Origin of the sequence: Myroides sp. C4067 (genome assembly GCF_038039665.1) — a bacterium.
GTDB lineage: Bacteria > Bacteroidota > Bacteroidia > Flavobacteriales > Flavobacteriaceae > Flavobacterium > Flavobacterium odoratimimum.
Genome location: NZ_JBBPHJ010000009.1, coordinates 1 through 115343, shown reverse-complemented (window position 1 = coordinate 115343; position 115343 = coordinate 1). Strand labels below are relative to the sequence as shown.

General features: G+C 34.1%; 114 protein-coding genes, 2 tRNA genes and 1 pseudogene (1 of these 117 running past the window's edge). 34 read left to right on the top strand and 83 right to left on the bottom strand.

The genetic code is table 11. From position 1 onward, the window contains the following. From ligA to AABL87_RS08690, 16 genes are all read right to left on the bottom strand, one after another. Positions 1 to 1264, bottom strand: partial view of an NAD-dependent DNA ligase LigA gene (gene ligA, locus AABL87_RS08765; RefSeq protein ID WP_006260229.1) — the 5' portion only. Its footprint begins 734 nt before the window's first position; 1264 of the gene's 1998 nt are visible here — the first part of the coding sequence; it begins with the start codon at positions 1262 to 1264; the stop codon falls past the left edge of the window. 12 nt (positions 1265 to 1276) lie between these two features. Further along, complete coding sequence (locus AABL87_RS08760) at positions 1277 to 1750, bottom strand: DUF6495 family protein (RefSeq protein ID WP_006260230.1); 474 nt, start codon at positions 1748 to 1750, stop codon at positions 1277 to 1279. Positions 1751 to 1811: 61 nt separating this feature from the next. Beyond that, positions 1812 to 2441 (bottom strand): hypothetical protein, encoded by a 630-nt coding sequence (locus tag AABL87_RS08755; RefSeq protein ID WP_006261969.1) that lies wholly within the window; start codon positions 2439 to 2441, stop codon positions 1812 to 1814. 212 nt (positions 2442 to 2653) lie between these two features. Beyond that, complete coding sequence (gene rplI / locus AABL87_RS08750) at positions 2654 to 3097, bottom strand: 50S ribosomal protein L9 (protein ID WP_006260232.1); 444 nt, start codon at positions 3095 to 3097, stop codon at positions 2654 to 2656. Between the two features lie 66 nt (positions 3098 to 3163). After that, entirely contained in the window at positions 3164 to 3460 is a 297-nt protein-coding gene (rpsR, locus tag AABL87_RS08745) for a 30S ribosomal protein S18 (RefSeq protein ID WP_006260233.1), read from the bottom strand. 5 nt (positions 3461 to 3465) lie between these two features. After that, a complete protein-coding gene (gene rpsF / locus AABL87_RS08740; RefSeq protein ID WP_006260234.1) occupies positions 3466 to 3807 on the bottom strand; it encodes a 30S ribosomal protein S6 in 342 nt (113 codons plus the stop codon). A gap of 74 nt (positions 3808 to 3881) precedes the next feature. Next, positions 3882 to 4430, bottom strand: coding sequence for a helix-turn-helix domain-containing protein (locus tag AABL87_RS08735; protein WP_341277197.1), 549 nt, complete (start codon positions 4428 to 4430; stop codon positions 3882 to 3884). Between the two features lie 121 nt (positions 4431 to 4551). Further along, on the bottom strand, positions 4552 to 5088 hold the full coding sequence (locus AABL87_RS08730) for a DMP19 family protein (protein WP_341277196.1): 537 nt from the start codon (positions 5086 to 5088) through the stop codon (positions 4552 to 4554). Between the two features lie 48 nt (positions 5089 to 5136). After that, positions 5137 to 7587, bottom strand: coding sequence for a replication restart helicase PriA (gene priA, locus AABL87_RS08725; RefSeq protein WP_341277195.1), 2451 nt, complete (start codon positions 7585 to 7587; stop codon positions 5137 to 5139). A 666-nt stretch (positions 7588 to 8253) separates the two neighbouring features. Continuing rightward, positions 8254 to 8682, bottom strand: a complete 429-nt coding sequence (locus AABL87_RS08720) for a DUF2147 domain-containing protein (protein ID WP_006267052.1) — start codon at positions 8680 to 8682, stop codon at positions 8254 to 8256. Positions 8683 to 8721: 39 nt separating this feature from the next. Then, positions 8722 to 9621 (bottom strand): YihY/virulence factor BrkB family protein, encoded by a 900-nt coding sequence (locus tag AABL87_RS08715; RefSeq protein WP_006260239.1) that lies wholly within the window; start codon positions 9619 to 9621, stop codon positions 8722 to 8724. Between the two features lie 24 nt (positions 9622 to 9645). After that, complete coding sequence (locus AABL87_RS08710) at positions 9646 to 9885, bottom strand: hypothetical protein (protein ID WP_341277194.1); 240 nt, start codon at positions 9883 to 9885, stop codon at positions 9646 to 9648. A gap of 3 nt (positions 9886 to 9888) precedes the next feature. Continuing rightward, positions 9889 to 10890 carry an SPFH domain-containing protein gene (locus AABL87_RS08705; protein WP_341277193.1) on the bottom strand — a complete coding sequence of 334 codons (1002 nt, stop codon included), beginning with the start codon at positions 10888 to 10890 and terminating at the stop codon, positions 9889 to 9891. A gap of 2 nt (positions 10891 to 10892) precedes the next feature. Continuing rightward, positions 10893 to 12272, bottom strand: a complete 1380-nt coding sequence (locus AABL87_RS08700) for a hypothetical protein (protein ID WP_341277192.1) — start codon at positions 12270 to 12272, stop codon at positions 10893 to 10895. A 12-nt stretch (positions 12273 to 12284) separates the two neighbouring features. Next, the gene (gene nadC / locus AABL87_RS08695) at positions 12285 to 13145 is read right to left on the bottom strand and encodes a carboxylating nicotinate-nucleotide diphosphorylase (RefSeq protein WP_341277191.1); all 861 of its coding nucleotides are present in this window, start codon (positions 13143 to 13145) and stop codon (positions 12285 to 12287) included. Positions 13146 to 13234: 89 nt separating this feature from the next. Then, entirely contained in the window at positions 13235 to 13810 is a 576-nt protein-coding gene (locus AABL87_RS08690; RefSeq protein WP_016650472.1) for a DJ-1/PfpI family protein, read from the bottom strand. A gap of 148 nt (positions 13811 to 13958) precedes the next feature. Here AABL87_RS08690 and AABL87_RS08685 point away from each other — a divergent pair, with 148 nt between their 5' ends. The 4 genes from AABL87_RS08685 to AABL87_RS08670 all read left to right on the top strand — a co-directional run bounded on the left by AABL87_RS08685 (position 13959) and on the right by AABL87_RS08670 (position 17175). Continuing rightward, positions 13959 to 14459, top strand: coding sequence for a hypothetical protein (locus AABL87_RS08685; RefSeq protein WP_341277190.1), 501 nt, complete (start codon positions 13959 to 13961; stop codon positions 14457 to 14459). 121 nt (positions 14460 to 14580) lie between these two features. Beyond that, positions 14581 to 15093: an azurin gene (gene azu, locus AABL87_RS08680; protein WP_006261976.1), complete on the top strand. Its 513-nt coding sequence runs from the start codon at positions 14581 to 14583 to the stop codon at positions 15091 to 15093. Positions 15094 to 15363: 270 nt separating this feature from the next. Further along, complete coding sequence (locus AABL87_RS08675; protein WP_006260250.1) at positions 15364 to 16065, top strand: YceI family protein; 702 nt, start codon at positions 15364 to 15366, stop codon at positions 16063 to 16065. A 126-nt stretch (positions 16066 to 16191) separates the two neighbouring features. Beyond that, positions 16192 to 17175 (top strand): YpdA family putative bacillithiol disulfide reductase, encoded by a 984-nt coding sequence (locus AABL87_RS08670; RefSeq protein ID WP_006261978.1) that lies wholly within the window; start codon positions 16192 to 16194, stop codon positions 17173 to 17175. Here the strand turns inward: AABL87_RS08670 and AABL87_RS08665 are convergent. Next, on the bottom strand, positions 17172 to 17588 hold the full coding sequence (locus AABL87_RS08665) for a Fur family transcriptional regulator (protein WP_006260252.1): 417 nt from the start codon (positions 17586 to 17588) through the stop codon (positions 17172 to 17174). The two genes, AABL87_RS08670 and AABL87_RS08665, sit on opposite strands and share 4 nt — an antisense overlap. 205 nt (positions 17589 to 17793) lie before the next feature. On the opposite strand from AABL87_RS08665, the gene AABL87_RS08660 reads away from it, so the two are divergent. The 3 genes from AABL87_RS08660 (at position 17794) to AABL87_RS08650 (ending at position 21030) form a co-directional block, all read left to right on the top strand. Continuing rightward, entirely contained in the window at positions 17794 to 18999 is a 1206-nt protein-coding gene (locus tag AABL87_RS08660) for an aromatic amino acid transport family protein (RefSeq protein ID WP_006260253.1), read from the top strand. Positions 19000 to 19048: 49 nt separating this feature from the next. Further along, complete coding sequence (locus AABL87_RS08655) at positions 19049 to 20248, top strand: aromatic amino acid transport family protein (RefSeq protein ID WP_341277189.1); 1200 nt, start codon at positions 19049 to 19051, stop codon at positions 20246 to 20248. A 125-nt stretch (positions 20249 to 20373) separates the two neighbouring features. Further along, positions 20374 to 21030 carry an NAD(P)-dependent oxidoreductase gene (locus AABL87_RS08650; RefSeq protein WP_341277188.1) on the top strand — a complete coding sequence of 219 codons (657 nt, stop codon included), beginning with the start codon at positions 20374 to 20376 and terminating at the stop codon, positions 21028 to 21030. 113 nt (positions 21031 to 21143) lie between these two features. Here AABL87_RS08650 and AABL87_RS08645 read toward each other — a convergent pair whose 3' ends face one another. The 3 genes from AABL87_RS08645 to AABL87_RS08635 form a co-directional block, all read right to left on the bottom strand. Further along, complete coding sequence (locus AABL87_RS08645) at positions 21144 to 21860, bottom strand: tRNA threonylcarbamoyladenosine dehydratase (RefSeq protein ID WP_006260257.1); 717 nt, start codon at positions 21858 to 21860, stop codon at positions 21144 to 21146. A 34-nt stretch (positions 21861 to 21894) separates the two neighbouring features. Then, a complete protein-coding gene (locus tag AABL87_RS08640; RefSeq protein ID WP_341277187.1) occupies positions 21895 to 22530 on the bottom strand; it encodes a TatD family hydrolase in 636 nt (211 codons plus the stop codon). 71 nt (positions 22531 to 22601) lie between these two features. Beyond that, the gene (locus AABL87_RS08635) at positions 22602 to 25235 is read right to left on the bottom strand and encodes a valine--tRNA ligase (RefSeq protein ID WP_341277186.1); all 2634 of its coding nucleotides are present in this window, start codon (positions 25233 to 25235) and stop codon (positions 22602 to 22604) included. A gap of 230 nt (positions 25236 to 25465) precedes the next feature. Here AABL87_RS08635 and AABL87_RS08630 point away from each other — a divergent pair, with 230 nt between their 5' ends. Next, positions 25466 to 25855 carry a DUF1573 domain-containing protein gene (locus tag AABL87_RS08630; protein ID WP_006260260.1) on the top strand — a complete coding sequence of 130 codons (390 nt, stop codon included), beginning with the start codon at positions 25466 to 25468 and terminating at the stop codon, positions 25853 to 25855. A 73-nt stretch (positions 25856 to 25928) separates the two neighbouring features. On the opposite strand, the gene AABL87_RS08625 is transcribed toward AABL87_RS08630, so the two are convergent. Beyond that, entirely contained in the window at positions 25929 to 26666 is a 738-nt protein-coding gene (locus tag AABL87_RS08625) for a tyrosine-protein phosphatase (RefSeq protein WP_006267042.1), read from the bottom strand. Between the two features lie 28 nt (positions 26667 to 26694). Further along, the gene (locus tag AABL87_RS08620; protein WP_006261986.1) at positions 26695 to 27816 is read right to left on the bottom strand and encodes an Lnb N-terminal periplasmic domain-containing protein; all 1122 of its coding nucleotides are present in this window, start codon (positions 27814 to 27816) and stop codon (positions 26695 to 26697) included. A gap of 579 nt (positions 27817 to 28395) precedes the next feature. On the opposite strand from AABL87_RS08620, the gene AABL87_RS08615 reads away from it, so the two are divergent. Further along, on the top strand, positions 28396 to 29136 hold the full coding sequence (locus AABL87_RS08615; protein ID WP_006264424.1) for a CDP-alcohol phosphatidyltransferase family protein: 741 nt from the start codon (positions 28396 to 28398) through the stop codon (positions 29134 to 29136). A 317-nt stretch (positions 29137 to 29453) separates the two neighbouring features. Here AABL87_RS08615 and AABL87_RS08610 read toward each other — a convergent pair whose 3' ends face one another. Beyond that, positions 29454 to 29843, bottom strand: coding sequence for a hypothetical protein (locus AABL87_RS08610; protein WP_006260265.1), 390 nt, complete (start codon positions 29841 to 29843; stop codon positions 29454 to 29456). Between the two features lie 460 nt (positions 29844 to 30303). Here AABL87_RS08610 and putP point away from each other — a divergent pair, with 460 nt between their 5' ends. Both putP and AABL87_RS08600 read left to right on the top strand, forming a co-directional pair. Then, positions 30304 to 31806 (top strand): sodium/proline symporter PutP, encoded by a 1503-nt coding sequence (putP, locus tag AABL87_RS08605; RefSeq protein ID WP_006260266.1) that lies wholly within the window; start codon positions 30304 to 30306, stop codon positions 31804 to 31806. 316 nt (positions 31807 to 32122) lie between these two features. Next, the gene (locus AABL87_RS08600) at positions 32123 to 33304 is read left to right on the top strand and encodes an MFS transporter (protein WP_341277185.1); all 1182 of its coding nucleotides are present in this window, start codon (positions 32123 to 32125) and stop codon (positions 33302 to 33304) included. Positions 33305 to 33311: 7 nt separating this feature from the next. Here the strand turns inward: AABL87_RS08600 and AABL87_RS08595 are convergent, their stop codons facing one another. Both AABL87_RS08595 and AABL87_RS08590 read right to left on the bottom strand, forming a co-directional pair. After that, a complete protein-coding gene (locus tag AABL87_RS08595) occupies positions 33312 to 33890 on the bottom strand; it encodes a uracil-DNA glycosylase family protein (RefSeq protein ID WP_341277184.1) in 579 nt (192 codons plus the stop codon). 12 nt (positions 33891 to 33902) lie between these two features. Beyond that, positions 33903 to 34679: an AraC family transcriptional regulator gene (locus AABL87_RS08590; RefSeq protein WP_006267036.1), complete on the bottom strand. Its 777-nt coding sequence runs from the start codon at positions 34677 to 34679 to the stop codon at positions 33903 to 33905. Between the two features lie 84 nt (positions 34680 to 34763). Here AABL87_RS08590 and AABL87_RS08585 point away from each other — a divergent pair, with 84 nt between their 5' ends. Then, a complete protein-coding gene (locus AABL87_RS08585; protein ID WP_341277183.1) occupies positions 34764 to 35909 on the top strand; it encodes a multidrug effflux MFS transporter in 1146 nt (381 codons plus the stop codon). 28 nt (positions 35910 to 35937) lie between these two features. Here the strand turns inward: AABL87_RS08585 and AABL87_RS08580 are convergent, their stop codons facing one another. From AABL87_RS08580 to porV, 4 genes are all read right to left on the bottom strand, one after another. Then, positions 35938 to 36357: a GNAT family N-acetyltransferase gene (locus AABL87_RS08580; protein WP_006260271.1), complete on the bottom strand. Its 420-nt coding sequence runs from the start codon at positions 36355 to 36357 to the stop codon at positions 35938 to 35940. A 160-nt stretch (positions 36358 to 36517) separates the two neighbouring features. Beyond that, positions 36518 to 37915 (bottom strand): hemolysin family protein, encoded by a 1398-nt coding sequence (locus AABL87_RS08575; RefSeq protein WP_006260272.1) that lies wholly within the window; start codon positions 37913 to 37915, stop codon positions 36518 to 36520. A 238-nt stretch (positions 37916 to 38153) separates the two neighbouring features. Beyond that, positions 38154 to 38636, bottom strand: a complete 483-nt coding sequence (locus AABL87_RS08570) for a cytidine deaminase (protein WP_006260273.1) — start codon at positions 38634 to 38636, stop codon at positions 38154 to 38156. Between the two features lie 81 nt (positions 38637 to 38717). Further along, on the bottom strand, positions 38718 to 39857 hold the full coding sequence (porV, locus tag AABL87_RS08565; RefSeq protein ID WP_341277182.1) for a type IX secretion system outer membrane channel protein PorV: 1140 nt from the start codon (positions 39855 to 39857) through the stop codon (positions 38718 to 38720). Between the two features lie 639 nt (positions 39858 to 40496). Here porV and gldJ point away from each other — a divergent pair. After that, complete coding sequence (gene gldJ, locus AABL87_RS08560) at positions 40497 to 42017, top strand: gliding motility lipoprotein GldJ (protein ID WP_006261994.1); 1521 nt, start codon at positions 40497 to 40499, stop codon at positions 42015 to 42017. A 68-nt stretch (positions 42018 to 42085) separates the two neighbouring features. After that, positions 42086 to 43387 carry a UDP-N-acetylmuramoyl-tripeptide--D-alanyl-D-alanine ligase gene (locus AABL87_RS08555; RefSeq protein WP_341277181.1) on the top strand — a complete coding sequence of 434 codons (1302 nt, stop codon included), beginning with the start codon at positions 42086 to 42088 and terminating at the stop codon, positions 43385 to 43387. Between the two features lie 35 nt (positions 43388 to 43422). Here AABL87_RS08555 and AABL87_RS08550 read toward each other — a convergent pair whose 3' ends face one another. The 6 genes from AABL87_RS08550 to AABL87_RS08525 form a co-directional block, all read right to left on the bottom strand. Then, on the bottom strand, positions 43423 to 44463 hold the full coding sequence (locus tag AABL87_RS08550; protein ID WP_006267029.1) for an endonuclease/exonuclease/phosphatase family protein: 1041 nt from the start codon (positions 44461 to 44463) through the stop codon (positions 43423 to 43425). A gap of 3 nt (positions 44464 to 44466) precedes the next feature. After that, a complete protein-coding gene (locus AABL87_RS08545) occupies positions 44467 to 45321 on the bottom strand; it encodes a rhomboid family intramembrane serine protease (protein WP_006267028.1) in 855 nt (284 codons plus the stop codon). Continuing rightward, on the bottom strand, positions 45321 to 46070 hold the full coding sequence (locus AABL87_RS08540; protein ID WP_006260279.1) for a rhomboid family intramembrane serine protease: 750 nt from the start codon (positions 46068 to 46070) through the stop codon (positions 45321 to 45323). Before AABL87_RS08540 ends, AABL87_RS08545 begins: the two co-directional genes overlap by 1 nt. Further along, on the bottom strand, positions 46070 to 48355 hold the full coding sequence (mutL, locus tag AABL87_RS08535) for a DNA mismatch repair endonuclease MutL (protein ID WP_006260283.1): 2286 nt from the start codon (positions 48353 to 48355) through the stop codon (positions 46070 to 46072). Before mutL ends, AABL87_RS08540 begins: the two co-directional genes overlap by 1 nt. A 928-nt stretch (positions 48356 to 49283) precedes the next feature. Further along, positions 49284 to 49775: a 6,7-dimethyl-8-ribityllumazine synthase gene (gene ribH, locus AABL87_RS08530; RefSeq protein WP_006260284.1), complete on the bottom strand. Its 492-nt coding sequence runs from the start codon at positions 49773 to 49775 to the stop codon at positions 49284 to 49286. Positions 49776 to 49777: 2 nt separating this feature from the next. Further along, entirely contained in the window at positions 49778 to 50563 is a 786-nt protein-coding gene (locus AABL87_RS08525) for a YfgM family protein (protein ID WP_006260285.1), read from the bottom strand. 134 nt (positions 50564 to 50697) lie between these two features. On the opposite strand from AABL87_RS08525, the gene recF reads away from it, so the two are divergent. From recF to AABL87_RS08490, 7 genes are all read left to right on the top strand, one after another. Next, on the top strand, positions 50698 to 51792 hold the full coding sequence (gene recF / locus AABL87_RS08520; protein WP_006260286.1) for a DNA replication/repair protein RecF: 1095 nt from the start codon (positions 50698 to 50700) through the stop codon (positions 51790 to 51792). A 21-nt stretch (positions 51793 to 51813) separates the two neighbouring features. After that, complete coding sequence (gene murB / locus AABL87_RS08515) at positions 51814 to 52827, top strand: UDP-N-acetylmuramate dehydrogenase (RefSeq protein ID WP_341277180.1); 1014 nt, start codon at positions 51814 to 51816, stop codon at positions 52825 to 52827. A gap of 230 nt (positions 52828 to 53057) precedes the next feature. Continuing rightward, on the top strand, positions 53058 to 54164 hold the full coding sequence (locus tag AABL87_RS08510; protein ID WP_006260288.1) for a glycosyltransferase family 2 protein: 1107 nt from the start codon (positions 53058 to 53060) through the stop codon (positions 54162 to 54164). Then, positions 54161 to 54736: an RNA polymerase sigma factor gene (locus AABL87_RS08505; RefSeq protein WP_006262003.1), complete on the top strand. Its 576-nt coding sequence runs from the start codon at positions 54161 to 54163 to the stop codon at positions 54734 to 54736. The genes AABL87_RS08510 and AABL87_RS08505 overlap by 4 nt, the downstream gene beginning before the upstream one ends. A gap of 267 nt (positions 54737 to 55003) precedes the next feature. Then, positions 55004 to 56503, top strand: a complete 1500-nt coding sequence (nirK, locus tag AABL87_RS08500) for a copper-containing nitrite reductase (RefSeq protein WP_341277179.1) — start codon at positions 55004 to 55006, stop codon at positions 56501 to 56503. Position 56504: 1 nt separating this feature from the next. Continuing rightward, the gene (locus AABL87_RS08495; protein ID WP_341277178.1) at positions 56505 to 57284 is read left to right on the top strand and encodes a formylglycine-generating enzyme family protein; all 780 of its coding nucleotides are present in this window, start codon (positions 56505 to 56507) and stop codon (positions 57282 to 57284) included. A 16-nt stretch (positions 57285 to 57300) separates the two neighbouring features. Next, positions 57301 to 57924, top strand: a complete 624-nt coding sequence (locus AABL87_RS08490; protein ID WP_006264433.1) for an SCO family protein — start codon at positions 57301 to 57303, stop codon at positions 57922 to 57924. Between the two features lie 258 nt (positions 57925 to 58182). Here AABL87_RS08490 and AABL87_RS08485 read toward each other — a convergent pair whose 3' ends face one another. From AABL87_RS08485 to AABL87_RS08410, 16 genes are all read right to left on the bottom strand, one after another. Then, complete coding sequence (locus AABL87_RS08485; RefSeq protein ID WP_006264434.1) at positions 58183 to 58635, bottom strand: CopD family protein; 453 nt, start codon at positions 58633 to 58635, stop codon at positions 58183 to 58185. Further along, positions 58632 to 59834: a hypothetical protein gene (locus AABL87_RS08480; protein ID WP_006264435.1), complete on the bottom strand. Its 1203-nt coding sequence runs from the start codon at positions 59832 to 59834 to the stop codon at positions 58632 to 58634. Before AABL87_RS08480 ends, AABL87_RS08485 begins: the two co-directional genes overlap by 4 nt. Before the next feature lie 64 nt (positions 59835 to 59898). Beyond that, entirely contained in the window at positions 59899 to 60612 is a 714-nt protein-coding gene (ric, locus tag AABL87_RS08475) for an iron-sulfur cluster repair di-iron protein (RefSeq protein WP_006264436.1), read from the bottom strand. Then, a complete protein-coding gene (locus tag AABL87_RS08470) occupies positions 60602 to 62848 on the bottom strand; it encodes a nitric-oxide reductase large subunit (RefSeq protein WP_006267016.1) in 2247 nt (748 codons plus the stop codon). Before AABL87_RS08470 ends, ric begins: the two co-directional genes overlap by 11 nt. Positions 62849 to 62918: 70 nt before the next feature. Further along, a complete protein-coding gene (locus tag AABL87_RS08465) occupies positions 62919 to 63353 on the bottom strand; it encodes an RrF2 family transcriptional regulator (protein ID WP_006260297.1) in 435 nt (144 codons plus the stop codon). A gap of 129 nt (positions 63354 to 63482) precedes the next feature. Then, entirely contained in the window at positions 63483 to 63794 is a 312-nt protein-coding gene (locus tag AABL87_RS08460) for a DUF721 domain-containing protein (protein WP_006260299.1), read from the bottom strand. 8 nt (positions 63795 to 63802) lie between these two features. Beyond that, positions 63803 to 64231 (bottom strand): hypothetical protein, encoded by a 429-nt coding sequence (locus AABL87_RS08455; RefSeq protein WP_006260300.1) that lies wholly within the window; start codon positions 64229 to 64231, stop codon positions 63803 to 63805. An 11-nt stretch (positions 64232 to 64242) separates the two neighbouring features. Then, entirely contained in the window at positions 64243 to 65196 is a 954-nt protein-coding gene (gene ftsY, locus AABL87_RS08450) for a signal recognition particle-docking protein FtsY (protein ID WP_025124486.1), read from the bottom strand. Positions 65197 to 65411: 215 nt separating this feature from the next. Then, complete coding sequence (locus tag AABL87_RS08445; RefSeq protein WP_006260302.1) at positions 65412 to 65564, bottom strand: DUF4295 domain-containing protein; 153 nt, start codon at positions 65562 to 65564, stop codon at positions 65412 to 65414. A 9-nt stretch (positions 65565 to 65573) separates the two neighbouring features. Continuing rightward, the gene (rpmG, locus tag AABL87_RS08440; RefSeq protein WP_006260303.1) at positions 65574 to 65756 is read right to left on the bottom strand and encodes a 50S ribosomal protein L33; all 183 of its coding nucleotides are present in this window, start codon (positions 65754 to 65756) and stop codon (positions 65574 to 65576) included. A 26-nt stretch (positions 65757 to 65782) separates the two neighbouring features. Continuing rightward, a complete protein-coding gene (gene rpmB / locus AABL87_RS08435) occupies positions 65783 to 66019 on the bottom strand; it encodes a 50S ribosomal protein L28 (RefSeq protein ID WP_006260304.1) in 237 nt (78 codons plus the stop codon). 81 nt (positions 66020 to 66100) lie between these two features. Further along, on the bottom strand, positions 66101 to 67345 hold the full coding sequence (locus AABL87_RS08430; RefSeq protein ID WP_341277177.1) for a CinA family nicotinamide mononucleotide deamidase-related protein: 1245 nt from the start codon (positions 67343 to 67345) through the stop codon (positions 66101 to 66103). Positions 67346 to 67353: 8 nt separating this feature from the next. Then, positions 67354 to 67698, bottom strand: a complete 345-nt coding sequence (locus tag AABL87_RS08425) for a hypothetical protein (RefSeq protein WP_016650452.1) — start codon at positions 67696 to 67698, stop codon at positions 67354 to 67356. Between the two features lie 4 nt (positions 67699 to 67702). Further along, positions 67703 to 68314 (bottom strand): fumarylacetoacetate hydrolase family protein, encoded by a 612-nt coding sequence (locus AABL87_RS08420; RefSeq protein ID WP_016650451.1) that lies wholly within the window; start codon positions 68312 to 68314, stop codon positions 67703 to 67705. Positions 68315 to 68324: 10 nt separating this feature from the next. Then, complete coding sequence (locus AABL87_RS08415; protein ID WP_006264439.1) at positions 68325 to 69098, bottom strand: 3'-5' exonuclease; 774 nt, start codon at positions 69096 to 69098, stop codon at positions 68325 to 68327. Between the two features lie 211 nt (positions 69099 to 69309). Continuing rightward, entirely contained in the window at positions 69310 to 70341 is a 1032-nt protein-coding gene (locus tag AABL87_RS08410; protein ID WP_341277176.1) for a cytochrome-c peroxidase, read from the bottom strand. Positions 70342 to 70572: 231 nt separating this feature from the next. On the opposite strand from AABL87_RS08410, the gene AABL87_RS08405 reads away from it, so the two are divergent. Next, positions 70573 to 71022 carry a hypothetical protein gene (locus tag AABL87_RS08405; protein WP_006262012.1) on the top strand — a complete coding sequence of 150 codons (450 nt, stop codon included), beginning with the start codon at positions 70573 to 70575 and terminating at the stop codon, positions 71020 to 71022. A 189-nt stretch (positions 71023 to 71211) separates the two neighbouring features. Here the strand turns inward: AABL87_RS08405 and AABL87_RS08400 are convergent, their stop codons facing one another. The 5 genes from AABL87_RS08400 to AABL87_RS08380 all read right to left on the bottom strand — a co-directional run bounded on the left by AABL87_RS08400 (position 71212) and on the right by AABL87_RS08380 (position 75292). After that, on the bottom strand, positions 71212 to 71649 hold the full coding sequence (locus AABL87_RS08400) for an acyl-CoA thioesterase (RefSeq protein WP_073145312.1): 438 nt from the start codon (positions 71647 to 71649) through the stop codon (positions 71212 to 71214). A 118-nt stretch (positions 71650 to 71767) separates the two neighbouring features. Further along, positions 71768 to 72787: a DUF4421 family protein gene (locus tag AABL87_RS08395; protein ID WP_286395587.1), complete on the bottom strand. Its 1020-nt coding sequence runs from the start codon at positions 72785 to 72787 to the stop codon at positions 71768 to 71770. 95 nt (positions 72788 to 72882) lie between these two features. Beyond that, a complete protein-coding gene (locus AABL87_RS08390) occupies positions 72883 to 73287 on the bottom strand; it encodes a hypothetical protein (protein WP_006264442.1) in 405 nt (134 codons plus the stop codon). Positions 73288 to 73765: 478 nt separating this feature from the next. After that, a complete protein-coding gene (locus tag AABL87_RS08385; protein ID WP_016650449.1) occupies positions 73766 to 74557 on the bottom strand; it encodes a DNA alkylation repair protein in 792 nt (263 codons plus the stop codon). A gap of 99 nt (positions 74558 to 74656) precedes the next feature. Beyond that, on the bottom strand, positions 74657 to 75292 hold the full coding sequence (locus tag AABL87_RS08380) for a peroxiredoxin-like family protein (protein ID WP_016650448.1): 636 nt from the start codon (positions 75290 to 75292) through the stop codon (positions 74657 to 74659). Between the two features lie 91 nt (positions 75293 to 75383). Here AABL87_RS08380 and AABL87_RS08375 point away from each other — a divergent pair, with 91 nt between their 5' ends. After that, positions 75384 to 75728 (top strand): winged helix-turn-helix transcriptional regulator, encoded by a 345-nt coding sequence (locus tag AABL87_RS08375; protein ID WP_016650447.1) that lies wholly within the window; start codon positions 75384 to 75386, stop codon positions 75726 to 75728. Between the two features lie 16 nt (positions 75729 to 75744). On the opposite strand, the gene AABL87_RS08370 is transcribed toward AABL87_RS08375, so the two are convergent. From AABL87_RS08370 to AABL87_RS08340, 7 genes are all read right to left on the bottom strand, one after another. Next, entirely contained in the window at positions 75745 to 76407 is a 663-nt protein-coding gene (locus tag AABL87_RS08370; RefSeq protein WP_016650446.1) for a VOC family protein, read from the bottom strand. Between the two features lie 109 nt (positions 76408 to 76516). Next, complete coding sequence (locus tag AABL87_RS08365; RefSeq protein ID WP_225581638.1) at positions 76517 to 77092, bottom strand: hypothetical protein; 576 nt, start codon at positions 77090 to 77092, stop codon at positions 76517 to 76519. Positions 77093 to 77217: 125 nt separating this feature from the next. Further along, positions 77218 to 77889, bottom strand: coding sequence for a DUF6304 family protein (locus tag AABL87_RS08360; RefSeq protein WP_016650445.1), 672 nt, complete (start codon positions 77887 to 77889; stop codon positions 77218 to 77220). Positions 77890 to 78004: 115 nt separating this feature from the next. Continuing rightward, positions 78005 to 78367 carry a VOC family protein gene (locus tag AABL87_RS08355; protein WP_341277201.1) on the bottom strand — a complete coding sequence of 121 codons (363 nt, stop codon included), beginning with the start codon at positions 78365 to 78367 and terminating at the stop codon, positions 78005 to 78007. Positions 78368 to 78397: 30 nt separating this feature from the next. After that, positions 78398 to 79030 (bottom strand): ATP-binding cassette domain-containing protein, encoded by a 633-nt coding sequence (locus AABL87_RS08350; RefSeq protein ID WP_341277175.1) that lies wholly within the window; start codon positions 79028 to 79030, stop codon positions 78398 to 78400. Next, positions 79011 to 79916 carry a hypothetical protein gene (locus AABL87_RS08345; protein WP_341277174.1) on the bottom strand — a complete coding sequence of 302 codons (906 nt, stop codon included), beginning with the start codon at positions 79914 to 79916 and terminating at the stop codon, positions 79011 to 79013. The genes AABL87_RS08350 and AABL87_RS08345 overlap by 20 nt, the downstream gene beginning before the upstream one ends. A gap of 148 nt (positions 79917 to 80064) precedes the next feature. Further along, positions 80065 to 80601 carry a hypothetical protein gene (locus tag AABL87_RS08340; RefSeq protein WP_016650443.1) on the bottom strand — a complete coding sequence of 179 codons (537 nt, stop codon included), beginning with the start codon at positions 80599 to 80601 and terminating at the stop codon, positions 80065 to 80067. Between the two features lie 102 nt (positions 80602 to 80703). On the opposite strand from AABL87_RS08340, the pseudogene AABL87_RS08335 reads away from it, so the two are divergent. The 3 genes and pseudogenes from AABL87_RS08335 to AABL87_RS08325 form a co-directional block, all read left to right on the top strand. Beyond that, positions 80704 to 80856, top strand: a pseudogene (locus tag AABL87_RS08335) (nucleoid-associated protein); the annotation flags it as partial. A gap of 463 nt (positions 80857 to 81319) precedes the next feature. Continuing rightward, positions 81320 to 82117 (top strand): hypothetical protein, encoded by a 798-nt coding sequence (locus AABL87_RS08330; RefSeq protein WP_341277173.1) that lies wholly within the window; start codon positions 81320 to 81322, stop codon positions 82115 to 82117. A 13-nt stretch (positions 82118 to 82130) separates the two neighbouring features. Then, a complete protein-coding gene (locus AABL87_RS08325) occupies positions 82131 to 82901 on the top strand; it encodes a hypothetical protein (protein ID WP_341277172.1) in 771 nt (256 codons plus the stop codon). 363 nt (positions 82902 to 83264) lie between these two features. Here AABL87_RS08325 and AABL87_RS08320 read toward each other — a convergent pair whose 3' ends face one another. Next, positions 83265 to 83504, bottom strand: a complete 240-nt coding sequence (locus AABL87_RS08320; RefSeq protein WP_006262027.1) for a hypothetical protein — start codon at positions 83502 to 83504, stop codon at positions 83265 to 83267. A 144-nt stretch (positions 83505 to 83648) separates the two neighbouring features. Then, positions 83649 to 85118 carry a Fic family protein gene (locus AABL87_RS08315; RefSeq protein ID WP_016650441.1) on the bottom strand — a complete coding sequence of 490 codons (1470 nt, stop codon included), beginning with the start codon at positions 85116 to 85118 and terminating at the stop codon, positions 83649 to 83651. A gap of 363 nt (positions 85119 to 85481) precedes the next feature. Here AABL87_RS08315 and dcm point away from each other — a divergent pair, with 363 nt between their 5' ends. Then, positions 85482 to 86723 (top strand): DNA (cytosine-5-)-methyltransferase, encoded by a 1242-nt coding sequence (gene dcm / locus AABL87_RS08310; protein WP_341277171.1) that lies wholly within the window; start codon positions 85482 to 85484, stop codon positions 86721 to 86723. Positions 86724 to 86738: 15 nt separating this feature from the next. Here dcm and AABL87_RS08305 read toward each other — a convergent pair whose 3' ends face one another. From AABL87_RS08305 to AABL87_RS08295, 3 genes are read right to left on the bottom strand one after another with little or no spacing between them, the layout of a single operon-like run. Then, the gene (locus AABL87_RS08305) at positions 86739 to 87503 is read right to left on the bottom strand and encodes an Eco47II family restriction endonuclease (RefSeq protein ID WP_341277170.1); all 765 of its coding nucleotides are present in this window, start codon (positions 87501 to 87503) and stop codon (positions 86739 to 86741) included. 29 nt (positions 87504 to 87532) lie between these two features. Next, on the bottom strand, positions 87533 to 89869 hold the full coding sequence (locus AABL87_RS08300; RefSeq protein WP_341277169.1) for a DUF2357 domain-containing protein: 2337 nt from the start codon (positions 89867 to 89869) through the stop codon (positions 87533 to 87535). Then, complete coding sequence (locus tag AABL87_RS08295) at positions 89841 to 91583, bottom strand: McrB family protein (RefSeq protein ID WP_341277168.1); 1743 nt, start codon at positions 91581 to 91583, stop codon at positions 89841 to 89843. The genes AABL87_RS08300 and AABL87_RS08295 overlap by 29 nt, the downstream gene beginning before the upstream one ends. A 534-nt stretch (positions 91584 to 92117) precedes the next feature. On the opposite strand from AABL87_RS08295, the gene AABL87_RS08290 reads away from it, so the two are divergent. Continuing rightward, positions 92118 to 92774 carry a DUF6266 family protein gene (locus AABL87_RS08290; protein WP_006264458.1) on the top strand — a complete coding sequence of 219 codons (657 nt, stop codon included), beginning with the start codon at positions 92118 to 92120 and terminating at the stop codon, positions 92772 to 92774. 637 nt (positions 92775 to 93411) lie between these two features. Here the strand turns inward: AABL87_RS08290 and AABL87_RS08285 are convergent. Together AABL87_RS08285 and AABL87_RS08280 are read right to left on the bottom strand one after the other, a co-directional pair. Beyond that, the gene (locus tag AABL87_RS08285) at positions 93412 to 94332 is read right to left on the bottom strand and encodes a hypothetical protein (protein ID WP_341277167.1); all 921 of its coding nucleotides are present in this window, start codon (positions 94330 to 94332) and stop codon (positions 93412 to 93414) included. Between the two features lie 259 nt (positions 94333 to 94591). After that, positions 94592 to 95035 carry a hypothetical protein gene (locus AABL87_RS08280; RefSeq protein ID WP_341277166.1) on the bottom strand — a complete coding sequence of 148 codons (444 nt, stop codon included), beginning with the start codon at positions 95033 to 95035 and terminating at the stop codon, positions 94592 to 94594. Between the two features lie 53 nt (positions 95036 to 95088). Here AABL87_RS08280 and AABL87_RS08275 point away from each other — a divergent pair, with 53 nt between their 5' ends. The 3 genes from AABL87_RS08275 (at position 95089) to AABL87_RS08265 (ending at position 97680) form a co-directional block, all read left to right on the top strand. After that, positions 95089 to 95805 (top strand): DUF1963 domain-containing protein, encoded by a 717-nt coding sequence (locus AABL87_RS08275; protein ID WP_341277165.1) that lies wholly within the window; start codon positions 95089 to 95091, stop codon positions 95803 to 95805. A 91-nt stretch (positions 95806 to 95896) separates the two neighbouring features. After that, on the top strand, positions 95897 to 97153 hold the full coding sequence (locus tag AABL87_RS08270; RefSeq protein ID WP_341277164.1) for an erythromycin esterase family protein: 1257 nt from the start codon (positions 95897 to 95899) through the stop codon (positions 97151 to 97153). Positions 97154 to 97170: 17 nt separating this feature from the next. Further along, a complete protein-coding gene (locus tag AABL87_RS08265) occupies positions 97171 to 97680 on the top strand; it encodes a YfbM family protein (RefSeq protein ID WP_006262033.1) in 510 nt (169 codons plus the stop codon). Between the two features lie 43 nt (positions 97681 to 97723). Here AABL87_RS08265 and AABL87_RS08260 read toward each other — a convergent pair whose 3' ends face one another. From AABL87_RS08260 to AABL87_RS08225, 8 genes are all read right to left on the bottom strand, one after another. Further along, entirely contained in the window at positions 97724 to 98137 is a 414-nt protein-coding gene (locus tag AABL87_RS08260) for a hypothetical protein (RefSeq protein ID WP_341277163.1), read from the bottom strand. Positions 98138 to 98465: 328 nt separating this feature from the next. Continuing rightward, positions 98466 to 99896: an RtcB family protein gene (locus tag AABL87_RS08255; protein WP_006266984.1), complete on the bottom strand. Its 1431-nt coding sequence runs from the start codon at positions 99894 to 99896 to the stop codon at positions 98466 to 98468. A gap of 66 nt (positions 99897 to 99962) precedes the next feature. Continuing rightward, entirely contained in the window at positions 99963 to 101222 is a 1260-nt protein-coding gene (locus AABL87_RS08250; RefSeq protein ID WP_006260338.1) for an outer membrane protein assembly factor BamB family protein, read from the bottom strand. A 467-nt stretch (positions 101223 to 101689) separates the two neighbouring features. Further along, positions 101690 to 102748 (bottom strand): DNA polymerase beta superfamily protein, encoded by a 1059-nt coding sequence (locus tag AABL87_RS08245; RefSeq protein WP_006266982.1) that lies wholly within the window; start codon positions 102746 to 102748, stop codon positions 101690 to 101692. After that, on the bottom strand, positions 102745 to 103497 hold the full coding sequence (locus tag AABL87_RS08240; RefSeq protein WP_341277162.1) for a nucleotidyltransferase domain-containing protein: 753 nt from the start codon (positions 103495 to 103497) through the stop codon (positions 102745 to 102747). The genes AABL87_RS08245 and AABL87_RS08240 overlap by 4 nt, the downstream gene beginning before the upstream one ends. A gap of 197 nt (positions 103498 to 103694) precedes the next feature. Beyond that, positions 103695 to 105923, bottom strand: a complete 2229-nt coding sequence (locus AABL87_RS08235) for a hypothetical protein (protein ID WP_341277161.1) — start codon at positions 105921 to 105923, stop codon at positions 103695 to 103697. Between the two features lie 209 nt (positions 105924 to 106132). Then, positions 106133 to 106252 (bottom strand) — tRNA-OTHER (locus tag AABL87_RS08230). Between the two features lie 32 nt (positions 106253 to 106284). Then, positions 106285 to 107379 carry a slipin family protein gene (locus tag AABL87_RS08225; protein WP_016650428.1) on the bottom strand — a complete coding sequence of 365 codons (1095 nt, stop codon included), beginning with the start codon at positions 107377 to 107379 and terminating at the stop codon, positions 106285 to 106287. A 706-nt stretch (positions 107380 to 108085) separates the two neighbouring features. On the opposite strand from AABL87_RS08225, the gene AABL87_RS08220 reads away from it, so the two are divergent. The 3 genes from AABL87_RS08220 (at position 108086) to AABL87_RS08210 (ending at position 110394) form a co-directional block, all read left to right on the top strand. Next, on the top strand, positions 108086 to 109120 hold the full coding sequence (locus AABL87_RS08220; RefSeq protein WP_341277160.1) for a helix-turn-helix transcriptional regulator: 1035 nt from the start codon (positions 108086 to 108088) through the stop codon (positions 109118 to 109120). A gap of 69 nt (positions 109121 to 109189) precedes the next feature. Beyond that, a complete protein-coding gene (locus AABL87_RS08215) occupies positions 109190 to 109711 on the top strand; it encodes a hypothetical protein (RefSeq protein ID WP_006260345.1) in 522 nt (173 codons plus the stop codon). Positions 109712 to 109872: 161 nt separating this feature from the next. Continuing rightward, positions 109873 to 110394, top strand: a complete 522-nt coding sequence (locus AABL87_RS08210; protein WP_025124967.1) for a DUF2004 domain-containing protein — start codon at positions 109873 to 109875, stop codon at positions 110392 to 110394. Between the two features lie 92 nt (positions 110395 to 110486). Here the strand turns inward: AABL87_RS08210 and AABL87_RS08205 are convergent, their stop codons facing one another. From AABL87_RS08205 to AABL87_RS08185, 5 genes are all read right to left on the bottom strand, one after another. Continuing rightward, positions 110487 to 111188: a Dph6-related ATP pyrophosphatase gene (locus AABL87_RS08205; protein WP_006260347.1), complete on the bottom strand. Its 702-nt coding sequence runs from the start codon at positions 111186 to 111188 to the stop codon at positions 110487 to 110489. Positions 111189 to 111272: 84 nt separating this feature from the next. Next, on the bottom strand, positions 111273 to 112583 hold the full coding sequence (locus AABL87_RS08200; RefSeq protein ID WP_006266974.1) for a dihydrolipoamide acetyltransferase family protein: 1311 nt from the start codon (positions 112581 to 112583) through the stop codon (positions 111273 to 111275). Positions 112584 to 112951: 368 nt separating this feature from the next. After that, positions 112952 to 114751, bottom strand: coding sequence for a translational GTPase TypA (gene typA, locus AABL87_RS08195; RefSeq protein ID WP_006260349.1), 1800 nt, complete (start codon positions 114749 to 114751; stop codon positions 112952 to 112954). Positions 114752 to 114888: 137 nt separating this feature from the next. Further along, positions 114889 to 115140 carry a 30S ribosomal protein S20 gene (gene rpsT, locus AABL87_RS08190; protein WP_006260350.1) on the bottom strand — a complete coding sequence of 84 codons (252 nt, stop codon included), beginning with the start codon at positions 115138 to 115140 and terminating at the stop codon, positions 114889 to 114891. 40 nt (positions 115141 to 115180) lie between these two features. After that, positions 115181 to 115252, bottom strand: a tRNA-Glu gene (locus tag AABL87_RS08185). Positions 115253 to 115343 lie beyond the last annotated feature (91 nt).

The following is a 115343-nucleotide window of genomic DNA, read 5'->3' as shown; positions in this document are numbered from 1 at the left end:
AACAATAGTGTTGTGCCTCCCCGACACTTCTCTTTAACTTAGTACCACATTCAGGGCATTCCTTAATGTATACTGTACGTTCAGAGTCAGCTGGTCTAGCCTCTAAATTCACACCTACTATTTTCGGGATAATCTCTCCTCCTTTTTCCACATATACAGAGTCATTTACACGAATATCTAACTTCGCTATCTGATCTGCATTGTGTAAAGAAGCACGTTTTACTATCGTTCCTGCCAACTGTACAGGTTCCAAGTTTGCTACAGGAGTTATAGCACCTGTTCTACCTACTTGATATGATATAGAGTTTAATACAGTCTCTGCTTGTTCAGCTTTAAATTTATATGCTATAGCCCATCTCGGTGCTTTAGAAGTATACCCTAATTCATCTTGATAATGCAATGAATTGACCTTAACCACCACTCCATCTGTCTCATAAGGTAGCTCATGTCTATGAATATCCCAATAATTTATAAACTCTAATACTTCATCAATATTCTTAGCTAACTTAGAGATAGTAGGAACTTTAAATCCCCATGCTCTAGCTTTGTCTAAACTTTCATATTGTGTTGTTACCCCTAGATCACTTCCTACTATATTATAAAGTAGACAATCTAAAGGACGTTTTGCAACCTCGGCACTATCTTGTAATTTCAAACTACCAGAAGCTGTATTTCTTGGATTAGAATAAGGCGTCTCTCCGATTTCTATCAAATCTTGATTCATCTTTTCAAACCCTGCCAATGGCAATACTATCTCTCCACGAATATCAAAACTCTGAGGATAATCTCCGTTTAATCGAATAGGAACTGATCTAATTGTTCTAATATTATTAGTCACATCATCCCCTTGTACTCCATCACCTCGTGTCACTGCTCTTACCAGCACTCCATCTTCATACGTAATCGTAATAGATGCACCATCATACTTTAATTCACATGTAAACTCTACTGGCACATCACCTAATACTTTCTGTACACGTTGTTCCCAGTCTAATAAATCTTCCTTAGAATAAGAGTTATCTAAAGAATACATTCTATAACGGTGTACTATAGTATCAAAGTTCTTAGTCACCGTACCTCCTACTCTTTGTGTTGGAGAATTTATATCAAAATATTCTGGGTGAGCTAATTCTAACTTCTCTAATTCTTTTAATTTCTGATCAAAATCGAAATCTGAAATCGTTGGATTATCCAACACATAATAATTATAATTATGTTCATTTAATTCTTTGCGAAGTAAATCTAATTGTGCTTTAATATCCATTTTTTAAAACGATTACAGTTTCAACATTTCTTTAAATTGACCATATAAATGACCATCACTCAGAATAGCTCCTTGTTGGATTAAACTAAAGATTTCTTCATTGCGATTCTCTCCAAAGCTTTTTCCTCCATGTCTCACTTCCACATCTTCTGTAAACACTGCATCTGATAACCATTGCAGTCCTTCTTTACTTAAAAGATCTATATCTGATTGTTTACTCTTAATTACGATAGTCTTGATTTCTTTATCGTCGAAACCAAACAAAAATATATGGCTCTTAGAATAATGTTCTAAATATTTAGCATTCGTCAGTACTCCTTCCCAAATTAAATCTGAGAAAATATCTAACTCTTGTTCTGCTACTTCTGGCTTTTCTTCTTTTATCTTATCCCATTCATTCTTATCTATCTGCTGTGCAGCTAAGAAGTTAATAAACTCTGGGTGTAATTCTTCAAACTGCTCTTTCGTAAGCCTACTGTATTTCATAATATAAATTGCATTTGAAACAAAGATAATACCTTCATTTCAATTCGTATAATGTGATAAATTAATTCTGTACTATCTCTGCTAAAGACTTCTTCATAGACACTGCATACTTTAATGGCACATAATCTGCCTCCACAATATCCATTTCATAAAATGACAACGTTCTTACATCAAAAATGAATGTACCCACCGTCACTATTCTATCTTCATAATTTTCATAAATAGTGAATTGATAGTAATTTCCTCTTTTATTAGAACCATCATTCTTTGCATTCGGAGACACATCTACTCTCACCACTACTCCCGTACCACCATTAGCTATTACAGCCTTATTGAAGTCTTCACCTAAATAGTCTTTAGCCGCAGTAGTCTTTAACGCAGCTAATACTGTCTCAAGCCCATCTTTACTCACAGATATCTTATTCGACTCATCCATTAGCGTAACAGCTTTCTTATTGTCGATCTTAAATATCTTTTCAGTACTCTTTAGAATAGCAGGTTCTTGCTCGTATAAGTTCTGCCATGGTGTAGTTGTATCTTCTTCTTCTACCTTATTTTCATTAGTACTTTCATCTGTCACCACTGTTTCTTTCACCTCTCCTTCTGCACCAGAAGTATCTTTGTCATCCTTACAAGCAAATAAAGACACCCCAATAACAACTATACCTAAAACTCTCACTAATCTATTCATAACTACTTTTTGTTTTTAAACACTACTAAATCGACTACTTACTTCCTATAAATGAAGTATTAAGCTATTTTTCACAGCTTAGTTTTATACACTTCCAAGATACAAAAAAACACTAGTAATCAACCAACCTCCCTTACATAATTTAGCTAAATTATATAGCAAAAAAAAGGCCTTCCAAATGGAAGGCCTTTTCTATATATAATCTTTTAAGACTATTCTTGCTCAGCGATTACTTCGTAATCAACTTCAACGATTACATCACGGTGTAAACGAACGTTAGCAGTATATTTACCTAAACGTTTGATAACTCCTGAAGTGATGTATTTTCTGTCAACTTCTTGACCATTTTTAGCGAAAACCTCAGCGATATCTGCATTAGTTACAGATCCGAATAATTTTTCACCACCAGCTTTAACAGCAATCTTGATTTCTAAAGCTTTTAACGCCTCAGCGATAACTTTAGCATCAGCTACTAATTTAGCTTCTTTGTGCGCTCTTTGTTTTAAGTTCTCAGCTAATACTTTTTTAGCAGATGGAGTAGCTAATACAGCCATCCCTTGAGGGATTAAATAGTTACGTCCGTATCCTGGTTTAACAGTTACTACGTCATCTTTAAATCCTAACTTTTGAACGTCTTGTTTTAAGATAATTTCCATTGTTGATGTCCTTTTTATAAGAAGTTAGGTTTCACGAATGAAAACCAACAACTTTATGATTTGTTATTATTTTAATAAATCAGCTACGTATGGCATTAAAGCTAAGTGACGTGCTCTTTTGATCGCTACAGATACTTTTCTTTGGTATTTTAAAGAAGTTCCTGTTAAACGACGTGGTAAAATTTTACCTTGCTCGTTAACGAATTTTAATAAGAAATCAGCATCTTTATAGTCGATGTATTTGATTCCTGATTTTTTGAAACGACAATACTTTTTAGTTTTGTTTGTTTCAATGTTTAAAGGCGTTAAATATCTGATATCTCCGTCTTTTTTTCCTTTTGCAGATTGCTCTATACTTGACATAACAATTAAGCTTTTTTAGATTTTAATTTCTCTCTTCTTCTCTCAGCCCAAGATACAGCGTGTTTGTCTAAAGCTACAGTTAAGAAACGCATAACTCTTTCGTCACGTCTGAATTCAGTCTCTAAGTTGATGATGATATCAGCAGGTGCTGTGAATTGGAATAAGTGATAAAAACCACTTTTCTTGTGTTGGATTTCATAAGCTAATTTTTTTAAGCCCCAGTCCTCTTTAGCTACCATCTCAGCTCCTCTAGAAGTAAGAAATTCTTCGAATTTCACTACTGTTTCCTTTATCTGAGTTTCAGATAAAACGGGATTCAAGATGAAAACAGTTTCATAATGATTCATAAATACTAAATTTTATTTGTTACAAAATTGGGTGCAAAAATACAACTTTATACATACTATCCAAAACTAATTTCTTATTTTTTAAAAAACGGATAATAAAACATTCTCTTTGTTTCTTTATTCATTTTATATAAAGCGTAAACACTAACTCCATAATTAGCGAATGACAAACAAAGAAAAAACATTAAAACATAATTGATTCCAGCTACCTGATTAATTTTTCCTATTGTCCAGATAATAATGATAAAAGCCGACAACAACGCATAAACTATTTGATTACAAATAATATGCTTCCCTTCTTTCTTAAACTCCTCTCTATTATTGCTAATACAAACTATAAAAGGGCCTAAAACATTTCCCAAAGGAATAATAAGCCCTACTAATATTGACAAATAATACTTTCTACTTACAATTGGCTCTATCTTCTCAACAGAAATAATATCTTTAATATCTTGCCCTAAAGCACCACATAACAATTGTAAAGTCGTTCCTCGTGGTTCACTATCTCCTTTCTCGATTCGTTGAATTGTCCTAATACTAATACCTGACCTTTCACTTAACTCTTCTTGAGAAAACCCCTTTATCAATCTTAGTTCTTTCAATTTTTGACTTAATACATTCATAGCTTTCTTTATTATATTTTAAACAATTCAAAACTACATCAGATGTATAATATTTCTTATGACATAACTATGACATATCTAAGACACTTCAGTAAATCTAAGCTTTTTCACTCCCTCTTATTTATCTTTCTATTTTCTTGTCTAATAATACCTCTGCTCTCTGATACATTCCTTCTATAGATAATACATCTAAATCAGGGTGATTTCTCAACCACTTCGCATTTAACTCTACGATATCCTCTTCTAGATTATAGAAGTCATCATTCTTCAACAGATCTCTTGTAGGATTCGTACCGAAGTAATCCGACTCACAGAAAGCCTCTAATACAGTTTCGTCAATATTATTTAAAACTTCTAGTTGCTTCTTTAAAAGAGCTAAGTTTTGTGTAGCTCCTATTTTCTCTAGCCCATCAGCTATAATAGCAAAAAACTCATAATCAGCCTGAGTATTCCAAACAATCTGAGAGAAGTTTCCATTCTTATATTGAGCTAAATAATAATCAAGATAATAACTTAGGATTGCATCTGGGTGAACTGTCTCTTCCATTAATCCTCCTTCTTCTCTTACCAAGTTAATAAACGTGATATTTGAATAAACGATATCATAAGCCTCTTGACTATTAAATGAATCTTGTGATACTACAATTTTTAATTCCATACTATTATTTCTTTTTTATAACACTTCTTTTACCTTCTAAAAAGACCGCTAATAGAAATCTACATTAGCGACTACTTTCACAGAGCGATACTGTCCTATCGCTTCAAAACTTTTCAATATTTTTCGAACATTCTCTTTTGTCTTTATCAGAGGTACATTCTGAGGAATTTTAATTAAAATCACTCGTATATATTGATTGCGTATCCTATTAATTGCAGGCTCTTCTGGCCCTAAAACAGGTACACCTAGTTGCTCCTTCAGGTTGTTATACAACCAAAATGAAGCCTCTTTTAACTTCTCGAACTCTTTATGCCTTAGTGTCAGCTTAACTAATCTATAAAAAGGAGGGTACTTAAAGTTATATCGCTCATACATCTGCTCTTTATACATTCCCATATAATCATAGTGAGTCACTTGCTGTATGATATTGTGATACGGATTAAATGTCTGAATGATCACTTTACCCTTTTTATCCTTTCTCCCTGCCCTACCTGCTACCTGCGTCATCATCTGATATGCCCGCTCATGCGCTCTAAAGTCAGGGTGATACAGACTGTTGTCCGCATTCATTATTCCGACCAAATTCACATTATCAAAATCAAATCCCTTCGCCAACATCTGCGTTCCTACTAAAATATCGATTTGTCTCGCTTGAAAGGACTCTACTAATTTCTCAAAGCCATACTTCCCTCTAGTTGTATCTTGATCCATACGCGCAATACGCTTATTCGGAAATAACTCTTTTAATTCTTCCTCTACTTGCTCTGTACCAAATCCTTTTGTATTCAGATCCACACTGTGGCATCTAAAACACTGTTTGGGCATCGGTAACGTAAAACCACAATAGTGACACCTCAACTCATTTTTATACTTGTGATATGTCAAACTCACATCACAATGAGGACATTCTGGTACAGCTCCACAAGTCATACACTCTACGACAGGAGAGAAACCTCTTCGGTTCTGAAACAGAATGACCTGTTCTTCTAACGACAACGCCATATTTATCTCATCGATCAACTGATCTGAGAAATGTCCTGTCATCTGTTTGCGTTTATATTTATCTTTTACATCTACCAAAACAATCTCTGGCAAGACTACATTTGTGTAACGCTTCTTTAACTCCACTAGACCATACTTGCCTTGTGTAGCGTTGTAATACGTTTCTAAGCTCGGTGTTGCAGATCCTAAGGCTACTTTAGCATTGTGCTGTTTTGCCAATACGATAGCTGCATCCCTTCCATGATATCGAGGAGCTGGATCGTGCTGTTTATAGTTTCCTTCTTGTTCTTCATCTACCACTATTAATTGTAAATCCTGAAAAGGCAAGAAGACAGATAACCTTGTACCGATAACCACTTTTGCTTTTTCAGACTTATTCAATACCTGATCCCAGACTTCTAATCGTTCATTGTGTGAATACTTTGAGTTATACACCGCTACTTCATTTCCAAAATAGCTAGTCAACCTCATCACTAATTGTGTTGTAAGCCCTATCTCCGGCAACAGAAATAATACCTGTCCTTCATTTGCCAAGTATTTCTCTATAAGTTTGATATATACTTCTGTTTTACCAGACGCAGTTACACCGTGTAGTAAGACGACATCCTTCGTTTCTAATGACTGCCCGATCTCCCAAAGAGCTTTACTCTGCTCATCACTTAACTCGATAATATCTTGTACTGCATCCCCGAAGATCACACGATCTTGGTTTAAGTAATAATCTTCAAATATGCCTTTATCAATAAGCGCTTTGACTACTCCAGATGTAGATTCTGATTCTTCTACTAACTGTTTGACTGTAATCGGCTTTTTGTGCACAGCCTGCAATTGAAAATATTTTAAGATCATCTCTCTTTGCTTTTCAGCACGAGAGACTACTTCCATCAAATCTGCCAAACCATTCTCAGCCAAGTATTGCTCCGCTAGTTTGACATATCTAATCTGTTTCGGCTTATACTTCTCCACCATCTCTTCTTGTAAGAATATCATCTTCTTTTCTAAAAGAGAGTTAATCACAGGGAAGACCTTCTTTCGGTTCAGTACTGCTATAATCTCTTCTACTTTAAGAATAGACTGTACTTGAAGTGCCTCATATATTAAATATTCTGCATCATCTAATTCTTCTGCTTTAATAGTACTATCCGGATTATACTGTATAAGTGTCTCACTTTCTAAAAGTAACTGTGATGGCATAGCACTCTTATACACATCCCCTATCGTACACATATAGTAGTCTGCTATCCACTTCCATAAGCTGATCTGTTTCTCAGTGACAACAGGAGTCAGATCTATAATCTCATTGATTTCTTTTGCCTCATAATACTGAGGTACTCTATTGTGTTTTTCGATTACCACAGCCGTATATACTTTAGAACGACCAAAAGGAACAGCTACGCGCATCCCTACTTGGATAAACTCGTATTCTGCCTCACTTACAGCATAAGTAAACGTAGGGTCTAAAGCTAATGGAACAATAACCTCAACAAAGTAATTCATACTAATAGTACTATTTTTTAGAAATCAATAATTACAAAGATAATCGCTTTATTTTTATCTCATCCCATCAGTACTATATTCGCTCTTATTTATCGCAAGGTTATATATATTCTGTAATATATAACATCTCATTACTTCTAGTAGATGCACGCGATACACCTCTACTCGCGTTGTCGAAGATTTCTAATCTGTAATGTATAACACCTAAATACCACATAAAAAAAGCATCACTTTTTTCACTCCCTAAAAACGACACAAAACACTACTAATCAATAACATAAATCAAAAACAAACATTTCTATCCTAATTGCCCAACAGCTCCTAACAGCAGTGTATATAAGCAGTTATAGCATTTCCTTCAACACTTCTTCAACAATACCCCAAGATTGCTCTACTAGAAGGCTTGTTTATTGAAGCGATGTTGAAGAAGTGTTGTAGAGGTGTTGAAGAAATAGAACCTATGAATAAGGATTTGCTTGATAACTATTAGGTAGCCATAATAACACGCTTCACGCTCTCTTCTCTCTCCGATTATATACCACACAAGACTTCTACCCAAAAGAAAAGGCCATTAGCGAGTGCTAATGACCTTGATATCTTTTAAAATTATTTTAGATAATCTGTCTCAGTATTATAAAACAACGGTTATAAATACTTCACTTATCTTTAATCTGCTTTTTTCCATGTCTGTGTTCTTCCTATCAGAGATAATCCGATATACCCTCTTACATCTAGCTTATCCTTCCCATTTAGTTTTACAGTACATTTATACTGTTTTCCACTCTCTGGGTCAGTGATTTTACCACCTGTATATTCACTTCCTTTTTTCTGTAAGTCTTTAATGATAACAAGCCCTTCAATAGGTTTTCCTTTCTCATCTCCTTCACAATTATCACATTTTGGGTTAGGTTTAGATGGGTTTAAAAGTTTCTTTACCTGTCCATAATATTTACCGTCTTTCTCGTAAATTTCAACAATAGACTTCTCTTTTCCTGTACTATCATCTATCGTTTTCCACTTACCTACTATACTCTGTGCATGTGCTGATAAAGACACAGCTAACACCAACACAATTGTCGTTAAAAAATTCCTCATAGTTCAGCGTTTAATTTTAAGGTTATAACCCAAATATAGCTATTTTTTTGACTTTAATTTATTTATAGCTAAATTTAATTCAAAACCTAACAATAGAATCATACAGTTAATCCACAAATAGAACATCACTACTAATAACGTCCCAATAGAGCCATATAACTCATTATATCGGGCAAATCTCAATACATATACCCCAAAGAGATAAGAGGTAAGTATGTAAAGAATAGTGGTAAATACAGACCCTATAGAGATGAAGGATACTTGCTTGGTCTGCTTGGCTCCGAACTTGTATAATATAGAAGTAGTCATCAGTACTACTAACAATAAGAATATGCTTCTAGACCACTGTATCAACATAGAATCTAGGTTAAACTTATACATCACAACCTCTAGTGTCACAAAGAATGCAACAGAGAAAATGACTAGTATCGCTAGACATACAGATAAGACTAATGCGACAAGATACTGTCTAATCAGATTGCGAGAAACAATAATGTGATACGAAGACTCAAACCCTCCTATGATCGCAAAGACTCCGTTAGTCATTAAGAATATAGATAGCAGGAATCCCGATGATAGTAACGAGCGATAACTGTTATTCATAATATCGCTCAGAATAGACTCTATCGCACCAAAGGTATTCGGAGGGACAGAACTCTCGATAAACTGCATAAAGTCTACCTGAAAATTATCTATCGGGATATAGGGAATCAAGTTCAGTATAAAAAGTGCAAACGGGAATAACGCCATAAAGAAACTGAAGGCGATAGACCCTGCCCTATAGGAGAATGCTCCTTTTATAATCCCTAAGACATATAATTCTATTAAATCATAAAGAGAATACCCTTCTAACACCTTAAAACGAATACATTTTAAAGTCCGGACTATCGTACGTATGACAGGTATTCTGTCTAATCTTTCTTCTATTTCCTGCGACATTTAATCTCTTTTCTTTTTATCAAGCTATTTTTTAGGATGTGCTATATTTCCCTTAGTCGTATCGTAACCTTTATGATCACGCTTAAAGAAAAAGCTCACCGCCATAATCAAAAATAAAGCTACTACTATTACTATTCCGATGGTCTTATAGGTATTGACTAAATGTTCTGAATCAAACATCTCAATTCCCCAAAAACCTAAAATAACATATAATGCTGTTGTTAATACTAAGGTACAAACTATAAAACCGATAATATACTTCATACGCTATAGTTTTGATAATATTTCTTTCTTTTTTTGATCGTAATCTTCTTGTGTGATAATCCCTTCTTGTAATAATAAATTTAATTTCTTTAAAACTTGAAGTCCATCATCTCCAGACTGCTCCAACACTTGATTAGAAGCGATACCCAGCTGTTTACCTAACTCTAGTCCTGCTCCCATCTGTACTCCTGCCCCTGCTAGTCCACCTTCATTAAGAGCAGCATCTCTCAGAGCCTTCAGCTTCTCTAACTCTGCATACGTCATTCCTGCTGCTTCTGCTGCTTTTACATCAGAAGTTATATTAGATACAGTAGCAATACGCTGTTGGGTCTTGGTATCGAATACCGTTCCTAACACCTTAAAGTCTGTCAATACAAGTCCTAAAGCAGCAAACTCTTCATTTAGTTTATTCTTGATCTCGGTAGAGATTATTTCTAGCTGTGCATCTATCTCTGTATAGCCAAATGAGGCTCCTGATAGATAAGTAGTGATAGCCTGAGGAATGCGTTGAATAAGGATATCTTTTAAGTCCATCGCTGTATATACATTCGCATTGCTAATAACTTCTCTATAAAGAAAGTTAATATCCTGTATCTTAAACGAGAATGTCCCATTCACTCCTAGTTCTATCGGAATATCATAATGCTTATCTACATACTTAATCGCACTAGGTGTACCCCAAGACTGATTAATAATCTGAGATTGTCTAAAGAAGAACACTTTTAACTTATGCTCACTTTCAAAATTCTGACGAATATTAATCAACGTCGTAATAAAAGGATGGTTAGCTGTACTCAGACTAAAGGTTCCTTCTTCTAGGAGTATGTCCTGTACTTTTCCATCGTATACTAATACGCATCCTTGACTCGGTGCTACGATTAACTTAGATGCATTCTTGATCTCATCTGTTGGCGACGGAAATTGATACCATACGACATCTTGTGGTTGATCCTTCCATTCTATAACAGAAGCTAGCTGTTTCTTAAAAATATTGAATAATCCCATAGTTATATCTCTTTTCCTACTGTCTTTAGTTCATAAAGGTCTGAAGTCATCTTGATATCTCCATCCTTATTTATTATAGCAATATTAGTACTGTCTAACCTTACTAATATATAATCTCCTTCTACATCAATACTGCGGATCTCTTTCCAGTCCGTTTTCTTAGTCCATAACACACTACCATCTATCCCACTTATCTTCTGCAGTGTTATAGTCTCGTTCTCCAATACAGACATCTTGATAGCAATGATAACAGACTCTGCGTCTCCTACTAGTACACGTGCTCCATCTACATAAGTATGATTAGGAGTAAGGTCTTTAATAGAAACTATCTTCGCTTTAGATTTAGTATACGGCATCACTAAAACTTTCTTATAAGGAGACTTCTCTGTGAATATACCTGATCTACCGTAATCTTTGCTCCAGTTAAAACTTACATTGTATTGTGGAAAACCTTTTTGAGTCCAATGTTCGTATTGTATCAACTGTATTTCTTCTTCTGGAAAATCAAAACCTATACGCGTAAATTTATAGGATGTAGTCTTAACTGGATCCGTTAATTTCTTATCGTATATATTAGAGATTTTATCTATAGGTAATACAACACCTATATCTGCAAATAAGGCATATTGTTTTCCTTTATTATTCGTAACTGTCAGACATTGATCAAAAGTTCTAGATTCTATCGCTGCTACTCCTCCTGCAAACTCAGGATACTTAACAAAGAAAGATTCTGTCACATTCTCAAAAACTTTCTGAGAAGGGTTATACAAGAATAAATAGTAACTATTCACAATAAGGAATAGCTCGTCATTAGCTCCTCTATAATAATCTAATTTACTGCTATGTGTACCTGCTCCTTTTATAGATAGGTCTACTTCTAGAAGTGTTCTACTGATTTCTTCTCCTGTAGTCGCGTCTAGTAAGATGGTGTACACCTCATTTTCCTTACCTTTCTCAGCAAAGATGTCATTAAACCATCCTGTAAAAACAATGGTGTTCTTCCCTTTTGGGTCGATCATTAAGGCTGTTTCTGAATAACTAGCATTGACATATCTCACATCTCGCTTAGGAGGTGGGGTGGTGTTATACTCTGTAGTAGTAACAGGAGGTGGTGTAGAATCTGCAAATATGAATCTACTGATCTGGTAAGCGAAATAGATAAAGATAACAGCAGAGAAGCCTATAATAGCTTTTTTAGCAATCTGCACTCCTTGTTCATTATTCAGTTTACCCGTATTATAATTATGGTTAATAGTAATATCGTCATTATCTAGAAAGAACTGTGTATTACAGCTTCTACAGATATAGTGGTCTTTCTTAGTCTCATCAACCTGATTACTCCCACACTGAGGACATACTATTTTCTTTATTGTTTTTGCCATGCTTCTCTTTTACTACAATACTGCTTTAAGGCTTAAGTCCATATTGTACACTGAGTGTGTTAATGCTCCTGAGGAAACATAGTTAACTCCACATAATGCATACTCTCTAACTGTACTTTCATCGATATTACCTGAAGACTCTGTTTGACATTGATCACCTATCAATGCAACAGCCGCACGTGTCATCGCATAGTCAAAATTGTCTAACAAGATACGGTGAACATTATCACAAGCTAAGATTTGCTTCACCTCATCGATGCTTCTAGCTTCTACGATGATCTTTAGCTCTTTATTATTGTCTTTTAAATATTGGTTTGTCTTTTCAATCGCTTCTTTGATACCTCCTGCGAAATCAATATGATTATCTTTCAACATAATCATATCATAAAGAGCAAAACGGTGGTTCTCTCCTCCGGCTATCTTTACTGCCCACTTCTCTATCGCACGTATACCTGGTGTAGTCTTACGCGTATCTAATATTTTAGTACTGGTACCTTCTAATAAGTTTACGAATACACGAGTCTTCGTAGCGATAGCACTCATGCGTTGCATGGCATTAAGCATTAGTCGCTCAGCCTTTAGAATAGACTGAGAAGACCCTGAGATATATAAGACTATATCTCCTACTTCTACTTTCGCTCCATCCTGAATACACACTTCTACTTCTAGTGTAGGGTCTACATAGTTCAATACTTGTTGGGCGAACTCTACTCCTGCTATATACCCTGCTTCCTTTACTAATAGTTTAGCCTTACCTGTAGCTGTAGAAGGAATACAAGCTAATGAGCTATGGTCTCCATCTCCTACATCTTCACGTATAGCGTTCTTAATAATTATATCTAATTCTGCTTGAAATTGTGCTTCTGAAATCATATTTAAAAAAAATTTGCGATGCTAAAATAAGAAATGTTTTAGCAAATCTTATTATAGAACATCGCAAACTATGAGTTATAATGACAAGCTTATCCTATCACTACTCCTAACATTTTATAGAATTCTCTAAGGATATCAGGGTGTCCAGGCCATGCAGGAGAAGTGACTAAATTACCGTCTACCACAGCTTTATCTACTCCTACTTCTTTATAATGACCACCCGCTAAAGTGATATCTGGTCCTACTGCTGGATAAGCAGTCAGTGTTCTTCCATTTAATACACCTGCTGGAGTTAATACCTGAATACCGTGACAGATAGCCGCTACTGGTAAATTCTTTTCAAAGAAGTACTTCACAAAGTCAATTACCTTACTATTTAGACGGATATACTCTGAAGAACGCCCTCCACAGATATACAGTCCATCATAATCTGCTACATTCACTTCATCAAATGACTTATTGATTACAAAATTATGTCCTCTTAGTTCTGCATAAGTTTGATACCCTACAAAGTCGTGTACAGCAGTTGCAATCACTTCATTCTTCTTCTTTCCAGGACATACCACATCTACTTGTACTCCAATTGATAATAGTGCTTGATAAGGAACCATTACTTCATAATCTTCTACAAAGTCACCTGCTAACATTAAAACTGATTTTGCCATATTGTTTTTATTTAAGTTAATACCCTTCTAAGGTAAGCAATTATGAGTAGTCCAAAAACTGAAACTTAAAAAATAACCATAAAATAACATCTGCTCCAAATACTTTTTAGTAACTTTAAAAATCTAATTAATCCTATTTATTTTGACTATGAAAACAAAAATCGCATTACTAGCCGCTACATTCTTTACACTAATCAGCTGTAACCAAAAAGTAGCGCCAACACAAGATGTCAAAGTCTTAGATCTATATACAATAGAAGTACCTGGTACATTTGCACCGATGCAAGAATTATATCCTGATGCTGATATTCAGTATGGGAATACGTTTAAACAGATGTATTTAGTCACTACACATCAAGACAAAAATAAGACGGCAAACTTCGAAGAATATGTTAAACAATCTCTAGCTAGCTATAACAAAAGAGAGAACTATGAGATAATAGTACAAGAGGATGTCCGAATAAATGGAATCCCAGGAAAGAAATATGAAATAATGATGTCTCAGGATAAAGATATGATGTATATGATCCAAGTAATACTAAATGGTAAAAAAGCTAATTACCAATACATTACATGGACTACAGGACAGAATAAAGAAGCACAAAAAGACAATTTCTTAAACACTTTAGCTTCTTTTAAAGAACAGTAATACTTTTAACAAAGTTTAAACATTAAAAAGTGAGCAATAATGTTATTTATCGTACCTTTATAGTACTCAAAATGAGCGCTTAAAAGCGCTTAACAAATAAATAATATTATATAAAATAATTATGAAAAAATTAAACTTAGCTCTAGCTGTTTTAGCAACAAGTACTATGTTATTCTCATGTGGTGAGAAAAAAGCAGATACAACAACTACTCCAACTGAAACGCCTGCTGAAACAACAGCAGCACCAGAAGAAGTAACAGGTGTACAAATCACGTTAAATGCAGATGATCAAATGAAATTTGACCAAACTGAAATTCGTGTTCCTGTAGGAGAGAAAGTTACATTGACTTTAAAACATACTGGTAAAATGGATAAAGCAATTATGGGGCATAACTGGGTATTATTAAAACCAGGTACAGACATGACTGCTTTTGCTACTGAAGCTGCTCAAGCAACAGAAACTGACTATATTCATCCAAGTGGTTTAGAAAATGTAGTAGCACATACTAAAACTTTAGGAGGTGGACAATCTGATACTATTGAATTCACAATTACTGAAGCAGGTACTTATGACTTCTTATGTACATTCCCTGCTCACTTCGCTTTAATGCAAGGTAAATTAATTGCTGAATAGTAATATATTTTTAATGCAAATCTTTAAATGGGGTGTTTAATTAAAACATCCCATTTTTTATTACTCTATTCTAAAGTAGTTTGTACTCTACTCTTGTAAAAGAAAACATTGTCATTTAATTTCATCAATAAACCCAAATAAAAAGCACAAAAAATGTTAAATATGACACTTTTAAAGCTTTTTAGCTCAAAATTAGTAGTCATTTTTTTCTGACTGATTGTTTATTCTTATTTAAGCATGTATATTTGTATCAACAAATTAGCATATAAAATGAAAAAAATTGTATTATCGTTAGCTGTAATCGCTACGTTAACTCTTGCATCTTGTGGAAACAAAAATGCAGATAAAGCAACAACTACAACAGAACAAGAAGTAGCTGTAGAACAAGGAGACAAATATTCAGTAAACTTGACTGAGAGTAATGTAACTTGGAAAGTAGGTCACAAAGGAGGAGTTAACCCTCGTTATGGTACTTTAACTTTAAAAGCTGGTGATATCGCTATCGATGCAAATGGGTTAAACGCAGGTTCTTATACTATCGATATGAACTCTATCAAAGTTGATCGTGCTTCTGTAAGTGCTGATGAAGATATCGCTAAATTAGAAGGTCACTTAAAAAGTGCTGACTTCTTTAACGTAGAAGCTAATTCGACTGTTGATTTCAAAATCACTAATGTAGAAGATTTCGACGCTGCTAAACACACTAGTAAAATAGAAGGAGCTAATAAAGTAGTAAGTGGAAACTTAACTATCTTAGGAAAAACTGTAAACATCACTTTCCCTGCTAAAGTAACTGTAGAGAATGGTAAAGCTGTTATGGATGCTGCATTCGTAGCTGACCGTACAGAATGGGGATTAGTATTCGGTACTACTGATAAAGATTCAGGTGCTGCTCTTAACCCTGCTGACTGGGCTATTAGTCAAGATATGGAAATAGGAATTCATTTAGTAGCTGATAAAGTAACTGAATAATTTCATTCACAATATATCCTGTAAGGGCTACTCTAACGAGTAGCTCTTATTTTTTTTACCCACTTTCTAAAAGAGGAACAAGAATAAAGCCGTAACTTTGAGTTTTGCGAATAGAAAATAGATACAATGAAGCATTTTGACATTATAATTATAGGAGGTGGCCCTATAGGTATAGCCTGTGGACTAGAAGCTAAGAAGAACGGACTTTCTTATCTAATCATAGAGAAAGGATGTCTAGTTAATTCTTTATATCACTATCCTGTCAATATGCAGTTCTTCTCCTCTTCAGAACTATTAGAGCTAGACAAGATTCCCTTTATTAGTAAAGAGAACAAGCCTCGTAGAAGTGAGGCGTTAGAATACTACCGTAGAGTAGTAACAACAAATGAGCTAACAATAAACTTATTCGAAACTGTCTTAGAAGCGACTAAAAACTCAGAAGGTTTATTCGACGTTAAAACTTCTAAAGATAACTATACAGCTAAGGACATTATCGTAGCGACTGGTTTTTATGATATTCCTAATCCATTAAACATTCCAGGAGAGCAATTGCCTAAAGTTTCTCATTACTACACAGATCCTCATTATTATGCAGGTATGGATGTAGTGGTAGTTGGAGCTAGTAATTCTTCTGTAGATGCAGCCTTAGAATGCTATCGCAAAGGAGCAAAGGTCACTATGGTTGTAAGAGATAAAGAAATTAGTTCTCATGTAAAATATTGGGTAAAACCGGATATTGAAAATAGAATTAAAGAAGGAAGTATCACTGCCCTATTTAACAGTAACATCAAAGAAATAACTGATAATACAGTTATAATCAACACAAATAACGAAGAACTAGCAATAAAAAACGACTTTGTCCTTGCACTTACAGGATATCGTCCTAACTTTGCCTTTTTAAAACAATTAGGAGTTACAATATCTAATGATGCTAATCAGACTCCTACTTACAATACAGAAACTATGGAAACAAATGTGACGAACTTATATTTAGCAGGTGTAGTATGCGGTGGTTTAAACACGCACACTTGGTTTATTGAGAACTCTAGAATTCACGCTGTTACCATTCTTACCCACATCATCTCTAAGTATCGATATCGTCGATTTTAGGGCTTGCACTCCTTACACACCCCTTTAGCTACTACGTCTATATCATCTAGCTGAAAACCAGCTGGTACTTCTATTTTAGGGATAGACACTTGTGTTAAACAGATTGTCTTTTTACAATTATTACACACGAAATGTAGATGAGTATCGTGATGATTCTTTTCGTCACACCCCTGAGCACATAGCGCATAATGAGTAATATTATTAGTCGTAATACTATGAAGCAATCCTTTGCTCTCAAAAGTCTTTACGGTTCTATACAATGTCACTCGATCAGATTGTTCAAAGCTTGCCTCTATATCAGCAAGTGATACTGCACCTTTTTGTTGCTTCAAGAATTTTAGAACCAATAAACGCATTGCAGTAGGATTAATCTTTTTAGCTTTTAATTCTTGCTCTAAATTTAGGGTACTCATAATCTCTCATTTTGTGTATAAACAAAGATAAACAATGTTTGTTTATCAACTCGTTTTTACGTAATCAGATTCTATTTAACAACTCTTTAGCTTAAAAACAATCAAAACATTTTAATATAAATAAACATATATGAGTGTTGTAGTAAATAATAAAAACATATATTTATTTTTTTTACAACAATCAAACTAAAAACATAAACTCAAAGTGAATAGTAAACTTATAGGTAGTTCCCTTATTATAGCGGGTACAGCAATCGGAGGTGGAATGTTAGCCATGCCGATTATTTCGTCTGGAGTAGGATTTACAGGCATTACGATAGTAATGATCTTAATATGGTTAACGATGTGTTATACCGCTATTCTATTAGTAGAGACATATAAAGATAATAATCCTGAAGATGGGTTGAGCACGATGACTTATAAATACTTAGGTAAGGCAGGCTCTATCGTCACTGGAATAAGTATGCTAACCCTGATGTACGCTCTAGTAAGTGCTTATATCGCAGGAGGAAGTGATATCCTAAGACTGAACTTAAGTAATTGGTTAGAGACTGATATCAGTCCACAAGTGACTGCTTTTATCTTTACAATTTTATTTGGAGGTATAGTTGGTTTAGGTGCTCGAGTGGTAGATATCGCTACGAGATGGATATTTATTATCAAACTAATCTTTCTATTGATTGTTATCATTGTGATGTTTGGCTATGTCAGAATAGACAATCTCTTACAGATGCCTATAGAGAGTAAACTATTCTTCTCCTCTATTCCTGTTATTTTTACTTCATTTGGTTTTCATATTGTGGTACCAAGTATGGTAAAGTACTTAGATGGAGATATTAAGCTACTTAAAAAAGCGTTTATCTACGGTAGTCTATTACCTCTAATTGTGTATATCATCTGGCAACTATCTATCTTAGGAAGTATAGACTCTAATACTTTCTTTACAATCATAAAAGAAACACAAGGTCTAGAAGCTGTTATCATAGCTGTAAATGGTGTATCTGAGTCTAAGTGGATGAATATTCCTTTAAACATTTTCTTTGCTGCAGCTATCCTTACTTCTTTCTTAGGAGTGGCATTAGCCCTATTTGATTATGTAAAGGATTTAAGTAAAAAGAAAGCTTTTGGAAAAAACAGTGTAATTATTTACCTAATTACTTTTATACCTCCATTATTATTCGCACTTTACTATCCTAAAGGTTTTGTGATAGCACTAAGCTATGCAGCTATCTCTGTAGTGATAACCTCTTTGTTTATTCCTGTACTGATGTACATCAAAGTCAAAAAAGAAAGACAAGAGACCATATCTTTTTTACAAAAGATAGCTTTTAGCTTGATTTTTGCTTTTGGAACAAGCATCTTAGTAATACAAGTTTTAATGACAGCGGGAGTACTCCCTATTTTAGACTAATGAAACAAAAAAGAAACTCGACGAATTAAATAAATTTAAACAAAAAGAAATGCAAAAAATTATCGGAAGTATCCTTATTGTCGCAGGAACGACAATCGGAGCAGGAATGTTAGCAATGCCCATTATATCAGCAAGTGTAGGCTTTACCTTTATGGCCTTTATCTTGTTCTGTATCTGGTTTGCTATGTATTATACTGCTATACTTCTGGTGGATGTATATAAATACAACCCTCCTACAGATGGATTAAATACTTTAACAGTAAAATATCTAGGTAACTCTGGGGCTGTTGCTACAGCGCTAAGTATGCTGATACTAATGTATGCCTTAGTAAGTGCTTATATCACAGGAGGAGGTGAAATATTCAGAACTAACTTAGAGAAGTGGCTACAAGTAGAAATATCATCTCATACTTCTGCTTTTCTATTTACAGCAGTATTTGGAAGTATCATCGCATTCGGCACACGTGTTGTTGACTTTAGTAATAAAATTGTATTTACAACGAAGCTAATCTTCTTGTGTATTGTAATGGCATTATTATTACCTAAAGTAGAAATGATCCACTTACAACATTTACCTACTTCTAGTATTCCTGTATTAGCCACTATTCCTGTAATCTTTACTAGCTTTGGGTTCTATGTAGTTATTCCAACATTGGTAAAATACTTAGACGGAAATATCAAACAACTAAAGCTCGTATTTTTAATCGGAAGTATCACTCCTCTTCTATTATACTTGGTATGGGAACTTACATTCTTAGGAAACTTAGATAGCAATACCTTTACTGCTATACTACAAGAGAACTCTAAAATGGAAGGCTTATTAAAAGCAGTAAAACAAGTACACAACTCAAAAATGATTGGTATTTCTTTTACACTATTTGCTTCTGCAGCATTACTTACTTCTTTCTGGGGAGTAGCCATGGCTTTAAAGGATTATATCCAAGACTTAGGGAAAAACAAACCGCTAATCAAGAATAATATGTCGGCAATGCTATTGACCTTTATTCCTCCATTAGTATTTGCTATCTTTTATCCTGATGGATTCGTAATAGCACTAGGATACGCTTCTATTCCATTAGTAGTTCTTGCTTTAATCATGCCGATGTTAATGTTACAAAAAGCACAAAAGCAAGCAGGAGTTAAACAACCCTTTTTACAGAAACTCGCTTTCGTATTTTTATGGGGGCTTTCTCTTTTAATATTTATACTACAAGGCCTTATGGTTGCTGAAGTTATACCAGCTTACTAAACAAGAAACAGCCTTTATACAATATTAGCCGACTTAACCTAGATTAAGAAATTTCTAGATTAAGTCGGCTTTCTATTTTTAAACCACTACTCCTCAGTACCTTTGTCCTAATAAAATAACACCGTATGAAAAATATAGTTTTGATAGGAGCGTCTGGATATGTAGGTAGTGCTATATTAAACGAATTGATACATCGTCAATACAACGTTACAGCAATCGCTAGAAATACCTCAGCAATATCTAATAGCGCTTTAGTAAAAAAAGTAGCGCTAGATATAACAGATCAAAAAGAACTCGTAATGATGATAACAGGCGCAGATGTAATCATCAGTGCATTCAATGCAGGATGGTCAAATCCTAATCTTTACGAAGACTTTACAACAGGAATACAGACTATACACAATGCTGTAAAAGAAGCTAAAGTAGAGCGCTTAATTGTAATCGGTGGAGCAGGTACACTGTATATTAAACCAGGGCTACAGTTAGTAGACACAGTAGATTTTCCTGACTTTATTAAACCAGGTGCTACAGCAGTAAGAGACTATTTTGAGCAGGTATTAAGTAAAGAAAACGGTTTTATCTGGACATACTTTAGCCCTGCGATAGAAATGAACCCACAAAACCCTGGAAAGCGCACAGGACACTTTAGACTAAGTAATAATACTCCTGTCTATGATAGCGAATGTAGAAGTAGGATATCTGTAGAGGATGTAGCTGTCGCTATAGTAGATGAAGTAGAGAATGAACAGTTTAAAAACACACAATTTACAATAGGTTACTAAAATTCATAATAAGTCCCCATAAGGGAAACAACAGTTCAACAACAAAATAATAGCAATTCTTCCCTTACTAAAAAAGGCTGTAAATCTAATTGATTTACAGCCTTTTTACTTTATTATTTCGATAAGATATATCTTACTACATGTTCTGCTGAGTTCAAACCAAACAAGGCTGGCATCCAGCTATTCGTCCCAAAAAATGACTTTTTAAAGTTACTACCATCTGTCATCTTTAAGCTACTCTCATCAGGTTTTTCTGTAGAGAAGATCGCTTTTACCCCAGAAGATATTCCTTCTTTCTTTAGGCGCTTTCTGATCTGCTTCGCTAGTGGACATACATCTGTCTTACTGATATCTTTAATCACAATCTTATTCGCCATCATCTTTCCTCCTGCTCCCATCGCACTGATTACTTTTACCTTCTTGCGTTTAGCTGCCAAAATAAGGTTAATCTTAGGTGTAATACTATCAATACAATCTAATACATAATCGAAGTCCTCCGTCACAATCTCATGAGCACGTTCAGGAGAAATAAACTCTTCTATACGAATCAAGTTAAGCTCTGGGTTAATATCCATCAATCTATCTCCTACAACTTTCACTTTTGGCATACCAATCGTAGAGTGTAAAGCGGGTAACTGTCTATTGATATTCGTAATATCTACAGTATCTCCATCTACGATAGTCATATTTCCTACTCCTGCTCTAGCTAAAAACTCAGCTGCAAATGACCCAACTCCTCCTAATCCTACTACTAATACTTTCGCATCTTTTAGTTTTTGCAATCCTTCTTCCTTAAAAAGTAATTCTGCTCTTTCTTGCCAAATCGCCATTTATTCTACTTATTATATCAATCTAAGACTGATGTTATCTATTAAAAACTGTTTTATAATTCTGTTCTATGATCGCTTCTATATTCATATCTAATGCGCTTGCCACAGTATATACGTCCTCTATGGTTATCTCCTTAGCATCATCTGTTTCTAAAAACAACTGCTCTCTTGGTACTTTCAAGAAGGTACTTCTCAATGCCTCGTTATAAATAAGGTGTTTGCCAAAAGACAAATAAAAACCATTCTTCCACAGACTCTCTGCTACTTGTTCTTTTTTATTAAAACCGTGTATAATCAGAGGAACCGTAATCTGTAACTCTTTCTTTATCTGTATAACTTCTTGATAAGCCGAAACGACGTGCAAAATTACTGCTTTTTTATACTTTTCTGCAAGTAGTAATTGCCTCTTAAATACTTCTATCTGTAGATTTAACGAAATATTGATCTTCTTATCTAATCCACACTCTCCTATCGCTAAACAATTTGGCTGTTGCAGCTGCTCTTCTAACAAGGCTAACTCTTCCTCTAAACGCTCTTCCTGAATATACCATGGATGTATCCCAACAGTATAGGTAGGAAGGGTATTATCCACTGTCAGAGGATACTGATTGATGATTTCTATTATCCCCTGCTGTGCTGTAATATGATGAGTGTGTACATTTATTTTCATACATACGAAGATAAAAAAAAGCCTCTAATTAGTAAACTAACTAGAGGCTTCTATATCTAAGAGATACTAGACTATTTTAATCCAGCTAAGCTGTGTTCAATAGTTGCTATTTTAGCTAAAGCATCTGCTTCTTTCTTTCTTTCATTCTCGATAACCTGAGCAGGTGCACCACCAACGAACTTCTCGTTTGATAGTTTTCCTTGTACAGATTTCAAGAATCCTTTTAAGTATTTCAACTCTTCTTCTAACTTAGCGATTTCTTCTTCTAAGTTCACACTTCCTGTTACAGGAATGAAGTACTCATTAGATTTCACGCGGTAAGATAGTGCACCACTTACTTGCTCTGTTACATACTCTATAGCAACTACGTTACCTAATTTAGAGATGATACTGTCGAAGTATGTAGATGTTTTCTCGTTGTTGATTACTTTTAAATCTATCGTTTCTTTAAACGAAATATTCTTGTCTTTTCTGATTGTACGGATACCAGCGATAACCTCAGTAGCGAATTCAAACTCTTTAATCAAGTTCTCGTCGAATGACTTCATCTCTGGCCATGCAGATACTACTAATGCATCAGCAGCTGTACGCTCATTAATATGTTGCCAAATCTCTTCTGATAAGAATGGCATAAATGGATGTAACAACTTCAAGTTCGCTTCTAATAACTCGATAGTCTTGTCAAAAGTAGCTTTGTCTATTGGCTGTTGGTATCCTGGTTTAATCATTTCTAAGAACCAAGAACAGAAGTCATCCCATACTAATTTATAGATCGTCATTAACGCATCCGAAATTCTGTATTTAGAGAAGTGATCTTCTATCTCTACTAATGCACTCTGTAACTTCGCTTCGTACCAAGCTAATGATACTTTAGCAGATTCTGGTTGTGCTAATGTCTCAGACACTTCCCATCCTTTGATTAGACGGAATGCATTCCACACCTTATTTGTGAAGGCTTTACCTTGAGCACATAACTCCTCGTCAAACATAATATCATTACCTGCAGCAGCAGATAATAATAATCCTACACGTACACCATCAGCACCGAACTTATCGATTAACCCTAGTGCATCAGGAGAGTTTCCTAATGACTTAGACATCTTACGGCGTTGTTTATCTCTTACGATACCTGTGAAGTACACATTCGTAAATGGTTTCTTACCAGTGTACTCATATCCAGACATAATCATACGTGCTACCCAGAAGAAAATAATATCTGGACCAGTCACTAAGTCATTCGTTGGATAGTAGTAGTTATACTCTTCATTCTCTGGCTGTGTGATTCCGTTAAATACAGACATTGGCCAAATCCAAGAAGAGAACCATGTATCAAGTGCATCCTCATCTTGTTTTAAATCAGCAGCAGTCAAAGCAGCATTACCTGATTTTACTTTAGCTAATTCTACAGCAGTTTCGATATTCTCAGCTACTACAAAGTCTTCTTTACCAGCTCCATAGTAGAATGCAGGTATCTGGTGTCCCCACCATAACTGACGAGAGATATTCCAATCGCGGATATTCTCTAACCAGCTTCTATAAGTATTGTTATATCTACTTGGGTATAACTTTACATCTTCTGTTTCTAATACCGCATCTAAAGCAGGCTTAGCTAACTCTTCCATCTTAAGGAACCACTGATCAGAAAGTCTTGGTTCTATAACAGCTTTTGTACGCTCAGAAGTACCTACATTGTTAATATAGTTTTCTACTTTGTCTAAAGCTCCGATAGATTCTAACTCTGCTTCTATCTCTTTACGAACTACAAAACGGTCTTTACCAGCGTAGTGTAATCCTAATTCATTCAGTGTAGCATCAGCATTAAAGATATCTATAATCTCTAAGTTATGTCTCTCCCCTAGATCCTTATCATTCACATCGTGAGCAGGAGTCACCTTAAGACATCCAGTTCCGAACTCCATATCTACATATTCGTCGAAGATGATAGGCACCACTCTATTACAGATTGGTACGATAGCCTTTTTACCTTTTAGGTGTGTATAGCGTTCATCATTAGGGTTAATACAGATAGCAGAATCTCCTAAGATAGTCTCTGGACGTGTAGTCGCAATTACTAGATAGTCATTAGATCCTTCTATTTGATATTTTAGATGGTATAACTTCCCTTGGCGCTCTTCATAGATTACTTCCTCATCAGATAAAGTAGTCTTCGCTTCAGGATCCCAGTTTACCATGCGGTACCCTCTATAGATTAATCCTTTGTTATATAGGTCAACAAATACTTTTATCACTTGCTCAGACATCTCTGGGTCCATGGTAAACTTCGTACGATCCCAATCACAAGAACAACCTAATTTCTTAAGCTGATCTAAGATTACTCCTCCGTACTCTTCTTTCCACTCCCAAGCATGTGCTAAGAACTCTTCGCGTGTTAAATCGTTTTTATTGATACCCTGCTCTCTCAATTTTGCGACGACTTTAGCTTCAGTAGCGATAGAGGCGTGATCCGTTCCAGGTACCCAACAAGCGTTAAGCCCTTTTAAACGAGCACGACGTATTAATACATCTTGAATCGTATTGTTCAACATATGTCCCATGTGTAATACACCCGTCACGTTCGGTGGTGGTATTACAATCGTGTAAGGCTCTCTGTGGTCAGGAGTTGAGTGGAAGAAATTATTCTCCATCCAGTACTCATACCATTTTTGCTCTACTTGCTTCGCGTCAAATTGTGCAGGAATTGTCATTTACTTATTAATTTTACTTGTTTTTAACATTTTTTAAAGACACATCCAAAGATAACAATACTTTAATCAAATTTTAATCTAAGCACTCTTTCTTTTTACGTACCTTTGTATTATGCAAAAATATGGATTACTATGTAATTACAAAAGATAACACATTACTTTAAATGTTTATTTTTATTTGCGAGTATTCCTAAAGTTTTTAATTTTACAAAACAACAAATAGAAAAATAATGAAAAACATTTTAGCATTATTAGTTTTGGTTTTGACAAGTGCAGTAACATTCGCACAAAAAGGACCAAAAATCGAGTTTAAAGCAGAGAACAATACTATCGATTACGGTACTGTTGTAAGAGGGAAAGATAATGGAGTTAGAACTTTTGAGTTTACTAACGTTGGTGATGAGCCATTAATCATTACAGCTGTAAGATCTACATGTGGATGTACAGTACCTTCTAAACCTGAAGAACCTATTTTACCAGGTCAAAAAAGTAAAATAGACGTACAGTATAATATGGCTCCTGGTAAAATCAGTAGAACTATCACTGTAGAATCTAATGCTGTGAACTATACTAACGGTGTAGTAGCACTACGCATCAAAGGTGAAGTTGTAAACAACTAATCAGAAAATAGACAGAAAAACAAAAGGGATTGCTCACGCGATCCCTTTTTTATTTTATACGATAAGCAATTCTTTATTTCTTAAAGAAGATATTATTAGCAATTGCTTTCTCGAAGTTCTTCACTTCTTTAATCTGTATTTTAGCATCAAAGCCCTTGATATGTTTTGTATGGTGGATATCAGATCCTACGAAGTCTATCATATCATTGTTCAACAGATAGTTTGCTGCCTCTAATACATGACTTCCATAGTATCCTGTAGTAGACAATAAGTTCATCTGAAACTTACACCCTGATTTTTTAAGCTTCTTATACATTTCTGTATTCTTGTGATAGAAGTTATAACGCTCTGGATGCGCTAAGATAATCTCATACCCATTCGATTTTAAATGGAATAGAATATCCATTAATTGTATAGGTGGATTGATATAAGACATCTCTACTAATACATAGTTATCTTTTAATGTCAATAGCTTCTCTGAATGAATGCGCTGTAAGAAGCTCTCATCCATCATATACTCAGAAGCCACTCTCAACTGAAGAGACTCTGCCTCTGTAGGTAGTACCTCTAATACCTCATCATATTTAGATAATATTCCTTCTTTAGTATTATCCCATACTAGCGGTGTAGTATGTGGAGTGGTAATCGCTTGGTCAAAGCCCATCGCTTTCATAGACTCTATAATAGTCTTTGTATCCTCTTTAGTCTGCGCCCCATCATCAATACCAAACATTAAATGAGAGTGAATATCTACATAATTATTTGGAATTAATGTTTTAAGCTCTGGTTTAGATTTAAATAATCCGAACATATCTTTATATTATTTTTTCTGATTAGGTCTACTTGTTATACTTCTTAGCGATACGCATTTCTATAGCCAAACTCACAAGAGTCAACAATACTAATGGCAAGGTCACTAATAACTTTTCGCTAGTAATATTCAATACGATATACAAAATTACACAAACTAAAGTTAACAACTGAAGTAACTTAGCTATCTTGACATTCTTTCTTATAAAAGGTAAGATTAAGAATATAGGACTACACAGTAGCACTGTATTATTACTTAACAGTTCGCCATGAAGAGAGTAAAACCCTACGACAAAGAAGAAAATACCTAACAGCCCTAAGATGACAAAATACACACTTCTAACGCCTCTCTGAGTCATTAGTCCTGCTAACACTAAAACGACAAGACTAAAGAACCACATAGAGTTCACACTTATACCTGATTTCTCCGTAGATACTTCTGGCTCAAAAACAGTCACTGTCTCAGGAACCAAAGGTTTTCCGTTGACTTTAGTCTCTGCTAACCCTTGCATAAACTTATCTGGTAAGAACAGTAAAGTAGAATGAGCATCTACCTTAGAACCGAATATTAAATTAATTCCTAGCATCTCGAAGTATCTCTTGTTCAGATACGAGTTTAAGATGGTTCTATAAGTAGCTGTATTTCCTTCTACATCTACTTTCACAGGTGTAGCTATACTACTATTAATAATATCCACTACCTTAGTAGTACAGTTCTGATCTATAAACTTATAGACATAGAACTTATTCTCTTCTTCTAAGGATTCGTTCAGTTTTTGCCATATCTCTTCTTTTTGAGTTGGCGTCAAGTCTAATGCTTGTTCATACACTGCTCTATTATCATATACATAACTCCCAATGAAGTTTCTATACGTAGAATAATCTGCGTAGTATAAAAGATCTCCCTTTACGAACTTTCCATAAAAATTAGGTGTTCTAAAATCAAACATTCCATAATTATATACCCTATCTATCCCCTCAAAAGGATCACTTACGCGTATCGCTGTATGCCCGAATAGTGAATACAACTCATCTCCCGTACCACAAGTAAGTACACTTATCTCTGCTCTATCAGAGAGTGGTCGTTCTTTAGAGAAAGCCATCTGCACTACAAAAAGGCAGAAAAGCAGATATATCATTTTCTTTGTCATCTATTCTTCTTGATTTATAACTAAGCGTTCTATTTGCTCTTTACAAAAATACTTTACTAATCTTTGATTTACAATAAAAACATACACTCTAAACTATTTATGAATAACCTTCTTGTACCACAGTTAAAACGGAGCTTCTCATCTGCTACTGCTCCTCTCATCTTCCTATCTTCTTCGCAAGAACTAAATTATATCAACACAATACCTCTATGATAACTCCGTTAAAACTAACTATAAAACGGACTCACTACGGACTCATAACGGACTCACTACGGACTCAATGCAACTAAAACCATGTTAATCTGGCTATAAGTACAATACTAGATATAACCTCTTCTATCCTTTAATTAACTTGATCCAATGTAGTCTGTTCTCTACTTATCAAATATATTAATTATCTAATAAACGTTTAGTTACCTAAATAGAGTACATCAAATAATAAAACATCTATAAAGATAAATGGCATTATCTAAAGTAATCCTTATAAACACTATAAAAATTAGTAACTTTATGATACATTTGTATCAATAAATACAAGTAAACCGTTATAGAGTTTATATAAACAAACAAATTTCAGTTATGAAAAAACACATTCCTAATGCTATCACTTTATTAAACTTACTTTCAGGATTAATTGCGTTAGTGTATGCATTTGATGATAATATACACATGGCTTTCTTATGGGTATGTATAGGAATCTTTTTTGACTATTGGGACGGCTTTGTAGCACGTATCCTTAATGTAAAAAGTGAAATGGGATTACAGTTAGACTCACTAGCCGATATGGTGACTAGTGGAGTAGTTCCAGGATTAGTAGTTTATAAAATGCTAGCTAATATTCAAGAAAACCAAGAGATCTATAACCTTACCCCTGAGACCTACTATATGGGAGTAGTTCCATACTTAGGGTTTATCATCACATTAGGAGCTGCGTATAGATTAGCCAAATTTAATATCGATACTAGACAGACTGATTCGTTTATCGGATTACCTACACCAGGTAATGCTCTATTCATCTTAAGTATCCCGATGATTATCTCTACGACTAAATCAGAAGAGATTATCTCATTATTAAGCAATCCTTACTTATTAGTAGTGATCAGTATCTTAAGTGCTATTATCATGAATGCAGAACTTCCATTGTTCTCATTAAAAATCAAGCCTAATAATCTAGGAACTTATAAACTTCAGATAGGATTTATGCTACTATCATTAGTACTACTAGCTACCCTATTATATCTAGCTATACCTATTATTATACTAGTATATATCTTACTATCTATCATCATGAACATGACAAAAAAGCAAACTGTTAACTAAAAATAAGAAACGCTATCTCTCCAGATAGCGTTTTTCATTTGGTCTATATCTAAAAAGTGTACTATTTCATCCTTATGACTATGTTGCCCCTTTTTTATACCAATTCTTTATTGAATAATTATTATTCTCATTTATACAACTATCCAAAACAGCAATAATCACAATATGAGCAATTGACTATAAAACAGTCACTTTACCTCTAAAACACTAGTCATTGGCACACTTATTGAAAACTTTATTACAAACTTTTTTTTCATACTACTTTTTTGCCCTATACACCTTACCCCCTTTGTATAGGGCTTTTTTTATTGTTTTTTTTACACCATAGAACCAAGGTTAGCATCATCATGTTTTCCTTCTTCATGAAGCGTTAACTCATCACAGAATACTATTTTCTCATTTTCTATTACAAAAGTTGCAATTACTTTTACCTTACTCACAGAGCCATCATTTCTATATACTGAAACACTGTGATTAGTAAAAACAAGATTTCCCTCTTCTGCCATATAATTAAAGGTAATAGACAGTCTCTCGGTTACCTCTTTTAATTTTTTAATATGATTACTAAAAATGGTGTAGTCTAGTCTCTTTCCATCAACACATTGGATATAATCAGTAGAAAAATAGGTAGCTATCACTTCTGGACGATACTGAGGACTCTCTAATAGATTTACAAAACAGTCTTTTATCAATTCTTTATTGGTCATATTTCATTTTTTAAATTACAAATACGAAAGTAAAACACTGTCTAAAGAAGCACGATAACAATTGTTATCAAATAAAACTTTTATAAAGACACTATACCTAAAGTGACAACTAACACATATGGAGTGTTGTCCTATAGCTAACTTCTTTATAATACTATCCATATAAAAGTCTATTCTCTCAGAATATAGCAAAGAAAAAGTATAATGTCTTACATTATCAATATTGATGAACGAGATATAACCACTTCTTGTAATTTATCTTCTTTAAAAAAAGAATATTATAATAGATGAAGTTCTCTATAATGTGTAATTATTTCATTTTTAAATAATTATTATATAAAAAATCAAATCAAAAAAGAAGAATACTAAAATACACTATTCGTAATTAAACTAAATAATCTGGCTATTCATTGTATTATTTAAAATAATTAAATAAATTTAGCAAAAAAATAACAACAATATGTTTGAAAATATAGATCCAACTATTATAACATTTTCCATTTATTTAGTGGTTGTGTTAGGAATAGGTGTAATTGCGTATTTACGCACAAAGGACTTTTCTGACTACATCTTAGGAGGACGTAGTTTTGGTCCAGTAGTAACAGCTTTATCAGCAGGAGCATCAGATATGTCTGGATGGCTACTAATGGGATTGCCAGGTGCTATTTTTGGTAAAGGTTTATCTCAGAGCTGGATTGCGATCGGTTTAATTATCGGTGCATACTACAACTGGAAGTTAGTAGCTGGTCGTCTGCGTGTACACACAGAAATCAATAATAATGCACTGACATTACCAGACTTCTTCCACAACAGATTTGGAAAAGATGGTCAATTAGTAAAAACAGTATCTGCTGTAACTATCCTAATCTTCTTCACGATATACTGTGCGTCTGGTATGGTAGCTGGTGCTAGATTATTCGAAACGCTATTCCACATGGAGTATATCAATGCGTTATATCTAGGGGCTTTAGCTACGATAGCGTATACCTTCATCGGTGGATTCTTAGCAGTAAGCTGGAGTGATACGATTCAGGCTACTTTAATGCTATTTGCGTTAATCTTGACTCCTGTGATGATTATCCTATATATGGGAGGATGGGATGCTATCACTACTTATACGAACGAAGCTGCTATTGCTACTAATATTTCGTATTCAAGTCTAACACATAATGTAAGCTTTATCGCTATTATTAGTGCTGCTGCATGGGGACTTGGGTACTTCGGACAGCCACATATCTTAGCACGCTTTATGGCTGCTGATAGCGTGAAGACAATGAAGAATGCTAGACGTATAGGAATGTCATGGATGACATTATGTCTAGGAGGAGCTGTAACGATAGGTTATCTAGGAATTAGCTACTACTATAAACATCCAGAAATAGCTAGTGTAGTAAACAAAGACAATGAAATGATCTTCATAGAGCTAATCAAACAATTATTTAACCCTTGGGTAGTAGGTGTCTTACTTTCGGCTATTCTAGCTGCAGTAATGAGTACATTAAGTGCGCAGCTATTAATGTCTTCTAGTACACTTACACAAGACTTCTACAAAGCTTACTTCAGAAGAAGTGCTAGCCAAAAAGAGCTAGTGTGGACAGGAAGGTTTGCTGTACTACTAATCTCTTTAATCGCAATCATAATCGCATACGATCCAGATAGTAAAATTCTTGCTTTGGTAGCACATGCTTGGGCTGGTTTTGGAGCTGCATTTGGTCCTGCTATCTTATTCACTCTATTCTGGAGAAAAACAACAGGTATGGGAACTTTCGCAGGAGTATTAGTAGGAGCGGTAACTGTAATCGTATGGCCTATTCTATTCGGAGATACGGTATACGAAATCATTCCAGGATTCTTATTTAGTTCGATTGCGATCTACTTAGTATCTAACTATGGAAAACAAGCGTCTACTGAAATGATAGAGAAGTTTGACACTGCTGATGCTTTATATCACAAAGAAAAGTAATTAGATAAAATATATTTATTACAACCTAAACTCTAGGTATATAACAACGATAAAAGATGTTATATACCTAGAGTTTTTTGTTTATCCCAGAATCAGCAATAGGCAGATAAACGAAAAGTAATTATACAAGATAGGTCTGAATTAGCGATTTCAGCATACTATAGTATGGTTATAGAGCTAATGAAAGAGCTATGAAGTAGAATTGCTTTGTAGTATTTGGCTAATGTTGATTCTGGGGTTATATGAACAACATAAGATTAACATTGTACAAGAAAATGTAAACCAATAACTTTGCACCTCATAAAAACGATAATACGTGTCTAGATTTAATTCACACCCTATATACAATACTCAGTTTATACTAGTATGTTTAAGTTCTTTACTATTCTCTGCTAGTTTTAATATGCTTATACCTGAGCTACCTGATTACCTATCAGGACTAGGTGGAGCAGAATACAAAGGGCTAATCATCGGTCTATTTACAATCACTGCAGGTATCTCTAGACCCTTTAGTGGTAAACTAACAGATAAGATAGGTCGTGTGCCTATCATGGCTATAGGCTCGATAGTATGTTTTGTGTGTAGCTTATTATACCCTATTCTTACTACAGTATCCGGCTTTTTATTCTTGCGATTATTACATGGATTCTCTACAGGGTTCAAGCCTACAGCTACGGCAGCTTATGTAGCTGATATCGTACCTAAAGAGCGATGGGGAGAAGCATTAGGACTACACGGCATTAGCTTTAGTACAGGTATGGCTATAGGCCCAGCCATCGGTAGTACCATAAAGATGTACACCTCTATAGACTTTCTATTCTATACTTCATCTGCTTTTGCTCTACTTTCTATCGTGATCTTAATGAACATGAAAGAGACCTTACAAGTAAAAGAAAAGTTCTCTTTTAAATTACTAAAAATATCAGGCAAGGACATCTTTGACTTAGGGGTATTCCCTGCAGCTTTTGTGACTTTTATGTCTTACATCGCTTATGGAGTTATTCTTACGCTAATCCCTGACTGGACTGGACATTTAGGCTTAGAGAATAAAGGGATTTTCTTTATGATTTTTACTATTTCTTCTCTACTAGTAAGATTTGTCGCAGGTAAAGTATCTGACAAATATGGACGTGTCTTAATCATCAATATTGGATTAGTACTTCTGATTATCTCACTAGCTATTATAGCATTCTACGAATCTACTAATGGGCTATACCTAGGTGCATTTATATACGGTATCTCTTTAGGTATCTTATCTCCAGCATTAAATGCCTGGACAATAGACTTCAGTCAACCTGATCAGAGAGGGCGTGCTGTATCTACTATGTACATCGCTCTAGAGGCTGGTGTCGGTGGAGGTGCTTTCTTAGCAGGGTGGTATTATAAAGATAATATCACTAATATCCCTACCATTATGTATGCTAGTGCAGTAGTTATTATCTTGAGTTTAGTCTATATGATGTTTAGAAAACAACTTTCCTTCACAAGTAAGGAATAAGGAAATACTACTTCTTTAAGATTAATTTGACTAGGTGTTGTAACACAGGTATAACCTCCTGTTCAAACCATCTATTCTTTGCTTTCCAGATATTATTTCTCGGAGAAGGATGAGGTAATGGAAAATAAGTAGGTAAATACTCGTGGAAGTTATTTACATTCTCTGTCAGTGAATCATTAGTCTTTAAATAATAATCTTGAGCGTATTTTCCGATTAACAAAATAAGCTTCACAGAAGTTAATTGGTCTAACAACTGAGCATGCCATGTGGGAGCACATATTTTCTTAGGAGGTAAGTCACCATTCTTTCCTTTGCCTGGATAACAAAACCCCATAGGAATAATAGAGAAGTTAGCCGTATCGTAGAACTCCTCTTCTGTCACTCCTAGCCATTGACGCAGTTGTTCGCCACTTTTATCTTTAAAAGGAATACCTGATAGATGTACTTTTAATCCAGGTGCTTGACCTATAATAATGATTTTTGACTGTACACTAGATAATACCACAGGATTCGCTCCTAGAGATAGTTCTTCTTCACATATCTTACAAGCCTTAATATCACTTAATAACTCATCAAAACAATCCATACCTTCTTCTATTTACTGTCCTATTAAATATCGATGTGGGGTAATACCTGCGTGCTTTTTAAAAAACTCTATAAACGCACTATCTGACGAAAACTCCAATACATCTGCTACCTCTGAGATAGTCATATCCTCAGCCAACAACTCCAGAGAGCGGTAATACTTCCATTGCAATCTCCAATCTTGATAAACCATCCCTGTTTCTTTCTTAAAGATACGAGAAATAGTCTTCTCGCTAGCCCCTACCTCTTGGGTTAAGTCCTTGAGAAATGGAGGAACTCTTTTCTCCATAATAAACTGTCGAATAGTATCTTTTAGTCTCGTATCTTCGGGTATCTTCAGATGATAATCTTCTATATGGGCTGCGTTTAATTCATTGCTAAACACCTTAACTATAGCAAACTGCTCATCAGTATAAGTCTTCCATTCCCAAAAACATATTCGTTCTATCAACTGCTCTAATAGAGGGTTGACCTCTAATACTTTGATTGTATCAGCTGTCCACAACTGCTCTTTCGCAGTAAAGTAGATAGAACGATAAGCAACTACATTTCTAAAGAACACGCGATGAGATAACCTTGCAGGTATAATCAACATACGTGTAGGTGGTAGAATCACCTGTGTATCATCAGTCAATAGAGTCATACATCCACTAGGTGCATAGAGAAGTTGCTGGTGTTCATCGTGCTGATGAAAACCAGAATCATGCTGAACTAAATCAGATGCTAAACCTATAACAGGTAAGTCTATTTGTTCTGGATGAAATTCTTGTTCTGAATGCAGATATGCCATTTGTCTTTAAACCGGTATTTAATGAGTTTATAGTATTATAAAGGTACTACAAATTCTAAAGACCTTTGTCAAAAATTAAAAACAATGAAGACAAAAAACAGTTTAGCGCTAATGATTGTACTGATGATGTTCCCCCAATTCGTGGAGACCATCTACAGTCCTGCCTTAACGCATTTAGCTAAAGCATTTGATGTAACGAAGGAGACTACATTGCTAACGATAAGTATTTACTTTATAGCCTTTGCACTTGGAGTTATCTTTTGGGGAATATTAAGTGATTATATCGGTAGAAGAAAAGCGATGTTAAGTGGGTTAATAACGTACACCCTCGCTTCTGTACTAGCCTTGCTTGCCACTAATTTTGAAACAATACTTATCGCAAGGTTTATTGCTGCATTTGGGATAGCCGTAGGATCGGTGATTACACAAACGATGATGAGAGACAGTTATACTGGAGTAGATCTAGCTAAAGTATTTTCTATTATGGGAATCGCCTTATCAGTAAGCCCTGTTATAGGATTACTAATGGGAGGAATTCTATCCAATCAATTTGGCTATTGGGGAGTATTCACAGTACTAGCAACGTTGGCAATACTACTATTCAGCACATCCTTCTTCTCCTTAAAAGAAACTAAACAACATACTGACAAGATTACCTTAGATAAAATAATAGCCTTAGCTAAGACGATGTACACTGACTCTCTATTGTGGAAATATGCTTTGTTAGTCATGGCTTACAATGTTCTTCTTTTTAGTTATTACTCATTTGCTCCTTTTATATTTGAACAAGAAGGATTAAGCCCAACAGTATATGGATATAGTGGTATTGTACTAGCGGCAGGTTCTTTTATAGGAAGCTCTCTAAACAAGAAATTACTAGAGAGAGGATATTTACCCATTACCTTAATGAAGATTGCAGCAACTATAGCTATTGTGAATGCTTTAGTGTTAATTCTAATAGGAAATACGCTTTACTTTCTAATCCCGATGGTATTTATTGTAACTGCATTCGGGATAGCGATTCCTAATATCCTTAGTCAAGCCTTACTACAATACAAATCGTCCATAGGTACAGCTAGTGCTTTATTCGGATTATTGTATTATATCTTGATTGGTACAGGTTTATACATTAGTAGTACTATGCCTAATATCACTGTCGTAATGATTAGTTTTGCTGCTATAGCGATCTTAGTTTCATTACTTATTAAAAACAAAAAGACGACTTTATAGCCTTGCTATAAAGTCGTCTTTCACTTTCTTAATTCTTCTTGACATACCCCATTCCTCTAGAGACAGGCCATACTTCTTTAAAACCATAATGCTCATATAACTTATAAGCTTCACCATCTGCTATTAAGTTTACATAGCATGACTCTGGTAGATTATCATTAATAAATTCTGTCAATGTAGTCATTACTAACTTACCTAACCCTTGTCCTTGGTACTCTGGTAATACACAAATATCCACTACCTGACAATGACACCCTCCATCACCTACTAATCTTCCCATCCCTACGAACTTATCATTATTCTCTGTATCTAGTATCGACACACAGCATAGAGAATTAGCAAGACCAATCACAGCTGCCATAATTCTCTTTTCAGATAAACCACAGGTTGTACGCATATTAATATAATCCTCTGGTTCTATTATATCATAACAAATCTTATATCTCATATCTTCTTTAATCTTTTTAGATAAACAAATATATAATTGCTGTTATTCTCTTCCTAATCGTTTGATTAGAATGTGATAAATTGTAGCAATACAATGACTAAATGAATTACTCAAATGATAATCTACAAAAAAAGGACAGTACGAATACTGTCCTTTATAATTATTTATCTTCTGATTGTTCTTCCTTCTGTTCTTTAGTTAAAAGGCTTAACTCCACTTGCTCTACTGAATTGCGATACATCTTAAGTATTTTTCCTTCGTAGTCATCAAGTCTTATAATATCTCCTACTTTAAACTCGTCATCAGGACACTCTTCACTGATTAAACCTGCAAGTGTATCATAGTGTTCACTTTCTTCAAACTTAACAGGTACTAGTCTATTAATATCTGATAAATTATAATGTGCACTAACTACATATCTACCTTCTCCCATACTCTGTACTACAGGTTCTTCATTGTCATATTCATCTTGGATCTCTCCTACCAATTCCTCTAGAATATCTTCCATAGTCACAATACCTGTAAACTCTCCTACTTCATTGGTAGCAATAGCCATCTGTAGGTGTTTTGCTTGGAATTGTTTTAATACATTTTTAATAAGTGCATTCTCAGAGATATAAATAGGTTCACGTAGTAATGAAGCTAGATCAGTGTTACTCTTATCTTGAATCATTGCTTTCATCAAGTCTTTTGTATAAATAACACCTTTAATATTATCTAAGTTATCTTCATATACTGGAAAACGAGAATATCCTTCATTGATTGCATAATCGATAGCCTCTATTACACTTGTATTAATCTCGATAGCTGAGACATTTTTACGTAGGCTTTGAATATTATTTACACGTCTGTCATCAAAGTCGAATACATTCTGAATCAGAACACGCTCTGTTTCTTCAATAGCTCCTCCTTCTTGACTCTCAGTAATAATCATCTTAAGCTCTTCTTCTGTATGAATATCAGCTCCGTGAATTGGGCTAATACCTACAATACGCAATATACCATTAGCTAAACCGTTCATCAACCAAATAATAGGTCTAAATACGAAATAGAATATACGCAATGGAAGTGCTATAGTAAATGTCGTCTTCGTTGGGAAGTGAATAGCTAGTGATTTAGGTGCTAATTCACCAAAAACAATATGTAATATTGTGATAATAGCAAAGGCTACTGGAAAAGAAACACTTTTAGCTACACCATACCATTCAGGTCCAGTGAAACCAAAGATTTCAAACAAATACATAATAACAGGTGTTAATGAGCTTTCTCCAACCCATCCTAACCCTAGTGAAGCAAGGGTAATACCTAATTGTGTAGCTGCTAAATATGCATCAAGATTAGAAACAATATTCTTAGCAATACCTGCTACTTTAGAATTTAGTTCTTGATGAACTTCTATTTGAGAAGTACGAACTTTCACAATTGCAAACTCTGCTGCAACGAAAAAACCGTTTAAGAAAACTAAAAATAAAGTAAGTAATAATTTACCTACTGAAATCTCTTCGTGTACAATGTTAGAACCAGCCAACATTGTAATGATCTGGGCGTATGTATCCATTTTAAGAATTAAAAAAAGCCAATGGTTAAATATTTTTTAATGGCTTAAGGTTTATATCATTGTGATATAAATCTCGTATCAAAATTAATAATTTAATTGACACAGTATCTATCAATATTTACTAATTTTTAAAAAATATCACAATGCTTATAAATATAGTCAACTTTGCACTAATGTTATAGTACAAATCGAAACTCACTTAACAAAATAAATGCGATTAGCTCTTTTTTTACATCTTTTACATCGAGTCTTTATCAAAATGAAAAGGCAAGATATTTACTAACGAAGGAGAGTAACACACTTTACCTTCTGCTCCCATAAAGAACATTTCTATAGCAGAGTCTTGTTTTGTCTCATATTCCAAAATACTTTGTCTACACGCTCCACATGGAGGGATTGGAGTACTCGTAACTTTTAAATCTGATGATGCAGAAATAGCTATCTTCAAGATTCTCTGATCTGGATAATTAGCCCCAACATAAAAGATAGCTGTACGCTCAGCGCATAATCCTGATGGGAAAGCCGCATTCTCTTGATTAGACCCCACTACGATAGTTCCGTCTTCTAATAAGATAGCTGCACCTACTCTAAACTTAGAATAAGGAGCATAAGCCTTCTTTCTCACTTCTACAGCCCTATTCATTAACTCTTGATCTTTTTGTTCTAATTCTGCTATTGAATCATATTCTAAGAACGTTGTTACGATTTCAATTTTTTTCATAATCCTTGACTATTAGAGATAAAAAATCCAAACGCATCTTATTGGGGATGGTTTGGATTCAATACAAATATACTATTTTTTTTAACCTCTTCGATAAGTTTTTCTACCTAAATCGAATGTTAATGAGAATCTCAGTGTATTCTCCATTGGGTTATTTATTTTTGATGTTGAAAATAAATACGATAGATCTATAGCCATCATATTATATTTAAAGCCTGCTCCTAAAGTTGCATACTGTCTAGCTCCTTTTTCTGGGCTTTCGTGGAAGTATCCTGTTCTAAAAGCAAATTTATTGTCATACCAATATTCTGCTCCTAAAGACCACGCTACTTCTTTCAGCTCTTCACTAAATCCATTAGGCGCATCTCCAAATGATTTAAACACTCCTTTAAGCCATCCAGTATCGTTATACTCGATTAACGCTTCTGGATCATTTCTATATTCTGGTGGTGTTGGTACTAATAACTTATTAAGTTCTCCTGAGATAGTTAATGTATTCTGTTGATCAATAATAAAATCAAAACTACCTCCTAACTTTAAGTTTGCAGGAAGAAAAGAACCATACTGCTCATCTTCATATTTTATCTTAGGCCCTAAGTTTTGAATATTAAACCCAGCTCTCCATCTACCATCGAAAGTACTAAATCTAATTACATCTGATTCATAGAAACCTGCTATATCTACAGCTACTTGACTCGCCATAGAGTTAGATCCATCTAGTTCTGGCATTCTAAGATTAGAGTTGATGAAACGTCCCACTACTGCCATACCAAAGCGGTCACTTAATTTCAATGAATAAGAAATATCCACAGCGAACTCATTAGGCTTTTTTATAATAGGGCTCGATTGATTATTATCTCTAAATTCCATTTCCCCCATTCCAAAATAACGCAAACTTGCTCCAATAGCACTACGTTCGTTGAATTTATTAAAATAGGTTAATTGACCTAAAGCCATATCGCTACTAATTTTAGACATATAAGGGCTATAGTTTACAGAAAATCCTTGTGCTTGCGTAGCAAATGCATACTTCGCGGCATTGTGTTGTTGAGAAAACACATCACTAGAAGTCGCAACCCCGATGTCTCCCATCCCTGATGATCTCGCATCTCCAGATATTAATAAGAAAGGTACTCCAGTAGTTATAGGTCTTACTACTTTCTGAGCGTATATAAACTGCCCCGCTAAAACAGTAAGAAATAAGGCTGTAACTTTTTTCATCTTTATTTTTTTAAGATTCACAAATATAATCTTTTTAACATTACTAAAATCTGACTCTAGCTATTATTATAACTTATAAAAACAACAATTATTATTTTGATCTTCATTATAAACGAAATATATACCTTACTCTACAAGAAACTTTGACCATCAACATTTTAATTCTTTTTCACGTATCTTATACAAAGTAAACTTAATACTATTTTTACTCAAACTAAGGGCTATTCCTTGTATAATTCAAAGATATTCACACCCTTTTTATACTATTAAAAGAATCTACTTCTAATTTTTAGTATTAATCTTATTACAATACATTTTTGCATTATAATTACTTAATTAAACATAGAAACAAAAGCAAATTCACAAGAGAGAACAAGCAATCTTCTCCTTATATTGTCAATTATTTTGTATGGCATTTAAGTAATTCGAGCTACATTTGCACTGCGTATAAATTCATGCTTTATACGGAACAATTATTTTTTTGTTAAGCAATACAAAATACTTTTAGACGTTATAAGTGTAATTGCTTATTAAAAAATAAAAATTATTGATACTTTTTCGATTAAATGAAAGTATTCACATTGCTAATTAAACGTTAATTATTAAATTGCGTACAATTTTATATCCATTTATAACGAGATGAAGATTAAAGAACTTTTAAACTTTCGATTACTGGCAGGTATATTAGTTGCTGCTAGTATTACGAGTTGTGGAAATTCAAACAGCAACGTATCAACGGCTACTGGTTGGAAAATCAATGATAGTAAAGGTGGTTTTCAATACAACACCAAATACGAACAACGTACTCCTAAAGGAATGGTTGCTGTAGAAGGAGGTACATTTACAATGGGACGTATACAAGAGGATATCCTTGCTGATTGGAATAATAATCCTAAAGAAATGTACGTACAATCGTTTTATATGGATGAAACAGAAACTACCAATATTATGTATAATGAATACTTATACTGGTTGCGTACTGTATATCCTCAAAACAATGAATTATATCAAGAGATTTATAAAAGTGCTATTCCTGATACGACAGTATGGAGAGGTCCTTCTGGGTTCAACGAATCACTTATCACTAGCTACTTAAGACACCCTGCTTATGCTAACTATCCTGTAGTGGGTGTTACTTGGGTGCAAGCAAATGACTATGCTAAATGGAGAACTGACCGTGTTAACGAATTAGCGCTAGAAAAAGCAGGTTATTTAAAGAAAGATGCTAAAATTCTTGAAGCAGGATCTGATGCTCACTTTAGCACAGATACTTACCTTATTTCTCCAGAGTCTGTTTATGGAGGGAATAGCGATATCGCTTATAAAGGAAAAGGAAACAAAGCACAAGAAGGTGATCGCAACTTATACGCTACTCAAAACTCTGGTTTATTCACTTCACAATTTAGACTTCCTACAGAAGCTGAATGGGAATACGCTGCTATAGGATTAGTAGGTAACAGAGAGTACAACAACTATAAAGGGCGTAAAAAATATCCTTGGGATAAAAGCAGCAAACGCAAAAAAGGAAAACCAATCGTTCAGAATACTAAATACGCTAACTATAAACAAGGTCGTGGTGACTATGGTGGTATAGCGGGGTGGTCTACTGACAATGGTGATATCACTAATGCAGTAAAATCATACCCTCCTAATGATTTCGGTTTATACGACATGTCTGGTAACGTTGCTGAATGGGTAGCTGACGTTTATGACCCAACTATTGATCTAAACGACACTGACTTCAACTTCTATAAAGGAAATGTTTACTATAAAAACAAAATAGGTGCTGATGGTAAAATCGAAATTACAACAAATGAAACTGTGAAGTTTGATACATTAAGCACTGGTAAATTAAGAGTTCGCAATCTACCTGGACAAATTGCTCAAGAAGAATTAGATCCTTCTATATTTGATGACAATATCCAGACAGGTTTAGGTGGTAAAATAAAAGGAGAAGGTCCTAAACCACTTAAAAAGGTTACTCTTTATGATGAGAAATCTCGTGTGATTAAAGGAGGTTCTTGGAAAGATAGAGCATATTGGTTAGACCCTGCTACGAGAAGATTCTTCCCAGAAGACCAAGCTACAGATTATATTGGATTCAGATTAGCAATGACTAAAGTAGGTCCTAAATCAGATAAGCGAAAAACGAAGAATTAACATATTTTAAAATATTCTTTTTTCAAAAGCCCTAATTGTATTAGGGCTTTTTTTTATACTTTTGATTCATGGATATTACTGAAATTTACCAATGTTTTTTACAGTGTGATGGTGTATCTACTGATACTAGAAACATACATCCTAACTCTCTTTTTTTCGCATTAAAAGGAGATAACTTTGATGCTAACGAGTTTGCTCAAGACGCACTTAATAAAGGTGCTGCCTTTGTGATTATGGACAATAAAAAGCTGATTACTGATCCAGCTAAAATGCTTTATGTACCAGATGCCTTAGGAGCTTTACAACAGTTAGCTAAACACCATAGACAACAACTAGGCTTACCTATTATAGCGCTAACAGGTAGTAATGGAAAGACTACTTCTAAAGAACTTATCGCTACAGTACTAAGCAAAAAATATAAAGTAACAGCTACTAAAGGAAACCTAAACAACCATATTGGTGTTCCGCTTACATTACTTTCACTTACAGAAGAGACAGACTTAGGTATTATAGAAATGGGGGCTAACCACAAACAAGAAATAGCTTTCTTATGTGAATTAGCTGATCCTGACTTCGGGTACATTACTAACTTTGGAAAAGCACATTTAGATGGCTTTGGTGGCTTTGAAGGAGTTATTAAAGCTAAAAGCGAATTATACGACTATTTAGAAGATAACTATAAAACAGCTTTTGTCAACTTAGATGACCCTAGACAAGATGCAAAAACAATGACCTTCAGCCGTTATACTTTTGGTACAGATTCTTCTGCTGATATCGTTATTCAACAATTAGAAGCTCAACCTAACGCTACAGTATACTATAAAGGAGAGGTAATTAACTCTAATCTTACAGGAATCTATAACGCAACTAATATAGCTGCTGCATTAACTATCGGCCAATTCTTCAATGTGGATTTAAACGATATTAAAGAAGCCATAGAACACTATATCCCTACTAATAATAGATCACAGTGGATTACTAAAGATAACTCTATGATCTTATTAGATGCTTATAATGCTAATCCTAGTAGTATGGACGCTGTATTGACTAACTTTGATCAACTAAATGATCAACGCGATAAAGTATTCGTCTTAGGAGATATGCTTGAGCTAGGAAAAGAAGGTTATAAAGAGCACAAAGATATCGTGACTAGATTAAGTGATGTCAAAAACAAAACAGCATACTTTATAGGAAGAGAGTTCTTTAAAGCATCTATTAATGTCACACAAGAAGACATACACTTCTTCGAAACGTTTGACTTGTTTAAACAACATATTCTTGACCATTCTAACGAAGTATTTAAGAATAAGCTAATCTTGATTAAAGGATCAAGAGGGATAGCACTAGAAAGAACCTTAGACTTAATATAACAAAAAAGAGCTTAAATAATTATTTAAGCTCTTTTTTATTTATCTTCTTGGCTATCGATTTCCAATCTTGTAATTAACGGGAAGTGATCCGAATTTTTAAACTCTGGATAAGTCTTAAATGACTTGACATGAATACGAGGATCTACGAACACATAGTCAATACGCATCGGATAAGCGAAGTCATACGTCTTACCAAATCCTGTTCCCCCTTCTACGAATGCATCATTTAAATTCCCTCTAATATTCCTATACACATACGAGAATGCACTATTATTCATATCTCCACAGATAATCTTAGGGATAGACACATCATTCATATGAGATTCTATTAACTCGGATTGCATCTGCTGTTCTTTAAATGCCTTTGCTATACGATTAACGATTAGCTTAGACTTAGCCTCATCAATACTCTCGTGGATATCAGGGCTAATACTTATAGATTGCAAGTGAATACTATACACTCTTATTGTATCTTGATCTTTTAGAATATCTGCAAAAATCACATTGTTATTAGAACTAGGTAAGTTAATCTCTCCCTTATCTATAATTCTAAACTTAGAATAAATAGCCTGTCCTGTTTTTATCTTATTCCCATGTGAAGTAATGAATTTATAAGGATATTGGCTGAACTTTATATTTGTATTCTTAGAATATTCTTGAAAGCACAATACATCAGGATCGTGTAGATCTACGAACTCTTTTATCTTATCAGGAACATGCTCATCTGGAATCCAATTAAACAAGTTAAAAAGACGAACATTATAACTCATTAAAGTGAATTCCTTTTCTCCAACTTCCTCATTTCTACCTGAGAACTTATAAAACTTATTAGCGAAAGTAATCCCAAGTACTAGAATTAAAGAAGACAACCATATTTGCCTTTTTAATTGAATTAACCAATAGATAAAGAACGCTAGATTAATAATCAAAAAGAAAGGTAGTACTAGCGTAAACACAGATAATAAAGGAAATAACTTCGGTGCTAAAAAAGGCAAAAAATACCCTACTAATGACATAATCGCCATTAGTATATTGATACCAAATACAAACTTATTAAACCAAGATAGGTTCTTCATATTTTACTCTTTTCCAGCTCTAAACAGAAAGTCTTTCTCTTCTTTAGTAAGGCTTTCATATCCAGATTTACTGATTTTATCTAATATTTTATCTATTTTCTGTTGTCTCTCATCCTTGTTTTCACTGACTGTTGTTTCTCGGCGATTCTCTTTATTATTTACATATACCTTCTTAAAACGAGTTCCTTGATTTCGTTTAAATAGGTTACTTATTTTATCAAAGATAATGCTTAAATCGGTTCCTGCCTCTAACATTTTAATATAGATCAGTCCCATTAGCGCACCACCTAAGTGAGCTAGATGTCCCCCTACGTTACTTGTATTCAACTGGATAACATCTAAAATAATGATAAAAGTAGCGATATGCCACATCTTTACATTTCCGATTAAAGCTAATCGCACTTGCATCATAGGAGCATGCACTGCCACCCCTACTAATGGAGCTATAGTAGCTGCTGAAGCACCTACTAGTATAGACCCTGTCGACATAAACGTTCCTCCTAGCAAGAAGATCACACCACCTAATAAAGCACCTAATAGATACAAAGTTAAAAACTGCTTGTCTGTAAAGAAAGTAGCAAATAATCTTCCTACAAAAAACAAGACAATCATATTAAAAAGAAGGTGAATCACTCCTGCATGTACGAATGAATACGTCAATAACGTCCATGGCTTATACAATAGTGACATAGGATTGCTCCCAAGAGCTAACCATGATAATAAACTAGCGCTAAAGGAAGAAAAGAATACTTGCAACAACATAATGATTACTGAAATACCTACATTCCAGTAAATCAACTTTTGCACAATACCACCAGCTCTATACTGGAACTTCAAATCATCTAATAGCTTACTCATTATCTATCCCAACGGTTATTGTTAAACTGTGTCTTCTTATAATACATCATTAATAAATACCCCATCAATGCTCCCCCTATATGAGCGAAGTGAGCGATACCTCCACCTCCACCGAATAGACTGAAGCTACCTGCAACACCTCCGTATAAATCTATCAATAAAATACCTGGTACAAAATATTTAGCTTTAATAGGCACAGGAATAAACATCATCATTAACTCTGCATTAGGGAACATAAACGCAAAGGCCACTAACAACCCATACACAGCACCTGATGCCCCTACTACAGGCGTATTATATGCAGATAGAAAATTATGTAACTGACCATCTCCTAGTATACCTCCCCATCTTAGATCATACTTTCCTTCTTTTAATAGCGCCATTACATCACTAGCATTATACCCATTATCTGTAAGAGTAGACACAGCAGAATGAACACTAAAATAATTCACTCCTGTATGTAATAGAGCCGCTCCAAATCCACATAGCAAGTAAAAAGTAAGAAACTTCTTACCTCCCCACATCATCTCTAACGTACTACCAAAAGAAAACAAAGCAAACATATTAAACAGAATATGCATGATACTCCCATGCATAAACATATGAGTTAAAGGTTGCCAAACATAGAATGATGGACTTTCAAAATAATACATTGCGAATAACTCTTTGATCGCTGGTATAAACATACTAGCTCCGAAGAAGATTACATTCACTATAATTAAATGCTTTACTGTCTCTGATATTCTCATTATAATGCGAATTTTTTTTCTATATCCTCTACTTTCATCGTTACAAAAGTAGGTTTCATAAAAGGTGATACACTTGGTTCTTGACAAGCGAATAATGAGTTCACAATATTCTCTTGTTCTTCATCATTTAGCACAGTTCCTGTCTTCACAGATAAACTATGTGCTAATGATTTGGCAATGCGGTCACTTTGTCCCATTGCTGTCTTAGGTACTCCATCTTGGAAGTCACTAATCAAATCTTCTAATACGATAGAAGCCTCACTCTCTGATATATTAACAGGCAATCCTGAGATAACCACATAATCTTGTGTCATGTGTTCAAACCCAAAACCAGTCTGTTGTAACATCGGGTATAACTCTCTTAGTATTTCTACCTCATAAGGAGAGTAATACAATGTCAATGGAAATAATAACTGTTGAGAAGAGGCTGTATGATTCTGTATACTCTCCATAAACTTCTCATACAATATACGCTGATGCGCTCTCCCCTGATCGATGATTACCATTCCTGACTTTATCGGACTGACAATGTACTTTCTATTAATCTGGAAGCGTTTCACTCCCGTGATTTCCTCTTGTTTATTTTCGAACAGATTCCCTGTCACAAAATCACTCTCTAATTTTATGCCAGACACATCTAGATCTTCCCCAGAAGAACGAAGTCCTTCATAGAGATTCTCCCATCCTTCTATATTACTCTTAGAAGACAAGGCTCCTTTAGAGAATGAGGATGACGAACTCTTCTTCACAGAAGGTTTATTAAACTTAGATTCTATAACATCTGGTTCTTTATTTACTTTAGATCCCAGTGTGATTTCCTCTTCATATCTATCCTCTACAGTATTATTTCCTTTGCTCTCTAGTACTTCACCTAGATCATCGGTATAACTTAAAGGGCTATGATTACTTTTACTCTCTAACGTCTCACCTAAAGAAATATTTTCTTCCGTATTACTTTTACTTTCTAGGACATCTATAAAGCGGTTATTCTCTATATCATTCCCCTTATTCGTCACCTTATCCCCGAACGGATTCATGGATACATACGTCTCATTATTCTCCAGATCATCTATAAAGCGAGTGTTCTCTATACTACTATCCGTAGCTCCGATAAACATAGCCGCATTATTATCAAATGGATTATATTCAAACTTATCTGACTCTGTAAGTAGCTCTCTGTGAAAAGGGTTAAAGTTTCTATCTACTTCTATAGTAGGAGTTGATGCTTCTTTTCCCTCGAAGTCATACGGAGTATCTAAACTAGCATCTCTCTGAAAATCTAATACCGGCGCTACATTAAACTGTCCAAGACTATGCTTAATGATAGAGCGAAGAATACTGTATAAGGCCTGTTCATCGTCGAACTTTACCTCAGTCTTCGTTGGATGTATATTGATATCTATACTATCTGGTGGTACATTAAAGTAAATGAAATAGCTAGGATGTGTTCCTTCTTTTAAAAGTCCTTCATAAGCCGCCATAATAGCATGGTGTAAATAACCACTTTTAACAAAGCGATCATTCACAAAGAAGAATTGCTCTCCTCTACTCTTTTTAGCAAACTCAGGTTTCCCCACAAATCCTGTTACCTCTACGATCTCTGTATTCTCTTTTATAGGTACTAACTTTTCGTTTGTTCTAGTACCGAATACATTGACTATACGCTGACGAGCATTCGTAGGCAATAGATTAAACACTTCGCTACCATTGTGTATTAAAGAGAAATGTATATTGTGATGCACTAATACGATTCTCTCAAACTCATCAATAATATTTCTAAACTCTACATTATCGGACTTTAAGAAATTGCGTCGTGCGGGTATATTAAAAAATAAATTCTTTACTGAAAATGAAGTCCCTGCAGGAGTAACAGCTACTTCCTGACTCACTAGTTTAGTCCCTTCTATAACGATATGGGTACCTAGCTCAGCCTCATGTGTACGAGTCTTTAACTCCACGTGAGCAATCGCTGCGATAGAAGCCAAAGCCTCTCCTCTAAATCCTTTAGTACTTAGCGCAAATAAATCCTCTGCTTTGGAAATCTTAGAAGTAGCATGACGCTCGAATGACATACGTGCATCGACATCACTCATACCCTTTCCATTATCAATAACCTGTATTAAAGTTTTACCAGCTTCTTTTAGAATCAACTTAATCTCTGTAGCTCCAGCATCGACAGAGTTCTCTATCAATTCCTTAACCACAGACGAAGGGCGTTGTACTACTTCCCCTGCTGCTATCTGATTCGCTACGTGATCTGGTAGTAAACGAATAATATCTGACATCTATTTGCTCCTCTATTATTAATCTAATTGTTTAGATAAATTCCACTTAAAGGACAAATTTAAAGAATTAAAAATTCCTTTACTATTTCTCTATTGTAATTTATTTCTAAAATATAGAGGACACTTTCTGAATTATAGAATTAAACACTACTCACCTCATCCTATGACAACCTTTTTTTAAATACTTATCTAGTAAATAACATTGCTGATAAGCTCTAGAATAATTATGATGATAGTACTTCCACTCCCGTTATCATTCTGAGCGTACGAAGAATCTCATCCTACACATCCCCTCCCCTTGTCATTCTGAGCCTGCGAAGAATCCCATCCTAAAGCTGATGTAGTTGCTCCCTATTCTCCTATGCCCTAGGCATACATTCTTAATTATTAATTACTAATTCTTAATTCCCCCCTTACCTTATTCTTAGAGGAGAATGCTCTGAGAATAAAAGGAGCATCCTTGGATAAACACGCGCTCTCCTCCACTAAATACGGAGTATTGTCCATGTATTGTCGAAGGATCTTAGCAGAACCCCCTATTTATAAGGGTTGAAAGCCTATTCAAGTAAAACACAAATCTGATCCAAAAACAAATAAACAACTACAAATCAATCACTTAATAAAAACACAAGACTAAAAAAAAGCATATACTTTTTTTAATTTAAAACCCAAAAAGAAGGGAAATAGAGGGTAAAGAGTAAAAAAGTAGGATTAGTTCTCTTTAAACCCCTAAAAAAGGTACTGAAATAGATCCATTTTTTAAAAAAGAAGAAAGATTATTTTAGAAAAGAAAAAATATAAAGAAAAGGGGTACTCACTAAACAGTATTAATAGTCTGACATCCCCTCTTACAGAAAAATATAAAACAAAAAAAGAGGATTTCTATTGCTAGAAATCCTCTATCTTATATCCTATAAATAGATTGTGCTTACGCTTTTCTATTTAAATCTATCATTTTTAAAGCTGCGATAGCTGCTTCTGTACCTTTATTTCCGTGTTCTCCACCACTACGAGCAATAGATTGTTCGATATGGTTATCTGTCAGTAGACAGAAGATCACAGGAATATCAGAGATTAAGTTAAGGTCTTTAATACCATGTGTCACTCCTTCGCATACGAAGTCGAAATGCATCGTCTCTCCCTTAATCACACACCCTACTACAATAACTGCATCTAAGGTCTCATCTACTTCTATCATTTTTTTTGCTCCGAAAATTAATTCAAAGCTACCTGGTACATTCCAGCGAACTATGTTTTCAGCTAATAGACCACAGTCTAATAAGGCTGCTTCTGCACCAGAATACAATCCATTAGTGATTTGGTCATTCCATTCTGAAACTACGATACCTACTCTAAAATCTTTCCCGTCAGGAAGTGTAGTTTTATCGTATTCAGATAAGTTTTTATTTGCTGTTGCCATACTTATTGTGCTAAACCTATCAAGGCATCTACTCCTCTGTATTCTACAGAACCTTGGTAGTTATTTTTAATCTCGTTGAAGCTCTTAAGCGCTTCTTCTTTTTTACCTAATTCTAAAGCAACTAAACCTGCTTTATTTAAATATCTAGGTGTAGTAAAATCGTTCTTCTGCTTAGCAGCTGCTTTTTGATAATACTCTAAAGCTTGCTCTTGTTGCCCTAATTCAGAGAAAGCATCTCCAATAGCTCCTAAAGCTAATGGTGCTAATACTGCATCATTTCCTTTGAATTTCTCTAAATGCTCGATTGCTTTAGGGAAATCACCTTTATGTAAATATGCTGTACCCGCATAGTAGTTTGCTAAATCTGCAGACTGTGTACCACCGTAATTTTCTATAATTCCTAAGAATCCTAGTTTACCTTCTCCACCATTAAGTGCTAAGTTAAATAAAGAGTCTTTAGCAGTACCATTCATTAAAGCATCGTTATAATAACTCTGTGCCTGAAACATTTCGTTCGCAGCGTCATCATTTTTTGGCTCAACAACAAATTTGTCATAACCAACATACCCCAAAGTAGCCAAAGCAACAGCACCTACGATACCAAAAATTACTTTTTGATTGCGCACTACCCAGCTTTCCATTCTATTTGCTCCTTGATCTAAAGAGTTAAATACCTCAGCTGTCTTACTGTTAGATGAATCAATATTGTTATATTGTTCAAACTCATTATCTTCTTTTTCTTGTTCAGGTTTAGGGGCTTTATAACCTCTTTTATTATAAGTTGCCATTTATACAAAGTTTAATGAGTCGCAAAAATAGGATTTTTATTGTAATATAAAAGTGCTTTCTATCTATATTTTTGATAATTTGCACCAAAATTTGATAAAGCACTCTCTAAAACGTTAAAATAACTAGTAACCACGTGTATTTAAAAAAATTAAACATATTAAATTTCAAGAATATTAGCGATAATACTTTCTCTTTTGACCAGAAAATAAACTGTTTTATTGGGTTAAACGGAGTTGGTAAAACCAATATCTTAGATGCTATATATTATATGGCTTACGGGAAGAGTTACTTCAACCCTATAGCCGTACAGAATATCAAACACAACGAAGATTTTTTTGTAATCGATGGTACATTCATTAGAGATGAAAAGGAAGAGCACATCGTATGTAGCCTAAAAAAAGGACAGAAAAAAATCCTGAAGAGAAACAATAAAAACTACGAACGATTCTCTGATCACTTTGGCTTTATTCCCTTAGTGATTATCTCTCCTTCTGACAGCGACTTAATTACAGAAGGAAGTGAGACTAGACGTAAGTTTATCGATAGTGTGATCTCTCAGATGGATGGCAACTATCTACAACTGCTTATACAATACCAGAAGCTAATCAGTCAGCGTAATGCGCTTCTTAAGAGCTTCGTTCAGAATCACTATTTCGACGGAGAGACGTTGGCAGTCTATAATGAGCAGATTGCAGAATTGGCACACCCTATTCACGAGAAAAGAAGAGATTTCATCAAAGAATTCACTCCTATATTCTCTCATTATCACAGTCTGATCACAGAGAATAAAGATGATGTATCTCTAGAATATGAGACGCAGTTAGATGATAAATCTATGTTAGACCTATTCGCAGAGAATCTTGCCAAAGACCGTATGCTACAGTACACCTCTGTCGGGATACATAAAGATGACTTGGCATTCGAACTGACAGGACATCCTATTAAAAAGTTTGGTTCACAAGGACAGCAAAAGTCATTCTTAATCGCACTAAAATTAGCTCAATTTGAGTTTTTAAAAACACAGCGAGGCGTAGCTCCTATCCTCTTATTTGACGATATCTTTGACAAATTAGACGAGAATAGAGTCCGCAAGATTTTAGAGCTAGTTAATTTAGATACCTTTGGTCAACTCTTTATTTCGGATACACACGCTGACCGAACAGAAAGCTTGTTAAATAGTGTAAACCAAGGTTACGAGATTTTTAAAATTCAACAAAACGAAGAATAAACTAATAATACCCCTAAGACAATGAATATTCACGAGAATGTATCGCTAAAACCATATAATACGTTTGGATTAGATGTAAAGGCTAAATATTTTATTGAAATAAAACAGATAAATGATCTAAAAGAAATAGTCAAGGCTAATAAAAGTGACAAGCTATTCATCTTAGGAGGAGGTAGTAATATGCTACTAACACAAGACATCAATAAGATCGTCATCAAGCTAGATCTAAAAGGAATCAATATCATCAATGAGGATAACGACTATGTATATGTAGAGGCTGAAGCTGGGGAGAATTGGCATGAGTTCGTCCTATGGTGTATCGAGCACAACTATGGAGGTGTGGAGAACTTATCTCTTATACCAGGTAATGTAGGGACTACACCTATCCAGAATATTGGTGCTTATGGAGTAGAGATTAAAGATGTGCTACACAGCTGTAAGGCTCTTAATATGGAGACATTACAAGTGGTTGACTTCACGAATGCTGAATGTGAGTTTGACTATAGAGAAAGCGTGTTTAAAAATGCGCTAAAGAATCAATATATCATTCTATCTGCAACGTACAAACTAACTAAACAAAATCACAATCTAAAGGTAGAATACGGCGCGATAAAAAGTCAATTAGACGCTGATAACATTACCTCTCCTACTATCAGAGATATTAGTAATGCTGTGATCTCTATCAGACAGAGCAAGCTACCTGATCCTAAAGAAATCGGTAATAGTGGTAGCTTCTTTAAAAACCCTATCGTAGACAGAGACACCTTCGAGAGACTCTATAGAGGATATCCTAACATGCCTCATTATATCATCAATGAACAGGAAGTAAAAATACCTGCAGGATGGCTGATCGAGACCAGTGGCTTTAAGGGATACCGACTAGGTGATGCTGGTGTACATGAGAAGCAAGCTCTAGTGCTAGTTAATTACGGAAAAGCAGAAGGCGAGCAAATCAAAAAACTAGCAGAGACTGTACAGCGAGAAGTTTTTAAGCTATTTGGCATTTCTATTCATGCAGAAGTTAATATCTTTTAAAAATGTATTTAGCTTGTTTAAAATACTTTTATAAGTAAATATATACACCTACTTGGGGTGAATTACTACATATTTTATTTTAGTTAATTATATCTATCTAAAAAAATATAATACAGTAGTAACCTAAAAGGTGTGTAATCAAAATATATAAACTATTTTTAAACAGGCTTCTATATTCTTTTAACAGATTAATCGTACATTTGCAGACCTTACGGGAATAGATATTCACTATGCTAACACTTTTATTTTACATTTTCATTGCTGTTATAGTTATAGAAATATTACAGTATATTATCATCTATGGACCACTAGCTATGTCTAGTAGCCTTCCGACTAAACGATACGCTGATCTAGAACCTATCTCTGTCATTGCTTATGTAAAAGATCAACAGGAGAAGTTAGAAAACTTCCTTTCTGTACTTATACAACAAGACTATCCTGAGTATGAAGTAATACTAGTCTATAGTGCATCTGATGACGAAAGCTTAGAAATATTAGAGAAATTCTGTTTGACTTACCCTAACACTAGACTAGTCAATGTAGAAAATATCGAGGCCTTCTGGGGCAATAAGAAGTACGCTTTAACTCTAGGGATGAAGGTGGCTAAGTATGAGCGCTTCATCTTTACAGAACCTGCTGTTACTCCTATATCAGATAAATGGTTGCTAGCGATAAGCAAAGGATTCTCTTCTACTAAGAAAGTAATACTAGGACATACTAAAATCGAAAAAAAGAAAAGGTCTTTTATCAATCAATTAATCCGTTTCCAAAATACGTATAAGACAATAAACCTATTCTCATGGGTATCTTATGGTAGACCTATCCACGGCAATGCTTATAATCAAGGATATAATAAAGAGTTGTTCTTTAAAGTAAACGGGTTTATAGACCATATGAAAACTCCTTATGGAGATGAGTATGCCTTCATCAATCAAATAGGGACTAGTAGTAATACAACAACTGCACATGACCGCGACAGCTTCGTATGCTTACAAGTGGAGAGTAAGACTAGTACATGGACAGGTAATATCAAGAAGTATGACTTACTCCTTAGAACCTCATCTATCTTTACACAATTTAAAATTAGATTCTTTAGTCTATGTCACCTTCTGTTCTTCGGGCTTTTCACTACACTGATCAGTTTTCTTTTTAACTGGGAAATTGTACTAGGGTTATTTGTATTCCGTTATTTGATTATATACATCTATAACTATAAGTTATTTAAAGTATTTGATGATAAAGATTTGGTGTGGACACTGCCATTCTTAGAAATTATTCATATTTTTATCACTACGTATTACTCAATACTACATTTTATTACACGTAAAAAAATTTGAAAAACTTAGTTCAAGAAAATATCCTAGCAGCTCAAAAGGGAGACCAGATAGCGTTTACCTTCTTGCTAAACCATTATTGGTCTGAAGTATATAACTTTATGCTTAAAAGAACAGCAAACGAAGTGGATGCTGAAGATATTACTATTGAAACTTTTTCGAAGGCATTTACCAATATCAGTAAGTATGACCCTACTTACGCATTTAATACCTGGCTGATCAGCATTGCTAAAAATGTACATATCGATATGATCAGAAAGCGTAAGAATATGTCTTTCTTAGATATCAATGACGAGGAGAATCAACAGTATCACGATATCATAGATGATACGATGAACAAAGAAGATGAACTGATACAAGAACAGAATCTAGTGATCTTTAAAAGTTATATCAACTTACTTAAACCACACTATCAAGAAGTAATAGATATGCGTTTCTTCCAAGAGATGTCTTATAACGAAATCGCAGAAGCCTTAAATGAGCCTTTAAACAATGTCAAGGTCAAGATTATGCGTGCTAAAAAACTATTAGCAGAGATTATCCTTAAACAGATAGATCAAAACTTCTCTATCTAATCTTCACAAACTATAATACCCTATAATTAGGTATAAATTTTCACTTCTAATAATCACAGTATGTGAAGTGACTTTAAAAATATTTGTACTGTTTTTGTTTATCATCCTTTATTTCTCACGCAAGATTAGCAATACACTTCTATAATATACAGCTATTTAGCTAAAATAACTCCAATCCTATAATTATTTCATAACGAGTAAAAAAAGCTCATTCCATTTTAAAAAACTGATATTTATCACAATAAAAGACAATAAGGTCTTTTATCTTTGGTATACAAAAATGAACAAAAGAACACAGTTATGAATACAAAGGTACAAACACTAAAAACCAAACTTGGAGTACTACTATTATCTCTAGGTTTACTAACAATCGGAGGCTGTCAACAGAAGGACAAGACTCCTACAAAGATGACTCCAGAGATGGCTGAACAAATAGTAGTCAAAGGAGAAGCTGAAGCTGAACTAACTGCACCTCCCCTAGTACCTAAACCTGTAGGAAAAAGGGATGCGACGAAACTAATTGTTAATCTAGAGATCTTAGAACAAGAAGGTGAAATGGTAGATGGGGTAAAATACATGTATTGGACCTTCGGTGGTACCGTACCTGGTAGCTTTATCCGTACACGTGTAGGTGATGAAGTAGAGTTCACACTTAAAAATCACCCAGATAATAAGCTTCCTCACAATATTGACCTTCACGCTGTGACAGGTCCTGGAGGTGGAGCTGCATCATCACTAGTAGCGCCTGGACACGAGGTAACGTTCTCTTTTAAAACACTACATCCTGGTCTATATGTATACCACTGTGCTACTGCTCCTGTAGGGATGCATATCGCTAACGGGATGTATGGTCTAATCTTAGTAGAGCCTGAAGGTGGACTACCTCCTGTAGACAAAGAGTACTATGTGATGCAAGGGGACTTCTATACAAAAGGGAACTATGGAGAAAAAGGACTACAACCATTCGACATGAATAAAGCATTAAAAGAACAACCTGATTATGTAGTATTCAATGGGCATGTAAACGGACTAGTCAATGAAAATGCAATCACTGCTAAAGTAGGAGAAACAGTAAGGTTATACGTAGGTAATGGTGGGCCTAACTTAGTGAGCTCTTTCCACGTAATCGGAGAGATCTTCGATAGAGTACATGTAGAAGGTGCTGATCTAATCAACGAAAACGTACAGACTACACTTATACCAGCAGGAGGTGCAGCGATAGTAGAATTTAAAGTAAATACACCTGGTACATTTGTATTAGTAGACCACTCTATCTTTAGAGCCTTTAATAAAGGAGCACTAGGAATGCTAAAAGTAGAAGGAGATGAAAACCAGAAAGTATTTGCAGGTAAAATAAAAGAAGGAATATACTTACCTGAAGGAGGTACTATACAAAATATGCCTAAAGAACCAGCTAAAAGAGAGGTAATAGAAAACAAAACGCTTGCCCAACAAATAGCTGATGGTAAAAGTGTATTTACTAGAACATGTTTTGCTTGTCACCAATCTGAAGGACAAGGTATAGAGAAAATATTCCCTCCTCTAGCGAAATCTGATTACTTAAATGCAGATGTGAATAGAGCGATAAAAACAGTTATAAACGGACTACAAGGAGAGATTACAGTTAACAAGGTAAAATACAACTCTATCATGACGAGTCAAAACTTAAGTGACCAAGAGATAGCTGACGTATTGACTTATGTGTACAATAGTTGGGGAAATAATAAAACTGTAGTGAGCCCTCAAATGGTTCAAAAAAATAGATAAAATGTTTTTTCTTGATAAATCAAACTTCATTGTGTGTCTTCTGAGCATAATAACCTTAACAGGAATATATGCTCAGAAAACGACACCGATGGTCACTATCAAAAGTGGAACTTTTGTTCCACTTTACGGTAGTACAGAAGAAGGCTATGTAAAAGTAGCTTCTTTCAAAATGGATCAATATGCTGTGACCAATGAACAGTATGTAGAGTTCTTAAAGAAAAACCCAAATTACCAACGCTCACAAATCAAAGCGTTATTCGCTAATAAAAGTTATTTAACTCATTGGAAAAGTGATTTAGACTATGGCGATTTAAAACCTAATGCTCCTGTGACCAATGTATCTTGGTTCGCAGCTAAAAAATACTGTGAACTACAAGGCAAAAGATTACCTACTATGGATGAATGGGAATATGTAGCCATGGCTGATGCTAAGAATATGGATGCTCGCCAAAAAGAAGAATACAATAAGTATATCCTCGCTTGGTACGAGACTCCTAAGACTTATGTCAATCCTGTAGGGAGCACCTTTAAAAATTACTGGGGTGTATATGATATGCACGGCTTAATATGGGAGTGGGTAGCAGACTATAATTCAATCTTCTTGTCTGGAGAAAGTCGCAAAGACAAGGGCAATGACGAGAACTTATTCTGTGGAAGTGCTTCTATTAATGCTTCTGACCTGATGGACTATGCTGCCTTTATGCGATACGGTTTTAGAGGTAGTCTTAGAGCTAACTTTACAACAAAAAACTTAGGTTTTAGATGTGCACAAAACCCTTAAAAAAAAGAACATCATTATGAAAAAGACATTGATAGCATTACTAAGCTGCTCTACTTTACTACTAACTAGTTGTAAAGAGACTAAAGCTACAGAAGAACAACCTCAAGCTACAGAACAGACTGTAGAGTCACAAGAGATTTCTGATTTGTCTATTTACAATCTACCGTCTACCTGGACTACACAAGATGGTAAAGATATTGAGCTAAAAGACTTACAGGGCAATGTACTAGTCATGGTCATGATTTATACTTCTTGTAAAGCTGCATGTCCTCGATTAGTAGCTGATATGCGTAATATCGAGGAGAGAGTAAAAGGTAAAAACGCAGATAAGGTAAAATATGTATTAGTCAGCATTGACCCACAAGTAGATACTCCTGAACGTCTAAAAGCATTTGCTAAAGAGAATCAAATGGATGGCCCTCAATGGGTATTCTTACGCTCTACTGAAGAAGACACAAGAGAATTTGCGGCTACTCTTGCTGTGAATTACAAAAAGATCTCTCCAATAGACTTCTCTCACTCTAATATCATTAGTGTATTTAATACCAAAGGAGAATTAGATTATCAACAAGAGGGGCTCGGTATAGACTATGCCCCTACTGTAAAAGAAATAGAGCGACAACTCGCTTTAATCAAATAAGAAAGTTAGTTATTAATTTGATAATATACTGCTCTGCTTCATAATAGAAGTAGAGCAGTATTTTTTTTGTACATAAAGTGCCTTTAATTCTAGTTACTTATTTAAGAATATAAAATAGTACCAATAATAAAAAGCTATTACTTGATCACTTCAAAAGTATAATCAAACAATAGCTTTATATATAATAATACTAACAGATATTTTAATAGTTAAGTAAATAAACCATTCAATACCTTTCAGTTATAAATTCATTCCTCTTTATATCCCTCCATATCTAATAAAGCTACCTAATATAAGCATCACAATACTAATAGTCGTAACAGATAAAATATGGAATGTCATTAAAGGAAGTTTCTTAATATCAGTCTTTAGACGAGGCAGTACGTAAAACTGAGCACTTATTGCAAATAAAGCTATAGTGAATAGACATGCTAATTTTAAAGAAACAACACGTTCTATTGGAGTTTCAAAAGCAAACCAACTCGCTAACTTGACATTGTAGATATAGGCCATACGCACACCTGTTAGCAACATCACAAATAAAGCTGGCATACCAAACCACTCATACCTACTCTCAAAGTTAAATAACTTCTCTACTGACTTCTCTTTCCATACTTGAGGTAATATCACTACACTTAATAAGATATGTCCTCCTACCCATATAGTAGCTCCTAATAGGTGTAATATTAATAAAAGGTGTAATTCATTCATGACTTTCTAATTTTAAGGTATGAGAATAATAAAAATAAGATACTGATGGGAAGTAATACAGATGCCCAAAATAAGAGTACAGGTGTATTAGCTATCCAAACAACTCCTATAAAACCTTGTAATCCTTGTATAAACAAAATTATTTCTGTCAATACAAAACCTACTACTAAGAATAGTATTCCTATCTTTAACCAAGTATTTACAACTATTCTTTTTTCTTGAACCATTAACCAAACTCCAAAACCACTCAAGACTCCTAACATATTCAAATGGATAAAACCTATGATCCAACTGCGCAAAGCTTGTAACTGAATCACTATTGATTCTGATATAGCTAATAACTGTGTACCTATTCGCATTATAAGGCATATTCCTGCTAATACTAATAAAAGCCACACAAAGATGCTTTCATTATTATTTCGTTGCTTAAATATCTTGAAAAAGGGTTTTATTAAATATCCCACTGAATACAATTGCAATAAAACACCTACTGCATTTAAGTAATGAAGTATAGGTAATTCTACATACCAACTCACGGGTAGAGCATAAGTGAGTATTACAGATACTATCCAAGTGTAATAGAAAGGTTTAAACTTAGATAAAGAATACCCCTTAAACACAATGGCAAACAATAAGGCTAAAAAGGCAGTTAAGAACCATCCATCAAACTGAAAATGTAAGAAAAACTGTATACATATCTGATAGAAGGCACTAGTCTTCCCCATCATGCCTACTGCTGGCCCTAAGCACCAAACCCCAAAGGTAGAAAATGCCATAAAAAACAAAGAGGTTTTTAGTAAAACTCCTTGCTGTGTTCCTGAGGCAGTGTTGTTCTTCCATAAATGAATGACAAATACATAAGAACAAATAATGTGTAAAGTAGAAAAAGCAATAGATGCTGTGGCATATCCCATAAAAGGGAATGTCAGTGCCATTCCAAGCACTGCTAATTGAGTCATCCAAAAAAGTCGGGCATAAAACTTTTCTTCTTTAGGCGTTTTTATTCCAAACTGCTGAACAAACAATACATAAACCAATAAATACAACCATCCTAATAAAGCAATATGAGAGTGCGTATGTAAAATATACAAAAATGTCACTCCTTCTATCGGGTAGACGAACATACTTCTTAGCAAAAGTCCTAATAGGGCTGCTGTAAGAAAGTTGATCAAAGGAATGATGTAATAGACTGGTTTCATAAGCTGTTATACAAGAAGTGCCTTAAACTTAAAGGTAAGGCACTTCTATGAAATTTGAAAAAGATTACTCGAATTTTTGTTCTAATACTATTGCACTTGGGAACAAAATATTATTTTCTAAGTGAATGTGTTTATGCAGGTCATCTTCGAACTCTTTTAGCATAGCGTAAGTAACCTTATATGTATTACATCCATCTGCTGGTGGTGTATAATTATTAGACAACTCAGCTATTTTTCGGAAACGCTCACCTTCCCCATCATGTTCATGCATCATCATAGCTACTGGATTTTGTACTGTACCAAAATGAGGTGTTTCTAAAGATTGTCCTGAGATAGTTGAAGACACCATCTTACGAATAAATGGAAACAGAACAAGCTCTTCTTTTTTTAAGTGTTGGCTTAGCTCCGCTGCACATCCAATAAACAATTCATTTATTTCAATTAACTCTGGGTGTCTACCTCCATGTACTCTACTCAGTTTATTTAAAAATTGTAATAATACTGGGATCTTCTCCTCTACATATCGATGGTGTGTCTTCTCAATATAATCAGCTAACAAGTCTAAAGGCCAATGTCTAAAATCGATATTATTCTCTGCTTGTTGTGTCAATAAGCGTTCTAATTCTCCTATTAGTTCTTCTCTATTGACTGACTTCTTTTCACATACCTCTTCAATAGTACGTCCTCCTTTACAACAAAAATCAATTCCATATCTATTAAATATTGCTGCTGTTCTAAAATCTTCTGCTACAAATGAGCCTACTGTTCTATTTATCATGATTGCTTTTTTTTAATGTTAATTTGAATACGAATAAGACGATAGCGAAAATACCTACTGTAAAGATTACGTCACCGATGGTACGTAGCCATTTCAGCGTATTCATAGCTGGTAGCTGCATAAGTTCGCTAGAACGTGCATACCACATACCGTGTTGAATACTTTCAATCGCTTGCCAAATACCGATAGGTAATAAACTTAAAAGTGCCATTAATAATAACCCTAAGTTCAATCCCCAGAAACCTATTTTCAACAACTTCTCATTCCATTTGATATCTCTATATATACTTCTTAGTACGAATAGCATAAGTCCAATTCCCAACATTCCATATACTCCAAATAAAGCAGTATGTGCGTGAAGAGGTGTTGTATTAAGTCCTTGTACATAATACAGTGCTATCGGTGGATTAATAATAAAGCCAAATACACCTGCTCCTAAGAAGTTCCAGAATGCCACTGCTATCATAAAGTATATAGGCCATTTATAATCTTGTAACCATCCTTTATGTGTAGATATTTTATAGTTCTCATAAGCTTCATAACCTATCAAAGTCAAAGGCACTACTTCTAAAGCACTGAATGTTGCTCCTAATGCCATTACTGCAGTCGGCGTTCCAGAGAAATATAAGTGATGGAATGTACCTATAATTCCCCCTGACATAAATACAATAGTAGAGAACAATGCGCCATTAGTAGCTGTCTTGGTTTTAATCAACCCCATTCGTACGAATAAGAACGCTAAAACAACAGTTGCAAACACTTCAAAGAAGCCCTCTACCCATAAATGCACTACCCACCATCTCCAATATTCTGCTATTGCCAAGTTAGTTTGTCTTCCCCACATTAGCCCTGCTCCATAGAATAAAGCAATTGCACCACATGAGATTAAGAAAAGTATAATCAAATTGCGATGGCTTCCTTTTTCTTTCAATACAGGTAACAATGGTCTAATCATTAAAGCTAACCATACAAATAAGCCTACAAATAAGAAGATCTGCCAGAAACGACCTAAGTCTACATATTCATATCCTTGATGTCCGAACCAGAAGTTCTGTACTAAGTTTAGTTTTTGCATAATACCAAACCACTGACCAATCATAGACCCCAACACAATAATCAATAAGGCTATAAATAGGAAATTCACTCCGAATACTTGAAACTTAGGATCCTTACCTCCTACTGCAGGTGCGATATATAATCCGGTTCCTAACCAAGCAGTAGCTATCCAAAAAATAGCCAATTGGGTATGCCATGTACGCGTAACAGAGTAAGGTAAAATCTGATCTAATGGAATACCATATAACCCTTGTCCTTCTACTCCATAGTGAGCTGTTATAATTCCTAATCCTACTTGTAATAGCATCAATAAACATACTACCCAGAAATATTTCTTCAAGATAGTCATACTCTTAGTTACAGTTCCATTTGATACTGGATCTTCCATTGGCACCATATCTTCTTCCTCTTGCTTAGAGGCTACGTGATAATAAACTAATACCCCTACAGCAAAAATCAATAAGATAACACTCACTCCAGACCAAGCAATAAGAGGTGTGGTAGCTACGTTACCTACTAACTCTTCCGCAGGCCAGTTATGTGTATAACTAACATCATTATCTGGTCTATTAGTTACAGTAGCCCATGTTGCCCAAAAGAAGAAAGCATTCATTTGTTTCAATCTTGTTGGATCAGTTAGCGCATTATTAGGTATTGCATAATCTTTACGCAGTTGCGTAAATTCGGGATCATCTGTAAACAATTTAGTATAATACTCCTGAAGATGTAAACGAGCTTTATTTCGTTCCTCTGTAATCGTCAAAACACCAGTTACTTTGTCATAAGTATTAGCTCTAATATTAGCTTGTAAATGTGCTTTTAAATAAGCCTGTTCTTCTAATGAACTATTTTCATAAGACTTATTATACTTCTCTTGAGCATAATACTCCAATAAATACAATGCTTCTCTATGCAGAAAATCAGCAGTCCAATCAGGAGCAACATAAGCTCCATGTCCCCATACAGAGCCAACTTCTTGTCCTCCTATACTCTGCCAGACATTCTGACCGTCTTTTATATCACTAGCAGTTAATACAATTTCACCATTAGTTGTTCTAACTTCGATGGGTACTGGTGGTGCTTCTTGATAAATTTCAATACCGAAATAACCGAGTACCCCAAATGAGAATAACATTACTATCGTAAATGCTATCCATAACTTTCTTTGTCTATTTTTCATACTTTTAAATAGAAGACTTTTTTATCCTTTATTGTTTTGTAAAAAAAGGGAAGTTACTTCCCACGTATAATTACAACTTCAAGAAAGTATCACCAGACTTGGTACCATTGGCTAACTCTCGCAAAGTAGTAGTTTCTAACATATTTCTCAACCCTTCTCGGATTGCTTTAAATTTAAAGTGAACAGGACATGGGTGCGTCTCAGAACACTGAGCTAACCCTAATCCACATCCCTTGTAGATAGAATCACCATCGATCACATTCACCACCTCACATAGCTTAATATTGTCTAAGTTTGCTATCGGAATTTCAAATCCTCCTCCTACTCCCTTAACTGATTCAATCACTCCACTCTTAGATAGCTTTTGAAGTATCTTAGCTGTAAAAGCTTCTGGAGCATCTATCTCTTTTGCTATTTCTTTAAAGCCTACACGCTCCCCTTTCAGTGAAGATACTGAGATAAAAACAACTGAACGAATAGCGTATTCACAAGCTTTAGAAAACATATCATTTATTTTAATAGTACAAATATAAAACAATTCTACATATAAAAGACAATAAAGTCCTTTATATATAAAATAAAAAAGCAATATCAGTCTATTGAACTAATATTGCTTCATATAGATAATTATAACTTATCTAAAAATTATTTCTTTTATTACCTCTCTCCCTAATTCTTCATTTATCATTCTAATTATCTTACTCTTTCCATAAGTTAATTCCTCACGTACGATAGGAGAAGATAAAGCTACATAAAGTACATCACGTTTTAAGAGTATATCTAATGTATAATTAGCTATTCCTGGTCCTAATAGATTCTTCCAAGCAGCACGAACATCAAGATTATCAATTCCCTTATCAAGGTTATTCTCTTTTATAAATATTTTTAAAAGATCCTGAATACTACTCTCTTCTCGTAATCGTTTATTTACATCATACTTCTTCAATGCCTAAATTATTTTAAAGTAAAAGGTACCGCCTTTTTATAATAGTAGATAATATCATTTTCGTTTTTTACAACAAACTCATCCTCATCCAATTCTACTAACTCTTCCTTCCATTCAGCAAACTCAGTCTTATACATTAACCAAGTCTTACCTGCCTCATTAACTATAGTTAGGTTTTCTTGCACCTCATTCGTTAAATACTCACCATTCACCTGTGGCATTACTTTCTGACGAAAACCAACTCCTTTATCATTTATCTCAAAGAAATCAATAGAAGAATTAATGGTATAATCTTTCACCTCACCATCTGGCAATTTTGCTTTCTCTATTTCCCAATAACCATTAATTACCTTTAAGTCCTCAGGTGTAAATTCTTTCCCACAGCTTGCTACTAAAAAAAGTATACCTATGAAAAACACTTTATATAATCTACTCATAACTATTACTTCTATTTAAAAAATGAATCAACAAATTCAAATTTATTAAACACTTGCAAATCTTCGATTCCTTCTCCTACACCTATATACTTAACAGGTATTTGGAATTGATCAGATATACCAATAACTACACCACCTTTAGCAGTTCCATCTAATTTAGTTACAGCCAAACAGTTTACTTCTGTTGCTGCTGTGAATTGCTTAGCTTGTTCAAAGGCATTTTGTCCTGTAGAACCATCTAATACCAACATCACATCATGAGGAGCATCTGGAATAACTTTCTGCATAACACGTTTAACTTTAGTAAGCTCATTCATTAAGTTTACTTTATTATGTAAACGACCGGCTGTATCTATAATTACAACATCAGCGTTCTGAGTTACTGCAGACTGCAAAGTATCAAAAGCAACAGAAGCTGGATCACTTCCCATTTGTTGTCTTACAATTGGCACACCTACTCTATCTGCCCACACTTGTAATTGATCAATAGCAGCTGCTCTAAATGTATCTGCAGCACCTAATACAACATTCAATCCTGCTTTCTTAAATTGATAAGCTAACTTTCCTATCGTTGTTGTCTTTCCAGCACCATTTACTCCTACTACCATCAATACATAAGGCTTTTTATCTTTTGGAATTTCAAACTCTGTTGCTTCACCAGATTGAGTCTCTGATAACAACCCTGCTATCTCATCTCTAAGAATCTGATTTAACTCATCTGTTCCAACATATTTATCTCTCGAAACACGCTCTTCAATACGCTCAATAATTTTCAATGTAGTATTAACACCTACATCAGATGACACAAGTATTTCTTCTAGATTATCAAGTACATCATCATCTACTTTTGACTTACCAGCAACTGCTTTAGTCAGTTTTGAGAAAAAAGAAGATTTAGACTTTTCTAAACCTTTATCTAAAGTTTCCTTCTTTTCCGAAGAAAATAACTTCTTAAAAAAACTCATATTACTTTTATTAACTACTGCAAATATAAAGAATAAAAAGTGAATCAATTTACCCAAATCACAGGATAAAAAAATAAACAACTTTTGTTCTTTTTATTATAAATGAAAAAAGCATCCATAAAAGGTGCTTTCAAATAAAACTTGGTATCATAAATATATACACAAAAAAAGCTGCCTATAATAGACAGCTTTTCAAGATCTTTATAATGGTAAAATTACTTCTTGTTTAAGAAATCATCCACAAAGTCAGGAGCCATAACAGCTTCAACGAATGTGTAAGCTCCAGTTTTAGGAGATTTAACCATTTTAATTGCTTTCGTCAACTTTTTAGAAGATGTTCTTAAAGTCGCTACGGTTTTCTTTGCCATGACTAATAATTATTTAATTTCTTTGTGAACTGTTACTTTCTTCATGATAGGATTAAATTTCTTAATCTCTAATCTATCAGGTGTGTTTTTCTTATTCTTAGTCGTGATGTATCTTGAAGTTCCTGGTAAACCAGATGCTTTGTGTTCAGTACATTCTAAGATTACTTGAATTCTGTTCCCTTTCTTTGCCATCGTATTCTATTTTTTAATGGTATGAATTATTTTACTAATCCTTTTGCTTTTGCATCTTTCAATACAGCAGTAATACCTTTTTTGTTAATTGTTTTTAATGCAGACGTTGATAATTTCAATGTTACCCATCTGTCTTCTTCAGCAATGTAGAAACGTTTTTTAACTAAGTTCACAGAAAACTTTCTCTTAGTTTTATTCATCGCGTGAGAAACGTTGTTTCCAACCATTGCTCTTTTACCAGTAATTTCACAAACTCTTGACATTATTTCTTATCTTTTATTTCAATATTCAAAATCAGGGTGCAAAGTAACGAAAAAGAAAATTATCTTACAAATTCTTTTAGGTTATTTTTTTAATATTTCATTATATATCAATTCTAAACCCTTTGCTATAGCACTGTTTATAACCTTTTCTCTTGGTTGGCCTAATTCATATTTTTTTGTAAACACTCCTGTAGGCGTTGCGATTCCTATACATACAGTTCCTACCTCGACATCAGAATCTCCCTTAGATGGTCCAGCATTCCCAGTAGTAGCAATTGCATAGTCACTATTAAATTTTAATCGTGCTTGCTCAGCCATTTCCATAGCTACTTCTTCACTAACTACTGTATATTTATTTATTGTATCTTGATTAACTCCTAGTATATTTACTTTACTCTCGGTTGCATAACATACCATTCCTCCTTTAAAGTAAGCAGAAGAGCCTGGTTTAGCATTAAACATAACAGCTAACCGTCCACCTGTACAACTTTCTGCAAAAGAAATAGTTTTATTTCTAATTTGCAACTCTTTTATAATAATTTCAGGAAAGTCAATATCCTCATAAGCTCGAATATATGCTTTCACAGACTCAGGCATTCTATCAATTTGCATCTCAATGCTTTGAGACAAGAAATCTTGATTAGAACCTCTACTTGACAGACGTAATCTTACTTTACCAGGGCTTGGTAAATAAGCTAATTTTATATCTGACGGTAAATTATTCTCCCAATCTTCAAGATATTCTGCTAGTAAACTTTCTCCGATACCATAAGTAATTATCGTTTTATGGATATTAAATACCCCCTTAAAGTGATCTTTAATATAAGGAACTAATTGCTCACTAAATATTGTTTTCATTTCAAGAGGAACTCCTGGAAAAGAAACAAAAGTAGTGTTGTTTTTTTGCATTAACATACCTGGAGCAGTCCCTACAGTATTAAATAAAACAGTAGAAGTAGAAGGCACTAAAGCTTGCTGTTTATTAACCTCTGAAATAGGCTTTTTAAAGTAATTCTCTATAAGTGTCGTCACATGAGCTAAAACTTGCTCATCTATGACTAGATGATCCTCAAAAAAGTCACAAAACACTTTTTTAGTCACATCATCCTTAGTCGGTCCTAATCCTCCTGTCATTATAACTAAATCCACCTGTCCCATTTGAGAAGACATAGCCTTCTCTATTGATTCTTTTTTATCAGAAATAGTTATAATTTCTGATACTTCGAATCCTAACAAATCGAGTTCCTTTGCTAAATACACAGAATTAGTATCTACAATCTGACCGATGAGAATCTCATCTCCTATAGTGATTATACTTGCTTTCATACTATCATTTATAAACTAAAGTCTTTCTGTATTTCTTTACGAGCTTTCTTTACTCTCTCTTTAAAGATTTTAAAGGTCTCTTTGACAGCTTTAGTCTTTCCTTTTTCTTTAACCCATTCTTCTATTAAAGAAGCCTCTTCGATAGCCTGTTCCATTCCTAAAAATTCCAATGAAGGCATCAATATATTCATACTTTCTGCTACATCACCATAGTTCTTATCATTGATCCCTATCTTTATTTTTTTGACCAGATCTTTAGATTCTTCAACAAAAACGATTAAGCCAGCTTTCACTAACGCTTGGTCGTCGTTATAAGTCTGTAATATAGGTCCTAAATCATAATGAAGTGCCATACGCTTATTTTACATTTAAACGGAATAACCTTTTACCTGCTAGAGTTCCTTCTAGCACATCTCCCTCATTTACTTTCCCTACTCCTTTTGGAGTACCAGTGAAGATTAAATCTCCTTTCTTCAGAGTAAAATACTTAGATACTTCTGCTATAGTTTCATCTATATTCCAGATCATCTGTGCAGTACTAGCTTCCTGTACTGTATCTCCATTTTGTATTAACGAGAATGTAGTATCATAAAGATTTTCTAATTCTTGCTTATCAATAAACTCACCTAACATAGCAGACCCATCAAAAGCTTTTGCCTTCTCCCAAGGCAATCCTTTTTCTTTTAATTTACTCTGCATATCCCTAGCTGTAAAATCGATTCCTACAGTAACCTCGTCATAATACTTATGAGCAAACTTAGGTTCTATATATTTACCTACTTTAGTAATTTTTACAACTACTTCTACTTCATAATGAATATCATCAGAAAACTCAGGAATAGCAAATGGACACTCTCTACCTAATAAAGCAGAATCAGGTTTAATAAATAATACAGGCTCTGAAGGTCTTTCATTGTTTAGCTCTTCAATATGCTCTACATAATTTCTTCCTATACAAACTATCTTCATAAAGATGTAATTACAACTTATTATTTAATTTTCTCAATTTCAGACCAGTCAATACTTTCTTAGTATACAATGGAAAATCTGCATTCTGAATCCAACCATAGTACCCAGGCTCATTCTCCAAAACATCGTCTACTAATGCTCCTTTGTGCTTTCCAAAAGTAAATATTTCTTTACCTTCTTCATTTAATGCAATAAACCCAGCGAAGTCAACACTTTTCTTACGAGTAGTAAACTCAGACAACGACTTCATATCATTCTCTAAGTCCTCATATCTATCTAATTGTGCTTTTAATATCTCATAAGTCGCATTTGTATCTGCCGCTGCTGAATGTGCATTATCTAAATTCTCATTACAATAAAAACGATAAGCAGCACTTAATGTACGCTCTTCCTTTTTATGGAAGATTGTCTGGATATCTACTGACACTCTATTTCCCATTTCAAAATCTACTCCTGCTCTCAATAATTCTTCTGCTAATAGTGGGATATCAAAACGATCTGAATTAAACCCAGCTAAGTCAGAATCTTTAATCATATTGTACACTAGTGGAGCTAATTCTTTAAACGTTGGCTCATTCGCTACCTTCTCATCAGTAATACCATGTATAGCTGTAGACTGTGCAGGTATAGCTCTTTCTGGATTTACTAACCAAGTCTTGCTTTCTTTATTTCCATTTGGAAACACTTTTAATATCGATATTTCTACAACTCTGTCTCTTGCTACGTCTATACCTGTTGTCTCTAAATCAAAGAAACAAATTGGTCTATGTAATTTCAACTCCATTATTCTATTTTTATTTAATTACAAATATAATAAATGTAAACTTTAGCATATTAAAAACCAATACTAACTTTTTTAACATTAATAACTAATATCGACATATTTACTTTTTATTATCTTCATGAATATATAACAATTATCACAAATAATAAAGGCTATTCTTAAACAGAATAGCCTTTAAATAAAACATTTAAAATAACATATCTAACCAAATCTATGACTCAAAAGGTGATTTCTTCACCTCATCATCTATATCACTAGACAAACTTCCTAAGAACACTGTAATATCATCTATTTGCTCTTGACTTAATTTTACATTAGTTTGTAAACTAGCCATAATACGCACAGCCTCTTTCAAATCCTCCACAGAACCATCGTGAAAATAAGGACCTGTATGTTCTATATTTCTTAATCCAGGCACTTTAAACAAATATTTCTCTGCATCTTTTTTACTTAAATCAGCTAATCCATTATCAATCTTAGCAGATTTAGTTTCTTGCCAATAATCACCGTACACTCCGAATTTCTGGAACATCTGTCCTCCTAGTGCTACTCCATTATGACAAGTAATACATCCCACAGAAATAAATGTTTCTAATCCCTTTTGCTCTTGTGCTGTTAATGCAGCTACATCTCCATCTAAGAACTTATCAAATCTACTCTCTGGCATTAATGTACGTTCAAATGCACCAATGGCATTAGTAATATTTTTAAATGTGATAGGTTCTTTATCCGATTTATATACAGCTGCAAACTTCTCCTTATACATATCGATTTTACGCAACCTATCTTCTAATTCTTTTTCATTTTTAATATTGTGCTCTACTGGATTTAGAATAGGCCCTCCAGCCTGCTCTTCAACATCTTTTGCTCTCCCATCCCAAAATTGCATACTATGTAAAGCTGCATGAAAAACAGTAGGTGAATTACGCCCCCCTAAAGACCCATCATCTCCAGGAGAAAAGGCTAAATTATCTACCCCATAGGTATTTAAATTATGGCATGAATTACAGCTGATATTTCCATCTTTAGAAAGATTCGTATCAAAATATAAATATTTTCCTAAGGCTACTTTCTCTGGATCTAAATTTGTATTCTCTACAGAAGAAATAGGTTGAAAATAAGCTGAGGCTTTAGTTAATAATTCTGATTTGTTTTCTTCTTTATGATCTGAACTACTTGTTTGTTCCTTTTTACAACTGACAAATGCCAATAATACAGTCAATAAAACTAGATGCTTTTTCATATTTAATACTACTTTGATTTATGATATCAAGTTACTTAGTATAAAGAAGAAGAAGAATGACATATATCACCTTACACCACTACTTCTGGTTTTACTATTTATTCAACTTTAAACCCTTAAATCAACCATAAACTTAAAAATAACTATCAAAAAACAAACATCACACAATATTTATTTTGTTTTATTAAATATTTACTCTATTTTGGCTATAACCAACAACGATAAAATACTATGAAAACAATTTATTCTCTTCTTATCTCTTTCTCTTTAGCGATAATTTGTACAAGTTGTCACACCACAGAAACAATAGTATCTTCACCCTATAAACTAAAGAATGAAAAAACAGTAGTCTATTCCGCTAAAACCTTTATGTTTAAAAATTACTTTTTCACCTATGAGAACGGTGAAGCTACTTTAGTATATCAACAAGATGCTAAACTAAATGAAAAGACAGAGCCTGTATATTTAACACTAAGAGAAAATAAAGAAAACACTAGATTTCAGGAATTCACAGATAAGACTAAACAAATTACTGTAAAAATTATTAGTGATTATGAAGTAAGGTTACAGTTAGACAAAGCCCGATATACATTATATACTTCTAATCATTTAAAAGAAGTAAATGCCGATACTCAACGTATATTAGCAGATATTGCTTTATGGAAAAATGAACGTTATTAATATTATATAGCCTTCAAGGAATCAAAAGGTTTTCTACTAAGTGTAAAATAAGCTAGACTATTATAATATCTAATAAACAGAGAGGAACTATTCAATGAATAGTTCCTCTCTGTTTATTACCACCTATTTTAAAAACTACCGTTATCAAATACTATTAAAAATAGCTCCTATATTATCTTTTCTAAATATTTATAAACTTGGTTCATAGCCAGACACTTCCTCTCTTAACCAAGTCGGAATTTCTATTGTTTTCTTCTCTTTAATATCGATCATCACTTGTGTACTCGTACCTATCGCATGCAAGATCAAATCTCTATTCTCCCCTTCACTAACAATAGCGTATTCAATCTCAAAACTCTTACCTCCCATTTTTGATATCCTTACACCAATTCTCGGGTGTTTTACATCTAGCTTAATCTCTTTAACATAATTACACGAAATGTTAGCAATAACAAACATATGCTTAAACCAGTCCCATGTTTTACTTGCCTGATTCATATAATACCCTCTACCGATTTGAAAATAGTCTATATAGATTACATTATTAACGTGTCCTAAGGCATCCATATCACTCCATCTTATTTCTAATGGGTGGTAAAACCTAAAATCATTACTATTAAATTCCATATTTACTCATCTAAAGTTTGAGATTCAAGATATAAAAAACATATTAAAACACAACTCTACTTTCTTCATAATATCTAAACTCTATGCAAAAAGTTTTTATTTCAGAAGTGTATTGATGTTATTCTTCATTTATGGTATTGTTCACATCATTTCTTTTACTTCCAAATATGGCTTCTTTCCAATTGTAATCCTTTTTTAAAAAGCTGATTTCTCTCTTTAAATCAAATCGTTTGATAACAGTAAGATTAAATGTACTTGTCAATAGTCCTGTTTGATAATCCTTTTTCATATTTAGAAATAAACCATTCGCTATAGCAGATGCACTAATTATCCATTCTTCCCCAATATAACCAAGAGAAAAACGCCCTACTACAGAAGGATTAACTGTAAAAATTCTTTTATTCGTTAATAAGTTTTCTTCTATTGCTCCATTCACACCAAATGTAAATGCGCCTGCTACCAATACTTTTTTATACGGTACCCAGTTATACCCATACCCTATATTAGGACCAAAATGATATGTACGTTTATCATAATCTTGCAACTCTTCAGAAAAAACCGGAATATTCCGTAGTGATGAATAAAACACCCCTCCTCCTAATAATAAAGAACCTGCAGATTTTACTTGTACTTTATTAAAGTCGTAAGCAGCACCTAAAGAATACTTTTCATTATTCCATACGTATTGAAACAAGGCTCCATACATATGAATTTTAAAATCTGGAAATATATCATCCTCTGTTGGGGTATCATCTTTATGATCTCCTGTATAACGATAAAATCCTTTATTTCGTTTGTAATATAAATCAATCAGAAATTTATCTCCATAATGATGATATTGAAAATCTGTTGCTTTTGTTTTCCCTTTTTCTTTTTCTCTCATAAAAGAAAAACCATGACTAAAACTAAAAGAAGAACTACCCCATAAAAAACCTACCCCTATACTCACAGGTTTATTAGACTCAAAAGTCTGTGTGCTTTTTTTATCTTCTAAAGTATAGTCTAACGCTAATACATCCTTACCAAAAGCAAACTTAACACCATAAGACTTTATATGATCTCTTACATAAGTAGAATCAACCTGTGCAACAACAGACATTGACAACGAAAAGAATACTAATACTATTAAATACCTCACTATAACTGACAATTAATTATCTCAAAACAATATTAATAAAAAAACCTCTAGTCTTACAACTAGAGGTTTATTAAGTTTTTAATAGACTAAAAGATTTAGTTTACATCATAGTAGTCATATACATGATATTCGTTAAATGCAATTTCTTCATCACATTCTAAAGTTGAATAATGCTTCTCACCAGCATCAAATAGAACAAGATTTAAACGTTTAAATAATAAATTCAACATTTCTTTCTGTCCTTCTTCATCCAACTCTAAGGTCATTTTTACAATGTGCTCTTTACTTTCTGTGCTTTTTTCTTTATCTACACAGATTAGAGTTGCTTTAAAGTCACTAATACCTGTCAAAGATATTCCTACAACTTTAAATCTCTCTTGATCTACATCAAAGTACTCCCCAATACTACTGATGTAATTCCCTTTTTTTGCTGCGATGATATCTGATATATCAGCCGCAATACTTCCTGTGAAGTCATTGAATTGTACTTCTGCTTTCATAAAACAACAAAATTTAATTTTCTTTTCATTGATAAAGATACTAAAACATTAGTTCTCACAACATTATATATTATTTTTAAATTACTATCCATTTTTAAGAAACTTTGAGACACTATAACCTATTTTTTTTGATAAAAAACAATATAAAAACCAATTATATCTTAAACAATTCAAATTATTTGTATTTTTTTAATATATACAAATACGTTTTAAAAAAGTCAAACACTCATTTTTATCAAAAAAACAAAAAATAAACATATAATATAAATATAACCTTAATTTCAAACAATATTGAAATTAATAAAACAACGAAATTTCAATATTAAAAATATATCCAAACAAAAACTATTAAAACAGTTCAACAAAAAAGTAAAAAACAACACTAACAATTCACATTACGTCAATCATTGACATTGTGAAAATCTCATAAAAGCGCGAAACAAGATATTTTTTATTAAAAACACATATTTTTTTTCATTTACAAGCTTCTTGTTGCTTTCTTTATGATGTATAAAATATCCTTAGAAGTACTTTCGTTTTCCCATTGATTACAAATTCCTATAACAAAATCAGGCCTTGTTTTAGATGCATCATTTAACCAATTACCTACACTATCCTTCACATACTTAGAAGTATCTCCTTTCAAAGCTTCTAATAAAGGAAGTCCCATTTCAGGATCCTCTTTTAATTTGTCAATATGTTTACACCACACTCCTCTAGGTCGAGTTGACTCTGTCGCAAACCTTCTTATGTATTCATTTTTATCACTAGTCCAGTCAAGTAGTAGTATTATACTTTCCTCTAGATTATCTGTGATATCAGCACGTACCGCCATCCAACAAATTTCTCTAACACCAAAATGAGCATCCGCCGCAAAGTATTTAATCTCTTCTAGCTTTTCGCTGATACTTAATGTTTCATCATAACCTATGAAATAGGTCGCCCAACAGCGTACTAAATCACTTTTATGCTTTTTCAGTAGCTCAAACAATTCTTCATCTTCATTTTCTTTTGTTAAACAAAACAGAGTATATCCTATACACTGATTAATAGAATTCACTGTTGGCTTTTTTATACTCTCTATAGCATCTAATACTATGTCTATATAAGTGTCTTTTTTTAAATCTGATAATACATGCTGTACCAACAACCTCTGATCAATAGCTAGCCATTCTGTCAAATTCACACTTGACAACTCACCTTTATTTAACATCGCTAAAACATCTTCAGGAATATCTTTAATTGACCTTGCTCCTTTTCTATTCTCCATAATGAACATTCTTAAAACAAAATAAAGCTCTTACGAGCTTTATTCTTTATCTATATAATAATAGGACTCTACTGTAAAGATAAATATACAGTCTAAATGTTACAAAACATTAATTACCTCTTTCAATTCTAATCGATTACCATAATTCACATCCATATATCTAAAGCTAATTCTTCCCTCTTCATCTACTAAATAGACAGCAGGTATATTTAACTCCGCTTTTTCTGTTTGATTCAGATGCTTTAGATCTATTCCAAGCATTTCATAATGAGGCTGTACGAAATCCTGCAGTTCAAATTTGATATCTAATGCCTCACCTAATGTTAAGTCCTCATCCTGAACAACCGAAAAAGGCATTTGAAGTTCTCTCTTCCATTCTCTAAGTTGCTCTATATTCATTGGAGATACCACAATCACCTCAACTCCTTTATCTTGTAACATTGGATAATAACTCATTAAATGAGCCATCTCTATATTACAAAAAGGACACCAATTTCCTCGTACAAAACTCACTAAGGTCTTTTTCCCTTGAAACAACTTGTCAATAGAAACCTTCTGATTATTTTCATTTATCACTTCCATAGAAGAAAACATCATTCCTACTTCTGACGTTGTACCAAAACTTTTTGTTTGCAAATCTGCAATAGAATTACCAAAAGCGTTTAGAATTTCCACTGGTACTTGTGATTGCATTCCTTGAGTAATTGTATCTAATGCTTGTTTTATTTCTTTCATATTAAAATCTTATTTTTGCAAAGATGATAATCACTTTATTATCATACAATACCGCATATATTTACCCCATAGGGATAAAAAAGTCACTTTTATGAATACAAAAGCACGAGCAATAGAAGAAAAAATTTGTCCACTTGAATTTGCAGTTAATGTAATCAGTGGAAAATGGAAAATTCCAATCGTTTGGCAAATCAATCAAGGTCATAAACGACCAAGCGAAATGCTAAAGGGAATCATGAAAGTAGACCGTCGTGTACTTAACCAACAACTAAAAGAATTAGAACAAGACGGAGTCTTGTACAAAATAAGTTATAATGAACTTCCTCCTAGAGTAGAATATTTCCTTACCCCACTAGGAGAACAATTAGTAGAAGTTTTATGGAAACTAAATACTTGGGGCGAGACCTTATTAAAAGAAAAAGAGACTACCGAATAGTCTCTTTTATATTTTATTAATACAAATCTTTACTCTTTAAAGAAATCATCATTTCATTATTCTCTACGATCATTTCTGAGTTGGTAAACTTAGCAGGGATATTAGTAGGATACCAATTGCGATCAGGTGTCACCATAATAATCAAACCTTGATCATCTCCCAGTGCCAAGAACTGTTCTGTAGGTTCTGCTTTTTTAAAATAGCTTAGATTATATTCTTGAATTAACTTCTCTGCCTCGACTATTGGTTTCTCTACCACTACACCTATCTCACTAATACAAGTAATTTGTACAGGATCAAAAGGTTCTTTCAATGAAAGTAAAATATCTTCTCTTGCTATAAACTCTAAGATATTCCCGTTATTATCTGTAAAATAAATAGACTTCGCCTTCCATGCTTCAAAATGAGTAACCAAATTACCTTCTACATTCTCTATTAAATCAACATGCTCTCTTGACCAGATTAATGCTTCTTCTATCTGATTAGAAGGAATATTAAAAGCAAAGTGATATACATTGACAGGAGTATCCACCTCTTTAAACGTAAGAATAGTTTCTCCTGCTTGTACAGCAAAGCTCTCTTTCGTCTCTTCAATAATATCAAAGTCTAATACCTCTGTATAAAACGCTCTTGTTTCTTCTAATTGGTTTGTCTCTATATCTAAATTTACTATATACATCTTCTATTCTTTTTTATAAAAACAAATATCCTTAAACAGACTCATACTTACATATTAATTCCTCATCATTTATTTATATCTAGATAGATAAAGACTATGAATCTCTTACTTACCTTATATTACTATAAAGCATATATGTAGTATAGTACATCTCTCCATACTTGCTATCACTTAAGAGAAAATCAAAACCAAAAACACAATCATACTTCACTTCTCCTGATTTTGTTTCGTATTTCTGAGCCAATACCTTAACTTCTTTCTCATTAAATAAATGTATCTCTAGAGTAGATCGATCTATATCCATTGCAGCAACAGCTTGCATCTCTTTACCATCAAACAACAGCGGTATACGTACTTCATTTAATTCTAAACTTTCAATATAGTTTATTCTATTTTGCTTTAGGTCATACTCAGTAGTATGTTTCTTTTGAAACCAAATATTATCAATTCCAGCACGTTGTTCAGCAAGACTGTATCTAAAGTCTTTATTTAAAAAAGCAATTTTATCTTTAGTAGAATCATAATGATAACGGTGTTGTCTTACTTCTGCATTATTTAAAGAAACTGTAATTAATTCTTCCGAAACTAAAGTATACTCTTTGATAGGTATACGTTTCTTATCTGCGTTTTTTTTATAAAAAACTAGACCTCCTATAATCAAAACAATCAACAACAGATACATCATTACCAAAAACTTAAACTTGTTCCTCTAACTTAACCTATTACAATAAACAACTCTTCCCTTTTACTCCTACTCCTTTTTCATTCTGCAGTATTAGTGTAATATTATTTTCTATTCAATCACCTCATCTATCTATAAGCTCCACCATTCCCTCTTACCTCAAACTCATCACAACAATTTATCTCTTGTACCCATTCGATAAGATCACTTTCATCTACACATAAATCACTATAATCTTCTTTATTACCTACTTCAGTATACTTTTGCTTCATATGCTTAAAGCACATCATTGTTCCAAAAGAGCTATTTCCATAAATACTATAATCCCCATATAGACAACCATAACAATTCTTAAATGAATACCCTTGAGGCAACTGTTTCTTTAATTGGTCAAACGCTACCTCAACAAATCCACTCTTCCCTACCAAAACCTCTTCCTTCCATGTCAATTCAGTCCTAACTTCTTCATGGAAACTTGCATTATCGGATTCTTTATAGCTACCATGACTAAAGCACATCATTAATTCTGCAAGCTCTGTAATCCCATCTGATGACAATAAATACTGAGATACAGTAAATTCAAATTGACAATCTGTCAAACAGTTATCTAGATCTGAGGCAAGAGTTATCCATGTACTATGAATGATTCCTTCTTCTAAATCTCCTTGATAACATAAATCAGTAAACTCTCTCCCTTTAAACAGTAATCCTTCTATTTCTACAGAGAGATATTCTCCATCGTAATGTATTTCTATAGGAACACTCTTATTCTTATGAGTATAAACACCTTGATACACCATCCTCAATCTTCTTTTATCTAATTTGGTATTTCAACAATAAAAACTTTCTAAATAACTGAATTAGAGTGCAAATGTATAGCAAAATCACAAAATAACTTTATCCCTTTTGGATACTTTATATCGCTGTACACAACTCTATTAAGAAACCATTATGATCTAAAACATACCCTACCGTCTGTCCCCAAGGCTTTACTGTTACAGGCTCATATACTGTGCCTCCTGCTTGTTCTACCTTTTGGATAGCTGAGGGTACATCCTCCACAACAAAGCCTAACTCGATCCCAAAAGGTTTCTCTTTACTCACCTGTTGATACCCCTTACTCAAATTACTACTTGCCAACCCTACTTGTGCAAAAGCAATCGTAGTATCTCCTGACACAAGCTCTGCATAATCAGCCTCTGGAGTGATGAACTTACGCACAAACCCAAATGCCTCTTCATAAAACTTTACAGTAGTCTCTACATCTACCACATACATAATGGTATAACTATATTTTATCATTTCTTTCTATTTAAAAAATTCTTCTTCTATTTCAGTAAACTCCTCTTGCTCATAGCATTTAATAGTTTTATCCTTTATCATAAAAATAGCTTGACAATGTTTGTATAGCACATCCGCTATATGTGAAGAGATAAACACGATACTCTCTTGAGACAAATGCTCTAGATACTTCATCAAATAATAATTAGCCTCTATATCTAGCCCATTAAAAGGTTCGTCTAGTATATACATCTTATACTCTTTCTGAAGTACAGCATTGAGATAGACCTTTTTCCTCATCCCTGTAGAGAATTCCTTGATTAACTTATCAGAAGGCAAGTCAAACAACAATTGATTCCCCAGTCCTTTTTGTCGTATTAAATGTTGGTAAAAAGTATAAAACTCCTCTGCTGTTAACTCATCATATACAGCAGGTTCGGCACTGCACCATCCTACCTCTTGCAGAGAAATAACCTTGTCATTTAATTCAACAGTACCTTTATACTTTTCTAAGCCAAGCATACATTTAAATAGAGTAGTCTTCCCTTCACCATTCTTTCCCATTACTCCATAAATACCTGGTTTATCTATAATAAACTGAATGTCTTTTAGAACAAGATGATTACCATAGCTCTTTTCTTTAATATTTACTTTCAACATTCTTTATCTGATTTAATTGACGAATTGCTCGTTTATACAAAAAAGGCATCGCTAATAATGGCAAGCCAATTCCTATAAGACAACTTGCTATAAACAATTGATGTTTTAATTCACTCTTATAAAAACTATACTTTAATACCGTGTTACACATTGGTAAAACTAGAACTAATACTCCCCAAAACACATAGTTCCAATCAAAAGACATTGCTAACACCAATAGTAAAACAGGCATTATAACTAGTAAAGAATTAAACATCTGTCCTTTTACCTGCTCTTCCATATACTCTCTACCACTTAACACACTTGTCATAATCTCTGTTTCCCTTTCTCTTTCAAAAGTTGGTATCATTGTTAAGATTCCTGCCAAGACAAAACTCCCTATAACCAAGTTTTCATTACTGTGATTCACTCCCATTATACTAAACAAGATCACCAGAGGTAATATCCATAACAATTTAAACTTCCTAAAACTAATCCTCCAAAAAGGATCTACTAATGAAAAAGGATACTTAACCACAGTTGACTGTTTCTTGGGGATAAAAGATAAGAGGTAGTATAACACGACTACACTCCCCATTCCCACATACTCTTGGTTCGCTATCAGCACAACTAAAAAAGGAAAACTATACAACAGATATTCAAACCACAATACTATCCGATAATGTTTATATACTTTTAACAATTCTATATCTGTTCTACTCAAGTGATATAGAATAACATCTAGGAATACAAAATAAAAAAGACCACGAACTACTTCATAATTAAAATATGCCAACACAGCTGTACCAATATATAATCCGATTATTAATGACATAGCTGTATAATCACCTTTAGAGATATACTTTCTAAAACGTATTTCTATTAAGTATTTTAAGAGGGTTAGCATATCTTTTTAATTTATACTACAAGATAAGTATTAAAAACTATCTATTCGTTACGAACAAAAACAAAAAAGTCGAAGCACTAACTTCGACTTTTTTTATATCTTTTTATTAGTCACTGTGAACTGTTAACAGTACACTGCAAACCTACCCCTATCCCTCAAAATCACCACAATCGTGAATATCAAAAGACTCTAATAAGCTCTTTAATGTATAAAAGCCTGCAGGTCTATACAGTTCTTGATCGATTACCTGTCCTTTTACAGTTAATTGATACACAGGATAATCATCTACTCTTTCAAAAACGAACTCATTTAATGGAGTATATATGGTTATCGTTTTATCCTTCTCTTCTATTTTAGTAATCTTATAAGAGATTTGTGTTTGCAAATCACATGCATTCATCAAGTTTATCATCTCTCCGTCTATAATAATATTAGCAACATCGCAAGCGTAGCAACTACCTCCAAACTCTAATCCATACTTCTTAGTCACTTCTTTAGCCTCTTTATCACTAATCTCCATCGGAACCAATAACTCACTTTGTAACTGCTTTACTTGCTTGCTTTCAGAAACAGATACAGTCGTTTCCAAACCTGCCTGTTCTACAGTTTTCTCTTCAATTGTATTATTCTGTTTGCAGCTCATCGTTATAGCTACTATACATATCAGCATTAATGCTCTTTTCATACCTTCTATATTTTCAGCAAATGTAGATATTATTACAACTAAACAACATCCCTATAAACAACTAATTTGAATACTTTCTCTAAGCCCAAAAATAGCTTTTAAAAATTCAAGAACGTGATTAACCTAGATAGTAATATCACAATAAAACTTGACTTTGTTAACCCTGAAAGTGCTGATGAGTTTATTGAAAAAGGTTGGGATGAAGAAAAACAGATGTACTACTATCTATGTTATTTCAATAAAAAAGTAAAGTAATCAAAAAATGCATCATAGTCCAATATTTATAATACATTTTTTTATTATAAATACTAACATTTAACATCTACTCTAAAAAACCATAAAGGCTGGGCAAACATAAGATTTGACACTAAAAACTTCATAAATGTTAATTTTTCACAATAACCTCAATTTTAATTAACAATTATTTTATATACATTCGCCATTGATAAATTAAAAACATAAACTAATTCTAATTAAAAATGAAAAAAACACTATTTTTTTTACTACTACTATCAACTCTTTCATGTAGTACAGATAATGATATAAAACATGAAGAGTATATAAACAAAGAAATCTCATCTAATGTAAGTCAACAAATAGAAACTACTAAACAACTTTTACTGAAGATTTCATAAATTTACCAAAAAACAATAGGTTTGAAACTCCTTTATGGGATAAATACTCAGTAGAAGACTATGGCAATTTCCAACATATAATAGTGCCTACTTTAAATTTAGTTGGCTTTAGAGAGTTTGATTTAATTGTAATTGTAAAAGATACTAATAGCTATTATGTACTAAAAAGTTTATTACCTCAAACATTTGACTCAAAAACTATAAACATAAATGGCATAGAATATCAACATACTCGTTTAAAACAAACAACAAATAGCAACGTCAATGAGAAATATAGCACTAGAAGTTGGATGGATGAGATTACTTTAACAACAACTGGAGGAGGAGTTAGTGGAGGAGGTAAATTAATTGGTCTTCCGATGGAAAGAGAAGAATTGGGAGGATATGGATCTGATTGGACATACGACCCTTCTTTTGATCCTGGAGGAGGAGGTAATTCTAGCAATGAAATAATTATACCTGCTACTCCTGAGGATAATCCTTTCAAACCTAAACCATATGAAATATGCAACAAATCAATTAATGTTAAAACAATTGGAAATAGCTATAATGCTTACATAACAGGTTTAGGTATTACTTTAGTAAACTATAATGGCAAAATAGTAAATATAAAAATACCAAATTTATACATTACAGTACCTAATTATAATATTAGCTCAAACAAATTTGAAGAAAATATAAAAGGAGCTTGGAGTATAGCTATTCAAAAAGCAACACGAGGCATTGGAAACAATCCAAACCCTACAATAATAAAAGACAATGTACAAAAATACATGATAGAGTGGTTAGCAAAATCATCTATTGTTGATAAATCATCTATTTCTGTCTCAACATCTAATAATATAAGTGTTCCTGAAACAAAAATAAATTACTGTTTATAATATTTTAACAAGTATGAATAAAATTAAAGTATCATTAATATCGGAAAAAATATTTGAAAAAAGTTTTCCAGAACTCTATAATGTAGTAAAAGAAAACTGCCTATTTAATATAACAGAAGAAACTACTTTGGAAGAGTTTGGAAATTTTCCACAAGTAATACAGAAACAAAAATTCATGCAAAATATATTTGCTAACGATGAACTAATTTTCAAAAATGATTGGTTAAAAAAAATATTAGAGCCTTTAGAAAAACTATTAAATAAAAAATTTTATAGTACAGTTGGAGGAAATCATTTTTCATTTACAGCATTTTGTTGGTTAGATGAATTTAATACTGAATCAACACGATTCTCACTAAACTTAAATATTAGCTTCAAAAACAATTTTTTCTCTATAGAAATAAGAGAATCTAAAAAAGTAAAAGATCCTGATTACGAATTTTTCAAAACCAAAATAGAAGACTATGAAGAATACTATTTCAAATCAAATAAAGTTTATGTTTCTCCAGTAAAACCATTTCAAAAAATATTTTTAGAAGTAGAAAATTTCATTAGAAAAATATTTCCTGAACATAAATTTTTACCTAGTTATTTTGATTTAATTAAAGTGCAAGGATTATGTGCTAATAATGATTTAAGACCTAATACTACAATCAGTATATGTTTATTGGATAAAGAAGGAATCTTAGAAAGTAAATTTTTAGAAAATTTACTTTCTGTTATAGGAGATATATACTATGGAGATTTTCCAAAAGAAGACTTAGTTATTAGAAAAACAGTATAATGTTTAGTTAAAAATAACTATATATATAAATAATAAAAAGCTCCTTAATTGGGTAGTAGTGGTCGGAAGAAATTCTGACCACTATTATTTTATATAATAGGTATTTTATTAGTATCTCCTCCTGTTAAAGCTACAATAAGAGCGAGGGTGTCCCGTGAACTGTGCCATTAAAATAATTGTATAATAAAATATATACATTAGTAAAATGAGCACAGAACAAAAAAAGAAGGATTTAATTTCGAGAGTTTAAAGAACAAGCAATGGCTGATAAGGATATAGTTCATAGATAGCATTTGCTTCATTGATAGAGTATCGGGAGACTGACACAGTTTGTGTTACACTCCCAATCTAGGGTTTAATTACTTATTCTTCTTTCTGCATGATTTCTATCTTATACATAATCAAATCTATCGCTTCATTTCTCCAGACAATATCTCCATACTCTACGATAGCCTCACTATCTATAAAAATCCCTGTAGGACTACTCCAACACAGCCATGCAATCATTTCTTCTCTTGTCCACGTAGACAATTCTTCTTTTATCTCCACTGGAGACATACTACAAATCCTATAATTAGGATGTAAGTGAGCTTCTATATCCATAACTAAGCATTTTAAAACTAAACACTTACTCATCATCAAAGAACATTCCAAATCAATGAATAATATCAAAATAATTATCTTATACCCACAAAAAAAGCACTGTCATAAACAGTGCTTCTCTTCTACTATATCTTCTAAAAATTCTTATATCTCATTGATTTTTTTGACAATCAACTCACAAGTATAATCGCTAATTACTTTAATATCCTGAACTTCTAATTGCTGATCGTACTCTTTCTCGAATACCGTACCATTACCTAAGTCTATCACATAAGTCAATTCAGTAAACACACAAGCTAAACCTACTTCTATAGCTTCTGCTCCTTCTATTAGTTTGAATCCATCTAAACGGATAACAGATTGTATTCCTTCTGCTCTATCCCATACAATACTTGGGTTGTCTAAATCTATTTCATTAGAACTTTCCTCTTCTACTTCATTCTCTTCTGATACCTCATCTTCAGTAGCAACACTTTCTTCCTCACTAGTCATAGACTCTTCTTCTACTACTTCCTCTTCATTAATAATAGACTCCTCTTCTTGGTGCTCTATAGTATCAGAAAGTAATTCTTCCTCTACTAACTCTATCTCTTCTTCTGAAACATCTAAAGTATACTGACCTATAATCTCATCAAATAAGTCTCCAAAACTCTCCGTTACATTATTTTCTACTTCTGTAAATAAAGGACGTATCGAATGCGTAAATATAGACTCTAACCAGGCAGCTGATTTCACCTTACTCTGCTCTTCTTCTTTCGCTTTTAATTGACGCTTAAGCATCTCTATTTGGTTGTAGAACTTCTCAGATTCTTCAATAGACTTCCCTTCTTGAATATCCACCACCATCTGTTGCGAACGAAGAATTTGTTGACCTATATGACCAAACAAATCATCTTTAGCTCCCTCATAGCATAATACATCTGCAAGGTATTGTTCATACGCTTTGTTCTCCTTATCTGTAATCCAAAACGGAGTATATACGAATGCAATCAAAATCTGATTACTCAGCATACGTGCGATAATTCTATTCCCTCTATCAAAAGGGCTAATCTTCAAGAAATCAACATGAAAGTTTAATGCCACATCGATAGGGTGCGGTGCATATTTCTTTCCTTTCAGTATATAATCGATAGCCTCATTCGTACGATTGATCAGTTCCTTCATCTCAGCTTTGACCTCTGCCACTCCTGTATAAGGATATTTATCCCCCTTATAAGTAACCATCTCATTAGAAGATTGCTTCCATTGTCCTATCGTTAGTTTCTTCTCTGCATCTTCTTCATACATCAGCTTAGCGTGAAGCTCTTTGATATACTTCTCAGACAGATGTACCTCTACTAACCCTCCACCTAACATATCTTTTAAGACCTCATCGTGCTTCTTGATTTCCATCAAATCACGAAGAGGTTTATTCTCCACATTCACCATTCCCGCAATCATGCTGCGTATCTCTTCTTTAGTCAGTGTATTTCCCTCTGTACCATTAGAGTAATAGTTACACTCTAATCTATACTTCTCTGACAGCGTTACAAATTGCTCACTATTCAATCCTCCTAGTGCCTCTACCTGTTGCTGTAAGTTATCTATCTTTATTTTTACCTCTGTATAAGTCATCTTCACTGATTAATTTAAATCTATATACCTGATTCTATTTATCTTATAAAACCCAACGTATATAACCTCGCCATTTCTAATCTCACACCCTTTATCTAGCACAAAATACAAATAGCTAAACAGCCCTCTAAGTCCTATTGTTTACTACAAAAACAACCTTCTTATGAACTGTTTCTTTTCGGCAGGCGAAGTTAAGAATTATCCCTCATCCTAAAAAATCATGTAGTATACTATTTAGATAATATTCTGAGAAAAAATAAGCTAGTAAACCTCATGCTATAAATCATAGCAACTTATCGATTTCATTAGGTTTTAACGATAAAAACAATGTATTTTTGTAACCAATGTATAAGGTTGTATAAGATGGTTACAGAAGAATATATATCATTAGCAGAAGCTGCAGAGCTTTTGGGTAAGAGTAAAGAGACATTAAGACGTTGGGATAGAGATGGCAAGTTAGAAGCCGTTAGAGAACCTATTACTGACTATCGCGTATATAAAAAATCGGATATACTTACTCTTTTTGGAGATTTTATATCAGAAGCAGACACTACCAACCTAAATCAAGTAGAGCCTGATCACACCTATAGAGTATTAGAACTATTCGCAGGTGCAGGTGGTTTAGCTATAGGCATGGAGAAAGCAGGTTTTAAATGCGTTGCTTTAAACGAAATAGACAAATATGCTTGTCAAACTTTACGTTTAAACAGACCACATTGGAATGTATTAGAAGGAGATATCAAGAACTTTTCTTTTGCAGCATACCAAGGTCAAGTAGATGTAGTCACTGGTGGGTTTCCATGCCAAGCATTTAGCTATGCAGGTAAACGCCTTGGTTTAGAAGATGCAAGAGGAACACTATTCTATGAGTTTGCACGTGCAGTACAAGAAGTACAGCCTGCTATCTGTATTGGGGAGAACGTAAAGGGCTTACTAAATCATGACAAAGGAAAAACCCTTGAAGGCATGATGTCTATCTTAGACGAAATAGGGTATAATGTTGTCCCTGTTGAGGTATTAAAAGCTATTCACTACAACGTTCCTCAAAAGAGAGAACGACTAATCTTAGTCGGAATACGCAAAGATATCCCTCTGCCCTATCACTACCCAACAGCTTCTAAGAAAATATATACTTTAGCGGATGCCCTAAAGAAAGGAGAGCTATTCGATACAGATGTTCCTACTTCTAATGGAGTGAAATACCCACAAAGCAAAAAAGAAGTATTAGACTTAGTACCTCCTAAAGGATACTGGCGTGACCTACCTTTAGAAATTCAAAAGGAATATATGGGAGGTAGTTTTTACCTTGGTGGAGGTAAAACAGGTATGGCAAGACGTATCGGATGGGATGAACCTTGTCTTACACTAACGTGTAGTCCTGCTCAGAAACAAACAGAACGCTGTCATCCTGATGAGACCAGACCATTCACGGTACGTGAGTATGCCCGAATCCAAACCTTCCCTGACGAATGGCAATTCGCTGGCTCTATGGCACAACAGTACAAACAAATCGGTAATGCAGTACCTGTCAACTTAGCAAAAGAAGTAGGGTACTCTATCATAAATTTCTTAAACAGATATTATAAAACAAGAGAGAGGAATTAATTCCTCTCTCTTGTTTTATAGCTTGTCAAAACCGTTATAATACTTATAGTTATCTGAAGTAATCTGATCTAAGATACTTCGCTTACTTTCCTTAATATCTTTCTTTATTTCTTCTAAGGCAGAATTAGACTCATCATTATCAGCTACACTTAGCGAATTTTTATAGTCTTTAATCACACGAGGCAAAGCTTTATACAATTGATACAACGCATCTTCTTCTCCTGTTAATAAAGCATAGAACTGATCTCCCGATATTTTATACACTCTACTGTGGCTGTATTCTTTACCATTAATATCACCTTTCCAATGTTCATTAAAGCTGTCTTTAGCCAATATCTGTACCCAATAGCACTTCGCCTTTTTATAATCATCTGCATATCGTGCCAACTTCTGAAACAGCGCTTCAGAAGAACTACTATTCATCGTATTGTGTTTATTCTTAATATCTGCAAATAACGTATCGTCATCTGCTTTAATATCAAAGCCACTTAACTTCCCTACTTGATACCCTTTTATTCCACCCAATACTTGCTCATGAAATGTACCTATAGAGTTATTAATCGACTTATCTACCTGACGCAATATCTCTGACTGTATTAGGTCTGCTTCATTCATCTCATTAAAGTGTGCGTCAAAGGTCAACTTAAAAGTATCTACCTTATTCTTATAAAAACTCTGCTTAGACACATTACTCTTAGCTTTCACATACGCCTGATGTAATACTGCTATACAACCTAACAAATGCTCATCTGAAACAAAACTGACATACTTATTTGCCATGATCTACTTTTTATTGACTAAGGTACTATTTATTCTTCTTCTAGCAATACACGTACTTTAAACAAGTCTTCTAAAGTTACGACAAAAGGTAACCCTATAGGATTACTATTCTTCTCATATTCACTCATCGACATATAATCGAAAACTAACTCATTAAGGTCTTTTACCTCATCAAAAGCTACCATTAAATAATCCTTTGTTCGACTATTTACTGGATATCCTAAACCTTTTATTTTTTGATGACTATAATAGTCATAACTTCTTGTTCTATCTATTTTAAATAATTTAGAAGCTTGCAACTCTCCCGCCTCTCTTAATAAAAGGTATTCTGCCTCAATAACATACTTTAAATCTACTGCTCCTTTCTCATCGCCAATTCTAAAGTTATATAAACCATACTTTAAATACCATTCTAAGTGCTTATCTGACTTACAATACCCTACTAATACTTTTGTACTCTTAATATCTACTTTATTTCTATCAAAATGAGGAGGTAACACACCTTTAGTTTCATATATAGTACGTTCTTCATTTAATATATGATAGCTATTATTTACAATACGCTCTCTCTGTGAAGTTCTATCGATTAAATGTTCTATAACTTTATCTATAAAACCAGCTAATTCTTTTATACCTGTATTTTCCTTAGATGGACAGATAGAAAAAGCTCCTAAACCTGGCAGTATTTCATGAAAACCTTCAAACCTTTTTTGATTACTACCAGGGTACAGAATATAAGCTCCTCCTGTACGACGAATAGCATCCTTATAAGCATGCATCTTTAGTAAGTCTACATTCTTAAAAGTTCCCTTTCTCTCTTCCTCTTTAACTTCTTCCTCTGTACCTACCTCAACAACGTCTTTCTGAAAATCTTGTATCTTATACTTCGCATCGAAGTGGATATGTACTATAGCATCTTCTCTCTCTGCTTCACTCTCTTTAAACACACTTGGCCATATACTTAATGTATAATCTGGTCTTAATGTAGTAGTCCAGCTACCTGCCTTAGTCATATCGTCTGTTCCTCCACGGAATGAACGGTTATAACTAAACCTAATACATAAATTTCGTGACTTAACTGTACTTCTCCCTTTTATATCTAAAGCCTTACCTTCTTTTAATATAACTTGTAGTCCATCTTTATCTACCTTAATTAAGTCTGAACTATTAAACTCTAAACCAAACTTATCACACACCAATTGTTTCAATTGAAAGAATACCCAATACTCATAGAGCTGAGCAATATTCTTCTTTCCTCCTTCATAAACATCATCGCCTCCCTCCCAAGTTAACCGAGAAGCTAATTCAAACTGTAACCAACGATTTAGCACCTCTCTATATCCTGCTCTCTTTTGCAGAGTGGGGCTATTTAGTTTTAGAGACTGTGCCTCTTGAATCGTATCAAAGAAGGAATGAGAAACTAACTGTCTAATATGCTTTCCTAACAATTGAGCTTCTTCTTTAGCGAACACTTTATTATGCTTACTAAATACTTGTTGACAATGTTCTATAAAGTTTATAAATGCATTGAGAACAAACTTCACAAATCTATTCTCAGGAGTATTATAAGACTCCTTCTTATGACTTAAATATATCTTTTGAGGTAATGAAGGAATTACTTTTGACAATGGATGAACACTATCCAACTGTATTCTTTGACTTGAGGAAGTAAACTGTCGAACCTCTTTACTCCCTATGCGTTTAACACGAGAGATAGGCTGTAATTCATGTACCTCATCCCATTTAGTAGAAGGATTATTGAATATCTGTAACAACGCTTCATCAAACTCTGAAGAACTAATAAAGGACTGAACAAAACAAAACTGCTGATATAATGACTGAGTATCATTATCGTAATCAACTTCAAAAGATTGGCGAACGGGCGTTTCTACCTCCATTAACAAGTCTGTACAGACATCTGTGATATCTTCTAACATCTGACGATAATTAGTACGATAGCTTGTATCTAGATCCTTATCAAATTTAGTAGCTAGTACTTCTACATCTATCTCCTTTACGACTACCTTGCTTGCTGTATGTTTTACAAATAACCTTAAAACACCTACATAGTAATTAGGTTCTAGTCTTCCTCTATTAGATTGTCTTTTTGATTGACGTATAACACTCTTCACTGAGCAGACTAATTCATACTCAGTACTACCTACTAATTCATATTCATAATAATGCCCTTCTGCTATTAAATATGGTTTTACTCCATAGTCCATAGCTTCTTCAGTATCCAATAGATATAGTTTATCAGAACTATCAGTAACTATTTCTAACACCACTCCATCTAGAATAGGAATAGATAAAACCTCTACCTTTTTATGTTCAAAATTAAGCTTCTGCATAACTAGTGAATCCATTAGCTATCACATTGTGGTACATACGCATTAACTTAGCATAAGATATTGGATATTTAATATTATCTATATTCTGCTCTCCTTGAATAATATCAAAATCTTTAGCATTTATTAAACATAGCTCTACCAAAGTTTCTAATACCTTCACAATCTTAGAACGAGAACCATGAAGCTTTGGTAACAGCTTTTGCATTATAGCAATATCAATTCTATAATTGATAATATCTTTTTTCTTAACTCCTTCTTTTTGATACATCTCAGGATAATCTAAATAACTCAATTGATTAATCAACCTCAATACTTCATTTGCTGTACGATAACCAAACTCTGCTCCTACTTTAGACAGCTCAGTAAAAAACTTTAATAATTCTTCCTGAACGACTTTATCAGATGTTTTCGTTACCTTTTCTGACATCGTCAGAAACCCTTTAGACATCCTTTTTCCTTCACATTTTAACTCTGTAAATTTGACACCATTGGGTAAAGCAAAGTATTTACCTAAGTCACTTACATCTAATCTAAACTCTATAACATTGGCTCTATCTAATACCTTAGGACTAAACATATATGTAGTCTCATCAATATTTACTGTTCCTATAATAAATAGGTTATTAGGCCACTGAATAGTCTGAGGGATTCCCCTTCCTTCTGAGCATCTCCTAACATCTCCTGTATATAGTTTAATACTATCGTTACTTTCCATCACACTTAAGAAATCTGCAAAATAGCGTTCTACATGACTTAGATTCATCTCGTCTAAAATCATAAAGAATGGAAGGTTAGGATTATTCTGTGCATCTAACATTAGTTGTAAGGCACCATTATCAGGAGTTACATACATAGTTGCATTTAATCCATCAGGATATCCTAATAAAGGCTCTCTATTAGTCCAATCCGCCCCTACAGGTATTATTTTATATTGAGTATCTTCTTGACAAATCCATTGCACAAAAGCCTGTGCTAACTTTGTCTTTCCTGATCCTGATAATCCATTTAACAACACAAAAGGTTTAGTTACTAAAGAAGTTACGAAACGAGTTACTAATACTGGATCAAAATATAAGTTAGATTTTTCTAAACTATCTGTAAAAGCTTTGATAGTAAAATACTCTTGATCTTTATCTCTAACTATAGTCTTCTCTTTTCTAACAACTTTTTTTACACCTCCACTTAACATCTCAATATATTTTGACAAACTAGCACTGTAAAAACCTCTATCTGCATACGATTTAGGTTTACTATACAATATAGAGCTTGTATCCTTTTGATAAATCTTTACTTCTTCCAACAATTTATTAAAAAACTGTACATCTTCGATACCATAAATAGAACCTTTCAATTGACCTGCCTGATTAAGCAACTCACCTAAATTATCCATTGCTTGTAGATAAGAAGAACTTGCCCCTGATCCTTCAGGAAATTGATTCTCTAAAAACTCTTTAAATTGACTTTTCCTCTTCATCACTATATTAAATCCTAAATCATGTAATATTCTAAAAGGTAACTCTATACTATTTCCAAAGTCAGATAATAACAATTCTTCCCCACCTTTTAATTTATTAGCTTCTGACAATACTAAAATAGGAGGATACATATTGTTATTATATATCAAATCATAGGTAGATGAGGTTCTTTTTTTTCTAAGCTCAGGGTTACTATTTATTATCTCTATCGCTTTTAAAATATCTTCTCTTTTTATATCTCTTACTTTACTCATTGTCTATATAGTTTTGCTACATATTATAAATCTAACATATATCCTATAACAAATATAACCAATCTTTAAATCTTCTTCATACGGTTTTCCTCACCACCCATAAAAAAACACCATCCTCAAGCAGTCTTACTATCTATACAACTATCACCTTCCAAAAATCACACCCTATTCTATTTTTCAAAAAAACCCCCTACCTTTCATCATATCAAAACATTACGAAGATAATACGTTCTTTTATACTAAGCAGTTATGTATGGATGAAGGCAGAGTGTATCTAGCTTTAAGCAAAGTCCTTCAACACTTCTTCAACAATACCCCAAGATTGCTCTAGGAGAGAGGTAGTTTGTTGAAGGAATCTTGAAGAAGTATTGAGGCAGTGTTGAAGAAATAAGAAGTTTTCTACACAGACGATAGTATCACGAATCAAAGATTTAAAGCGATATATCCTCCTTATTTACAGATAATATGTTTGATTCCTTTATTTTATAAACAACTGATTATCTATACCTTGTATAAAACTAAAAAACGATAATTATGGCAGAAATTAAAGAAGGTATCCTAGGTGGTGTACAGGGTAAAGTAGGTACAGTAGTTGGGTATAAATACAGAGGAAAGAATATAATCAGAAGCTTAGCGCCAAAAAGCACAAAGGAGGCTAGTGAGAAACAAATTATACAACGAAGTAAATTAACGGTAGTGGTCAAGTTCTTGAAAGGGATAAAGGATTTTGTCAATATGCATTACCCTCTTTTGGAGACCGAAGATAAGACTAAAACGGGCTATGATCAGATTCGATCTGAGATCATGAAGAACGGAGTATTACTGATTGATAATATGATTCATATTATTCCTCAGCGTGTATTGCTATCCATAGGAGTACTAACTCCTGCGGCGATACAGAAGATTAGCTTTTTAAAAGAGAATAAGGTAAAAGTCAAATGGGATGATTCATTCATTAATTCGTTGACGAATACTGATGATCAATTGACGATGATTGCTTTTAACGATGAACTTAACACCTTCTATATTACTGAAAATATTGGCAAAAGAGCGGATAAGTACACGCATTTTGAGCTTCCTGCTAATTGGCAGACGGGTACTATTCACTTCTGGAGTGTGTGGAAATCTGCTAATCATGCTATGCATAGCACTAGTGTGTATCATGCACCTATAGAGTTAATCCAAAAATGATATAAAGCAGCTAAAGTCACAAATCAATAAGCGATGCAATAAATAAGGTACTAAAACGTATTAGCTAGGATAGCATTCTATATTCTAAGTTGATAAAGAATGCTATTCTTCTGCTATACAGTTGTATTTATTATGAGAAAAAAGGTTATGCTATTTCTAAAGCTTTGACAGTGCATTTCTACTTAAACAGCTAAAAAAAGAAAAATATAATTCACTAATTCCCATAAATCAAGTAGATAATATAGTTGGTCTCATATCAATCATGGCAAAATGAATAGTAAAAAATAGCTCACTAGATACAAGCGGTTCATTATTTACTATATTTCAACATCCTTATCACAACATTTAACAATAATCAATATTATTAAAACAAAAAAAGCACAAATTAACATCCATTTTTCAGCATAATGTCCAATAAACTCATCTAAAAGTCTTTTAAAGACAAGTTTATTCTGTTTAAACTTGATACATTTGCACCCTTTAGAAGTTTTACTTCTAAAAAATTAATATATTCGCAACAGAAGCTTATAATATATTTGCTTTAACGAATTAGGGAGTCGTCGAAAACTTCTAACAAAACACACCACTGATTTAGCCTATTAGAATGCCTCCTATTATAGAGGCATTTTTACTTTATTTAGGGTTTGTTTTGTATCATACACTTCTCATATAAGCTAAGAATATTTACACGTGGTACAACCGCTGATAATGGTTTATACTTTTGTTCCTCTTTATAATAGATATAGGATTCTGTAAATCGCTGTACAAAATAAGCTGTTAAAAAAGAATCTTCTCTCTGTTCTTTCACTAAAAAAGGAGCTGCTTTTTGATTCGCAATAGTACATTTTTGTTTGAGTTGCGGTAGTGTACTGATACTGATATTGTGTTCTCTGACCAGATTTAGATTATAAAACTCTTCTGTCATCTCAGGTTCTATCGTTAGTTTGTCATTATTATTCACGCTGAAACTATACCTATATCCTTTCGCATCATCATGCTTTAATACAGTATTATACTCATATTGAAGAATATTGATCAGTTTGTCTTTATGCTCATTAGGAACAAAGACTAACTTCTGATTAGAGACTACTTCTTTATCTTCAGCCTCTCCTGTCTTTAGAATATCTACTGTGATATTGAGTTCTATGTTCTTATTATAGATATAAGGTTGATCAAAACTTATCACTGGATAAAAAGAAACATCAGCTTGATAATCCCAAGTATGTTTAGCAACACCTGATATTACAATCTCATTAGCTTCATTTAATATCGCTATACACACATTCCAATCAGACATACTCGAAGTCTGATAAGGTATAAGGTAAACAAAATGTGAGGTGGTAATCGTGCTTTCTTTAAGGGCTATATTATCAAAATCTACATATTGGTAATAGGCATCAATGTCTAGATGAGTCATGATGATCTCTACACTATGCTGTAATTCATTGGATTCTACCCCCTCAGCGTGTTTGTCGATATATACGTGTTCTTGCCTAGCATAAATACAATTTATACCTGTAATGAAAAGAAACAAAACAATACGATCTAAAACCCTCATTAACTTAAATTAGACATCTATACAAACCAAATTAACTAATTTAACAAATATATACGTTTTTACTAAGCTAAAAGCATATATACTCAAATAAATATTTAACATATTGAATTAAATTAATTCAAGGTTTTAAGTTTATTATCTAATTTGCGTTTATTGGGATAATGCTTACTTACTATGACAGTTCATTACTTCCTTAAATAGGATTCTATATTGTCATATATTACAGTTAATCACAGAGAAGGCCAAGCTTTACACAAGCTTACTTAGTATAATATCTATAAAGTCTGAAAGAGAGAAAAATATAAATCACTAATGCACATAATAGCGATATTCTGCTATACATCCAGGTATAACCAATAGATTCTGTAAAAGAATATGTACTCCATGAAGCTTCTCTATCAATGAAAATACTTAGGTCTTGTAAAAACCATAATCCCACTAGTAGCATACTGTGAATAATAATCTGAATACTAAAACGCGGAATCTTAATAATAAATACCAGCAGTAATATATAAAATAGGCTAACGAATAAGGCACTTAGAAAGATATCTTGAAAGAAATTAAATGTAATATCCCCTGAAGGTTGATCTTTAAAACGATACATCGCTATACTAGTCTGTACAAAAGACATGATGATAAACAACAGTCCATAATACATGAGGTGACTCCACTTTTTTACTATTTTTTGTTCTTTCTGGTTCATATAATTAAAAGTTTGTTTCTATATCTTGCACTAGTTAAAAAAACACAAAACCAATGTACGATAAACCATTTGATATTATAAAATTTTCGGCTGATAAACGCCAATATATCCCTGCTTCACTAGGGAGACAAAGTTGGATGAAAGAAACAGATGTACTACACACAGAGATAGACATTCCTCTAGGACAATCTCGTTATGGTGGTCCCGTAATTGACTTACCTCCTGGAGTAGATCATCCTCAAGGATTATACTATGCAGGCCAAATAGATTTGGCGCTATGTTCTCCTCATGATAAAACAGGATTATTACCAAATACGGGACAACTCATTTTCTTCGCAGATATCCTAACTGATACAGGTAAAGTCATCTATACAGATGTACCTAATCATCAATTGGTAAGGCATATCGTAGAGCATGAGGACAATTTCTTCTATGGGGTACTTATCAATGAAATCACTGCTGATACAGAGCCTTTCTCTGATCGATATAGAGAGCCTGAGGATGAATATGAAGAAGACGATGTAGATGAGGATGGAATTTACTGGGACTACTTCGGAGGAACCTATCTCTCTAAAATATTCGGTATATTCACTCATTGTCAATTAGGTAAGGAAGAGGTAGAAGAGTTTATTCATTCTGATAAACTAGTACTGTGGCAAATAGGAGAGAACAACTTTAATGACGATGGGGTGTTCAGTGTACTAATCAAAGAAGCGGACTTAAAAGACCGAAACTTTGAACACTGTGAGTTCTATTGGGCACAGTCTTAAAAGGAGAGTCAAAATAGAAAAGTAAATACAACTTTAAAGATATTTCCTTGTTAAAATAAATTATCTTTAAGGCTAAATCAACCAGCAAATTATGACAATAAAAAGAACTTTAGTAAGCTTGTTTATACTGGTTTCCTTAACAAGTATAGCACAAGATAAAGAAGTTATTCCTTTCTCTTATAACAAGAATAACAATCAATATAAAGGGCTCTCTCCTATCACTAATGCGATAAAAGATCATACAATAGTAGCACTAGGTGAAGGAACACATGGTACTAAAGAATTCAATGATTTAAGAGTAGAGTTAATCAAGGACTTAGTCACTAATCACAACTATAGAGTCATCTCTTTTGAAAATGCTTATGGAGATACTTATATGATTAATAAGGTTATTAACTCTAATGGGGATCTACAAAAAGAAATGAAAGCAAACTTAGTCTCTGTATGGCAAACCAAAGAGATAGAGAATCTATTCTTATGGATAAGATCTTATAACAAAAAGAATAAAGAAAAGGTTACGCTAACTGGTGTTGACACCAATTTTCTTCACAATAGTACTTTAATTCTATTAAGTGAAAAAGATTTAGCACGCAATAAAACATATTATGAAAACTGTCTAAAGCTAGCTGAAGCAGCTAAGGTACTCGACTATAATTGGGCAAAATCCAATGATGAGGTTTTTGAGAAAGATTATGACAACTTGATCAAAGTAGGTACACAGGCTTTTCAATTAACAAAAGAAATGACTACTAAATACGGTGATAAACTTTCTACAGATGCAAAGATTGCATTATATAATTTAGAGCTAGGTTTTAGAATGTTATATGAAGTTGGTCAAAGAAATGAAAACTATACTCGAGATTATGCTATGGCGGAGATAGCCATGAGAACACAGTCTTTATATAACCAAAAGATGGTTATGATCGCTCATAATGGACACATCGGTCTTACTCCATCTTTTATTGACCCAATGGGAGAATACATCAAAAAGCAATATGGTAATGAGTTTTACTCTTTAGCAACTTTTACTGCCAATGGTACCTTTAGTGCGATGAACGATAATATAGATGTAAAAGAAAGTAAATACGCTTCATATGACTTACCTACAGTACAAGATAATTCATTAGAACAACAAATGGAGCAGTACGCCGAGAAGAACTACTTTGTCAACTTTAAAAATACTCCTTCAAGTATATTTGATACACCTAAAAAGATGAATTGGATAGGGTATAAAATAATGACTCAAGAAGAACAAACAAAATACATGACTATTCCTAATGTGAAACTAAGGGAACACTTCGATGGTTTTATCTTTATGAATACAACGAACGCTTCAGAACATTTTTAATTACTAAAAAATATACTATGGGAATGATTGGAAACCTGCTTCGAGTAAGTCAAGAAGAACTAACAAGCTATGTACAGGATAGCAATTTATTTGAAGAAAGAATCTACAAAGATTACGATGAGAACGATATAGATGAAGCTCTGGTAGATATAGACAAGTCTTGGGATGCTATTGCTTTTTTATTTGCAAACAATGTAGATGACTACTTAGAACATCCATTAGCTATGGCAATATTTGGCTCACATACTTTAGATGAGAATCAGGATATAGGATATGGTCCTGCTCGTTTTGTTACAACAGAACAAGTCAAAGAAATACACAATCTACTGACTCAACTATCAAATGAAGAATTGAGAAAGAGGTTCTCTCCTCAAAAACTTAATGAAGAAGAAATATATCCTTCATTTTGGTCAGAAGCAGATAAAGAAGAAATATGGGAATACCTATCTGCTAACATCAATACAATACGAGAGATTTATAGTACTGCAGCAAAAAACAATGAGGCTGTAATTACATTTATCAATTAAACTAAAAAAGCCTACTAAGTATTCTATTAGTAGGCTTCTTTAATTATTTCTTATCAATACATTTTACTAGTGATTCAAAAGCTTTAGTATCTATTTTTAGCTTCTTAAAGTCTGGTTCTTCAGGATCCAAAGCATTCATAGATTGATATATCCCATCTCGCTGAGGCTGTATAATAAACCACGACACTACACTTTCTACCATCTGTTGTTGTTTAGGATTATCAGATAGGTTATTTTGAACATACGCTTTAATGATCACAGTTCCTCCAGTGGTATCCTCTATTCTAACATGATAATCCTTATTGGGGTATTCGAAGTCGCTATCCTTTATTATTTTAGCTAATTGTACATTACAATCTCGCTTCACCACACTTGTTTTCTCTTTTGCGAATACACTTATACTACATACCAAAAGAAATAGGGTTAAATAACTTCTTATATCTTTTCTCTTCGCCATAAATCTCCAATTTTTATTTCTAACAAAGTAATCATAATTACTATAAGAAACGCTAAAAATTGACATTCATTATTTATAACATTCACTTTTAACACAATGTAGTCTATAAAAAAAACACTTCAATGATAATAATGAAATATTACACAACAACAACCTAAACCCACTCCGAAAGATGTACAATTCTTATCATTTACAGAAAAATACATTTTAATCAATATATTCTCTTTCTTAGTAAAAAAACAACCTTTTCTAATGTTCACTTTATAATTAAACAAACAAGGCCACTAACTCTTGTCAGTGACCTTGTTCTACATATTTTTATTATCTATTAATCCTCTTTACTTCCATCATCAGCCATTCGGACAATCTTAGGCGTAAACATCGCAACTACATCTACTAACTCTCCCTGTGCAGCCATCACCTGATGAATATCTTTATAAGCCATAGGAGCTTCATCTTTACCTGCTCCTATTAACTCAACACCATGATCTGACAACACCGCTTTTATATCAGCTACTTTTAGGGTCTTGATAGCTTGTGTTCTGCTCATTTGTCTTCCTGCTCCATGTGAAGCAGAGTTTAAAGCTTCCTCTTCTCCTTTACCTCTCACTAAGAATCCCGGTGCAGTCATAGAGCCAGGTATAATACCCATCACTCCTTTACTCGCTGGAGTAGCTCCTTTACGGTGTACAATAACCTCTCTACCTTGGTACATCTCCTTCCACGCAAAGTTATGGTGATTTTCTACCTTGGCTAATACCTCAGCACCTATAGCCTTAGTTAATTTATCATGAATAACCTCATGACAAGCAGAAGCATAATCACCTGCTAAGCTCATCATTGCCCAATACTCTTGTCCTGCTTCCGAATTTAGATCAAGGTAAGCCAAGTTCTTCGCCTCATAAGGTAACTTACAGATATCCTTAGCAATCTGAGTATATCTACCCGCTATAGTCGCCCCCATTCCTCGCGAACCAGAGTGTGTTAATAAAGCTAAGTAAGTACCTTTATCTATATTCAACACCTCATCTCTCTCCATGAACTCCATCAATCCCCATTCTACAAAGTGATTACCTCCACCTGAAGAACCCAATTGTTCCCAAGCTTTATCTTGTAAGTTCTTAATAAAAGGATTGAGATTAAACTCTCCTCTATCTAAGATATCGTGTTGTGCTTTATATTGTCCTTGGAATCCATGCCCTGCTCCAAACTTAGTATGCTTAACTAACTGCTCTTTTAGCAACTCTTCCATACCATAGAACTCCACACCTTTAATATCAAAAATAGATAACGCCATTCTACACCCAATATCTACTCCTACACCATAAGGTATCACAGCATTCTCAGTAGCCAATACTCCTCCGATAGGTAATCCATATCCTTGATGTGCATCAGGCATTAACGCACCTGCTACAGCCACAGGTAGCTTTACCGCAGTTTGCATCTGCTTAATCGCTCCGTCTTCTATATGATCAGCACCGTATACTGTATACCCTACAGCCTCCTCTCTCAGTGGAATAACCTCTTCTTCTACACGTTGTCCCACGCCTTCTATAATAGCGGTAGCCAACTTCCCAAATACCTTATCGTTTAAATAATCTTCTGCATTAGTAAGCACAGCTTTATAATGTGCTAACATCTCCACCTTCGTATAACCTGTTCTTTTCTTATTCGCTTTTAGAGCAATACCCAATAACTCTGTTTGTGGGTATCCTAAAACAATTAAATCATTTCCATTAATCGGTGTATTATCTTTCATAGTTTCTCAATTTACAGTCAACGGTTTACGCTGTGAACTGTAAACCGTCCACCGTTAACCAATTAACTAATTCTTAAAATATTTTATATAAGCTGTATTGTGATACTCCTCTTTTGTTTCATAAGCAATGAGTACCTTAGCCTGTTTACTTGTTTTATCTATTGTTGTTACTCCTCGTGTTGTTAAGAACACCAACTGTCCATCTTTTGTTTCTTCAATATTGGTCAATGGTTTAAACTCCTCTGTGATTGGGTAAGTTGCTAATTCTTTACCTTGAAAGTCTAATACAAACACCATAGTCATAGTGTACCCAATAAGATGCTCTCCTGATTTGTGCCAATTCACAATTTCTTCTGTTGAACCATAACTCCATTGCTCTTCACCTGTCTTAGCATTTAGCCCTATTAGAGCTTGAGCATCACTATCTGATTTGCGCACTTGTACTACATAAGTTTTTCCATATAGTGCTGTATTACTATCAGCATTAGTCGCTAACCTAGAGTATTCTTTAGACTGATATCTCCATTTATAAATAGACAAGTTGTCTTTAAAATTATTCTTTGGATCCATAATATCGTCATTGTCTCCCTTCACATCAGCATTCTCATTAAAGGGAATAGCATAGAACATACCGTCTTCTTCTCCAAAGTACAACGTTTCTCCATCACTACGCATCTGTGCGTATAACGGGCTGTCAAATGTGATACCGTCATACATGCCATAGCTCGTACCAGTTCCTTTCAGTGAATACTTGTTTAAGTAAATACCCGAATTAACGAATACCATCTCTTGACATAGAACCGGTTGAGAAAGATTGTACTTCGTCTCTATCCCTTCTATTTTATATTCACTACCATCTGTTTTATTAATCACATAGAAGTAAGGATCATTTCCTCCACCTATACTGACCATATACACCTTGTCTTGATACTGTAGAGGTTGACTCATAAAGTAAGGCTCTCCTCTGTCGGCTGCATTACTGCCTTCGTCGCCTACAGCCATATCCATTACACCAGTCTGAGGAGCTGTGAATACCCACTTCTCTTTCCCTGTCAAGAAATCTAAAGCGACTAACTTTCCACTCTCAAAAGGCATATACAACGTATTCTCATCAAAAGTGAACTTGTTTCTGTTTGCGCCTTCATCTTGTGCAGAAGTGTATTCCCACACTACTTTTTTATTATCTAAGTCAAAGTTGACTACCTTGCCACTAGAACTGAACACAACAGTCTGATTAGATACATTAACAACAGTATCTTGCGTCTGTTTATTCTGACACCCAAAAAAGGCAAATAGCGCTGTAAGTGATACTAAGAGTTTTTTCATATTGTTTTGTTGTTTTTAAACTGCTCGCAAATATATTATTTTTCACAATTCACTAAGCAGTGAATTAACTCACTTATTCAATAAAATCCTCTTATCTTTATCGTTCTATTCTCAGAATGAATGAAAGAACCCCGTCTATATGTTGACTTCAATGAAATGATAGATTTCAACATAGTACTACTCTCCCAAACGGACTATAAAACTGACTCCTTAGGTAACGTTATTTACAGGAAGGCAACAATGTACTAATCTATATGGATGATTCTGATGAATATGGCACTCCTGATAACTTACTCGCGGAAGGTATTGCTATCCTTAACCCAATACCTAACCATATTGCTAAATGGTGTTGCTTAATCAACGACAAGGGTATTTATCATGAGTCAGTTCTATAATACTTAACCATCTATCACGCTTATTTAGAATTGAGACACAATATCTTGCGCCTCTACAAAACCGCTAGTCATTCACCCATACAACTCCTCTCTTATCTCTACCAATACCTTTTCTGCCCTATCAAGGTCAGGTCGATTAGGCAAAGGCGAATCTACATACAGTCGTTCTACTTCTTCTTGTAACTCTGTTACCTTATCTAACAATTCTTCATAGCTATAATGTCCGGACTTTATCTTGAGCAATTCTTCTCTATACGGACTGCGTACTATAACTATACCCGTCATAAAGATGTCTCGCACAGTGAGCATCAGCCTGACCGTATGCATCATATTCTTACTGTCGTATCCACCAGCATGGCTCATTGTTGTCACATACCTTGCCTCGTTACGCTTTTCTACCCAATCCCAATACTCTTTGTACTTCTTGCAATGTGTAGAGTAATCATCTGCCTTGCACAGCAAATAAGCTGTTAGCTCTTCACCTTTAGCCACACTGCTCAGACTTACTTCATTCGAATTGTCATAACGCACTATCCCTTTATACCCCTTATCTCCTACCTTATCACAAAATAGTGCATAAAGCTCTTTTTGAGAAGACAGCTTGACCAATCCACATTGCCCTTGTGCTATCTCTTTCTTGTTGAGCCAATCTCTTAACGACATAGTTTGCACCCCCTCTAAGACATAACAGAAGTCGAGCAACTCTTTTCGCTCCTGACCCATTGGGTTAAACACTTTCTTATTTAATCCCTTAGCTTTCTTCACTTGACTCATTGCATATCCAGCAAAAGTATCTTTAGACAACTTAGACAGATAATCTCTCATCACTATCTTATCCATTACGGGATGCTTATACAGCACCATCTCATCAGGTGTAGCTAACAGTTCCAGTATATTAGGGTTATTCTTACTCAACAACTCTATAAAACGCCCTATCTCATAATACACGATATCATTAGTCTCATTGCTGATCTGTGGAAGGTAATCCATACCGTAAAACTGTTCTTTAGGCAAGTAATACACTCCTCTTATATCCGTATCCGAATCTTTAGTTGCTAAGCCATATGCCCTACTCCCACTTATACATTCGAACAGGAGCAATCCTCTGTCTTTCATCTCTGTTATTGTCATTGTCTTACCTCCTTTCTAAAAAACCTATTTACCAATTCATTGTCAAAACTTCCCTTGCTCTTTACCACTGTAGCCTTAGACAAACTCTCATACAAGTCATACACATAGTCCTTTAACCTCGCATCCCAAGTGTACCAGTCCTTCTCAGTCAAGCCTTCTTTCTCTTTTATCAATAAGAGTATGTATGCAGTAAGCTTATCATCATTAACCACCTTTAGCAAGGGCTTAAACTCCATAGGTGCTATCCTATTAAACTCTACATTCCACTTAGCAGACAATAGTGCTCTAAGGATATAGAACAGTGTCTTGTACTTCACCTGCTCATCCGTATGCTCCAACAACATCTTCTTTGCTAAGCCCAGATAATGATGTGTATGTGTCTGTTGGCAATAATAGTCATGGCTCAATGCCCACATTGCTACTCTAAACCCTTCTGCCTCTTTATAAACAATAGGCGATTGTAACCACTCAAACACTGTTGTATTAGACTTAATTAGCAATACCAATACCTTCTTGATATCCCAAGCATTAAAGTCCCATACCTCATCTATCGGCATATCTATAAAATCACTTGTATCTACCACACTCAAATAATTATCTATCTTCTGCTTATAAACCAATCGAACATCGTAATCACTGTCCTCAGAAGCAAAACCCCAAGCTCTACTTCCTGACTCACACGCATACAATACTTCTATGTTATGTGACTCTTCTATTTCTTTTATCTTTTTTAATATTATCTCTTTCATAGCATTTTATCTTATTGATTCCTCACAAAACTACTTATTCACCTTTCATGCTTTTTTTGAAGTGACTATAATGAACTCATTTGACTCATTATAGTCGCTTTTGGTATCAAAAAGTGGGACAAGAAGAATGGCTTATGGTTATTGTTTTACAGTGAGTCAAGACGCAAGAAATTGAATCTCTACAACACCATTAACTGTCAACTAATTAACCTCATCACATTAGCCGAATCAATAGCCCATTTAGCATCGTACACCTCATCTGCTTCTTCTACTGAATACACAATGTTTATTCCTTGTGCTTGAGCCTTAATCATTAACAAATCTGCTACTTTCGTTTTGGCTTCTAACTTCTTTAAGAATATGTTTAATGTTTTGCTATCCAATGACTGTATATTTTGTCCACCGAATGCCATCTCTAACCATATAATCTCTCCTTTCTCAACATCCAACACCCCAAATACCAATCCTTTTGTCAAGCTATTTGTCACACGTACTTGGTGAATTACAGCTGACGGATCGTACGCTACGCCCTTATTGTTTGATACAGTCATCGGATACTTAGCATCCATCCACCCTACTACCAAGTTTGGCGTTATAGCTCCATTACTATAAGCATTGCTTGTAAAAGTTACATACTTCGCCTTTGCTCTTCTCAATGCTTGCATATCTATGTTTATATACTCGGCAGTACCTATCTGATTAGGAATACTTCTGATATCTCCACTATGCTGACATCCTAATGGCGACAAGCTGTAATAACTACACACTTCTACCTTATCTGTATAAGCGATATGACAGCTCAAATCCATATCTAAATGTTGAGCAGGCAAACCTGCCCCCCACTGCATAAACAATCTTACCTCATGTCCTTCTAATGGAAACTTAGTCCCCATTAACGCTACAGGCAAGTCTTGAACATTATCTGCTCTATCCCCTATTGCTAAAGGAATGTTATACAAATCCTCGCTGATATAGATTGTTTTATTCTCATTCTTTTGCATTGCAAATCGACGCATCACTTCTGTCAACACAAAAGACTCTATCTTACCCACCATTGCTTTTAATGTAGCCTCATCATACGCTTTTACCCATTGATTCACAGCTATCACTTTATTCACTCCACCTAATGGCTTCACTACTCTACTGGCAGTTGGGTCAAAATACGTATCTGCATACATATTCAACGTCAATAACAACCTCATTGGTACTTTATCTACCACCTTAGCAAAGTGTTCTAAAGTAACGTCGTCACCAAAACACAACATACTTGAAAACAATGAACGAGCGAATAACCCAGGACGCGACTTTAGCAATGCAAAAGCGCGGTCTGCATCCATCTTTAATCTGTAGTGTTCTATTCTACCTGCTGTCACAGTATAGATTTGATTATAGAATACATCTAATAACTCTGTTAATTGTTCAAACCCCGTTCTCTTGCTGTATTCAGCTAAACGCAAGGCTCTGATGAAACGGATCCACATACCGCGTTTAGGGTGCATATTCTCACACATCAACTCGATATCCATCGCCATCTCGTTTAACCAAGTAGCCACCATTAATGCTTCTTTTCTCGAATACTTTAACTTCAAGTTTTCTTTCACATCTTCTTTCGCTCTATTACTCGAATCTAACCTCATCTTAAAATGAGCGTGATTCTTCGCTTGACGAGCGATAATAGTCTTTGGCAGTATCAATTGTAAGAAACCTGTTTTCTTATACCACAAGTATCTCATGATATCTGTTGGGCTTTTTAACAACGCTCCCGCCTTAGCTATCTCACCTGCCTCTACATAACAGTCGATTAACAACATCAATGTCTCCTTCATCTTCACCTCTGCCGCAGGCAAAGGATATACTGCCAACAACATTTTTAACGAGTCTATCTGCGTCGCATCCAAAGCAGTATTAGCCTTAATCAAACCTTCTAAATAAGTAGTTGCCTCTTGATCTTGCCATAAGTCCAATACCTTCATTTTACTACCTCCACAATACAACTTTAATTGTTCAAACTCAAATGGCGTCCCACAGAATGGACATCCGTTATATCGTTCTAAGGGAAAGGTCTTTTTAGGAATCTTATGTCCACAACTTAACGTCTCATCATTAGAAGTACCAAACCAATTTGCCATATAAGTAATATAATGGTCTAAGTCTGTTTCTCCTGTTGGTATTAACCAATCTTTCACTAACGGAGTCCAATTGTGCTTGGTTCCTAATATACCTTGCAAAGTGTTATAAATAACTTGGTATGTTTCAGAGTCAACGTATTTTAACGCATTCAACAACTCTTCACTCAACCCAAATCCAAGCTTTCTCACATTCTCTACAAAAGAGAATACTTCTTTATTAAACGTTACAGTTATAGCTGTATCTGCAACATAAATAGCTTGATTTCTAATCGCTACTCTTAATACATTTGTTTTCATAATTATTAAATTTAATCAGGTAAGGGCAGGTTTGATACAAGGGAAATGTTTAGAAGCAAAACCTACTTGACCTCAATTACTAATCTTTATTTTGAGCTTTTATTAGGTCGCTCTAACCTATCATTCTTTTGTTAAATCAGGTAAGGGTGGGCTTATTAGCTATCCAAAAGTGTAAAGAAGTAAAACCCACTTGACCTTGATTATTATTGTGAAACAGACAGGAATCGAACCTGCATCTTGGAGTCCCTCAGTGGAGTAAATCACACTTGACCTTTTGGTAATTGCATAATTACTATACTCCACGTTTTACCTAATTAAACTACTACCTCTTTACCATCCACTGTTAACAGTCAACCGTAAACTATCTTGAAAACACCTCTTTCAATTGTTTCAAGACATTACCGCCACCAGACAAGCTGATTTCTCCTACTTTATCAGCGATCTTTTCGATGTATTCCATTTCTTTTAATCGCATTAGCATTTCGTTCTCTTCCATCAACTTCGCTGTGTTTAACAAGCTACGTGTAGCAGCTGTCTCTTCTCTACGCGTGATCATATTTGCCTGAGCTTTTTTCTCGGCGATCAACACCTGATTCATGATCTCTCTGATATCCCCTGGTAAGATGATATCTTTGATACCACAGTTTTTTACTTCGATACCTAAAGATGCTATTTCTTCTTTCACCCCATTCAAGATTTCAGAAGACAAGTTCTCTTTGCTCTCCATCAATTCATCAAAAGACATTCTACCGACTTTCTCTCTTAACATCAATTGCACTACATTATACATCTGTTTCTCCACCTCCTTGTTGTCCACATAGGCATTCAACAAATCTTGTACTTGGTACACCAAATTGAAGTTGATACGCAACTGTACTTTGTCTTTCGTCAATATCTCTTGCCCATTCATATCCATCACTTGCTGACGTATATCGACAAGGATGATTTGTACCTTGATATCGTTTTTCCAATATCTGTATTCACCAGCATTCAAGATCTCTTGGAACTGCCCATCCACGAATAACAATCCTTTCTCATTAGCCCCTACCGTGTACATTCTCACGAAGTTTGACATATTGCCTTTCCCCATGATATTACGAGCGATAGTCTTGTCCACTTCTAATCCATCTATAGTATACCGCTCAAAAGAGTACTCAGTCGCAGCCTTCCAATAGATATGTCTACCAGCACCTAATACTACATTAAACACTTTGTTTTTATACACCAATACCACTTCATTATCCATCACGTCGATCACCTCTAACATTCCTCTTAACTCTGTATTTAATAACAGAGCTTCTATATCTCTACGCATACCGAAGTACTCAGACATATTGTATTCCATCACCTCTTTCTCTCCCCATAACCAGTATTCACCAGCAGTATATACTCTCTGTAATTCTCCTTGTTTAAACACTAAGGCAACGTGATTTGTTTTTACTTGTAACTTTTTCATAGCTGTATATTTTTAATATTTTACGTCTTTATCATAAAGAACAGTCTAAATAGCCTTCACTTATCTCAGGCGGAAAAAGAAGTAAACTGTACAATAGAATAGTTTGTGTATAGTCCTGAATGACTCACTGAGCAAGTCATTCACTCTATATCATCCCCTATTCCTCTTCTACAGCATAGCTTGTTTTTACAGGCTTTGATAAGTTGTCTTTTATTCTCTTAGTCTAAGACTGCAAGAAGAAAAGACAGAAACACTATTTGACTGAACCTTTTTTATATGGAGAGGATTTTTAACGAAGTTCCTCTGCTTCTCCTAAAATTGCTTAAAAGGCAATTGTTCTGATCTAACCGCTAATCTATATTACCCTGAGGTAATAGTAGGATTCGAACCTACGACATGAACATTTTACTAATCCCATATTAGTTGTTCTTCTGATTACAAACAGGATAAGGTAAACTACTGTCCCTCACTTCTGCGCTATACCGAAACGCTTCCAAGGTTTGTATCTTTCGAACAGTACAAAGATGCATACCTACCTACGCAATCAAATTGCGCACATATAAAAAACTACAAAATATTTTATTAATCACTATATATCAATAAATTACAAATTAAAATATTTTACAAAAAAGATTACTACGTAATTATACTGCGTACACAAAGAGAAGAATATGTATATTTGAAGTGAATAAAACGCTAAAAAGTAATGGCAACGAATAAATTAGCATTATTGCGCTACCGAATTATTGATGAATGTCTACGAAACAGATTCAGAAAATGGACGCTTAACGACCTCATTGAGAAGGTAGCTGATGCCCTATATGAATACGAAGGCATAGACACTGGTATCAGCAAGCGTACCATACAGCTCGATATACAAGCGATGCGCAGTGAAGGCTTGGGCTATAATGCTCCTATCATCGTAGTAGATAGAAAATACTATACCTATGAGGATGCTAACTACAGTATCAAAAACTCTCCTATCAACGATGCAGATACAGAAAAGCTAAAAGAAGTAGTCGCTATCCTAAAACACCTCAACGGATTCAGTCAGATAGATGAGATGAGTGAAGTCATTGCGAAGTTAGATAACAGCCTGCTTACCCGCAGTACTAAAGCGCCCAACTATATACAGATGGAAGGCAATAGTTTGCTAAAGGGAATTAAATTTATCAGTCCGCTATACGATGCGATTAAGAATAAACAAGCCCTACTAATAGAATACAAGTCTTTTAAATCTAAAGAAGCTACTAAGAATATCTACTATCCTTACTTATTAAAAGAGTATCGAAACAGATGGTTTGTAGTCGTGCGCAGTAGTACTCATAAGCATTTACTTACCTTAGCACTTGACCGTATCATCAACGTATATGCCTTAGCAAACGAACCTTATAAAGAATATGAAGGTGTAGACTTTGACCGATATTATAACGACACACTTGGAGTGACTAAAACGGAGCAGGACCGCGCACAGAAGGTTATCCTCTGGGTGAATGCCTATAATGTTCCTTACGTAAAGACCAAACCACTACACCACTCTCAGCAAGTGTTAGAGGAAGATGAGACAGGTATGAAGATACGTATAGATGTAGTACTCAACTTCGAACTCGAAAGAGAAATACTCGGCTTCGGTGAAACGTTGAAAGTAATCGCACCTAAAATACTACAAAAACGTATTATGAAGCGAGTGATGAAAATGAACGAGCAGTATGTACCAACAAATGAGAAAGAAGAAATATAAAGCTATGTTGTACTTCCTAAAATAAGTACCTTCGTTTTTTATTTTACAATATACCAAACCCCATACCTAATGGACAAACAACAAATAGAAGAAATATTCAATATGACTTTTGCAGGGTTAGCCCTATTCTATCGCGACTGTGAACTAAGTCAAGAGTTAATCGATAAATATCATATTGGGCAGATTATACAAGAATGCGGTTTCACAGATGCTACTTATAAAGGAGGCGGACTTACTACCAACTTGCGTTACCTTATCGCCTCTGCTCATGCTAAAGATGTAGCAGCTCTTGTTCCTCAGATGGAAGAATACGGATTAGTAATGATACAGTCAGGCGCTTACTATAAAGTATTGGATATTCACACTATTGATAATAAAACACAAATTGTATTACTGCATATTGCTGAAGAAACCAAAGAATTCTTTGCGACCAACTCTTCTAATATAGAAGAGCAGATTGTACAGAAAGCAAGAGAAGGATTTGAACTTAAACTACACACTCAACCTATCCCTTGCTTACAAACAGAAGAATGGATAGACAGAACAGCTCTTCCTATGGGAATGAGTGATACAGGAGAATTCTTTATATAATAATTCTCTTATTAAAATATACTGAGAGCTTAGGTAATTCATATTATCTAGGCTTTTTACTTTAATACTCATTCATTTCAAAAAATAATAATCGCAAATGATTATGAATCACTCACATAAAATCATGTAACTTTGTATTCTCAAAAAAGAAAGCACTTCCTATGACCAAAAGAATATTATTGTTTATAATTATTATAGGTTCAATATTAGGTATTTTCTTATTTATACATCATAATAACACCTCTCCTGATCATTCTTATTTTAAAAGAATAGTAGTCCAACAAGATACAATAAACATCAATATTGACTTTAATAGGATTCAACTCAATGAAGAAGATTTTATAGAAGCTATCCCTACATTTAACAATAGAAACAAAGAATATCTACAACAAGATTATAATTCTGACACAAGTCTTGTACAAGAATACATCACCTTTCATTTAGAAGAATTACAGAGAGAAGAGCTAGCGTCATTGGGGATAAATAACCTATCCAAAGAAGACAATACTATCTTATATCAAAAACTCAAACTAGTTCATATTTGGTTGTATCCAGTAGATGAGCTAAACAAGAAGTATTATTTAGTATTTGACTACAGCATTGGTAAAGAATACGCAGATGCCGTAATTGTGATAAGAACAGACTTACAGGGTCATTTGATAGATATTAATTGGGAAAGTTAAATCCTTATATTAATGCTCTAATAAATACCACTATTTACTAAATTCAATAGAAGCTTACAAGCCTCATCTCTACCATACAAGAATAAACAGAGTTACAAAATATCTAAAAACCAAAAGCCATAGTGTAATATTTCCTTTTGATGACATTGTTTAGGGGCATCATAGGTCTTATAGACCATCTCACCTACTTCAAAAGGAACAGGCTTTTTAAACATTGGCCCGTCATAGACAAAGGTATGAAACTCGCCATTCTCTCCACAAGGATCAACTCCATCAGGCAAATCTTCTATAAACTGCTTATCTATCGTACGTCCAACAAAGCTTTTGTCGAGATATTGCTCATTGACACAAACGACAATTGTTTTCAAACCACAGTCTACCATTTCGTGAATTAATGCTGTTGTATCTCTATTCCACAGTGGAAATACGCCTGTGATTCCTAACCTTGCTAGCTGTGCCTCTCTAAACGTTTTTAAGTCTTCTAAGAGAATATCTCCATAAATACTATCCAATATACCTACACGCTTATACTCTTCCAATTGAGTCATTATAATAGCTTCATACTCCTGTAGAGAGAGCTTTTCATGAAGGTGTACTATATCTAAAGAGATTCCTATGCATTCTGCTTGTCGTTTTAATACTTCTTCTCTTATCCCATGCATAGATACCCGCCCGAAATGTTCATTAACAGTAGTCATTAGACGCACTACTTCTAACTCATTACTTTGTTGTATCTGATATAAGGCATAAGCAGCATCCTTCCCACTACTCCAGTTTAAAAAAGCATTCTTCATTATTTCGTTATTTTTTGGTCAAAACAAGATATAAAAAAACGGTCTCACTACTGTGAAACCGTTCTATATTTATTTTATCAAGAATTATATCTCTCTATTAGGATCGAATGCTTCTAATATTTGAGCCACTCTCTGTACGAACTGTCCTCCTAATGCTCCATCTACTACTCTATGGTCATAGCTGTGAGATAAGAACATTTTCTGACGGATACCGATAAAGTCTCCTTCTGGAGTTTCGATAACAGCAGGTACTTTACGGATAGCTCCTAATGCAAGGATACCTACCTCTGGTTGGTTGATAATTGGCGTACCGAATACACTTCCAAAAGTACCAACGTTAGTTACTGTATACGTACTACCTTGAGTATCGTCTGGTTTTAATTTACCGGCTTTAGCACGATTACCTAAGTCATTAACCGCTTTAGCCATACCTACTAAGTTTAACTGATCAGCATTTTTAATTACTGGTACAATTAAGTTTCCGTTTGGTAATGCAGCAGCCATACCTAAGTTAATATTTTTCTTCTTAATGATATAATCACCTTCTACAGAGATATTCATTCCAGGGAAGTCTTTTAATGCCTTCGCTACAGCCTCCATAAAGATAGGTGTGAACGTAAGTTTCTCTCCTTCTCTCTTCTCGAATGAATTCTTCACTTTATTTCTCCAGTTCACAATATTCGTCACATCTACTTCGATAAATGACTGTACGTGAGCAGAAGTCTGTACAGACTTCACCATATATCCTGAGATCAGCTTACGCATACGGTCCATCTCTACGATTTCGTCAGCACCGTTTACAGATACTGGAGCTGCTTTAGAAGCAGTTTGAGCCGCTGGAGCAGGAGTAGCCTTTGGCGCTTCTACTTTTACAGCTGCAGCTTGAGGTTGGTTTCCTCTATTTTTAATATAATCTAAGATATCATTCTTAGTTACTCTTCCATCTTTACCAGTACCCGCTATCGCTTCTAATTCAGCTACAGATACCCCTTCTTCTTTAGCTATATTTTTAACTAATGGAGAAAAGAACTTATCAGAGTCTGAAAAATCAACAGGCGTAGCTACTGTATCTTGTGCTACTGCTACAGTCTCCGCTACAGCTTTTGCCTCTGCAGGTGCACTGCTTGCTGCTGGAGCTGATGCAGGAACATCACCTTCTGTTTCTATGATTGCGATTGTTTGTCCTACTTGAACAACATCATCTACTTGGAATAAAATCTCTACTAAAGTTCCTTCAACCTCTGATGGAACCTCACTATCAACTTTGTCTGTAGCAATTTCTAATACTGTTTCATCAGCGTCAATATGATCCCCTACATTCTTCAACCAGTTTGTAATTGTTGCCTCTGCAACACTCTCTCCCATTTTGGGTAATTTCAATTCGAACTTTGCCATATTTATAACCTAAGGTTGTGTTTTCTTATACAAATTACAAATTTAATAATATTTCAGACTTTTTACAGCCATTTATAAAATTATCATTCTATCAAAAACTATACTTCTCTATCCTTATTTCTCTCATTACATCTATTTAAATAATCCATTTTTACATATTTTCTTTTGAATTTTATTCCAAACTACGCAATTCATTTTTTTAAATAAAAATGTCGTATTAAGTCAAAAAAGCTCTTCTCATAAGGATACTTCGTGAAATATACAAAAAAACAAAGCACCAAAAACTTTCTTCAATATTAAAACTTTGCAAAATAAAAAAGCCGACCATTTCTGGTCGGCTTTAGCTTTATATAAAATAATATCTATTATTATTTGATAGTATTACGCTTACGATCTGTCTCTTTTAAGAAGATTTTTCTTAAACGTAATGACTTAGGAGTCACCTCAACGTATTCATCTTTTTGGATGTACTCTAATGCTTCCTCTAATGAGAATTTGATAGCTGGAACAATTCTAGCTTTATCATCAGCACCTGAAGAACGTACGTTAGATAGTTTTTTCGTTTTAGTAACGTTAACAGTCATATCATCACTACGCGTATTCTCACCGATTACCTGTCCTTCATAGATATCCTCGTTAGGATCAACGAAGAATTTACCACGGTCTTGTAACTTATCGATAGAATAAGGAATAGCCTTACCATTCTCCATAGAAATTAATGAACCATTGTTACGTCCAGCGATTTCTCCTTTGTATGGTTGGTATTCTAAGAAACGGTGTGACATAATAGCCTCACCAGCAGTAGCTGTTAATAACTGGTTTCTTAAACCGATAATACCTCTAGAAGGAATTAAGAATTTAATAATCATACGATCACCTTTAGGCTCCATACTTAACATCTCACCTTTTTTCAAAGTAACATATTCTACAGCACGTCCAGATAAGTTCTCAGGAATATCAATAGTTAATTCTTCTATCGGCTCACATTTAACACCATCAACTTCTTTGATGATTACTTGTGGTTGTCCGATTTGTAATTCGTATCCTTCACGACGCATTGTCTCGATCAATACAGATAAGTGCAATACACCACGTCCGAATACCATAAATTTATCAGCACTATCCGTTTCGTTTACACGTAGAGCTAAGTTTTTCTCTAACTCTTTAGCTAAACGATCTTTGATGTGTCTAGATGTAACGTATTTACCTTCTTTACCGAAGAATGGAGAGTCATTAATAGTAAATAACATACTCATTGTTGGCTCATCGATAGTGATAGTTGGTAATGCTTCTGGGTTTTCGAAGTCAGCGATTACGTCACCGATTTCAAATCCTTCGATACCTACTACAGCACAGATATCACCTGCATGTACTTCAGATACTTTTTTACGTCCTAATCCTTCAAAAGTATGAACCTCTTTAATTTTAGATTTAACAGTTTTACCATCTCTCTTAATTAAAGAAACATTCATTCCCTCTTTTAAAATACCTCTATGTAAACGACCAATAGCAATACGTCCTGTAAATGTAGAGTAATCTAAAGATGTGATTAACATCTGAGGAGTACCTTCATTCATTTTAGCAGCTGGAATATGCTCTAAAACCATATCTAATAATGGTTCGAAAGAGTCTGTTGGTTTTTTCCAATCATCAGACATCCAGTTGTTTTTAGCAGAACCATATACAGCTGGGAAATCCATCTGCCATTCTTCTGCTCCAAGTTCAAACATTAAGTCAAACACTTTCTCGTGTACTTCCTCTGGAGTACAGTTTTCTTTGTCTACTTTGTTAACAACCACACATGGTTTTAAACCTAAACTAATCGCCTTTTGAAGTACGAAACGAGTTTGAGGCATTGGTCCCTCAAAAGCATCTACAATCAAAAGAACACCATCAGCCATATTTAAAACACGTTCTACCTCTCCTCCGAAATCCGCGTGACCTGGAGTATCGATAATGTTAATTTTTGTTCCTTTATAGCTTACCGAAACGTTCTTAGAAGTAATAGTAATACCTCTTTCTCTTTCGATATCTTCGTTGTCTAAAATCAACTCTCCTGATGTTTCATTCTCACGAAATAATTGACAGTGGTGTAAAATTTTATCAACCATAGTAGTTTTACCGTGGTCAACGTGTGCTATAATAGCAATATTCCTAATTGGTGTCATATAGGGATTTTAAAATTAGAATTTCTTTCTCGCTGCAAATATATTCATTTAAAAATGAATAGTATCAACAAAAAAAGCTCTCAGTATTGAGAGCTTGATATTTTTTACTTACAAACCAAATCGTTGTCTCTATAATACTATAAAGCAGCAACGTGTTTTGTTAATTTTGATTTCAAGTTAGAAGCTTTGTTGTCATGAATGATATTTTTCTTAGCTAATTTATCAATCATAGAAACAACTACAGGTAATTTAGCAGCAGCATCTTTTTGATCTTCGATCAAACGTAAAGCTTTGATAGCATTACGAGTTGTTTTGTGCTGATATCTGTTTAATACTCTTTTCTTTTCGTTACTTCTAATTCTTTTTAAAGCTGACTTATGATTTGCCATTTCTTAAATATTTTATTAAGTCTATACTATTTTTCTCTTGTAGTCCGTAGGGGAATCGAACCCCTGTTACCAGGATGAAAACCTGGCGTCCTAACCCCTAGACGAACGGACCAATTAATTGTAATAAATAAAATTCTCAAAAAGAGAATCTGTAGTCCGTAGGGGAATCGAACCCCTGTTACCAGGATGAAAACCTGGCGTCC

What these genes read in the sequence shown, in the direction of transcription:
- AABL87_RS08610 (WP_006260265.1), bottom strand. Translation starts at nt 29,843, where the DNA reads ATGACCAATAAAGAATTGATAAAAGACTGTTTTGTAAATCTATTAGAG.
- AABL87_RS08325 (WP_341277172.1), top strand. Translation starts at nt 82,131, where the DNA reads ATGAATAAAATTAAAGTATCATTAATATCGGAAAAAATATTTGAAAAA.
- AABL87_RS08625 (WP_006267042.1), bottom strand. Translation starts at nt 26,666, where the DNA reads ATGTTCGGATTATTTAAATCTAAACCAGAGCTTAAAACATTAATTCCA.
- AABL87_RS08480 (WP_006264435.1), bottom strand. Translation starts at nt 59,834, where the DNA reads ATGAAACCAGTCTATTACATCATTCCTTTGATCAACTTTCTTACAGCA.
- dcm (WP_341277171.1), top strand. Translation starts at nt 85,482, where the DNA reads ATGGTTACAGAAGAATATATATCATTAGCAGAAGCTGCAGAGCTTTTG.
- AABL87_RS08420 (WP_016650451.1), bottom strand. Translation starts at nt 68,314, where the DNA reads ATGAAGATAGTTTGTATAGGAAGAAATTATGTAGAGCATATTGAAGAG.
- AABL87_RS08375 (WP_016650447.1), top strand. Translation starts at nt 75,384, where the DNA reads ATGAATACAAAAGCACGAGCAATAGAAGAAAAAATTTGTCCACTTGAA.
- AABL87_RS08255 (WP_006266984.1), bottom strand. Translation starts at nt 99,896, where the DNA reads ATGAAAGATAATACACCGATTAATGGAAATGATTTAATTGTTTTAGGA.
- AABL87_RS08685 (WP_341277190.1), top strand. Translation starts at nt 13,959, where the DNA reads ATGAAAACAAAAATCGCATTACTAGCCGCTACATTCTTTACACTAATC.
- AABL87_RS08700 (WP_341277192.1), bottom strand. Translation starts at nt 12,272, where the DNA reads ATGGCAAAAACAATAAAGAAAATAGTATGTCCTCAGTGTGGGAGTAAT.
- AABL87_RS08405 (WP_006262012.1), top strand. Translation starts at nt 70,573, where the DNA reads ATGAAAACAATTTATTCTCTTCTTATCTCTTTCTCTTTAGCGATAATT.
- ric (WP_006264436.1), bottom strand. Translation starts at nt 60,612, where the DNA reads ATGATAAATAGAACAGTAGGCTCATTTGTAGCAGAAGATTTTAGAACA.
- AABL87_RS08620 (WP_006261986.1), bottom strand. Translation starts at nt 27,816, where the DNA reads ATGACAAAGAAAATGATATATCTGCTTTTCTGCCTTTTTGTAGTGCAG.
- AABL87_RS08410 (WP_341277176.1), bottom strand. Translation starts at nt 70,341, where the DNA reads ATGAAAAAGCATCTAGTTTTATTGACTGTATTATTGGCATTTGTCAGT.
- AABL87_RS08245 (WP_006266982.1), bottom strand. Translation starts at nt 102,748, where the DNA reads ATGACAATAACAGAGATGAAAGACAGAGGATTGCTCCTGTTCGAATGT.
- AABL87_RS08580 (WP_006260271.1), bottom strand. Translation starts at nt 36,357, where the DNA reads ATGAGATATAAGATTTGTTATGATATAATAGAACCAGAGGATTATATT.
- azu (WP_006261976.1), top strand. Translation starts at nt 14,581, where the DNA reads ATGAAAAAATTAAACTTAGCTCTAGCTGTTTTAGCAACAAGTACTATG.
- AABL87_RS08550 (WP_006267029.1), bottom strand. Translation starts at nt 44,463, where the DNA reads ATGAAGAACCTATCTTGGTTTAATAAGTTTGTATTTGGTATCAATATA.
- putP (WP_006260266.1), top strand. Translation starts at nt 30,304, where the DNA reads ATGTTTGAAAATATAGATCCAACTATTATAACATTTTCCATTTATTTA.
- rpsT (WP_006260350.1), bottom strand. Translation starts at nt 115,140, where the DNA reads ATGGCAAATCATAAGTCAGCTTTAAAAAGAATTAGAAGTAACGAAAAG.
- AABL87_RS08510 (WP_006260288.1), top strand. Translation starts at nt 53,058, where the DNA reads ATGCTAACACTTTTATTTTACATTTTCATTGCTGTTATAGTTATAGAA.
- AABL87_RS08275 (WP_341277165.1), top strand. Translation starts at nt 95,089, where the DNA reads ATGTACGATAAACCATTTGATATTATAAAATTTTCGGCTGATAAACGC.
- AABL87_RS08645 (WP_006260257.1), bottom strand. Translation starts at nt 21,860, where the DNA reads ATGGCGATTTGGCAAGAAAGAGCAGAATTACTTTTTAAGGAAGAAGGA.
- AABL87_RS08650 (WP_341277188.1), top strand. Translation starts at nt 20,374, where the DNA reads ATGAAAAATATAGTTTTGATAGGAGCGTCTGGATATGTAGGTAGTGCT.
- typA (WP_006260349.1), bottom strand. Translation starts at nt 114,751, where the DNA reads ATGACACCAATTAGGAATATTGCTATTATAGCACACGTTGACCACGGT.
- AABL87_RS08355 (WP_341277201.1), bottom strand. Translation starts at nt 78,367, where the DNA reads ATGTATGTGGTAGATGTAGAGACTACTGTAAAGTTTTATGAAGAGGCA.
- porV (WP_341277182.1), bottom strand. Translation starts at nt 39,857, where the DNA reads ATGAAAAAAGTTACAGCCTTATTTCTTACTGTTTTAGCGGGGCAGTTT.
- rpsR (WP_006260233.1), bottom strand. Translation starts at nt 3,460, where the DNA reads ATGTCAAGTATAGAGCAATCTGCAAAAGGAAAAAAAGACGGAGATATC.
- AABL87_RS08675 (WP_006260250.1), top strand. Translation starts at nt 15,364, where the DNA reads ATGAAAAAAATTGTATTATCGTTAGCTGTAATCGCTACGTTAACTCTT.
- AABL87_RS08305 (WP_341277170.1), bottom strand. Translation starts at nt 87,503, where the DNA reads ATGGCAAATAAGTATGTCAGTTTTGTTTCAGATGAGCATTTGTTAGGT.
- AABL87_RS08470 (WP_006267016.1), bottom strand. Translation starts at nt 62,848, where the DNA reads ATGAAAAATAGACAAAGAAAGTTATGGATAGCATTTACGATAGTAATG.
- AABL87_RS08585 (WP_341277183.1), top strand. Translation starts at nt 34,764, where the DNA reads ATGAAGACAAAAAACAGTTTAGCGCTAATGATTGTACTGATGATGTTC.
- priA (WP_341277195.1), bottom strand. Translation starts at nt 7,587, where the DNA reads ATGAATTACTTTGTTGAGGTTATTGTTCCATTAGCTTTAGACCCTACG.
- AABL87_RS08630 (WP_006260260.1), top strand. Translation starts at nt 25,466, where the DNA reads ATGAAAAACATTTTAGCATTATTAGTTTTGGTTTTGACAAGTGCAGTA.
- AABL87_RS08400 (WP_073145312.1), bottom strand. Translation starts at nt 71,649, where the DNA reads ATGGAATTTAATAGTAATGATTTTAGGTTTTACCACCCATTAGAAATA.
- AABL87_RS08370 (WP_016650446.1), bottom strand. Translation starts at nt 76,407, where the DNA reads ATGTATATAGTAAATTTAGATATAGAGACAAACCAATTAGAAGAAACA.
- AABL87_RS08235 (WP_341277161.1), bottom strand. Translation starts at nt 105,923, where the DNA reads ATGAAAACAAATGTATTAAGAGTAGCGATTAGAAATCAAGCTATTTAT.
- AABL87_RS08665 (WP_006260252.1), bottom strand. Translation starts at nt 17,588, where the DNA reads ATGAGTACCCTAAATTTAGAGCAAGAATTAAAAGCTAAAAAGATTAAT.
- AABL87_RS08430 (WP_341277177.1), bottom strand. Translation starts at nt 67,345, where the DNA reads ATGAAAGCAAGTATAATCACTATAGGAGATGAGATTCTCATCGGTCAG.
- AABL87_RS08315 (WP_016650441.1), bottom strand. Translation starts at nt 85,118, where the DNA reads ATGACTTATACAGAGGTAAAAATAAAGATAGATAACTTACAGCAACAG.
- AABL87_RS08345 (WP_341277174.1), bottom strand. Translation starts at nt 79,916, where the DNA reads ATGCTAACCCTCTTAAAATACTTAATAGAAATACGTTTTAGAAAGTAT.
- AABL87_RS08210 (WP_025124967.1), top strand. Translation starts at nt 109,873, where the DNA reads ATGACCAAAAGAATATTATTGTTTATAATTATTATAGGTTCAATATTA.
- AABL87_RS08415 (WP_006264439.1), bottom strand. Translation starts at nt 69,098, where the DNA reads ATGGAGTTGAAATTACATAGACCAATTTGTTTCTTTGATTTAGAGACA.
- AABL87_RS08280 (WP_341277166.1), bottom strand. Translation starts at nt 95,035, where the DNA reads ATGAACCAGAAAGAACAAAAAATAGTAAAAAAGTGGAGTCACCTCATG.
- AABL87_RS08655 (WP_341277189.1), top strand. Translation starts at nt 19,049, where the DNA reads ATGCAAAAAATTATCGGAAGTATCCTTATTGTCGCAGGAACGACAATC.
- AABL87_RS08545 (WP_006267028.1), bottom strand. Translation starts at nt 45,321, where the DNA reads ATGAGTAAGCTATTAGATGATTTGAAGTTCCAGTATAGAGCTGGTGGT.
- AABL87_RS08705 (WP_341277193.1), bottom strand. Translation starts at nt 10,890, where the DNA reads ATGGGATTATTCAATATTTTTAAGAAACAGCTAGCTTCTGTTATAGAA.
- ftsY (WP_025124486.1), bottom strand. Translation starts at nt 65,196, where the DNA reads ATGAGTTTTTTTAAGAAGTTATTTTCTTCGGAAAAGAAGGAAACTTTA.
- AABL87_RS08365 (WP_225581638.1), bottom strand. Translation starts at nt 77,092, where the DNA reads ATGATGTATCTGTTGTTGATTGTTTTGATTATAGGAGGTCTAGTTTTT.
- murB (WP_341277180.1), top strand. Translation starts at nt 51,814, where the DNA reads ATGAATATTCACGAGAATGTATCGCTAAAACCATATAATACGTTTGGA.
- AABL87_RS08595 (WP_341277184.1), bottom strand. Translation starts at nt 33,890, where the DNA reads ATGGATTGTTTTGATGAGTTATTAAGTGATATTAAGGCTTGTAAGATA.
- AABL87_RS08755 (WP_006261969.1), bottom strand. Translation starts at nt 2,441, where the DNA reads ATGAATAGATTAGTGAGAGTTTTAGGTATAGTTGTTATTGGGGTGTCT.
- AABL87_RS08555 (WP_341277181.1), top strand. Translation starts at nt 42,086, where the DNA reads ATGGATATTACTGAAATTTACCAATGTTTTTTACAGTGTGATGGTGTA.
- mutL (WP_006260283.1), bottom strand. Translation starts at nt 48,355, where the DNA reads ATGTCAGATATTATTCGTTTACTACCAGATCACGTAGCGAATCAGATA.
- AABL87_RS08590 (WP_006267036.1), bottom strand. Translation starts at nt 34,679, where the DNA reads ATGGCATATCTGCATTCAGAACAAGAATTTCATCCAGAACAAATAGAC.
- AABL87_RS08240 (WP_341277162.1), bottom strand. Translation starts at nt 103,497, where the DNA reads ATGAAAGAGATAATATTAAAAAAGATAAAAGAAATAGAAGAGTCACAT.
- AABL87_RS08215 (WP_006260345.1), top strand. Translation starts at nt 109,190, where the DNA reads ATGGACAAACAACAAATAGAAGAAATATTCAATATGACTTTTGCAGGG.
- AABL87_RS08710 (WP_341277194.1), bottom strand. Translation starts at nt 9,885, where the DNA reads ATGAAGTATATTATCGGTTTTATAGTTTGTACCTTAGTATTAACAACA.
- AABL87_RS08615 (WP_006264424.1), top strand. Translation starts at nt 28,396, where the DNA reads ATGAAAAAACACATTCCTAATGCTATCACTTTATTAAACTTACTTTCA.
- AABL87_RS08485 (WP_006264434.1), bottom strand. Translation starts at nt 58,635, where the DNA reads ATGAATGAATTACACCTTTTATTAATATTACACCTATTAGGAGCTACT.
- rpmB (WP_006260304.1), bottom strand. Translation starts at nt 66,019, where the DNA reads ATGTCAAGAGTTTGTGAAATTACTGGTAAAAGAGCAATGGTTGGAAAC.
- AABL87_RS08200 (WP_006266974.1), bottom strand. Translation starts at nt 112,583, where the DNA reads ATGGCAAAGTTCGAATTGAAATTACCCAAAATGGGAGAGAGTGTTGCA.
- AABL87_RS08455 (WP_006260300.1), bottom strand. Translation starts at nt 64,231, where the DNA reads ATGAGTAGATTATATAAAGTGTTTTTCATAGGTATACTTTTTTTAGTA.
- AABL87_RS08205 (WP_006260347.1), bottom strand. Translation starts at nt 111,188, where the DNA reads ATGAAGAATGCTTTTTTAAACTGGAGTAGTGGGAAGGATGCTGCTTAT.
- AABL87_RS08270 (WP_341277164.1), top strand. Translation starts at nt 95,897, where the DNA reads ATGACAATAAAAAGAACTTTAGTAAGCTTGTTTATACTGGTTTCCTTA.
- ribH (WP_006260284.1), bottom strand. Translation starts at nt 49,775, where the DNA reads ATGGCAACAGCAAATAAAAACTTATCTGAATACGATAAAACTACACTT.
- AABL87_RS08570 (WP_006260273.1), bottom strand. Translation starts at nt 38,636, where the DNA reads ATGAAAAAAATTGAAATCGTAACAACGTTCTTAGAATATGATTCAATA.
- AABL87_RS08670 (WP_006261978.1), top strand. Translation starts at nt 16,192, where the DNA reads ATGAAGCATTTTGACATTATAATTATAGGAGGTGGCCCTATAGGTATA.
- AABL87_RS08730 (WP_341277196.1), bottom strand. Translation starts at nt 5,088, where the DNA reads ATGGAATTAAAAATTGTAGTATCACAAGATTCATTTAATAGTCAAGAG.
- AABL87_RS08390 (WP_006264442.1), bottom strand. Translation starts at nt 73,287, where the DNA reads ATGAAAGCAGAAGTACAATTCAATGACTTCACAGGAAGTATTGCGGCT.
- AABL87_RS08635 (WP_341277186.1), bottom strand. Translation starts at nt 25,235, where the DNA reads ATGACAATTCCTGCACAATTTGACGCGAAGCAAGTAGAGCAAAAATGG.
- AABL87_RS08640 (WP_341277187.1), bottom strand. Translation starts at nt 22,530, where the DNA reads ATGAAAATAAATGTACACACTCATCATATTACAGCACAGCAGGGGATA.
- gldJ (WP_006261994.1), top strand. Translation starts at nt 40,497, where the DNA reads ATGAAGATTAAAGAACTTTTAAACTTTCGATTACTGGCAGGTATATTA.
- AABL87_RS08320 (WP_006262027.1), bottom strand. Translation starts at nt 83,504, where the DNA reads ATGGATATAGAAGCTCACTTACATCCTAATTATAGGATTTGTAGTATG.
- AABL87_RS08425 (WP_016650452.1), bottom strand. Translation starts at nt 67,698, where the DNA reads ATGGCACTTCATTATGATTTAGGACCTATATTACAGACTTATAACGAC.
- AABL87_RS08445 (WP_006260302.1), bottom strand. Translation starts at nt 65,564, where the DNA reads ATGGCAAAGAAAACCGTAGCGACTTTAAGAACATCTTCTAAAAAGTTG.
- AABL87_RS08220 (WP_341277160.1), top strand. Translation starts at nt 108,086, where the DNA reads ATGGCAACGAATAAATTAGCATTATTGCGCTACCGAATTATTGATGAA.
- AABL87_RS08525 (WP_006260285.1), bottom strand. Translation starts at nt 50,563, where the DNA reads ATGGCAACTTATAATAAAAGAGGTTATAAAGCCCCTAAACCTGAACAA.
- AABL87_RS08385 (WP_016650449.1), bottom strand. Translation starts at nt 74,557, where the DNA reads ATGGAGAATAGAAAAGGAGCAAGGTCAATTAAAGATATTCCTGAAGAT.
- AABL87_RS08350 (WP_341277175.1), bottom strand. Translation starts at nt 79,030, where the DNA reads ATGTTGAAAGTAAATATTAAAGAAAAGAGCTATGGTAATCATCTTGTT.
- AABL87_RS08490 (WP_006264433.1), top strand. Translation starts at nt 57,301, where the DNA reads ATGAAAAAGACATTGATAGCATTACTAAGCTGCTCTACTTTACTACTA.
- rplI (WP_006260232.1), bottom strand. Translation starts at nt 3,097, where the DNA reads ATGGAAATTATCTTAAAACAAGACGTTCAAAAGTTAGGATTTAAAGAT.
- AABL87_RS08295 (WP_341277168.1), bottom strand. Translation starts at nt 91,583, where the DNA reads ATGAGTAAAGTAAGAGATATAAAAAGAGAAGATATTTTAAAAGCGATA.
- AABL87_RS08735 (WP_341277197.1), bottom strand. Translation starts at nt 4,430, where the DNA reads ATGAATGTATTAAGTCAAAAATTGAAAGAACTAAGATTGATAAAGGGG.
- AABL87_RS08380 (WP_016650448.1), bottom strand. Translation starts at nt 75,292, where the DNA reads ATGAAAGAAATAAAACAAGCATTAGATACAATTACTCAAGGAATGCAA.
- AABL87_RS08285 (WP_341277167.1), bottom strand. Translation starts at nt 94,332, where the DNA reads ATGAGGGTTTTAGATCGTATTGTTTTGTTTCTTTTCATTACAGGTATA.
- AABL87_RS08340 (WP_016650443.1), bottom strand. Translation starts at nt 80,601, where the DNA reads ATGAAAAGAGCATTAATGCTGATATGTATAGTAGCTATAACGATGAGC.
- AABL87_RS08260 (WP_341277163.1), bottom strand. Translation starts at nt 98,137, where the DNA reads ATGGCGAAGAGAAAAGATATAAGAAGTTATTTAACCCTATTTCTTTTG.
- nadC (WP_341277191.1), bottom strand. Translation starts at nt 13,145, where the DNA reads ATGATTTCAGAAGCACAATTTCAAGCAGAATTAGATATAATTATTAAG.
- AABL87_RS08465 (WP_006260297.1), bottom strand. Translation starts at nt 63,353, where the DNA reads ATGTTTTCTAAAGCTTGTGAATACGCTATTCGTTCAGTTGTTTTTATC.
- AABL87_RS08715 (WP_006260239.1), bottom strand. Translation starts at nt 9,621, where the DNA reads ATGTCGCAGGAAATAGAAGAAAGATTAGACAGAATACCTGTCATACGT.
- AABL87_RS08690 (WP_016650472.1), bottom strand. Translation starts at nt 13,810, where the DNA reads ATGGCAAAATCAGTTTTAATGTTAGCAGGTGACTTTGTAGAAGATTAT.
- AABL87_RS08225 (WP_016650428.1), bottom strand. Translation starts at nt 107,379, where the DNA reads ATGAAAAAGTTACAAGTAAAAACAAATCACGTTGCCTTAGTGTTTAAA.
- AABL87_RS08720 (WP_006267052.1), bottom strand. Translation starts at nt 8,682, where the DNA reads ATGAGGAATTTTTTAACGACAATTGTGTTGGTGTTAGCTGTGTCTTTA.
- AABL87_RS08495 (WP_341277178.1), top strand. Translation starts at nt 56,505, where the DNA reads ATGTTTTTTCTTGATAAATCAAACTTCATTGTGTGTCTTCTGAGCATA.
- AABL87_RS08575 (WP_006260272.1), bottom strand. Translation starts at nt 37,915, where the DNA reads ATGGATACATACGCCCAGATCATTACAATGTTGGCTGGTTCTAACATT.
- AABL87_RS08290 (WP_006264458.1), top strand. Translation starts at nt 92,118, where the DNA reads ATGGCAGAAATTAAAGAAGGTATCCTAGGTGGTGTACAGGGTAAAGTA.
- AABL87_RS08360 (WP_016650445.1), bottom strand. Translation starts at nt 77,889, where the DNA reads ATGGTGTATCAAGGTGTTTATACTCATAAGAATAAGAGTGTTCCTATA.
- rpsF (WP_006260234.1), bottom strand. Translation starts at nt 3,807, where the DNA reads ATGAATCATTATGAAACTGTTTTCATCTTGAATCCCGTTTTATCTGAA.
- AABL87_RS08760 (WP_006260230.1), bottom strand. Translation starts at nt 1,750, where the DNA reads ATGAAATACAGTAGGCTTACGAAAGAGCAGTTTGAAGAATTACACCCA.
- AABL87_RS08265 (WP_006262033.1), top strand. Translation starts at nt 97,171, where the DNA reads ATGGGAATGATTGGAAACCTGCTTCGAGTAAGTCAAGAAGAACTAACA.
- AABL87_RS08250 (WP_006260338.1), bottom strand. Translation starts at nt 101,222, where the DNA reads ATGAAAAAACTCTTAGTATCACTTACAGCGCTATTTGCCTTTTTTGGG.
- AABL87_RS08300 (WP_341277169.1), bottom strand. Translation starts at nt 89,869, where the DNA reads ATGGATTCACTAGTTATGCAGAAGCTTAATTTTGAACATAAAAAGGTA.
- rpmG (WP_006260303.1), bottom strand. Translation starts at nt 65,756, where the DNA reads ATGGCAAAGAAAGGGAACAGAATTCAAGTAATCTTAGAATGTACTGAA.
- AABL87_RS08540 (WP_006260279.1), bottom strand. Translation starts at nt 46,070, where the DNA reads ATGAGAATATCAGAGACAGTAAAGCATTTAATTATAGTGAATGTAATC.